Source organism: Salinisphaera orenii subsp. orenii MK-B5 (genome assembly GCF_003788635.1).
GTDB lineage: Bacteria > Pseudomonadota > Gammaproteobacteria > Nevskiales > Salinisphaeraceae > Salinisphaera > Salinisphaera orenii.
In genome coordinates, this window is the sequence record NZ_AYKH01000044.1 from 1 (window position 1) to 114800 (window position 114800).

General features: G+C 68.1%; 97 protein-coding genes, 4 pseudogenes and 1 riboswitch (1 of these 102 running past the window's edge). Of the genes and pseudogenes, 39 read left to right on the forward strand and 62 right to left on the reverse strand.

The genetic code is table 11. The features are described 5' to 3' along the window. The 10 genes from SAOR_RS16075 to btuB form a co-directional block, all read right to left on the reverse strand. Positions 1 to 478, reverse strand: a 478-nt coding sequence (locus SAOR_RS16075) for an adenosylcobinamide-GDP ribazoletransferase (protein ID WP_185015737.1), incomplete at its 3' end; no start/stop codon positions are given. Further along, the gene (locus SAOR_RS16080; protein ID WP_123632318.1) at positions 475 to 1098 is read right to left on the reverse strand and encodes a histidine phosphatase family protein; all 624 of its coding nucleotides are present in this window, start codon (positions 1096 to 1098) and stop codon (positions 475 to 477) included. The genes SAOR_RS16075 and SAOR_RS16080, both read right to left, overlap by 4 nt. Next, a complete protein-coding gene (gene cobT / locus SAOR_RS16085) occupies positions 1095 to 2159 on the reverse strand; it encodes a nicotinate-nucleotide--dimethylbenzimidazole phosphoribosyltransferase (protein WP_123632319.1) in 1065 nt (354 codons plus the stop codon). Before cobT ends, SAOR_RS16080 begins: the two co-directional genes overlap by 4 nt. Beyond that, positions 2156 to 2689 (reverse strand): bifunctional adenosylcobinamide kinase/adenosylcobinamide-phosphate guanylyltransferase, encoded by a 534-nt coding sequence (gene cobU / locus SAOR_RS16090; protein ID WP_123632320.1) that lies wholly within the window; start codon positions 2687 to 2689, stop codon positions 2156 to 2158. The genes cobT and cobU overlap by 4 nt, the downstream gene beginning before the upstream one ends. Continuing rightward, on the reverse strand, positions 2682 to 3455 hold the full coding sequence (locus SAOR_RS16095) for a heme ABC transporter ATP-binding protein (RefSeq protein ID WP_123632321.1): 774 nt from the start codon (positions 3453 to 3455) through the stop codon (positions 2682 to 2684). The genes cobU and SAOR_RS16095 overlap by 8 nt, the downstream gene beginning before the upstream one ends. Next, positions 3455 to 4462 carry a FecCD family ABC transporter permease gene (locus tag SAOR_RS16100; RefSeq protein WP_123632322.1) on the reverse strand — a complete coding sequence of 336 codons (1008 nt, stop codon included), beginning with the start codon at positions 4460 to 4462 and terminating at the stop codon, positions 3455 to 3457. The genes SAOR_RS16095 and SAOR_RS16100 overlap by 1 nt, the downstream gene beginning before the upstream one ends. Beyond that, positions 4459 to 5895: a cobyric acid synthase gene (locus tag SAOR_RS16105; RefSeq protein ID WP_245965513.1), complete on the reverse strand. Its 1437-nt coding sequence runs from the start codon at positions 5893 to 5895 to the stop codon at positions 4459 to 4461. The genes SAOR_RS16100 and SAOR_RS16105 overlap by 4 nt, the downstream gene beginning before the upstream one ends. After that, positions 5885 to 6544 carry an adenosylcobinamide amidohydrolase gene (locus SAOR_RS16110; protein ID WP_185015738.1) on the reverse strand — a complete coding sequence of 220 codons (660 nt, stop codon included), beginning with the start codon at positions 6542 to 6544 and terminating at the stop codon, positions 5885 to 5887. Before SAOR_RS16110 ends, SAOR_RS16105 begins: the two co-directional genes overlap by 11 nt. A gap of 143 nt (positions 6545 to 6687) precedes the next feature. After that, complete coding sequence (gene cobO / locus SAOR_RS16115; protein ID WP_123632324.1) at positions 6688 to 7308, reverse strand: cob(I)yrinic acid a,c-diamide adenosyltransferase; 621 nt, start codon at positions 7306 to 7308, stop codon at positions 6688 to 6690. Between the two features lie 53 nt (positions 7309 to 7361). After that, positions 7362 to 9278, reverse strand: a complete 1917-nt coding sequence (gene btuB / locus SAOR_RS16120) for a TonB-dependent vitamin B12 receptor (RefSeq protein ID WP_123632325.1) — start codon at positions 9276 to 9278, stop codon at positions 7362 to 7364. Positions 9279 to 9413: 135 nt separating this feature from the next. Then, positions 9414 to 9635: riboswitch (cobalamin riboswitch) on the reverse strand. Between the two features lie 119 nt (positions 9636 to 9754). Between btuB and SAOR_RS16125 the strand changes: the two are divergent. Continuing rightward, positions 9755 to 10796, forward strand: a pseudogene (locus SAOR_RS16125) (homocysteine S-methyltransferase family protein); the annotation flags it as partial. Between the two features lie 132 nt (positions 10797 to 10928). After that, positions 10929 to 13652, forward strand: a pseudogene (metH, locus tag SAOR_RS16130) (methionine synthase); the annotation flags it as partial. A gap of 37 nt (positions 13653 to 13689) precedes the next feature. Here the strand turns inward: metH and SAOR_RS17160 are convergent. The 3 genes and pseudogenes from SAOR_RS17160 to SAOR_RS16150 all read right to left on the reverse strand — a co-directional run bounded on the left by SAOR_RS17160 (position 13690) and on the right by SAOR_RS16150 (position 15840). After that, positions 13690 to 14667 (reverse strand): annotated as a pseudogene (locus SAOR_RS17160) (DUF2235 domain-containing protein). Between the two features lie 137 nt (positions 14668 to 14804). Then, positions 14805 to 15335, reverse strand: coding sequence for a cytochrome b (locus SAOR_RS16145; RefSeq protein ID WP_123632330.1), 531 nt, complete (start codon positions 15333 to 15335; stop codon positions 14805 to 14807). A gap of 103 nt (positions 15336 to 15438) precedes the next feature. Beyond that, complete coding sequence (locus SAOR_RS16150; protein ID WP_185015739.1) at positions 15439 to 15840, reverse strand: hypothetical protein; 402 nt, start codon at positions 15838 to 15840, stop codon at positions 15439 to 15441. 351 nt (positions 15841 to 16191) lie between these two features. Here SAOR_RS16150 and hslO point away from each other — a divergent pair, with 351 nt between their 5' ends. Next, positions 16192 to 17085, forward strand: a complete 894-nt coding sequence (hslO, locus tag SAOR_RS16155; RefSeq protein ID WP_123632332.1) for an Hsp33 family molecular chaperone HslO — start codon at positions 16192 to 16194, stop codon at positions 17083 to 17085. Positions 17086 to 17151: 66 nt separating this feature from the next. Next, the gene (locus SAOR_RS16160) at positions 17152 to 18036 is read left to right on the forward strand and encodes an MBL fold metallo-hydrolase (RefSeq protein ID WP_221180040.1); all 885 of its coding nucleotides are present in this window, start codon (positions 17152 to 17154) and stop codon (positions 18034 to 18036) included. Between the two features lie 21 nt (positions 18037 to 18057). Here the strand turns inward: SAOR_RS16160 and SAOR_RS16165 are convergent, their stop codons facing one another. After that, complete coding sequence (locus SAOR_RS16165) at positions 18058 to 18750, reverse strand: NADPH-dependent F420 reductase (protein ID WP_185015740.1); 693 nt, start codon at positions 18748 to 18750, stop codon at positions 18058 to 18060. Between the two features lie 154 nt (positions 18751 to 18904). Then, complete coding sequence (locus tag SAOR_RS16170; protein WP_123632334.1) at positions 18905 to 19780, reverse strand: sulfotransferase family protein; 876 nt, start codon at positions 19778 to 19780, stop codon at positions 18905 to 18907. A gap of 527 nt (positions 19781 to 20307) precedes the next feature. Here SAOR_RS16170 and SAOR_RS16175 point away from each other — a divergent pair. Continuing rightward, positions 20308 to 20922: a PEGA domain-containing protein gene (locus SAOR_RS16175; RefSeq protein WP_123632335.1), complete on the forward strand. Its 615-nt coding sequence runs from the start codon at positions 20308 to 20310 to the stop codon at positions 20920 to 20922. A 134-nt stretch (positions 20923 to 21056) separates the two neighbouring features. Here the strand turns inward: SAOR_RS16175 and SAOR_RS16180 are convergent, their stop codons facing one another. Then, the gene (locus SAOR_RS16180; protein WP_123592032.1) at positions 21057 to 21260 is read right to left on the reverse strand and encodes a cold-shock protein; all 204 of its coding nucleotides are present in this window, start codon (positions 21258 to 21260) and stop codon (positions 21057 to 21059) included. Between the two features lie 320 nt (positions 21261 to 21580). Beyond that, positions 21581 to 22030 (reverse strand): YaiI/YqxD family protein, encoded by a 450-nt coding sequence (locus SAOR_RS16190; RefSeq protein WP_123592031.1) that lies wholly within the window; start codon positions 22028 to 22030, stop codon positions 21581 to 21583. A 151-nt stretch (positions 22031 to 22181) separates the two neighbouring features. Between SAOR_RS16190 and SAOR_RS16195 the strand changes: the two genes are divergently transcribed. Continuing rightward, on the forward strand, positions 22182 to 22730 hold the full coding sequence (locus tag SAOR_RS16195; protein WP_123632337.1) for an inorganic diphosphatase: 549 nt from the start codon (positions 22182 to 22184) through the stop codon (positions 22728 to 22730). 341 nt (positions 22731 to 23071) lie between these two features. Here SAOR_RS16195 and SAOR_RS16200 read toward each other — a convergent pair whose 3' ends face one another. Continuing rightward, entirely contained in the window at positions 23072 to 24004 is a 933-nt protein-coding gene (locus SAOR_RS16200) for a ring-cleaving dioxygenase (RefSeq protein ID WP_123632338.1), read from the reverse strand. A 238-nt stretch (positions 24005 to 24242) separates the two neighbouring features. Here SAOR_RS16200 and SAOR_RS16870 point away from each other — a divergent pair, with 238 nt between their 5' ends. Then, positions 24243 to 24413, forward strand: coding sequence for a hypothetical protein (locus tag SAOR_RS16870; RefSeq protein ID WP_185015741.1), 171 nt, complete (start codon positions 24243 to 24245; stop codon positions 24411 to 24413). A gap of 73 nt (positions 24414 to 24486) precedes the next feature. Here the strand turns inward: SAOR_RS16870 and SAOR_RS16205 are convergent, their stop codons facing one another. The 8 genes from SAOR_RS16205 to SAOR_RS16875 form a co-directional block, all read right to left on the reverse strand. Then, a complete protein-coding gene (locus SAOR_RS16205; protein ID WP_123632339.1) occupies positions 24487 to 24969 on the reverse strand; it encodes a DUF302 domain-containing protein in 483 nt (160 codons plus the stop codon). Between the two features lie 159 nt (positions 24970 to 25128). Continuing rightward, positions 25129 to 25560 carry a YkgJ family cysteine cluster protein gene (locus SAOR_RS16210; RefSeq protein WP_123632416.1) on the reverse strand — a complete coding sequence of 144 codons (432 nt, stop codon included), beginning with the start codon at positions 25558 to 25560 and terminating at the stop codon, positions 25129 to 25131. Positions 25561 to 25841: 281 nt separating this feature from the next. Then, the gene (locus SAOR_RS16215; RefSeq protein WP_123632340.1) at positions 25842 to 26624 is read right to left on the reverse strand and encodes a nitrilase-related carbon-nitrogen hydrolase; all 783 of its coding nucleotides are present in this window, start codon (positions 26622 to 26624) and stop codon (positions 25842 to 25844) included. Between the two features lie 72 nt (positions 26625 to 26696). Next, positions 26697 to 28046, reverse strand: a complete 1350-nt coding sequence (locus tag SAOR_RS16220) for an APC family permease (protein ID WP_123632341.1) — start codon at positions 28044 to 28046, stop codon at positions 26697 to 26699. A 985-nt stretch (positions 28047 to 29031) separates the two neighbouring features. Continuing rightward, positions 29032 to 29568 (reverse strand): peptide deformylase, encoded by a 537-nt coding sequence (gene def, locus SAOR_RS16225; protein ID WP_123632342.1) that lies wholly within the window; start codon positions 29566 to 29568, stop codon positions 29032 to 29034. A gap of 72 nt (positions 29569 to 29640) precedes the next feature. Next, positions 29641 to 29856, reverse strand: a complete 216-nt coding sequence (locus SAOR_RS16230; RefSeq protein ID WP_123592023.1) for a DUF3820 family protein — start codon at positions 29854 to 29856, stop codon at positions 29641 to 29643. Between the two features lie 246 nt (positions 29857 to 30102). After that, positions 30103 to 30996: an SMP-30/gluconolactonase/LRE family protein gene (locus tag SAOR_RS16235; RefSeq protein WP_123632343.1), complete on the reverse strand. Its 894-nt coding sequence runs from the start codon at positions 30994 to 30996 to the stop codon at positions 30103 to 30105. A 286-nt stretch (positions 30997 to 31282) separates the two neighbouring features. Continuing rightward, positions 31283 to 31717, reverse strand: coding sequence for a lysozyme inhibitor LprI family protein (locus tag SAOR_RS16875; protein ID WP_185015742.1), 435 nt, complete (start codon positions 31715 to 31717; stop codon positions 31283 to 31285). Positions 31718 to 32020: 303 nt separating this feature from the next. Here SAOR_RS16875 and SAOR_RS16245 point away from each other — a divergent pair, with 303 nt between their 5' ends. Then, on the forward strand, positions 32021 to 32644 hold the full coding sequence (locus SAOR_RS16245) for an IMPACT family protein (RefSeq protein WP_123632345.1): 624 nt from the start codon (positions 32021 to 32023) through the stop codon (positions 32642 to 32644). A 649-nt stretch (positions 32645 to 33293) separates the two neighbouring features. On the opposite strand, the gene SAOR_RS16250 is transcribed toward SAOR_RS16245, so the two are convergent. From SAOR_RS16250 to aceE, 10 genes are all read right to left on the reverse strand, one after another. Next, complete coding sequence (locus SAOR_RS16250) at positions 33294 to 33572, reverse strand: peptidylprolyl isomerase (RefSeq protein ID WP_123592018.1); 279 nt, start codon at positions 33570 to 33572, stop codon at positions 33294 to 33296. Between the two features lie 222 nt (positions 33573 to 33794). Then, on the reverse strand, positions 33795 to 34994 hold the full coding sequence (locus SAOR_RS16255) for a hypothetical protein (protein ID WP_123632346.1): 1200 nt from the start codon (positions 34992 to 34994) through the stop codon (positions 33795 to 33797). Continuing rightward, complete coding sequence (locus SAOR_RS16260) at positions 34987 to 36141, reverse strand: nucleoid-associated protein (RefSeq protein WP_123632347.1); 1155 nt, start codon at positions 36139 to 36141, stop codon at positions 34987 to 34989. The genes SAOR_RS16255 and SAOR_RS16260 overlap by 8 nt, the downstream gene beginning before the upstream one ends. A gap of 218 nt (positions 36142 to 36359) precedes the next feature. After that, a complete protein-coding gene (locus tag SAOR_RS16265; RefSeq protein WP_123632348.1) occupies positions 36360 to 37445 on the reverse strand; it encodes a type I restriction endonuclease in 1086 nt (361 codons plus the stop codon). A gap of 117 nt (positions 37446 to 37562) precedes the next feature. Further along, positions 37563 to 38333, reverse strand: a complete 771-nt coding sequence (locus tag SAOR_RS16270; protein ID WP_123632349.1) for an SHOCT domain-containing protein — start codon at positions 38331 to 38333, stop codon at positions 37563 to 37565. Positions 38334 to 38634: 301 nt separating this feature from the next. Continuing rightward, positions 38635 to 38823, reverse strand: coding sequence for a hypothetical protein (locus SAOR_RS17415; protein WP_185015743.1), 189 nt, complete (start codon positions 38821 to 38823; stop codon positions 38635 to 38637). A 97-nt stretch (positions 38824 to 38920) separates the two neighbouring features. After that, entirely contained in the window at positions 38921 to 39142 is a 222-nt protein-coding gene (locus SAOR_RS16280; RefSeq protein ID WP_123592015.1) for an addiction module protein, read from the reverse strand. Between the two features lie 150 nt (positions 39143 to 39292). Beyond that, positions 39293 to 41125, reverse strand: a complete 1833-nt coding sequence (gene lpdA, locus SAOR_RS16285; RefSeq protein ID WP_123632350.1) for a dihydrolipoyl dehydrogenase — start codon at positions 41123 to 41125, stop codon at positions 39293 to 39295. Positions 41126 to 41310: 185 nt separating this feature from the next. Then, entirely contained in the window at positions 41311 to 43107 is a 1797-nt protein-coding gene (gene aceF, locus SAOR_RS16290; RefSeq protein ID WP_123632351.1) for a dihydrolipoyllysine-residue acetyltransferase, read from the reverse strand. 99 nt (positions 43108 to 43206) lie between these two features. Beyond that, positions 43207 to 45897, reverse strand: a complete 2691-nt coding sequence (gene aceE / locus SAOR_RS16295) for a pyruvate dehydrogenase (acetyl-transferring), homodimeric type (RefSeq protein WP_123632352.1) — start codon at positions 45895 to 45897, stop codon at positions 43207 to 43209. Between the two features lie 221 nt (positions 45898 to 46118). Between aceE and SAOR_RS16300 the strand changes: the two genes are divergently transcribed. Both SAOR_RS16300 and SAOR_RS16305 read left to right on the forward strand, forming a co-directional pair. Beyond that, a complete protein-coding gene (locus SAOR_RS16300; RefSeq protein WP_185015744.1) occupies positions 46119 to 47036 on the forward strand; it encodes an amidoligase family protein in 918 nt (305 codons plus the stop codon). Beyond that, on the forward strand, positions 47033 to 47734 hold the full coding sequence (locus tag SAOR_RS16305; RefSeq protein ID WP_245965514.1) for a gamma-glutamyl-gamma-aminobutyrate hydrolase family protein: 702 nt from the start codon (positions 47033 to 47035) through the stop codon (positions 47732 to 47734). Before SAOR_RS16300 ends, SAOR_RS16305 begins: the two co-directional genes overlap by 4 nt. Positions 47735 to 47797: 63 nt before the next feature. Here the strand turns inward: SAOR_RS16305 and SAOR_RS16310 are convergent, their stop codons facing one another. Beyond that, a complete protein-coding gene (locus SAOR_RS16310) occupies positions 47798 to 48004 on the reverse strand; it encodes a CsbD family protein (RefSeq protein WP_123592010.1) in 207 nt (68 codons plus the stop codon). A gap of 76 nt (positions 48005 to 48080) precedes the next feature. Next, entirely contained in the window at positions 48081 to 48938 is an 858-nt protein-coding gene (locus SAOR_RS16315; protein ID WP_123592009.1) for a formate/nitrite transporter family protein, read from the reverse strand. A 92-nt stretch (positions 48939 to 49030) separates the two neighbouring features. Here SAOR_RS16315 and SAOR_RS16320 point away from each other — a divergent pair, with 92 nt between their 5' ends. After that, the gene (locus SAOR_RS16320) at positions 49031 to 49840 is read left to right on the forward strand and encodes a glutaminyl-peptide cyclotransferase (RefSeq protein ID WP_123632354.1); all 810 of its coding nucleotides are present in this window, start codon (positions 49031 to 49033) and stop codon (positions 49838 to 49840) included. On the opposite strand, the gene SAOR_RS16325 is transcribed toward SAOR_RS16320, so the two are convergent. The 7 genes from SAOR_RS16325 to rpmH all read right to left on the reverse strand — a co-directional run bounded on the left by SAOR_RS16325 (position 49827) and on the right by rpmH (position 57485). Then, the gene (locus SAOR_RS16325; RefSeq protein ID WP_123592007.1) at positions 49827 to 50228 is read right to left on the reverse strand and encodes an ectoine synthase; all 402 of its coding nucleotides are present in this window, start codon (positions 50226 to 50228) and stop codon (positions 49827 to 49829) included. The genes SAOR_RS16320 and SAOR_RS16325 overlap by 14 nt on opposite strands. Positions 50229 to 50274: 46 nt before the next feature. Then, positions 50275 to 52053, reverse strand: coding sequence for a thiamine pyrophosphate-requiring protein (locus tag SAOR_RS16330; protein WP_123632355.1), 1779 nt, complete (start codon positions 52051 to 52053; stop codon positions 50275 to 50277). 69 nt (positions 52054 to 52122) lie between these two features. Continuing rightward, positions 52123 to 53739 carry an FMN-binding glutamate synthase family protein gene (locus SAOR_RS16335; protein WP_123632356.1) on the reverse strand — a complete coding sequence of 539 codons (1617 nt, stop codon included), beginning with the start codon at positions 53737 to 53739 and terminating at the stop codon, positions 52123 to 52125. Between the two features lie 74 nt (positions 53740 to 53813). Continuing rightward, on the reverse strand, positions 53814 to 55169 hold the full coding sequence (gene mnmE / locus SAOR_RS16340) for a tRNA uridine-5-carboxymethylaminomethyl(34) synthesis GTPase MnmE (protein ID WP_123632357.1): 1356 nt from the start codon (positions 55167 to 55169) through the stop codon (positions 53814 to 53816). Positions 55170 to 55179: 10 nt separating this feature from the next. Continuing rightward, entirely contained in the window at positions 55180 to 56928 is a 1749-nt protein-coding gene (gene yidC, locus SAOR_RS16345; protein WP_123632358.1) for a membrane protein insertase YidC, read from the reverse strand. Positions 56929 to 56942: 14 nt separating this feature from the next. Further along, positions 56943 to 57341, reverse strand: a complete 399-nt coding sequence (gene rnpA, locus SAOR_RS16350; RefSeq protein ID WP_123592002.1) for a ribonuclease P protein component — start codon at positions 57339 to 57341, stop codon at positions 56943 to 56945. 9 nt (positions 57342 to 57350) lie between these two features. Continuing rightward, positions 57351 to 57485, reverse strand: a complete 135-nt coding sequence (rpmH, locus tag SAOR_RS16355; RefSeq protein WP_123592001.1) for a 50S ribosomal protein L34 — start codon at positions 57483 to 57485, stop codon at positions 57351 to 57353. Positions 57486 to 57647: 162 nt separating this feature from the next. Between rpmH and dnaA the strand changes: the two genes are divergently transcribed. From dnaA to gyrB, 4 genes are all read left to right on the forward strand, one after another. Beyond that, positions 57648 to 58976 carry a chromosomal replication initiator protein DnaA gene (gene dnaA / locus SAOR_RS16360; RefSeq protein WP_123592000.1) on the forward strand — a complete coding sequence of 443 codons (1329 nt, stop codon included), beginning with the start codon at positions 57648 to 57650 and terminating at the stop codon, positions 58974 to 58976. A gap of 256 nt (positions 58977 to 59232) precedes the next feature. After that, complete coding sequence (gene dnaN / locus SAOR_RS16365) at positions 59233 to 60333, forward strand: DNA polymerase III subunit beta (protein ID WP_123632359.1); 1101 nt, start codon at positions 59233 to 59235, stop codon at positions 60331 to 60333. Between the two features lie 10 nt (positions 60334 to 60343). Then, entirely contained in the window at positions 60344 to 61432 is a 1089-nt protein-coding gene (gene recF / locus SAOR_RS16370) for a DNA replication/repair protein RecF (protein ID WP_123632360.1), read from the forward strand. 44 nt (positions 61433 to 61476) lie between these two features. Beyond that, complete coding sequence (gyrB, locus tag SAOR_RS16375) at positions 61477 to 63897, forward strand: DNA topoisomerase (ATP-hydrolyzing) subunit B (protein ID WP_123591997.1); 2421 nt, start codon at positions 61477 to 61479, stop codon at positions 63895 to 63897. Positions 63898 to 63935: 38 nt separating this feature from the next. Here gyrB and gmhB read toward each other — a convergent pair whose 3' ends face one another. Genes gmhB through glyQ form a run of 3 tightly spaced genes read right to left on the reverse strand, consistent with a single transcriptional unit; the run spans position 63936 to position 67460 of the window. Further along, a complete protein-coding gene (gene gmhB, locus SAOR_RS16380) occupies positions 63936 to 64490 on the reverse strand; it encodes a D-glycero-beta-D-manno-heptose 1,7-bisphosphate 7-phosphatase (protein WP_123591996.1) in 555 nt (184 codons plus the stop codon). A 4-nt stretch (positions 64491 to 64494) separates the two neighbouring features. Beyond that, positions 64495 to 66567 (reverse strand): glycine--tRNA ligase subunit beta, encoded by a 2073-nt coding sequence (gene glyS, locus SAOR_RS16385; RefSeq protein ID WP_123632361.1) that lies wholly within the window; start codon positions 66565 to 66567, stop codon positions 64495 to 64497. Further along, a complete protein-coding gene (glyQ, locus tag SAOR_RS16390) occupies positions 66564 to 67460 on the reverse strand; it encodes a glycine--tRNA ligase subunit alpha (RefSeq protein WP_123591994.1) in 897 nt (298 codons plus the stop codon). The genes glyS and glyQ overlap by 4 nt, the downstream gene beginning before the upstream one ends. A 256-nt stretch (positions 67461 to 67716) precedes the next feature. On the opposite strand from glyQ, the gene glnA reads away from it, so the two are divergent. The 4 genes from glnA (at position 67717) to glnG (ending at position 72557) form a co-directional block, all read left to right on the forward strand. Next, the gene (gene glnA / locus SAOR_RS16395; protein ID WP_123591993.1) at positions 67717 to 69126 is read left to right on the forward strand and encodes a glutamate--ammonia ligase; all 1410 of its coding nucleotides are present in this window, start codon (positions 67717 to 67719) and stop codon (positions 69124 to 69126) included. A 103-nt stretch (positions 69127 to 69229) separates the two neighbouring features. After that, positions 69230 to 69919 (forward strand): DUF4124 domain-containing protein, encoded by a 690-nt coding sequence (locus SAOR_RS16400; RefSeq protein WP_123632362.1) that lies wholly within the window; start codon positions 69230 to 69232, stop codon positions 69917 to 69919. Positions 69920 to 70003: 84 nt separating this feature from the next. Beyond that, a complete protein-coding gene (gene glnL, locus SAOR_RS16405) occupies positions 70004 to 71080 on the forward strand; it encodes a nitrogen regulation protein NR(II) (RefSeq protein WP_123632363.1) in 1077 nt (358 codons plus the stop codon). Continuing rightward, positions 71070 to 72557 carry a nitrogen regulation protein NR(I) gene (gene glnG, locus SAOR_RS16410; RefSeq protein ID WP_425472132.1) on the forward strand — a complete coding sequence of 496 codons (1488 nt, stop codon included), beginning with the start codon at positions 71070 to 71072 and terminating at the stop codon, positions 72555 to 72557. The genes glnL and glnG overlap by 11 nt, the downstream gene beginning before the upstream one ends. Positions 72558 to 72560: 3 nt before the next feature. On the opposite strand, the gene SAOR_RS16415 is transcribed toward glnG, so the two are convergent. After that, a complete protein-coding gene (locus SAOR_RS16415) occupies positions 72561 to 73919 on the reverse strand; it encodes an NAD(P)/FAD-dependent oxidoreductase (protein WP_123632365.1) in 1359 nt (452 codons plus the stop codon). A gap of 74 nt (positions 73920 to 73993) precedes the next feature. On the opposite strand from SAOR_RS16415, the gene SAOR_RS16420 reads away from it, so the two are divergent. The 4 genes from SAOR_RS16420 to SAOR_RS16435 all read left to right on the forward strand — a co-directional run bounded on the left by SAOR_RS16420 (position 73994) and on the right by SAOR_RS16435 (position 82615). Next, positions 73994 to 74776: an NRDE family protein gene (locus SAOR_RS16420; RefSeq protein WP_123632366.1), complete on the forward strand. Its 783-nt coding sequence runs from the start codon at positions 73994 to 73996 to the stop codon at positions 74774 to 74776. Further along, entirely contained in the window at positions 74773 to 76728 is a 1956-nt protein-coding gene (locus SAOR_RS16425; protein ID WP_123632367.1) for a S9 family peptidase, read from the forward strand. The genes SAOR_RS16420 and SAOR_RS16425 overlap by 4 nt, the downstream gene beginning before the upstream one ends. Before the next feature lie 149 nt (positions 76729 to 76877). Further along, the gene (locus SAOR_RS16430) at positions 76878 to 78737 is read left to right on the forward strand and encodes an autotransporter assembly complex protein TamA (RefSeq protein ID WP_245965525.1); all 1860 of its coding nucleotides are present in this window, start codon (positions 76878 to 76880) and stop codon (positions 78735 to 78737) included. After that, positions 78734 to 82615, forward strand: coding sequence for a translocation/assembly module TamB domain-containing protein (locus SAOR_RS16435; RefSeq protein ID WP_123632369.1), 3882 nt, complete (start codon positions 78734 to 78736; stop codon positions 82613 to 82615). Before SAOR_RS16430 ends, SAOR_RS16435 begins: the two co-directional genes overlap by 4 nt. Positions 82616 to 82776: 161 nt before the next feature. On the opposite strand, the gene SAOR_RS16440 is transcribed toward SAOR_RS16435, so the two are convergent. Both SAOR_RS16440 and SAOR_RS16445 read right to left on the reverse strand, forming a co-directional pair. After that, positions 82777 to 83358, reverse strand: coding sequence for a DedA family protein (locus SAOR_RS16440; protein WP_123632370.1), 582 nt, complete (start codon positions 83356 to 83358; stop codon positions 82777 to 82779). Between the two features lie 7 nt (positions 83359 to 83365). Then, complete coding sequence (locus tag SAOR_RS16445; RefSeq protein WP_123632371.1) at positions 83366 to 84028, reverse strand: alpha/beta hydrolase; 663 nt, start codon at positions 84026 to 84028, stop codon at positions 83366 to 83368. A gap of 178 nt (positions 84029 to 84206) precedes the next feature. On the opposite strand from SAOR_RS16445, the gene SAOR_RS16450 reads away from it, so the two are divergent. From SAOR_RS16450 to polA, 5 genes and pseudogenes are all read left to right on the forward strand, one after another. Beyond that, positions 84207 to 85316 (forward strand): S-(hydroxymethyl)glutathione dehydrogenase/class III alcohol dehydrogenase, encoded by a 1110-nt coding sequence (locus SAOR_RS16450; protein ID WP_123632372.1) that lies wholly within the window; start codon positions 84207 to 84209, stop codon positions 85314 to 85316. Between the two features lie 84 nt (positions 85317 to 85400). Further along, on the forward strand, positions 85401 to 86249 hold the full coding sequence (gene fghA, locus SAOR_RS16455) for an S-formylglutathione hydrolase (protein WP_123632373.1): 849 nt from the start codon (positions 85401 to 85403) through the stop codon (positions 86247 to 86249). Positions 86250 to 86313: 64 nt separating this feature from the next. Then, positions 86314 to 86424, forward strand: a pseudogene (lptM, locus tag SAOR_RS17420) (LPS translocon maturation chaperone LptM); the annotation flags it as partial. Between the two features lie 125 nt (positions 86425 to 86549). Next, positions 86550 to 87812 (forward strand): diaminopimelate decarboxylase, encoded by a 1263-nt coding sequence (lysA, locus tag SAOR_RS16465; protein ID WP_123632375.1) that lies wholly within the window; start codon positions 86550 to 86552, stop codon positions 87810 to 87812. A gap of 357 nt (positions 87813 to 88169) precedes the next feature. Continuing rightward, positions 88170 to 90875 carry a DNA polymerase I gene (polA, locus tag SAOR_RS16470; protein ID WP_123632376.1) on the forward strand — a complete coding sequence of 902 codons (2706 nt, stop codon included), beginning with the start codon at positions 88170 to 88172 and terminating at the stop codon, positions 90873 to 90875. 715 nt (positions 90876 to 91590) lie between these two features. On the opposite strand, the gene SAOR_RS16475 is transcribed toward polA, so the two are convergent. Further along, positions 91591 to 91794 carry a hypothetical protein gene (locus SAOR_RS16475; protein WP_123632377.1) on the reverse strand — a complete coding sequence of 68 codons (204 nt, stop codon included), beginning with the start codon at positions 91792 to 91794 and terminating at the stop codon, positions 91591 to 91593. Between the two features lie 54 nt (positions 91795 to 91848). Further along, positions 91849 to 92460, reverse strand: a complete 612-nt coding sequence (gene yihA, locus SAOR_RS16480) for a ribosome biogenesis GTP-binding protein YihA/YsxC (RefSeq protein ID WP_245965516.1) — start codon at positions 92458 to 92460, stop codon at positions 91849 to 91851. A 171-nt stretch (positions 92461 to 92631) separates the two neighbouring features. On the opposite strand from yihA, the gene SAOR_RS16485 reads away from it, so the two are divergent. Then, positions 92632 to 93621 carry a c-type cytochrome gene (locus SAOR_RS16485; protein WP_123632378.1) on the forward strand — a complete coding sequence of 330 codons (990 nt, stop codon included), beginning with the start codon at positions 92632 to 92634 and terminating at the stop codon, positions 93619 to 93621. Between the two features lie 2 nt (positions 93622 to 93623). Next, entirely contained in the window at positions 93624 to 94277 is a 654-nt protein-coding gene (locus SAOR_RS16490) for a thiol:disulfide interchange protein DsbA/DsbL (RefSeq protein ID WP_123632379.1), read from the forward strand. 27 nt (positions 94278 to 94304) lie between these two features. Here SAOR_RS16490 and SAOR_RS16495 read toward each other — a convergent pair whose 3' ends face one another. Beyond that, complete coding sequence (locus SAOR_RS16495; protein WP_123632380.1) at positions 94305 to 95528, reverse strand: L,D-transpeptidase family protein; 1224 nt, start codon at positions 95526 to 95528, stop codon at positions 94305 to 94307. After that, positions 95525 to 96487: a nuclear transport factor 2 family protein gene (locus SAOR_RS16500; protein ID WP_185015746.1), complete on the reverse strand. Its 963-nt coding sequence runs from the start codon at positions 96485 to 96487 to the stop codon at positions 95525 to 95527. Before SAOR_RS16500 ends, SAOR_RS16495 begins: the two co-directional genes overlap by 4 nt. Before the next feature lie 230 nt (positions 96488 to 96717). Between SAOR_RS16500 and SAOR_RS16505 the strand changes: the two genes are divergently transcribed. Genes SAOR_RS16505 through mtnA form a run of 3 tightly spaced genes read left to right on the forward strand, consistent with a single transcriptional unit; the run spans position 96718 to position 100585 of the window. Further along, positions 96718 to 98172 (forward strand): mannose-1-phosphate guanylyltransferase/mannose-6-phosphate isomerase, encoded by a 1455-nt coding sequence (locus SAOR_RS16505; RefSeq protein WP_123632420.1) that lies wholly within the window; start codon positions 96718 to 96720, stop codon positions 98170 to 98172. Next, positions 98172 to 99527: a phosphohexomutase domain-containing protein gene (locus tag SAOR_RS16510; protein WP_123632382.1), complete on the forward strand. Its 1356-nt coding sequence runs from the start codon at positions 98172 to 98174 to the stop codon at positions 99525 to 99527. The genes SAOR_RS16505 and SAOR_RS16510 overlap by 1 nt, the downstream gene beginning before the upstream one ends. 5 nt (positions 99528 to 99532) lie before the next feature. Continuing rightward, positions 99533 to 100585 (forward strand): S-methyl-5-thioribose-1-phosphate isomerase, encoded by a 1053-nt coding sequence (mtnA, locus tag SAOR_RS16515; protein ID WP_123632383.1) that lies wholly within the window; start codon positions 99533 to 99535, stop codon positions 100583 to 100585. Between the two features lie 785 nt (positions 100586 to 101370). Here the strand turns inward: mtnA and SAOR_RS16520 are convergent. The 6 genes from SAOR_RS16520 to SAOR_RS16545 all read right to left on the reverse strand — a co-directional run bounded on the left by SAOR_RS16520 (position 101371) and on the right by SAOR_RS16545 (position 107085). Continuing rightward, on the reverse strand, positions 101371 to 102045 hold the full coding sequence (locus SAOR_RS16520; RefSeq protein ID WP_123632384.1) for an HAD family hydrolase: 675 nt from the start codon (positions 102043 to 102045) through the stop codon (positions 101371 to 101373). Between the two features lie 29 nt (positions 102046 to 102074). After that, the gene (locus SAOR_RS16525; RefSeq protein WP_123632385.1) at positions 102075 to 102692 is read right to left on the reverse strand and encodes a glutathione S-transferase family protein; all 618 of its coding nucleotides are present in this window, start codon (positions 102690 to 102692) and stop codon (positions 102075 to 102077) included. Positions 102693 to 102726: 34 nt separating this feature from the next. Continuing rightward, positions 102727 to 103794 carry a phosphotransferase family protein gene (locus tag SAOR_RS16530; protein ID WP_123591968.1) on the reverse strand — a complete coding sequence of 356 codons (1068 nt, stop codon included), beginning with the start codon at positions 103792 to 103794 and terminating at the stop codon, positions 102727 to 102729. Positions 103795 to 103807: 13 nt separating this feature from the next. Next, positions 103808 to 104524, reverse strand: a complete 717-nt coding sequence (locus SAOR_RS16535) for a TetR/AcrR family transcriptional regulator (RefSeq protein WP_123632386.1) — start codon at positions 104522 to 104524, stop codon at positions 103808 to 103810. Positions 104525 to 104526: 2 nt separating this feature from the next. Continuing rightward, positions 104527 to 105228, reverse strand: coding sequence for a histidine phosphatase family protein (locus SAOR_RS16540; RefSeq protein ID WP_123632387.1), 702 nt, complete (start codon positions 105226 to 105228; stop codon positions 104527 to 104529). A 1017-nt stretch (positions 105229 to 106245) separates the two neighbouring features. Next, the gene (locus tag SAOR_RS16545; RefSeq protein WP_123632388.1) at positions 106246 to 107085 is read right to left on the reverse strand and encodes a M90 family metallopeptidase; all 840 of its coding nucleotides are present in this window, start codon (positions 107083 to 107085) and stop codon (positions 106246 to 106248) included. A gap of 66 nt (positions 107086 to 107151) precedes the next feature. On the opposite strand from SAOR_RS16545, the gene SAOR_RS16550 reads away from it, so the two are divergent. After that, complete coding sequence (locus tag SAOR_RS16550) at positions 107152 to 107730, forward strand: hypothetical protein (protein ID WP_185015747.1); 579 nt, start codon at positions 107152 to 107154, stop codon at positions 107728 to 107730. A 295-nt stretch (positions 107731 to 108025) separates the two neighbouring features. Here the strand turns inward: SAOR_RS16550 and SAOR_RS16555 are convergent, their stop codons facing one another. Beyond that, a complete protein-coding gene (locus tag SAOR_RS16555) occupies positions 108026 to 108922 on the reverse strand; it encodes a 5'-nucleotidase (RefSeq protein WP_123591963.1) in 897 nt (298 codons plus the stop codon). Positions 108923 to 109166: 244 nt separating this feature from the next. Between SAOR_RS16555 and SAOR_RS16560 the strand changes: the two genes are divergently transcribed. The 5 genes from SAOR_RS16560 to SAOR_RS16580 all read left to right on the forward strand — a co-directional run. Further along, on the forward strand, positions 109167 to 110567 hold the full coding sequence (locus SAOR_RS16560) for a DcaP family trimeric outer membrane transporter (protein ID WP_123632389.1): 1401 nt from the start codon (positions 109167 to 109169) through the stop codon (positions 110565 to 110567). 111 nt (positions 110568 to 110678) lie between these two features. Next, positions 110679 to 112487, forward strand: a complete 1809-nt coding sequence (locus tag SAOR_RS16565) for a tetratricopeptide repeat-containing sulfotransferase family protein (protein WP_123632390.1) — start codon at positions 110679 to 110681, stop codon at positions 112485 to 112487. Positions 112488 to 112514: 27 nt separating this feature from the next. Next, positions 112515 to 113528: a ligase-associated DNA damage response exonuclease gene (locus tag SAOR_RS16570; RefSeq protein ID WP_123632391.1), complete on the forward strand. Its 1014-nt coding sequence runs from the start codon at positions 112515 to 112517 to the stop codon at positions 113526 to 113528. Between the two features lie 67 nt (positions 113529 to 113595). Continuing rightward, a complete protein-coding gene (locus SAOR_RS16575) occupies positions 113596 to 113964 on the forward strand; it encodes a hypothetical protein (protein ID WP_123591548.1) in 369 nt (122 codons plus the stop codon). A gap of 265 nt (positions 113965 to 114229) precedes the next feature. Next, positions 114230 to 114800, forward strand: the start of a protein-coding gene (locus tag SAOR_RS16580; RefSeq protein WP_245965519.1) for a patatin-like phospholipase family protein. Its footprint extends 938 nt past the window's final position; 571 of the gene's 1509 nt are visible here — the first part of the coding sequence; its start codon is at positions 114230 to 114232; its stop codon lies off the right edge, out of view.

The following is a 114800-nucleotide window of genomic DNA, read 5'->3' on the forward strand; positions in this document are numbered from 1 at the left end:
TGGTCGCCATGAGCACAGCCGCGCCCGAACGCGCGAGCACCGGCGCGGCGACCAGCGCCAGTGCATCCCCGGTCCCGACGAGGACCGTCAGCGCCGTGGCCTTGGTCAGCAGCAGCAGGACCAGTGCGACCACCGCCATCGGCCCGGCCGCCGGATCGCGCATGACCGCCAGACAGCGCTCGGGATCGCGGTGGCCGGCGAACCAGGCATCCGTGCAGTCGGCCAGACCGTCGAGATGCAGGGCACCGCTCAGCGCCGCCCAGACCGCGAGCGTGAGCACCGCCGCGAGCCCCGCGTGCGCGCCCGCCAGCAGCCCCGCTGCGAGCGCGACCAGCAAGCCGATCAACAGCCCCACCAGCGGGTAGCAGACCACGGAACGCCCGGAATCGCGCGAGGCGACCGGCGTGTGCACCAGCGGCCCGACAGGCAGCGTGGTCAGCAGCGCGCAGGCGAGCCAGAAGGGTTGCAGGCGTTTCATGCGACGTCGTCCCCGCCGATGTTGTGTCCGACCAGCCGCAGCATGTCGCCTTGCGCCGCGTGCGTCACGCGGAGGCGGCTGAGACAGGCGTAGGGCGTGGCCAGCCGCTGGATGGCGGTGCCCGGCATGGCGAGCAGATCGCCGAGCAGGGCGCGCATCAGCCCGCCGTGGGTCACGATCACGCCGTGGCTGCCGCGGGCCGCGTCGATGCGATCGTCGAAGCCTTCGCGGGCGCGCGCCCGCACCGCCGCCAGCGCCTCGCCGCCGGGCGGCGGGTGGGCCTCGGGATCGGCCAGCCAGGCGGATGCCGCAGTCTCGTCCTCGGCCCAGACGTCGGCCACCGGCCGGCCTTCCCAGGCGCCGAAGGACATCTCGCGGAACCGGGCGTCCACGCTGCAGGCGAGGCCGCGCTCGGCGGCCAGGGCCTCGGCGAAGGCCCGGCAGCGGATCAGCGGCGAGCTGGTCACCCACTGCCAGTCCGGCACGCCCGCGGCCACGCGCCGCAGCCGCGCCCAGCCCGCCGCGGCCAGGGCCACGTCCCGCGAGCCGCGGAAGATGGCGCCGCCCTCGCACTCGGCGTGGCGCAGCAGGTCGATGGTCGTGGTCGCGATCCCGGTCATTCGCCGCCCCCGCCGTCGGCCACGCCGGCATCGGCGAAGGTCGCCATGTCGGCATGCACGACCAGCGCCGAGCGCAGCAGGGACAGCGCGACGACCGCGCCGCTGCCCTCGCCGAGGCGCATGCCCAGATCCAGCAGCGGCTCTGCCTCGAGGGCGGCGAGGGCGCGGCCGTGACCGGCCTCGGCCGAGCGGTGGGCGAACAGCAGCCAGTCGCGCGTGCCGGGGTTGATCGCACAGGCGGCCAGGGCGGCGACGGTGGTGATGAAGCCGTCCACCAGCACCGGCACGCCGGCCTGGGCCGCGGCCACGAAAGCGCCCGCCAGGGCCGCGATCTCGAGCCCGCCGACCCGCTGCAGCACCGCGAGGGCGCGCTCGGGGCCGGCCAGTGCCCGCCAGTCGCCGCCGTGGCGGGCCAGACCGGCGGCGATGGCCTCGCGCTTGCGCGCCAGGCCGGCGTCGTCCACGCCGGTGCCGCGACCGATCGCCGCCTCCGGCGCGACGTCGAGCAGCCCGGCCAGCACCGCAGCCGCGCTGGTGGTGTTACCGATGCCCATCTCGCCGCCGATGAACAGCGACGCGGCCGCGTCGACACGTGCGCGGCCGGCGGCGAGCGCGGCCTCCAGCAGCGGCGGCGTCAGCGCCGGCGTCAAGGTGAAATCCGCGCTGCCGGGTGCCAGCTGCAGGTCGAGCACGCCGGCGGCGGCCGGCAGCGGCTCGACCGTGCCCAGATTGACCACGGTCAGACGCGCGTCGCCGGCGCGCGCGAGCACGGCCACCGCGGCGCCGCCGGTGGCGAAGTTGGCGATCATCTGCCCCGTGACCGCCTGCGGAAAGGCCGAGACCCCGCGCGCCGCCACGCCGTGATCGGCGGCGAACACGCAGACATCGACGCGCTCCAGCCGGGGCACGGCGCGCCCCTGCCAGCCGGCGAAGTCCTCGGCCAGAATCTCCAGGCGGCCGAGGGCCCCGGGCGGCTTGGTCAGCTGTCGTTGACGGGCGCGCGCCGCCGCCCGGGCCGTGGGGTCGATGGCGGCGGTGGGCCGCAGCAGCCAGTCGTTCATGGGCAGTCGTCCTTCAGGGTCGTCGGCAGGCCGGCCACCACCAGGGTGACGCGGGCGCAGGTCGCGGCCAGACGCTGGTGCAGGCGCCCGGCCTCGTCCACGAACGTGCGCGAGAGCGCGCCCATCGGCACCACCCCGGAGCCGACCTCGTTGCTGACCAGCAGCAGCCGGGCGCGGCTGGCCGCGACCGCCGTCAGCAGCGCCTCGCGTTCGGCGGGCCAGCAGTCTTCGGTGAGTGCGTTGGTCAGCCACAGGGTGAGGCAGTCGACCAGCACGCAGGTGCCGGGCGCGTCGTGGCGGGCCAGCGCGGCGGCCAGATCCAGCGGCGCCTCGACCGTCTCCCAGCGCGGGTCGCGCCGGGCCCGGTGGCGGTCGATGCGGTCCTGCATCTCCGAATCCTGCGCCCGGGCGGTGGCCACATAGACCCAGCGGCCGACATCCCCGGCCGCCAGCGCCTGCGCTTCCGCGAAGGCGGACTTGCCGCTGCGGGCCCCGCCGAGCACCAGATGTGCGCACCTACCCTCAGCCATGCAGCACCACCGGTGTATGGGTGCGCGGATGCGTCATCACACAGGCATCGGCATCGAAAAGGCGGCGCATGGTATCGACCGTGACGACATCCGCCGGCACGCCCTGAGCCACGGCCGCGCCGTCGCGCAGTGCGAGCATGCGATCGGCGTGGCGCGCGGCCAGGCTGATGTCGTGCAGCACCACGACCACGGCCGCACCGCCGGCGGCGAAGGCGGCGATGCGATCCATGACCAGCGCCTGATGGCCGATGTCCAGCGCGGCCACCGGCTCGTCGAGCAGCAGCAGGCGCTCACCGGCGTCCTCCGGGCGCCAGATCTGGGCGAGCACGCGGGCCAGCTGGACCCGCTGCTTCTCGCCGCCCGACAGCCGCGGGTACAGCCGGCGGCGCAGATGATCGATGTCGGTGGCCGCACAGACCGCCTCGATCACGGCCCGGTCGGCGACCGCGCCTGAGGCGTGCGGGGTGCGCCCGAGGGCCACCACCTCGTCCACCGTGAACGGGAAATCGAGCGTGCTCGCCTGCGGCAACAGCGCCAGTCGACAGGCCCGCTCGCGATCGCCGAGCGCGGTCAGCGGCCGGCCGCCGACACGGATGTCGCCGCGCGCGGGGGCGTGATCGCCGATCAGCGTGTGCAGCAGGCTGGACTTGCCGGCGCCGTTGGGCCCGATCACGGCCAGCCGCTCGCCGGCGGCCAGATGGAACGACAGCCCGCGGAGCAGGGTCCGGCCGCCGCGGGCGACATCGACGTCGGCCACCTCGAGCATCACGGCATCCCGTATTCGCGCCGCCGCCGCAGCAGCGAGATGAAGAACGGCGCCCCCAGCAGCGCGGTGAGCAGCCCCACCGGCAGCTCGCTCGGGGCGATCACGAGGCGCGCCAGGGTGTCCGCGGCCAGCAGCAGCACCGCGCCGGCGAGCGCCGAGGCCGGCAGCAGCCCGCGGTGGTCCGGCCCGATCAGCATGCGCACCACATGCGGCACCACCAGCCCGACGAAGGCGATGGCTCCGGCCACCGCCACCGAGACCCCGACCCCGGCCGCGGCCAGAAGCACCAGCCGGCGCTTGACCGCATCCACGGCCACACCCAGATGGCGCGCCTCGGATTCGCCCAGCAGCAGGGCGTTGAGTGCGTTCGCCTGGGCTGGCAGAACGCCGAGGATGACCACGGCCACGGCGGCCACGATGGCCACCCGCGGCCAGTTCGCGCCGTCCAGACCGCCCATGCGCCAGAGGCTGATCCGGCGCAGCATGTCGTTGCTGGCATAGAACTCAAGCAGCGAGGACAGGCTGCCGGCGATCGCGCCGATGGCGATGCCGGCCAGCAGCATGGTCGCCACCGACGTGCCGGCGGCGTCGGTGGCCAGCCGGTAGACGACGATCACGGCCAGAGTGCCGCCGGCGAAGGCGCCCAGCGAGACCAGCGACAGCCCCGCCAGCCCGGACAGGGCGCCGCCGAAGACGATGGCCAGGCTGGCGCCGGCCGAGGCCCCGGCGGTCACCCCGATCAGCGAGGGATCGGCCAGCGGATTGCGGAACAGCCCCTGCATGGCCGCGCCGCAGACCGCCAGCAGCGCGCCCACCAGGGCGGTGAGCACGGCGCGCGGCGCGCGGATGTGCTGCACGATCAGCCCGAGCCGGGCGTCGTCGCCCTGACCGACCAGCGCCGCGAACACGCCGGCGGGCGGCAGCGCCACCGCGCCCAGCAGGATCGCCACCAGCAGCGCCGCCGGCAGCGCCAGTGTCAGCACGACGAGCAGCGTGCGCGGCTTCACGGCAGCCGGTCCAGATCGATGGCGGCCTCGACGGCGTCGGCCAGCCGCTCCAGTTCCGCCTCGCGGATCGCCTGCTGGTCGACCGCCTGACCGTCGGCCAACCCCGCCCAGGCCAGCAGGGCGTCGCAGCCGGCGGCGGTGTCGAACAGGCCGTGCAGATAGGTGCCGGCGATCTGTCCGTCCGCCGAGATCGCGCCGTCGGGGCCGTCGGCCAGGGCCACGAACGGCCGCGCCAGCGCGGCCCCGGTGGTGTGGCCGCAGTGGATGCGATAGCCGCGCACCGCACCGCCCGCGACCAGCGTGCCGGCCACGTTCTGCAGGTGTTTCTCGGTGTCGATCGTGGTCTCCAGATCGAGCAGGCCCAGCCCCGCGGTGGTGCCGGGCGCGTCCTCCACGCCTTCCGGATCGGCCACGCTGCGCCCCAGCATCTGGTAGCCGCCGCAGATGCCGAGCAGCTTGCCGCCGTAGCGCAGGTGCCGTCGGATATGGTCGTCCCAGCCGCGCTCGCGCAGGAAGGCAAGGTCCGCACGCACGTTCTTGGAGCCGGGCAGCACAATCAGATCCGCACCGCCCGGGCGATCGCCGGGCCCGACCCAGCGCAGATCCACCTGCGGGTGCAATCGCAGGGCGTCGAGGTCGGTGTGGTTGGAGATGCGCGGCAGGGCCGGCACCTCGACCACCATCCGGGGCTCGCCGTCCAGGCGCTGGTCGCGCGCGATCGCGTCCTCGGCCTCCAGATGCAGACCGGTCAGCCAGGGCAGCACGCCGAACACCGGCTTGCCGGTATGGGCCTCGAGCCAGTCGAGACCGGACTGCAGCAGGGCGATATCGCCGCGGAAGCGATTGATCACGAACCCGGCCACCCGGTCGCGTTCGGAGTCCGACAGCAGCGCCAGCGTCCCCACGATCTGGGCGAACACGCCGCCCTTGTCGATATCGGCGACCAGGATCACCGGACAGTCCACGGCCTCGGCGAAGCCCATGTTGGCGATATCGCCGTCGCGCAGATTGATCTCGGCGGGGCTGCCCGCGCCCTCGACCAGCACCCGCTCATGGGCCGCCGCCAGACGGGCGTGGGAGGCGCGCACGGCGGCCATCGCGACGCGCTTGTAGTCGTGATAGGCGCCGGCCCCCATCGCCCCCACGGCGCGGCCGTGGACGATGACCTGGGCGCCGGTGTCGCTGGAGGGCTTGATCAGCACCGGGCTCATGTCGATCGTCGGCGCCAGCCCGCAGGCCTGGGCCTGGACGGCCTGGGCGCGGGCGATCTCGCCGCCGTCGACCGACACCGCGCTGTTGAGCGACATGTTCTGCGGCTTGAACGGGGCCACCGCCACGCCGCGCCGATGCCAGGCCCGGGCCAGCCCGGCGACCAGGGTCGACTTGCCGGCGTCGGTGGCCGTGCCCTGGATCATGAGCGTCCTAGCGGGCATGGGCCACTCCCCGCATCCCCGCCAGCGCGTCGCCGAGCGCGGCGATCATCAGCCGCGCCGCGAGCTCGCCGAAACGGGTGTGCTTGCCGGTGTAGGCCAGCGGCGCGCCGTCGAGGCCGGCGAAGACCGCGGTGGCGTCGGTCCCGGTGCCGGTGGCCGGCGCGCCCGTGACGGGGCTGGTCACGCCGTGATCGGCGAGCGTCGCCGTCTTGGCCTCGGTGAGCGTGGCCAGCGTCTCGGCACAGGCCGCCGGCGTCAGCGCCAGACTGGTGCCGAAGGCGCAGTTGATGGTGCCGACCGGCTCATCACCAAGCGGCCCATCGCCGGCCGGCACCAGCTCGGCGCCGTCGGCGGGGTCCCCGGCGCGGCGGGCGTTGGCCAGACCCGCGGTGAGCAGCAGACACAGCGTGTGGCCGGCCTCGCGGACGCTGGCCAGCCGCAGCCGGTGCATCCAGGCGCCGGTCATCATGCCCACGCTGTCGGCGGGCAGGCCTCGCGCCGCCGCGGTCTCGGCGACCAGCGCTGCGGGCCCGCCGGCGTGCCGGGGCGCAGCGGCATCAACGGTCATGTTGCAGAAACCGCCGGCCTGCCCCCAGCCGCCATTGACCAGCGCCGAACTGAGCACCGGGCGCGGGCGATCGAAGAGCACGCCGACGGCCCCGCGATCGACGCGGCCGTGCCAGCCGGGCGGCAGGGCACCGGCGGGCAGAGCGAGCGGCGTCGCGTCGCCCGCCAGCGCTGCGGCCGACCAGCATGCCGGCGCGCCGTGCGCGTTGTCGTCCGCGGCGGCGATCAGTAGTCCACGCCCCGCCGCGCCTTGATGCCGGCCTTGAAGGCGTGCTTGACGTTGTCGACCTCGGAGACCGTGTCGGCGAGCTCACGCAGGGCCGAACCGCCGCCGCGACCGGTGACGATCACCGACTGCTCCTGCGGCCGGTTCGCGATCGCATCCAGCACGCGCTGCTCGTCCAGATACTTGTAGCCAAGCATGTAGGTCAGCTCGTCGATGACGACCAGATCGTAGGAGGCATCGCGCAGCATCGGTTCGACATAGCCCCAGGTCCGCTCGGCGGCTTCGATGTCGCCCGAGCGATCCTGGGTGTTCCACGTGAATCCAGTACCCATCTGGTGGAAATCCACCTGCGGGCAGTGATCGCGCAGATAGAGCTCCTCACCGGAGAGCTGCACGCCCTTGATGAACTGCACCACGCCGATCTTCTGGCCGTAGCCCAGCGCGCGCATGACCATGCCGAAGGCCGAGGAGGACTTGCCCTTGCCCTTGCCGGTGATGAACACGAACACGCCGCGTTCGGTGTCCGCGGCCTCGATCGCGGCGTCCACGCGATCCTTTTGCTTCGCCATCGCGGCCTTGTGGCGTCGATCCTTGTCGGTGTCGGTCGTCTCGTCGCTCATGGTGGCTCCGGTCGGGGCCGCAGCGGGCGCGTCGGCCCCGCTGCGGCATCGGTTTACTGCGGCTGGTAGCGCAGCGTGAAGAAGACATTGCGGTCGGCCTGATTGTAGAACCGTGCGGTCTCGTAGTCCTCGTCGAAGACATTGTTGAGCTGGGCCTGCAGCCGCCAGTCGCGTGCGACATCCATCGCGACGCGTAGATCCACGAGCTGATAGCTGTCCAGCTCGTTCTGATTGGCCAGGTCGTCATAGCTCGAATCGGCCAGCGTCAGGCTCGCGCCCGCACTGTAGCGCCCGAACGCACGATCCACATCGAACTGCGCGGAATATCCGGGCCGACGCGGCAGGTCGTTGCCCCGATCGGCGCCGTCCGTGCGATTCTCGGCCTCCAGCCAGGTGAACTGCGTGTTGAGCTGCCACTCGGCGATGGTCGTGCCGAGGCTGGCCTCGGCGCCGCGGATCCGCGTCTCCTGGATGTTCGCGGGGCCGAAAGTGGCCGCGTCGTACGCGATCAGATCGTCGATTTCAGTCTGGTAGGCGTGCAGCGACCACCGGCCCCAGTCGTGATCGGCGTCGAGGCCGATCTCCACGCTCTCCGACTCCTCGGGGTCGAGATCGGGGTTGCCGTAGTTCGGAAAATACAGCTCGTTGAACGTGGGCGCCTTGAACGCCGTGCCGTAGGAGGCGCTGAGCCGATAGGTCTCGGTCAGATCGAAGCCGTAGGTGGCCGAGCCGGTGGCGTGCTCGCCGAACTGCTCGTTGTCGTCGCCGCGGCCGGCGAGCTGGACGTGATGCCGGCCCCAGTCGCCGAGGTACTGCACGAACACGGCGCTGTTGTCGCGGCTGTCCTCGAGCGCATCGCCGGTGAAATCGTTGCGGCGATCGCCGTCGTTGTCGCCGTCGACGCTCTCGTGCTCGTAGTCCAGGCCCAGCGTCAGCAGATCGTCGTTCGGCAACGTCCAGTCGTTCTGCCAAGTGACTTGATGACGCTGCGTCTCGAAGGCGGTGACGTAGACGCCGTCCAGGAAGTTGTCGGCGTCGTCCTGGCTGTTGCCGTAGGACAGCCGGGTGCGCCAGGCCTCGACCGGCCGCCAGGTCAGGGATGTGCCGATAATCTGCTGGATGCTGTCGCTCGCGTTCTGGGCCGTGCCGTCGAACTCGACGTCGGCCTGCGAGCGCAGGAAATTGAGATCCCATTCGACGCCGTTGTCGAAGATGTGGCCGTAATCGAAGGCCAGCGAGACGCGATCGTAACCGTCGTCGTCCGGTTCGTCGGCGAAACAGCCGCCGGCGCCGGCCGCCTCCGAGCGACAGGAGTCGAAACCGTCGGTCCGGCGCCCGGTCACGCTCAGGTTGTAGTGCGAATTCTCGTCGCTGCCCGAGACGCCGACCTGACCCTCATAGGTGCCGTCGCTGCCGGCCCCGAGCTGGAAGTAGGGCCGCGTGCCGCTGGTGCCCCGGCCGTCGCGGGTGAAGATCTGGATCACGCCGCCGATCGCATCCGCACCGTACAGCGACGAACGCGGGCCGCGCACGATCTCGATGCGTTCGATCTGTTCGATCGGCAGATCCTCGATGGCGGCCTGGCCGACGGTCGCCGAGCGGTATTCGACGCCGTCGACTAGCACCAGCGTGTGATCGGATTCGGTACCGCGCAGAAAGACCGAAGTGGACTTGCCCGGGCCGCCGTTGTTGGCGATGGATACGCCCGGCGTGCGCCGCAGCACGTCGCGCACCGAACGCGCCTGCAGGCGCTCGATGTCGGCGCGCGTGACCACGGTGGTCGGCGCCAGCGTCTGCGACTCGCGCTGCGGCGTGCGCGTGGCCGTGACCTGGATGCTGTCGAGGCGATCGGCCTCGGCGGACCGCGCGTTGGCGGACGGCGCCGCGAACGTCACGGGGGCGGCCGTCGTGAACGCGCCGGCGATCGCCAGCGCTACGGCGCGACGGCCGCCGCGGAATGGATGATTCATCGGTTCCCCCTGGACTGGGACGCGCGCACCCGCGCGCCGGAAAACGGCGCGGCCGCGATCGGAGAAAACCGGAAAACGGGCGCGTGTCCGCAGGCTCGCGGGCGCCCATCAGCCGGCCATCGCCCGCCGCGATGCCGTCACCCCAAGCGACAGGCCGGTCTCCGGGCTTGCGAGCGGCTTTCGCCCGTCTGCCGCGCCTTCCCGGGCGGATGCCCAGTGGCCCATGCGGTGACGCTGACTCGCTTACCGTTGCGGGGGCAGCGCCGGCCTTGTCTGCACGCTGAGCGCGCGACGCACCGGCTTCCCGTTTCGATCCGCGGCGGCTCGGCCGCGGATACCTGTAGCGTGGAAGAGCCTAGATAGCGCGCTTGACGGCGTCAAGCCGGCGCCGACACGGGTCGGCGATTCCGGTCGGATTTTCCGCCTATCCGGATAAGCGGATATACTGTGTGGCCTCACTTCGCGACATCTGTTACATGAGCGACCAGCGAAACGAGCTGCTGCACGCCGCACTCGCAGACCGAATTCTCGTATTGGACGGCGCCATGGGCACCATGATCCAGAACCATGGTCCCGACGAGTCCGAGTATCGCGGCGAGCGCTTCGCCGATTGGGACAGCGATCTCAAGGGCAACAACGATCTGCTGACCCTGACCTATCCGGACTTGATCCGCGACATCAGCTCGGCGTATGCCGAGGCCGGGTCGGACATCATCACGACCAACACCTTCTCCTCGACGACCATCGCCCAGGCCGACTATCACATGGAGGACCTGGCGGCGGAACTCAATCGCGAGGGGGCCCGGATCGCGCGCGAGGTCGCCGACGAATACAGCACCGAGGAGCGGCCGCGCTTCGTCGCCGGGGTGATCGGCCCGACCAACCGCACCGCCTCGATCTCGCCGGACGTCAACGACCCCGGCAAGCGCAACACCGACTTCAACGAGCTGGCCCAGGCCTACGGCGAGGCCGCCGAGGCCCTGCTCGAGGGCGGCGTCGACATCATCCTGATGGAGACGATCTTCGACACGCTCAACGCCAAGGCCGCGATCTACGCCTATCGCCGGCTCCTGCGCGAGCGCGACATCGACGTGCCGCTGATGATCTCGGGCACGATCACCGACGCCTCGGGCCGCACGCTCTCGGGCCAGACCACCGAGGCCTTCTACAACTCGGTCGCCCACGCCCGGCCGCTGACCATGGGCCTGAACTGCGCGCTGGGCCCGGACGCGCTGCGCCAGTACGTCGAGGAGATCTCGCGCATCACAACCTGTTACACGCACGCTTATCCCAACGCCGGCCTGCCCAACGAGTTCGGCGAGTACGACCTGCAGCCGGACGAGATGGCCGAGCACATCGGCGAATGGGCGGAATCGGGTCTGCTCAACATGGCCGGGGGCTGCTGCGGCTCCACACCCGAGCATATCGGCGCGATCGCCGATGCGGTCGCGGGCAAGACGCCACGCCAGCGTCCCGAGATCAAGCGCGCGATGCGCCTGTCGGGTCTCGAGCCGTTCACCGCATCGGCCTGAGAACCATCGCGCGGCAGCAGCCGCGCGTCATTTCAAGCCGCCCGGCCGCCGCGCCTCGCGCGCGCCGGGCGTGACGTTTCACGGCGGTGCCGTTAGCGCAGCCGCCCCGACGAGGGTCTTCATGGACGCAAGCAACTTCATCAACATCGGCGAACGCACGAACGTCACCGGCAGCAAGCGCTTCATGCGCCTGATCAAGGAAGGCGACTACGACACCGCGCTGGACGTGGCCCGCAACCAGGTCGAGAACGGCGCCCAGGTCATCGACGTGAACATGGACGAGGGGATGCTGGATTCCCTCGAGGCCATGCGCCATTTCCTGAACCTGATCGCCGGCGAGCCGGACATCGCCAAGGTGCCGGTGATGGTCGACTCGTCCAAGTGGGAGGTGATCGAGGCCGGCCTGCAGTGCATCCAGGGCAAGGGGATGGTCAATTCCATCTCGCTCAAGGAAGGCGAGGAGAAATTCCTCGACCAGGCCCAGGCTTGCCTGGACTACGGCGCGGCCGTGGTGGTCATGGCCTTCGACGAGGACGGCCAGGCCGACACCGAGGACCGCAAGGTCGAGATTGCCCAGCGTGCCTACGACATGCTGCTGGAAAAGCTCGATTTCCCGCCCGAGGACATCATCTTCGATCTCAACATCTTCGCGATCGCCACCGGCATCGAGGAGCACAACAACTACGCGGTCGATTTCATCAACGCGGTCAAGCGACTGCGTGAGACCTGCCCGCACGCCCACTTCTCCGGCGGGCTGTCGAACGTGTCATTCTCGTTCCGCGGCAACGAGACCGTGCGTCAGGCGATGCACTCGGTGTTTCTCTATCACGCCATCCCGACCGGTCTGGACATGGCCATCGTCAACGCCGGCCAGCTCGAGGTCTACGACGATATTCCCGAGGCGCTGCGCGAGGCTTGCGAGGACGTGGTGCTCAACAAGCGCGACGACGCTACCGAGCGCCTGCTCGATCTCGCCGAGGAATACAAGGGCAAGGGCAAGCAGAAGGATTCGAAGGAAGATCTCGCCTGGCGCGAATGGGAGGTCACCAAGCGCCTCGAGCATTCGCTGGTCAAGGGCATCGACACCTATGTCACCGAGGACACCGAAGAGGCCCGCCAGCAGGCCGACAAGCCGCTGGAGGTCATCGAAGGGCCGCTGATGGACGGCATGAACGTCGTCGGCGATCTGTTCGGCGACGGCAAGATGTTCCTGCCGCAGGTGGTGAAATCCGCGCGCGTGATGAAAAAGGCCGTGGCCTATCTGCTGCCCTATATCGAGGAAGAAAAGGACGAGGCCGACAAGGGCTCGAACAACGGCACCATCATCATGGCGACCGTGAAGGGCGACGTGCACGACATCGGCAAGAACATCGTCGGCGTGGTGCTCCAGTGCAACAACTTCGAGGTGATCGACCTCGGCGTGATGCAGCCGATGAACGAGATCCTGAGCGCCGCCGAGAAGCACGACGCGGACATCATCGGCCTGTCGGGCCTGATCACCCCGTCGCTCGACGAGATGGTCAACGTCGCCAGCGAGATGCAGCGCCGCGGCATGGACACCCCGCTGCTGATCGGCGGTGCCACGACCTCCCGCGCCCACACCGCAGTCAAGATCGACCCCCGCTACGACGGCGCCGTGATGTGGGTCAAGGACGCCAGCCGTTCGGTGCCGGTCGCCTCGCGCATGGTCGACAAGAAAGCCCGCGCGGAACTCGTGGACGAGCTCAAGGAAGACTACGACAAGCTGCGCGAGCGCCACGCCAACAAGAAGAAGGACAAATTCCTGACGCTGTCCGACGCCCGCGCCAACGGCGTGCAACTGGACTGGGAAAACTACGCGCCGCCGCGGCCGAAGCTGCCCGAGACAACCGAGTTCGGCGAGCGCCAGGCGCCGCCCCATGCCAAGAGCGGAGCCAACGGCGAGGCCACGCCCGAATCCGGCATGTACGTCTTCCGCGACTTTCCGATCGAGAAGCTCGTCGACACCATCGACTGGACGCCGTTCTTCCTGTCCTGGGAGATGAAGGGCCGCTACCCCGACATCCTCAACGATCCCAACAAGGGCCCGGAGGCGCGCAAGCTCTTCTACGAGGCCCAGGCCATGCTCAAGAAGATCGTCGAGGACAAGTGGCTCACCGCCAACGGCGTGGCCGGCCTGTTCCCGGCCAAGCGGGTCGGCGACGATATCCACGTGCTCTCGGACGATCGCAGCGAAACGGTGCAGGTTCTACACAACTTGCGCCAGCAGACCGAGCACCGCAAGGGCGTGCCCAACCGCTCGCTCGCCGACTTCATCGCCCCCGAGGATTCGGGCAAGGACGACTGGATCGGCGGTTTCGCCGTGACCGCGGGGCTGGGCTCCAAGGAGATCGTCGAGCGTTTCAAGGAACAGAACGACGACTACAACGCCATCCTCGTCGAAGCGCTGGCCGACCGCCTGGCCGAGTCCTTCGCCGAATGGCTGCACAAGTACGTGCGCGCCGAGCTGTGGGGCCACGCGCCGGACGAGTCGCTGGCCAACGAGGACCTGATCGGCGAGAAGTACGAGGGCATCCGTCCGGCGCCCGGCTATCCCGCCTGCCCGGAGCACACCGAGAAGGATGCGCTCTGGAAACTGCTGGACGTGGACAACACCACCGGCATCACGCTCACCGATTCGCGGGCGATGTGGCCCGGCGCGGCGGTGTCCGGCTGGTACTTCAGCCATCCCGAGTCACGCTATTTCGTGCTCGGCCGCGTGGCCAAGGATCAGGTCAAGGACTACGCCGAGCGCAAGGGCTGGGACATTGCCACCGCCGAAAAATGGATCGGCCCGAACCTCGGCTACGAGCCGGGCGGCTGAGCGTGCGCCGCCGCGGCCGGACCGCCGGCCGCGGTGCTCACGGCGCGGGCGGTCGCGCGCGCTCCGGCAGGTTGGCGGGGCGGTAGTCGGGCCGGCGTGCCAGACGCCGGGCGACCGAGACATGGATACAGGCATCCGCTGCGATACGGCGCACATGCGTGCCGAGCAATCGCCAGAACCCGCGATACGAATCGTGCAGCCGTCCCGCCGGATTCCCCTGCAGACGCGCACGGGCGTCCGGGGATACCCGCAGGCCTGCGGACTCGGCCTCGGCCAGTATCCAGCGCAGCGTGATGTCGGCCAGATCGCGGTCGACATAGCCGCCACCGATGTCGCTGTGCACGCCGGCGAACCAGCACTGGCGCACCCGCTACCCCGACGCCAGCCGGCGCTCGTCCCAGAGCGTGGGCGCGAAACTGCGGCGTCTCTCATCGATGGCCAGCGCTTGCACCGCATGCGTCACGCCCGGACTCAGGCGGTTGTCGTGAAAACGCCGCAGCCGGAGCAGCAGGCCAAGCGCACCCACCGTCTCCCACACGCCGACGAAGTGCGGGGCACAGCCCGCGACCGGGCCCGTGCGCCGACGCGCGTCCGCGATATCGTCGCCGTCGAGGTAGGCGGCCACCACCGCGCCCGCGCGATCGCGACCGGCGCGATCGAGCACCCCGCACTGATCCACCAGCGACGCCAGCGAGCGCGCGGTGAAGGCACCACGGCTGAAGCCGAACACGAACAATCGGTCGCCCGGCTCGTAGGTGTCCACGAGATAGCGATACACCCGCGTCAGGTTCTGCTTGATGCCGTAGCCGAACGCCGCGCCCAGCGCCTTGCCGAGCGTGCGCCCGACGTTCAGCGAAAAGAAGTCGGCGCCGAAGGTGCCCACCCCGGGCTCGTAGCAGGCGCACTGCTTCGGCCCGTCGGGCGCCAGCGAATCGAACAGATGGGCGACGTTGGTGTTCACGCCGCCGAACTGACTGTTCGTGCCGTCGCAGCAGATGACGATGTTCTTGGGCAAGCGGCCCCCGTGGCGGCGCGTGTCATGGCCGGTGGGTAGCCGGACGGAGCGTTACCGTCGCAGGCGTTCGGTCCGCCAACAATCCGGATTTTCCGCAACCCGCCCGGTGACGCGGCCGCCACGAGCAACGGCCACACTCAGGTCATGCGCGCGAGCACCCCGTCGTGCCGGATCACGCGGTGATACAGCACCCCGGCCACATGCAGGCCCACGAGCGCCAGGACTGCCCAGGCGAGCCAGTAGTGGATCGCCGACAGCGTCTCGGCCAGCGCCGGCGACTCGCCCACCGGGCTCGGCACCGTGCCCAACCCGAACCAGTCCAGCGGAAAACCGTGTGCGTTGGTGGCCAGAAAACCCACCACCGGCTGCGCGATCAGCACGAGATAGAGCGCCCACTGGTTGGCGTGGGCCAGCCCCGCCAGGGCGCCCGGCAGGCCTGCCGGCGGGCCCGGCGTGGTGGTGAGAAAGCGCACGCACAGACGCGCCAGCATCAGCCAGAGCACGACGAAGCCCAGCGATTCGTGCCAGAAATAGAAGCCGGTCCGAACGTCCTCGCCCACCACCGAGATCAGCGCGCCCAGCGGCCAGACCGCGAAGACGAGCACGGCGACGAGCCAGTGAAAGCAACGGGCGAGCGGGTGGTAGCCCGCCTCCTGCGGCATCGACATGACCAATCTCCGGCTTGGGGCCTGTATCAGTCTACGCCGCGGCGCGTCCCGTCGTTGCAGCGCGACGATCGCCCGAGGGCCACCGCCGCGGGCGACAACGGCCTCAGGCCGTGGCCGCGAGTTCGTAGGCGGCGAAGCGTCGCGGCGGACAGCACAGCACCAGCAGCAGTTCGCGGCCGGCCAGCCAGCGCGCGACCTCGCGGCCGTCGTCGTGATAATGCACCACGCGGCTCACCCAGCCGCGCCCGTCGGCCAGCAGCGTGCCGGTCGTCGTGACGCGGGGCAGACCGAGTATCGCCAGTGCCTGCGGCACCGCTGCCGGTACGAGACCGCGAATGGCGACCGCTTCGGCCAGCGCGCGCGTGTACGAGGTCATGCCGCAGAGGCGGCGCAGATCCTCGGCGTGACGCGCGATCGTGGCGTTGTTGCGATTTTGCATCGAGTGCTGACAATGGCTCATGAGCGTGGCCTCCCGGACCTGCTGCCGCGACCTTCGGGGCACCATTCGCGCACTCCTGGCGCCACTGCCGTGCCCGATTTCATCATGCGTAACCGGTGCCATACGGCACGGCGCGCGTCCGGGCTCCGCGGGGCCGGGACCGACCGCAAGCCAGGCCGACAAAGAGGCCGCCGTTGTCGCGTTCGCCGCGAGCGAGCGAGACCGGGCGATGCGCGTCCTTGCATTCGCAGCCGTACGCCACGGCCAGGCGGACAAACGACGCTACACTGACATCGCGGCCACGATCCGGGCCGAAACCGGCCACACGAGCAGCGCGGTCGACACCACACCGCGTCCCGAGTTGAAACCGACGTCCCGAGCGCACATTTCCCGTTCACATCCGAGACGAGTGCCGCCATGCCCGCCGATCATCTGCAACGCTTCCTGTTCGACGACACGCCGGTGCGCGGCGAGATCACGCAGCTGGAGGCGACCTATCAGGACGCCATCGCGCGCCACGACTATCCGGCGCCGATCGAACGCCAGCTCGGCGAGCTGCTGGCCGCCTGCGCGCTGCTGACCGCGACGGTCAAACTCGACGGCACGCTGAGCATCGAGATCCGCGGCAACGGAGCGCTGTCGCTGCTCATGGCCGAATCCAACCCGGGCAGCACCGAGAGCGCCCAGCGGCTGCGCGGCATCGCCCGGTTCGACGACGCGGCGGTGGCCGCGCTCGACGAGCCGTCCCTGGCCGCACTGGTCGGCGACGGCCGGGTGGTGATCACGCTCGATCCGGAGGGCGGCCAGCGCTACCAGGGCATCGTCGACCTGGCCGCGGGCACCATCGCCGGCTGTCTCGAGAACTATTTCGCCCAGTCCGAGCAGCTGCCGACCCGGCTCTGGCTGGCCACGGACGCGCATCGGGCCGCCGGCCTGCTGATCCAGAAGCTGCCGGCGGCCGAGACCACCGCCGACCCGGAGGCCTGGGAGCGCATCAACCATCTCGCCGCCACCATCACCGCCTCGGAACTGACCGCGCTGGAGCCCCGGCAGGTGCTCTACCGGCTGTTCCACGAGGAGGTGCCGCGGCTGTTCGAGCCGGCGCCGGTGATCTTTCGCTGTACCTGTTCGCGCGCGCGTTTCGGCCGCGCCCTGCACCAGCTCGGTGCCGAGGAGTTGCGCAGCGTGATCGCCGAACAGGGCGAGCTCGAAACCCAGTGCCACTTCTGCAACACGGTCTACACCTTCAGCCCGACCGATGTGGAGGCGCTGATCGAGGACCCCGACGCGCCCTCGCCCACGCTGCAGTAGGCGTCCACCGCGGCACGCGCGCCGCGCTGGCATACTCCGGGCCATGATGCCCACCGCCCGCCGTGCATGAAGACACGACTGATCGCCGCCGCGGCGCTGCTCGCCGGCCTGCTGGTCCCGCTAGCCCCGGCCGGCGCCGCGGACTACGAGATCGAGCGCATGCAGGGGGACGTCTACCGTTTCACGGCGGGCAACTACCGCTCGGTGTTCATGGTGACCGACGCCGGCATCGTGGCCACGGACCCGATCGACGCCGAGGCCGCCGCCTGGCTCGGGCGTGAACTCGAGACGCGCTTCGACGCGCCCCTGCGCTACGTGATCTACAGTCACAATCACATCGACCACACCTACGGCGGTCGCGCGCTCGACGGCGAGGGCGTTCGCTTCGTCGCCCACCGGCTGGCGCGCGCCGATCTGGTGCACACCCGCGCCGACACGCGCATCCCCGAGCTGACGTTCAACGACGAGATGACGCTCCATCTCGGCGCCGCCCGGGTGCATCTGCGCTACCACGGCGTGAACAACGGCCGCGGCTCGATCAGCATGCACTTCCAGCCGGCCGACGTGATGCACGTGGTCGACTGGATCGTGCTCGGCCGCATGCCCTACCGGGATCTCAAGGGCTACGACATCCAGGGCATGATCGACAGCACCGACGAGATTCTGGCCATCGACTTCGATCTGTTCGTCGGCGGCCACGCCGAGGCCGGCAGCCGGGCCGACGTCGCCCGCTACCGCGACTATCTCGAACAGCTCTACACCCGGGTCCGCGACGGCATGCTCGCGGGCAAGTCGCTCGCCACCCTGCAGGATGAGATCCGCCTGCCGGCCTTCGACGATCTGCGCATGTACGACGAATGGCTGGCGCCGAACATCGCGGGCGTCTACCGCACGCTCAACGACCGCTCCTATATGGACATGCGTCCGGACGTGCCCGACACGCCCGAGTGATCGCCGCACTCGCGTCGGCGCTCAGTATTCGCGGGCGTTGTCCAGGCCGCCTTCGTAGACCGGCGTGCCCCCGGTGGCCTCGATCAGCGCCTCGGCGATCGGGCGCACGGATTCGTCGTTGGTGGTCCAGGGAATCTCGAAGTCGGCCGCCTCGACCGCGTCCGGCGACGGAAAACTGGCGGCACCCTTGAGATTGAAGGCGCGGATGAAGCGGGTGCCCTCGAACAGGCGCGCCGAATAGACCGCCTCCCCGACCGCCTCGGCCTTGGCGGCGATCTCGCCGTCGCGATGGGCGAAGGCGTTGTCCACATTCACCAGCACCTTGCCGACCATCGCCTCGCCGTGCGCCTCGGCGATCGACGGCTCGGCGGCGTAGGGTACCGCCAGCGTGACGATATCGGCGCGCTCCACCGCGGCGCCCACCGCCATGGCCTCGGCGCCGTGACCGGCCGCGGCCACCACGTCGTCCAGCTCGTCCGGATGCCGGGTGGCGAATATCACGTGATAGCCGGCGGCTGCCCAGAGATTGCCCAGCGCCTGGCCCATGTTGCCGGCGCCGATCATGGCGATGATCCGCGACGGCTCGGACGCGGCGTTCGCGCCCGCACCGGCCGCCGTGCCCGCCAGCATCAACAGGATCAGCGCCGAGGCCGTCAGGCCGGGACGGCGGCGGCGAGTGCGCCGCGACGTGCGAAGCCGGTCGAATCGAAACATGGCCGTTCCTGCGGTCGGATGATCGTTCCGTATTCCTATCACGCCGGTGCGATCGGCGCGACGGCCCGGCATCAAAAGCGAGCGCGCGACCAACCGGCCGACCGCGATCGAGCACCGCCGACACGCCCGGTCGGTGCAGGGCGATCAAAATGCCCTAGACGGGAAACCAGCGATCCGGGTCCAGCGCGTGCCGCTCGACGTAGGCGATCTGCTCGGCGGTGAACACCTCGTGCGCCTTGGAAGACGCCGGCCGGATCGCACGGCTGTTGCGCTTCCAGACCTCGTGGTCCTTGACGATATCGGTCGTGTCGTACACCGGGTGCAAGGAATCGGCGGGCAGGCCCAGAAACGCCTCCAGCCGCCTCAGATGGCGGTCCACATCCGCGGCCAGCGCCTCGTAGCGCAGGATCAGATGCCCGTCGGCGCCGCGGCGGGCCACCGAGCAGGACAGCGCCCGATTGTAGTACCGGACGGCCTTGACGAGACCGTTGGCGCCGCCGAAACGCTCACCGAAGGTCGAATACTTGCGCGCGGCGTCCACGAGCGAGGCGATGTTGTCCAGCGGCGACCGCACGATGTGCACGAACTGCGGCTGCGCGAAATGACGCTCGATAAGGTCCAGCACGAAGATGTTCTGCGGGCTTTTCTCGACCCAGCGCCGGTCGCCGGCCACGGCGTCGAGCATCTCGCCGAACTGGGTATAGATCCGCGCGATCGAGCGCTCCCGCCCCAGCGCTCGGCGCCGCACTTCGTCGCCCAGCGCCTGCGGCAGCTTGTCCACATTCTTGGACCAGTCGAACTTCCGGGTCAGACCGGCGCGGTTGTACAGTCCCCGAAGACGATCCCGCAGCACCCGACGGACGCCGCCCACGTGCCCGAAGCGACGACGATCCAGGTCGTCGGCGACGGCATAGAGCCGGTTGGTTTCCGGCAACGCCAGCAGGCGATCGCTCGTGGCCAGAAGCGACTGCACCAGCGTCGTGCCCGAGCGCGAGCAGCCGACGACGAACAACGGGCGGTTGGCGTGCATGAAAACTCGCTGGACTGAGCGAGAGCCGACCGGCCCTGCGTAAACCTCGACCCGGCCGGAGTCGCCAGCCGGTCGCCCCGGTTACCATCACAGCGCGAGCCCGTGCCGGGTGGTGGCACGCACAAAGCCAGCGAGCCGGGCGCCGTGGAACGTCAGGCGAGAGCCTCGCATCGCCGGTGTATCCGGTCAATGCGTGTCATGGCCTCGCATTGCATCGCCGCTGAACGCTCCCCTTGCCGTTCCCGACGTCCGGCCGCCGTTTAGCGGGTGCCGCGATCCGCCGGACAGCGCTGCGCCGCCACTTTCGGATGCGTCACGGGAAACAGTGCGGGTCACGCACATGAATCCGCCGCGGCGTCCGTCGTGCCAATCCCGGACATGTCCGGCGCAGAACGTCCTTCGGTTCGACCACGCGACCGGCCGATACCCCCGGCAGCGGCCGACATTCGTCGTGGCGCTACGACGCGCTCTCGTGTTCGAGCATCGCCGGATGCCCGCGAGACGCCTTTCCGAAACGGGGGAATCCAATGAAGCAAATCATGCTGACCTGCCTGGTCATATCAGGCAGCCTGCTCTGTGCGGCCTGCGCCACCATCGTCGGGGGAACCAGCCAGAGCGTGTCTTTCGAATCCGAGCCGAGCGGCGCCACGGTACGCGTGGACGGCAAGGCGATAGGCGAAACGCCCGTCAGTACGCGCCTGGATAAAAAGGACGATCAGACGCTTACCTTCGAACTGGCGGGGTACAAGACCGTCACGAAGGAGCTGGCAACCAAGACCGAGCCGTGGTTCTTCGGCAATCTGATCACCGGCGGGCTGTTCGGCTCCACGACGGACTTCGCCTCGGGCGCGGTCTACGAATACAGCCCCGACCAGTATTTCGTGACGCTACCGCCCGAGGACAGCGCGGGCATGCTCAACGATCGACAGCAGATCGAGCGCTACGTCGTGGTCATCTATGACGAACTGCGCCGTGCGGCGGCCCGGGGCCACGCCGAGACGAACGACACGTTCGCGAATCTGATGGATGCGCTCGGCATCGATCCGGACGAGACGACCCGAATCGACACGCTGTCCCGGCTGATCATGGATCACCCGGATGCGGTCGCCGGCGCGAACGCGATTGCGGATCGGTACTACTGAAAACCCGGTTCAACCGGGCGCCGACACGAAACCGGGCGGGACCGCGCGGCCGTCAGGACGACGCATCTCGGCGCTCGTTTCGGACAAAAAAAAGGGGGCCGGATCGCTCCAGCCCCCTTTTTTGCGTTCGTAACTTAAAGCGGAACGACGCTATTGGCGCAGGGCCCTTTCTTGCCCTCGCCTACTTCAAACTCGACAGCCTGCCCGTCTTCGAGACTGGCAAAGCCGCTCATCTTGATCTCCGAATGGTGAACGAAGAGATCCTTGCTGCCGTCTTCAGGAGCGATAAAGCCGAAGCCTTTCTCCGAGCTGAACCACTTCACTGTGCCTTTGGCCATACTTTACTCTTGGTGTTAACCGTTTTGATTGATGCAGTTTCCTGCGCGATCAGTATAGGCGTCACGGCCGCAATGCACGAATAACGCGCCCGGATTTCATCCGGAAAATCAGTCGGCTCCGCGCCCGGAATGCGGCTTTTGCGGTCTGGCCACACATTGCTTGAAGCAATAAAAGTGATCGTGAACACGATGTTGGCGCCGCCGACCGGCGATCGGCGCGTGCGCCTGCGGCGCCGGCAGCCGTCCGTATGGCGACGACACCATCGTTGTGAGAAACGGCGCGTCGGTGCGCGATTTGCGCCCGACTCGGCGCCGGCCCGCTAGCGGGTCGCCCGCGCCAGCCACCGATCCAGCGCATTGGCGAACGCCTGACGCTCGCGTTCGCCGAGCGCGGACGGGCCGCCGCCGTGGATACCGCTGGCGCGCAGCGTGTCCATGAAGTCGCGCACGGTCAGGCGGGCGGCGATATCGTCGGCCGAGTACATCTCGCCGCGCGGATTGAGCGCATGGGCGCCCTTGTCCATGACCTCGGCGGCCAGCGGAATGTCGGCGGTGACGACCAGATCGCCCGCGGCCACCCGGCGCACGATCTCGTTGTCCGCGACATCGAAGCCGCCCGGCACCTGAATGGCCTGCACCTGGGGCAGCCGCGGCACCTGCAGCGGCTGGTTGGCCACCAGCGTCACGGCCATGCCGGTGCGCCGGGACGCCTTGAACAGGATCTGCTTGACCGTGACCGGACAGGCGTCCGCGTCCACCCATATCTGCACGCCATGCTCCGGCTGCGCCCCGCGGGGTCGAGGCCGCGAGCATAACGCGTCGAACCGGACCTCGGGCGGGGCGGACGCTCGGAGCGATCGCACGCGCCCACGGTAATCACGTATTCTCACGGCGGGCGCCCACCGTTGACACAGGAGATCCATGCTTTTTCAGGACGCGATCGGCCAGCTGAAACCCCAGGACGAGGACGGCGTAACCGTGGTGATCGAGACGCCCATGGGCAGTCGTCAGAAATACGACGTCGACCACGACACCGGGCTGTTCAAATGGGCGCTCGAACTGCCCGAGGGCGTGACCTTTCCGTTCTCGTTCGGCTTCGTGCCCAACACGCTGGCCGAGGACGGCGACCCGCTCGACATCATGCTGCTGATCGACGGCGAGATCCCGCAGGGCACCGTGGTCAAGGCCCGGGTGGTGGGGGTGCTGCAGGCGGAGCAGGACGAAGGCCACGACGGCGAGGCCGAGATGGTCCGCAACGACCGGATCGTGGCGGTGGCGAACCTGTCCCGCGTCTACACCGGCGTAGACGCCCTGGACGATCTGCGCCCCGGCCTGATGTGGGAATTCGAGCAGTTCTTCGTCACCTATAACAAGATGATCAAGCGCGACTTTCGCGTGCTCGACCGCGGCAGCGCCGAGCAGGCCCAGCAGATGCTGGTCGAGGCCGTCGAACGCGCGAACAAGGGCTGACAGACAGGCGCATCCGGCCCGGCACCGCACCGCTCGCCGGCGACGCGGGCGGGCAACACACACGGACGAGGCCGCCGATGTCGACGCCTGGACCGGTCCGGAGGGGACTGCCCGAGCGTCGGCTGTGCGAGCCGCCGTCCGCGCCCATTCGCTCACACGGCCCGACGTCGTCGGGCCGAGGTCGGCGCGAGGCGCGACTCGTTGATACACGAGTTCGCACCCGCCGGCACGCCTCGCGACCCGCCGTGCCGATACAGCCGGGCACCCGGCCGGCGTGGCCGCCACGGGCACGGATGGCGATCGACCGGGCGCGGGCCGGCCCGGCCGCGAGGCGGCCGCGGCTAGAGCGGCGGCAACGCGGCCTCGATCTCGGCCCGCCGGGCCTCGTACTGCTCGGGCAGCTTGAGATGCGTGCCCAGGGCCTCGGCCGTCTCGTCCACCGTGAACCCCGGCCCGTCGGTGGCGATCTCGAACAGCGACCCGCCCGGCTCGCGAAAATAGACCGAGTGGAAGTACTGGCGATCGATCTGCGGCGTGGCGTTGAGGCCGTGAGTCGTCAGCACGTCGCGCAGCGCCATCTCGTGGTCGTCGTCGGCGGCCCGGAAGGCGATGTGATGGATCGAGCCCACCCCCTGCCGCTCCGGCGCCAGCGCCGGGTCCACACGGACATCGACGAACGCCCCGGGCGCCCGGCCGTCACCGGCCTGAAAGCGCACGCGATCGTCGGCGGTGGCGACCCGCCGGAAACCGAGTCCCTCCTCGAGCACCATCGCGGTACCGTCGAGCGCGTGCGTCCACACGCCGACGCCGTGAAACCCGCGCACGGCGTGTTCGGCCGGTATCGCGGCCGCCGCCCGGCCTTCGATGTCGGCGGCCGACGCCGTGCCGACGAGCTGCAGGGCGATGCCGTGCGGATCGTGGAACGTCAGCATCTGCTCATCGAAACGGGTCGCACGCTCGAACGCCACGTCGTGTTCGGCCAGGCGCTCGGCCCAGAAGGCGAGCGCGTCCGGGGGCACTGCCAGGCCGATCTCCACCGGGGCACCGGCGCCGTGGCGCCCGGCCGGGGCCCCCGCGAAGGGAAAGAACGTCAGCGCCGTCCCGGGCGAGCCGATGGCGTCGCCGTAGTACAGATGATAAGTGCCCGGATCGTCGAAATTGACGGTCTTCTTGATGAAGCGCATGCCGAGCACACGCGTGTAGAAGGCCACGTTCTCGGCCGGATCGCCGCAGATCGCGGTGATATGGTGCAAGCCAGCGCTGGGTTCGGCCATGCCTCGTCTCCGCAGGGGCCGCGCCGGCCCGGCGATGGCGCCCGGCGGCACGGCGTTGATGACCGCGCCTACGCTACCGGCGGGGGCCCGGGCTCGAAAAGCGAGCGCTTTCGGCAATCTCGTTCGAATCGTCTGAACGACACACCGCCGGGCGGCCCCGGCATCACCGACAAAAAAGCAGGCACAGCCCTTGCTTGGCAGGACAGGTGTCCGTCCAGCGCCCGACGCCGGAGCCTTCATGCCAGACGACGACCGCCATTCGACCGGCCGAATACCCCGGCGCCGCCTGATCGCGACCGCAGTCGTCGCGGGCGGCCTGACGCTGCTGGGCCTGCTCGCGCTGCAGTGGCTGCCCGGCCCGGTGCACACGCCGGCGGTGCAGTCCGCGGCCGAGCCGCCGCCGGAGTGATCGGGCGCCGGCGGGCCGCACGGCCACAGGGCCGTAGCGGCGGCCGCTTTGTCTGCGCGCGATCGCGGCGGGCTCAGTCCCCGCCGCCGAGCGCGTCTTCCGAGATCGTCTTCGTCGCCAGCTTATCGAGCATGGCGCCGACCTTGGGTACCGCCTTGCAGTCGCCGATGTCGTGGCGTTCGGCCAGATACTCGATGTCGTTGTAGGCCAGCCGGGTTTCACCGTCGTCGTCCCAGATCAGGGCCTTGGCGGGCAGATCGATACCCATGGTCCGGCCGCACTGCATCAACGGCGTGCCGGCCTTCGGGTTGCCGAAGATCACCAGCGTGGTCGGCGCCAGATCCATGCCGGCCTGGGTCGCGCCCGCGGCGTGATCGACGGTATCGAAGACCGTCAATCCGTTGGCCCGGGCCACGCGCTGGAAGCGCTCGACCGTAGTGGCCACGTCGTGGGGGCTGGACTCGACGATCAGCCCGTCGACGTCGGACGCATCGCCCGCGTGGGCGCCGGCGCCGGCGAACAGCAGCACGAACAGAAACGCAATGCGACAAACCATGGTTCACTCGGTGTGGGAGGCCGTGCGGCCAGCCTACGTGCTCGCATCACGGCTGACGAGTCCGGGCGGCGCGGACGGCCGCCGGCGCGACGACGCCCGCTTACCCCGCCGCTCGGAGGACAAGATCGTGCCTCGGTCCCGGTTCGGCTGTCGGCGCTCTCAGGCCGCTGCCGGGGCCGCGGGCAGCGGCGGCGGGTCGTCGTCGTTTGAACCGGCGTGCACGGTCATCGCCGTGGCGGGCAGCACCGGCCGCGTCCAGTCGGCGGGGGTGAGCGCGAGCATTCCGTGGGCGAGGCGGGCCCGGTCGCACTGTGGGCTGACGGCGCCGAACTCCCACGATGGCGCCACCTCGCGGCAGACGCCGGGGCGATCCGCATGGATGGTGCAGCGGGCGTGACGACCGATGTCGGCCTCCAGAGCCACGCAGCGCGCGGGCCGATGCTTGGTGCCTTTCATCACCAGCCGATGGCCGTCGAGCGGCTCGGTCAGCGCGGCCGGCACGCGGCCGCCGTATTCCGGCGCCGCCTCCAGCCAGTGGAAGGCGACGCGGTACAGGGCGCAGCAGGCGCCGCAGCTCAGGCAGGGATGCATCGCGGGGACCACGCTCCAAGGCAGGTGAAGGCCAGGCCAGATAACCAGGCCAGATAATACGCCGGAACGCACCGCACCGGCGGATATTGGGCGCCAAACGGCAGCGCCGGGCGGATGCTCGAGACCCGATCGGTTGGCCGGCGGCAACCGGCACGGCCGTCTGCGCTCCCGCTTGCCTGAGCCTGGCGTGCCGGAACCGCCGCCGGACGAAGCCGTGGCCCGGCGCGCCGCGATTCGCCTTCGCACCCGGCGACTCGCGGCCAGACGACCTCGGCCGCGCCTCAGCCGCTCACCGGCGGCGGGTCGCGGTGCAGGGCGAGATAGTCCGGGCGCACGCGGCTGGGCACCGCCGGGGCGAGGCGTGCCACGGTCACCCCTTCGGCCTGCCCGCCGGCCTCGGCGCTGAGCTCGCCGTCGACCGACACCGCCATCGAGCCGCCGGTGAAGGTGAAACGCTCGCCCTCGCCCACCTGGTTGACATAGACATGCGGCAGGCCGTTCTCCACCGCGCGAGCGGTCGCGAACAGGTGATGATCGAAGCCGAACGGCGTCATGTTCGCCGAGATCGTGACCAGCGCATCGGCGCCGGCACGCGCCAGCGCCCGGGCGACCTCCGGAAACTCGACGTCGAAACAGATCATCACGCCCAGCCGGTGGCCGTCGACGGACACCAGCCGCAGTGCGTCGCCGGGCACGAAGCCCGTGCTCTCGTCGCCGAACAGCTGGGCCTTGCGATAGACCTCGCCCGGGCGGCCGTCGCGATCGATGAAAAACGCGGCGTTCGCGAAACCGCCGTCCACCGCCTCGGCCGCGCCGAACAGCACGGCGGTGCGATGATGCGCCGCGCGCTCGGCCAGCGCGGCGAACAGCTCGCCGTGCACGTCGCAGACCAGCGCCTCGAGGTCGGTCGTGGTGTAGCCGCCCCAGAACAGCTCCGGAAAGACCACCAGATCGGCCGCCGGATGCGCGGCGATGACGGCCTGCATCCGGGCGACGTTGGCCTGCGGATCGCGCAGCGCGGGCTTGAGCTGGGCCAGCGCTACCGTGAGTTCCTGTTGCGCCATGATCGATGCTCTCCGGTGTGGCACGGGAGACGAGGGCTCGGGCGCGGCGGCCCGAGCGCTTCGTCGGTCGGATCAGTCCGGTTTTTCGCTGTCCAGCGCCAGCTTGGGCGGCGGCTGGCGAAAGCCGCGCGTCAGCACGGCCAGCCAGAGCACGCCCAGCGCCAGCCAGATGCTGCCGATGATGCGCGCATCCGCGCCCAGGCTCAGCAGCAGATAGCCGTCGATCAGCACGCCCGCCAGCGGGACCACGATCCAGCCGAGGATCGCGCCGATGCCCTGGCCCGGCCGGTGCCGCCAGTAATGCACGATCGCACTCAGATTGACCAGCGTGAAGGCACTGAACGCGCCGAAGTTGATGAACGAGGCCGACGTGGTGACATCCACGAACAGGCCCACCAGACCGGTCAGGCCGATCAATACGATGCTCACCACCGGCGTACGGTACGTCGGCGAGACATAGGCCAGCCGGCTCGGCAGCGTGCCGTCGCGGCCCATGGTGAACAGCAGCCGCGAGGCGCCGGCCTGAATCGCCAGGCCACAGGCGAACTGGCCGACGATGAGCCCGGCCAGTACGACCGCATTGAACAGATTACCGCCGACCATGCGCGCCAGCTCCAGCGCGGCGGAATCCACGCTGGCGAACTCGACGCCGGGATGGATCAGCTGCGCGGTCCACGAAACGCCCACGAACAGCACGCCGAAGAACACCACCACGATCAGCATCGCGCGCGGGATCGTGCGTTTGGGGTCGATCGTTTCTTCCGTGAGCAGCGTCAGCCCGTCGAAGCCGATGAACGAGTAGGCCGCCACCGCCGCGGCCGTGGCGAGTGCGGCGATCGTGGTCGTATCGTTGGCGAACGGCGAGAGCAGCGTGCTGCCGGTGTCGTTGCTTGCGAAATAGCCCAGGCTCAGGGCCACGAAGATCGCGATCACCAGCAGCTGGAAGGCCACCAGCAGATAGTTCGCGCGGGCCGTGACCTGAATGCCGATGATGTTGAGCAGCGTCGTCGGCACGATGAAGGCGACGATCCAGGCGCCCATCGGGATGATCGGAAACTGGGCCGACAGATAGGCCGCGCCGATCAGCCAGACCACCAGCGGGATGAAGAAATAGTCCAGCAGGATCAGCCAGCCGGTGAGAAACCCCAGCCGCGGGCCCATCTCCTCGCCGACATAGGTATAGGCCGAACCCGCACTCTGATAGTGCACCGACGCCATGCGGCCATAGCTCCAGGCCGTGCAGACCATCGCCAGCAGCGTGATCAGATAGGCCGTCGGCGCGGTGCCGTTGGACAGCTGGATGATGATGCCGATGGTCGCCAGCGCGATCAGCGGTGTGACCCAGGCCACGCCCAGAATCACCACCGAAGATAGCGTCAGCGTGCGTTTGAGGCCGGGGTTGGCGGCGGATTCAGTGGTCATTGCGGCTCCCGGGGGCGGTGATGTCGAGACGTGACGGCGACAGGGCGAGGCCCGCGGCCCGAGCCACCGGCATGCGATGTGCAGGCCGCCCTGTCGCTGAAGCGCGGTGCGTTGGCATGGTGCGTGTCCTCCCTCGCGGATCACCGGTACACGCCGGACGAATGGTAGTTATACTTTCCATGCAAGATATTGACCAACCGCGACGGCTGTCAACGGGCCTCGCCGGTCGGTCAGCGCATCGACCCGCGCGAGGCGAGGATCGCCGCCCCCGGCCGCGGCGCGTGACGGCTGACACCCGCCGCGAGGTCGTGTGCCGCGGCGGTCTCGGGTGCACGCCGGACCCGACGCCAATCCCGGTCCGCCCCGAACACATCGGCAGCATCCACAGCGCCCGCGGCTGACACCCGCAAGCGCATCGCTACGGCCGGCGGCGGCGGCCGCTGCGCATGCACGGCATGGTCGCAGAGAGAGCAAGTCGCCGGCGTTCGAGCGCGGGATGTGGTTGAAACTCGACGCAACCGGCCGAGCCCGACGGACGAACCGGACCGGCGACCGGTGACGTCAGCGCGGCTGGCCTGCAACGGCGCGTCGACCGTCGTGGCCCGGCTCGGCGGATCCGCATCGACGCGGTTGAGGCGGGGTATCGACCGCGGCGGAACGTGCGCGGGCGATACCGCCGCGTGGCGATGCGGGCCCGGGCGGGGCTCGAAGCAAGGCGCGAGTCGCGCCGTACGGGCTCACCTCTTGGCGAAATCGACCGGCCGGATCGGCGCAGCGCGCGCCGTGCCGCCGGCGATGGCGCCCCACCAGGGCCTGCCGTGTTTAAGGCCGTACATCGTGTGCGGCAAGACGCGAGCCGCCGATCGCGGCGCGCCCCGATCCAGACGGGCAACGCCACAATGCGCCCCGGGTCGATCGTTCATGGGCAGCCCAACCCCACGGACCAGGCGCTGTGGTGCGGGCTCGCGTGAAGCGTCAGCAGGCGCTAGTCGTGATCGGGCGGATGGCGGCGCAGTTCCTCGGTGAAGCCCAGGCGGGTCATGTCGGTCATGCGCTCGGGGTAGAGAATGCCCTGCAGATGGTCGTATTCGTGCTGTACGACGCGGGCGTGAAAATCCGTGGCCTCGCGTTCGATCGGCGCGCCGGTCTCGTCCAGCCCGCGGTAGCGGATGCGCCGGGCGCGCGGCACGTAGCCCTGCAGGCCCGGGATCGACAGGCAGCCTTCCCAATCGCCAACGACTTCGTCGTCGAGCACCTCGATCTCCGGGTTGATCAGCACCGTGAGCGGCACGCCGTCGTCGGCCTCGCCGCTCGCGGTGCGCGCGGGCGGTACGAAGAACATCATCACCGCCCGGGCGACATACACCTGCGGCGCGGCCAGGCCTACGCCCTCGGCGTCGGCGAGCGTGTCCTTCATGTCGGCGATCAGGCGCTGGATCTCCGGCTCGGCGGGGTCGACGACCGGCTCGGCGACCTGGCGCAGCACCGGGTGGCCCATGCGGGCGATCTTGCGTATCGCCATGACGATGCGACTCCTTGCAGGCGAAAACCCGCAGGATAACCGGCCGCGCCCGGCCCCGGCAGACGCTCGCGGTCAGCGCGGGCCACGCAGCGGGTCGAGCAGCGGCTTGAGCCCGTTGTGGTCGATGTGGTGCATGAGCGCGAGCAGGCGCCCGAGCTCGCCGTCGGGAAAGCCTTCGCGGGCGAACCAGTGCAGATACGGCCCCGGCAGATCGGCCAGCAGCCGGCCCGCGTACTTGCCGAACGGCATCGTGCGCGTGACCAGCTTGTCCAGATCCTGCGGGTTCACGGCGCGCGACCGCCAAGCGCGGCCCGGGTGCCTGTCACGGCGGCGGCAGGCGTGGCCGGCAGAGGCGGCGTGGCGACGTGCGGCGTGCCGCCGACCTGTGGACCGGTGCCGGCTCGACGACGGCGCATCGATCCCTGCGCCGCCGCGGGGCCGAGTGCCGCCGCCACGACGATCCGCGGCGAGCGGCCCGGATCCGTTGCGAGCCGATCCACCGGACGCTCTGTCGGCGAGCGAACGGGATTCGCCTCAGGGCCGCCCGGCGTGCGGCACATCGACCCGTATCGCCGCCAGGGTGGCCTCGCGGGCGGCGCTGCGGGCGTGCTCGTCGAAGTCCGGCGCCAGACAGGCGAACAGGGTCCGGCCGTCCGCGCCGCCGAGCATGCAAGCAAACACGCCGGTGCCGGTCGGGATCTCCTCGAGGATCTCGCCGCCCTCGCGGACCCGGATCAGCCGCTCGCCCAGGGCGTCGGCGATCCACAGCGCGCCCTCGGCGTCCAGGCCGCAGCCGTCCGGGGCGAGCGCGAGTTCGCCGAGCGCCGTGGCCAGGTCACGCGCGGCGGGCGGATCGCCGAAGGCGGCCCAGTCGCGCCGGTTCGACAGCGAGCCATCGGCCGCGACGTCGAATGCGGACACGCGGTTCCCGAACGTCTCGTTGACCAGCAGGGCGCCGTCGTCGGTCAGCACGCTGCCGTTGGGGAACCACAGGTCGTCAGCGACCCGGGTCACACCGCCGTCCGGATCCACGCGCAGCAGGGCGGCGGGCGCGATCGGGGCGCCGGCCATCAGGTCGAAGCCGAAATTGCCGACATAAGCGCGGCCCTGGGCATCGACCACCATGTCGTTCGGGTGCCCGCCGACGTACGGGCCCAGATCGGCGTGCGTGACCAGCCGGCCGTCGGCCTCGCGGCGCAGCAGGCGGGCGTCGCGCATGGAGACCACCAACAACCGACCGTCCGGCAACCAGCCGAGCCCGGAGGGCTGCTGCGGCACGTCGGCCTCGATGCGCAGGTCGCCGCCATCCTCGGCCGAGGAGAACACCCGATGGGTGTAGAAATCCACGAACCAGATCCGTCCCCCGTGCCAGCGGGGGCATTCGAGGAAGGACAGGTCGGACACCAGGGTGCTGATCTCTCGGCGCATGGGTCGGGCTCCAGCGGGTCGCGAGCCGCGCGACCGGGGTCATGTACTGAAAATAACGTTCCCGACGTCCGGTGGATGTGTCAAGACGACCCGGCGACCGGATGGCCGCGCGGGCGCCAGCCCATGTCGCCGCGTGCCGCATCCGCGCCTGGCTGCATGAAGCCGTACCGCGCGCCGCCTGCCCGCACGGCCCCGCCGTCGGCGCCACGCGCCGCCCGGACCGGATACCGCCGGCAGAGATGAACGACCGGGGCACCCCGGCACCCGCGAACCCGCTCCCCCCAGGCTAGTACAGCTGTTCGAGATACCCCCACAGTTCCTCGGCACGCTCGTAGACCAGGGCGTTCCGAGCACCGGTCAGGGCGAGGGCGTAGGAGCTGCCGTAGACCTCCCGCGTGAACGTCTGGTCCAGAAAGGCGTACTCGGCGTCGCGGTAGTGCAGCCATTGGCGCTGCGAGGCGCGCAATGCCGCCTGCTGCGGCTCCGACAGCCGGGCCATCACCCGACGATAGGCCTCGTTCAATTCATCGTCGAGCGCCTCGGCCATGCTCCCCGAGGCCCGGTCCATCGACAACGTCGTCCGCCCGTCCAGAATCCGCTGCTGATACGCGGCCATGCGTTCGTGAAACGCGCCGACGTGGTTCGGGACATCCGGATTCACGATCCCGGCGGTCGCGAAACCCACGAACCCCAGCAGCAACAGCGCCACCCATCCCTTCATGACAGCCCCTCGTTTCGCGGCATGAGGCCGTGCGTCCAGCAAGGTCCGCGCCAGACCGCGCAAGTCCCGGATCGGCAGCGGAATAATGGCCGGGCCGGTACGCGCCCACGGCCGCGCTGTAAGGTCCGCCGACGCGGAACGCGGCCTCTCATCGGCGCCCGTGCCCGCCGATCGGCGCACATCGGCCGTCCGCGGCCGAGCGCCCAGGGCCCGCCCGAAACCGATAGCATCCATGCCGAGCACTGCCCGAGACCCGCCGGCGACCGAGCCGACGGGTGGCCGGGCCCGCCGGACGGATACCCGATGCGCCATGCCATGCCCGCCGCGAGCGTCGACGCGCCGCACACCGCCACGCTCGACGTGCAGAAAAGCCGCTTCATCGGCTGGTGCGCGGCCGTCGACGGCATCGACGACGCCCAGCGGCTGGTCGCGCTCGCGCGCCGGCACCACCCGGAGGCCTCACACCACTGTTCGGCCTACATCGCCGGCGCGCCGGACGACGACCAGGCCATCGGCTTTGCCGACGACGGCGAGCCCGGCGGCACCGCCGGCCGGCCGATGTATCAGGTGCTGGCGGGCAGCGGCCTCGGCCGCGTCGTCTGCGTGGTCATCCGTTATTTCGGCGGCACCAAGCTCGGCACCGGCGGCCTGGCACGCGCCTACGGCCAGACCGTGACCGCGCTGCTCGCGGACCTGCCGACACGCGAATACATCCCGCGCCGCCGCCTCTCGCTCGGCCTGAACTTCGCCGACGAACAGCCCGCCCGCGGCTGGCTGGCCGAACACGAAGGCGAGATCGTGGAGGCGCGCTACCACGCCGAAGGCGTCACGCTGGCGGTGGACTGGCCGCAGGACGCCGACGCGGACCTGGCCGAGCTCGATGCGCGGCTCCACGGGCGGTTGGGCCTGGATCCCGACGAGGCGTAGCCGGCGCGCTCGTTACATTGGTGCGTGTAGCGCTGCCGAGCGCGATAGCCAGCTGATTCCGACAAGGCAACCAGGGTTTCGCGCTGATGCGCGAGTTACTTATATTTGCTTGCCCACATGCGTGCCTTGTTATTCAAAAGGCACCCTGGCTTGCGCCGATGCTACGCATCGGTGCCCTGCGCGGCTGCGGCCGCAAGCGGGACAGCCGGAAACTCGCTACGCTCAAACATCCGGCTGTCTTGATCCGCTTGCGGCCTTCGCTGCTCGGCGCCGCGCCCAAGGGATTGAATGCAGGTCCTCTTAGAAAAGTGCGGTTTGGCTGTTGCCTGGTCGTCTGTATTCGGGCCCCGTTTGTAGCGGCGAGAAGCGCAGCATCGAAGGGCCGCTTCATGCGGCAGCCTGTCTGAGGGCCGCGCAGCGGCCCGAGTTCTGCCGCATCCCTTCGATGCGAGCATCGCAGTGGACCGGCGCTTCGCGCCGGCGCGCAACCCGGGTGTCTTTTCCTTTGCTTCCTTTCGTTTGGACAAGCAAACGAAAGGGAGTCGCGTATCAGCGCGAAACCCCAAGCCACGTCAAAGCACGACGCTCAATGCGACCCGCGCTCATCGAGCGATCGGACGAGCCGCGGCACTCGCGGCCCAACCCGGCGCTACCCGCGCCCGGTCACCTCCAGCAAGTGATACCCGAACTGTGTCTTCACCGGCCCCTGCACCTCGTTCAGCGGCGCGCTGAACACCACCTCGTCGAACGCCGGCACCATCTGACCGGGCCCGAACGTGCCGAGATCGCCGCCCTGGCGGCCGGACGGGCAAGTCGAATGCGCACGCGCGATCTCCGCGAAATCGTCCCCGTTCTCGATCCGTTCCTTGAGTTCGATGCACTGGGCCTCGTCTTCGACGAGGATGTGGCGGGCGCTGGCTTCGGCCATAGTCGGTCCTGCTTTAATGAAATCTGGGCGCCATACTACGGCAATTCGCGCATGAAAGATCATGACTTATCGCTGCGAATGCAAAATGAAAGACTGGACCCTACATGTCCGCTACATGCTCGCGCCTCATTCCGGGCTTAAATACCGATGGCCAGGCTTGAAATTCAAGACGGTATCTGACCCTCAAGTCCGAATACTGCATTTGTCTTCCGCGAAAATGTTCTAATAAAACTTCCACCACAACAAAAGCGTTCCCCCTATCGGCGGCAACCATGCAGCTATTCTGATTGACCACAAAACCAGCTTCAAATATTTCTGTTGATCGCTGATCCTCTGTCTGGCCTTTGAAAGCCTTTCCTCCACTTGGGATCCTGAAGAACGGGGGCCCTCAAGCTCCAACCTGTCAAAAACTGACTCAAAAGCGTCCTCGAAAGTCTTAAGCTGAAAAAGCTGACTTCTGGCCATCCCACCAACTAACACTGCGGCCAATAACGCACCGACTACAATAATATAAGCGGCCCAAATATCCGGCGTTTTATAAATACCTATTAGCGCGCCGAAAACTAGCGGAATAGTCAGCGCTTTCGTCGTGCTTTCAGATAGCGCATCACTAAGTTCTCTCGAAAACTTCACCTGCGCGTCCGCTAGTTCACTCCTTAGTTTCTCGAACGAAAAATTGTTTATATAGCAATCCAAATCTAAATCATATTTTTTTAATACATCTCCCCAGCTTTTAACCAGTTCGCCAAATAACCCATCTTGAATATTGGATCTACCAGCCAAGAATTCCGAGATGGCTAAGCGTAATATTTTCTGACGCTCCGGAACATGCAGCGAACCAGCCGAGTGCTGCGTCAAGTTCTCGATAATGTCGAGCTCAACGGAGCCCGCAGAGATATAGCTCGGGTCAATCTGTGTTACTAATTCGATTGTTTTTGGGCCTGAAGATGCATTCGCCGGTACCGTAAAAAACAAAGATTTAGCAAAAATATTATTTGACACCGATGAAGCTACAGCTAACCTCTCCAATAACGTAATAAAGCGAGAATAATTTAACGCTACCGCTAAATTTTCTGGCTTAGGTTCTTCACCCTCAAGATGATCTTCCTGAATCAGGTAATAGTTTTTCGGAGCTTCACCACGCGATAACGATTGCGATTTCTTTATCAGATCAGCGGTACCACTGTAGAAACGAGCTTCTTCATTGCTTCCAATAGCCACTTCCAGGGCAACTTCCTCTCCCCGTTCCTCAGGTCCATCCACGAAGTAAGCTATGTGCCCCGGGAGATACTCGCATGCCTCCAGTGCTTTCGCTATTTCGTGCGTTTTATCACCGGAATAATGGAAACTACCACTTTTAACAGGCGGCTGCCCTACAGCCCGGTATAGTTCAACTAGAGCTCGAAAGTCTGCACTAGCCATCTGTCGGTCCGCGGCGGTTGCTTGTGCTGTTTCGGGAATCGAGGCTCTTCTTTATAGCCCGCACAGTTTCATGCGGAACATTCGTGAGGCTTACGGTTTCAGTTTCTCGGTTAAATACGATCTCGGCGTCACTATAGCCCAAGGCCGAATCGTCAAAGCTAAGCTGCCACCGGTCAGTCTTAGCTTTGATTCTAGTCATCGAATCAAGCGCCTTTTTACTTACCCTAAATTCCGCCGGCACCTTGTTCGCATCACTGTTTAGATACTCCCCAAGCTCATCGGCTTCGGGCATCTCATCCGCCGAAAGCGAGCTACGAACACTATGTACGACCATATCGATAGTGACCGTTTCATTATCAGGAAGCTCGCGAAAGTACTCGATCAAAGTCCTACGAATGTAGCTTGCTTTTCTCTTTAGCTGCGGCCGAGATAAAGCGTATTGACGAACCGCTTTGATAGCTGCTTTGGTACCGCGATTTGCTGATATACCTTTTTCGCAACCAAATGCCTCTATAAAATAACCGGCGACCTCTGAGTCTGCTGATTTGCGGTCAATGAAACATAAATAGGTTCGATCAATGGCGCCGTCGGTCGCTGACTCTTCCAGTCGATCTTCTTCGCCCTCTTCATTACCTCCAGTAAGCGCTTCTCGATATCGATCTAAGTTGACCCGCGCAGCTTGATGTAATTTCGAAAAATCAATTTCGGTAATTTGAGTCGGCTTTAGATCAGAGTTGACAGTTATCGCACCTTTTTCTTTAACCATTACAATGAGCAGGAAAGACTCACCACTGGCTCTATACACAAAAAAGCAGACATAGCCCCCGGTAGCTAGCGACTCCTTAGCAATCTGCTCACGAAGTTCGTCTAAGGCAACGCTTGTTAGACGCTTAAACTCCTCGAACGAATGTTCCTGAGTTAACTTTTGAACGGCGCCGGGAAAGCGTCCCTCTCTGCGGTTTTCGGAGAACTGCCCCCAAAGCACGGTGCTTTGACGTTGTCCTATCAAACCAACCAACTGACTAGCCAAATCTTTAACGGTACTATCTGTAGTGTCTAACGGTTCTTTCCCGTATCGCACAGATACGGCTGAACTGTGAGCGGCTTTATCAAGCTCATGAATTATTGAGAAGTTCAGTTCTTCCATTTTGCCCTCGGGAGTGATTTCGCCCTAAATGGGTCATTGGGTCAGGGCGCCATTAGGTCGACTCTTGCATTGTGCATTTTCGGCGTCGTAGTCCGCCTGCAATCCCAACCAGAACTGAAGGTTGAGAGAGGTTAAGCGTCAGATATCCTCTGAGGGATTTAGGAGGGATTTAGGGTCAGATCTTGGCATGGATTTAGGGTCAGATCTTGCAAAGTGCATTACGCGGCCTCTAGATACTGCTTGACGGCACGTCCGACCTCGTCCGCATGCCGGTAGATATCGGTGATCTTCTCCAACTCGACCCGCTGTTCGCCGTCCGGCACGAAAATAGTAACGATGCTTTTCTGAACGCCAAAGTGCAGTCGGCAGATCGGCCGTCGATTATTATCGTCGAACAGTATGGCGCAGTAGCTTTTCGCATCGCGCATGGCAATGCGATCCGGATCGGTGATCTGCGCGGCAATGGCCTGAATGATTCGGTAGGCCTGCCATTCCTCCGGTGTGGTGACGATGCCGTCTTTCTTCGATTCGCTAGGCTCGGCGTTTACGGAAACACTTTCCTTGGCATCGGCAGCCGCGCTATCCGATCCATCTGTCTCGAAGGCGGTCTTGAGCCTATCGTTCACGCGGTCGCGGATATATTCCCGACAGGCTTCCTGGGTGAGGCCCGTGAATTCTTCTTTGACGCTCGACGTGAGCCGGCCTGAATAGACGCGGCTGGCAAACAACTTTACGAAATCTTCGCCGGGGTTCTTCAACTCCGCTGCGATCTCAGCCTTCAGCGCACGGCGATATTTGAGATTGCTCGCAGTGCTGAGAATATTGTCGAGATCAAAATGCGCCTTGGCGAATTGCTCCAGTTCATCGACCCGCGTCTCATTGAAGTCCAGTAGATCGAATTCGAAGAACGACCGCTCGTCCATCCGATTGGCCCGTTCGAGATCGCTGTAAAAAAGGTAACGTGCACCATCCGTCAGGATCGCGAAGCGAGCGTCGGTAACACCAAAGTAGCGAAAAAGCTGGCCAGCATATTTGGCATCGAGGTCGGCGCCGAGAGGTTTACACTCGACCAAGACCATGATTTGACCGTCGAGCTTAATCGCGTAATCGACCTTTTCACCCTTTTTTACACCGTGATCGGCTGTAAATTCGGGCACGACCTCGCCGGGATTGAATACGTCATATCCTAGAGCCTGAAGAAACGGCAGTACGAACGCGGTTTTTGCAGCTTCTTCCGTGCCAACGCTATCGCGCTGACGCATTACCCTGCTCGATAAGTTACTCAAGCGGTCGACAAGCTCCATCACAAATCCCCCAATATCCCCGTCGTTCGACCATACAGGGGATATTCATCACCGGAAAAGAGATGGACAGCGCGTAGGCCTCGTCAATAAGTGGCATACGCGCATGTCAGGGCCCGCTCACAGCCGCGCCAGCAACTCCTGCTTCTTGGACGCGAACTCGCCGTCGGTCAGCAGCCCTCTGCGGTGAAGTTCGCCCAGCCGCTCGATCGCATCCAGAATCCCGGCACTGTCGCTGGGCGCGGACGCGGCCTGCGACGGAGGTTCGGCAGCGGCGGGCGCTTCCGCCGGTGCCCCATCTGAAACGCCGTCGACGCGAGTCAGCCGCTCCAGCGGCACTTCGCCGAGCTGGCTGGTGAACACGAGCCGGCTCGCCGCGCCCTGCTGCGACTGCGCCACGCCGCTGATGCGGTGCTCGCCGGTGTCGTAGACCGCGAGCTGTCCGTTTTCGCGGATGGCGAGCCGCCGCGCGGCGTCGAAGTAGGCGTAGGCGAGGTCGTTCTGCGTACCGGTGGCCGACGGCTGGCCCAGTTCGGCCGGCCAGCCGTGGTCTCGCACGCGCGGGCCGGTATCCCAGGCGCGGGCGTCGGGGTCGATGCGGCGGTGGCGGTTGGCCGAGGCCACGTTGTCCCGGCGCAGCTGTTCGGACAGGGCGTTGCAGAGGGCGTCGACGCGGCTCTTGAGGCCGTGGTTGTTGGCGTCGGTGAGCATGATGAGCCCGCCGCGCATCCACTGGCCGGGGCCGGCGAACTCGGGGTGGTCGAACATGGCCATGTCGCCGCCGCCCTGTTCGACGGCGTGGCGCAGATGGCGGACGGCATCGGCGGAGAAGCCGAAACGGTCGGCGAGGGTGGCGGTCGAGGTGTCGGAATCGGTCTGCGGGTCGGTCATATCGGTGTGACCTGAGTGATGGACGAGCGGATGCCGCTCAGTGTGCGCGCGGAATCGGCCGGCCGGAAGCCCCCGCGCGCCGGTTGCTGCGCCTGCGGGCCGAGGGCACGACAAGGCCGGGGCGCGGCCGGCTTTGATTCGACAGGCCGGGGGGAAGGGTCGTGCGCTCCTTCTTATTCGGCCTATCCAGGGCCGTGAATGCAGGGATTCAGGACCTGCATCTTGCACCCTCCGTACGAAGCCGAGGACAGCGCATCGTTTCCTACGGTCGAATCTGCCATCGCCAAGCGCGCTCTTCTCGTCACACGCGCGGCTTCCAATAACCGGGACGCTGGTGCAAATGGGGTACAGCGACCACCGTGATCGTGTTGCCATCGTGCCGATAGATAACGCCGTACGGGAAGCGATTGACCAGACAACGGCGCGTGCGGTCACTCATCGGCGAATGCGCCTCTGGAAATTGCTGGATACGATTCAGGGCTTCAGCCACCGCTTGGCGAAACCGTCGGCCCAGGCCCGTAATTGCTGGTCGTAATAATCGACGGCATCACCGAACTCGGCGGCGGCCGCCTCGTAGAAGTAGACGTTCAACGCTGATCGTCTTGGCCCAACACCTGCGATGCGGGAATCGAGCGCATCTCGCCACGATCGGCCATATCGATCCGTGACTCGGCTTCCTGCGCCCAAAGCTTGTCAATTTCGGGATCGGGCCGATCGAGACTCGAGAGCAGTTCCTCGACTAACGCGGCACGCTGTGCTGGCGGCAGGCTCAGGGCGTCGTTCAGTATCTTGTCGACCGTAGCGCTCATGTTCCATGCCTACTCGTTCTTCAATGATTGAAGACTAGAGCGTGCACGGCCTCAAGTAAACGCATGTCGGCTGCTCAGTCGCCGGCTCGCGAGGCCAATAAAAAGGCCGGTGAACTTGCCGGCCTTCTACACCTCGAAAAAGTAGCGGCGCTACTTTTTCTGCTTCGGCATATACAGGTCCGTGAGCGTGCCGGCCTGGGCCTCGGCGGCCATGCCGACCGTTTCCGACAGGGTCGGATGCGGGTGGACGGTCAGGCCGATGTCGTGGGCGTCCGCGCCCATCTCGATGGCCAGGCCCAGCTCGGCGATGAGCTCGCCCGCGCCGGGGCCGACCGCGCCCGCGCCGATGGCCCGCCCGGTCTCCTTGTCGAACAGGATCTTGGTGGTGCCTTCGGAATAACCCATGCCGAGCGCGCGGCCGCTGGCCGCCCAGGGGAAGGCGCCCTTGTCGTATTCGGTGCCGTCTTCCTTGGCCTGGGTCTCGGTGACGCCGGTCCAGGCGACTTCCGGATCGGTATAGACCACGGAGGGGATGCACTTGGCATCAAACGCAGATTTCTCGCCGGCGCAGCATTCGGCGGCGACCTTGCCCTGGTGCGTGGCCCGGTGGGCGAGCTGCGGTTCGCCGGAGACGTCGCCGATGGCAAAGATATGGTCGACGTTGGTGCGGCACTGCTTGTCGACGGCGATGAAGCCCTTGTCGCCGACCTGTACGCCGGCGTTGTCGGCGCCGATCTTCGGCCCGTTGGGCTTGCGGCCGACGGCGACCAGCACGCGGTCGTAGTCCTTGCTCGCGGGCGCGTCCTTGCCCTCGAAGCTGGCCTTGAGCGCCTTCTTGTTGGCCTTTAGGCCCGTGACCTTGGTGTTCGTCCAGAGGTTGTCGCAGCGCGCCTTCATCCGTTTTTCCAGCGGCTTGACCAGGTCGCGGTCGGCGCCGGGCAGCAGGTTGGGCGTCATCTCGACGACGTCGACCTTGGTGCCGTGGGAGGCGTAGACGTTGGCCAGCTCCATGCCGATGATGCCGCCGCCGACCACCAGCAGGGATTTGGGCAGCTCGTCCGGCGAGAGGGCGGCCTCGGAGTCCCAGATGCGCTCGTCCTCGGGCCAGTCGGGGAGCATGACCGGCTCGGAGCCGACGGCGATGATGCAGTTGGCGAAGCTGATCTCGCGGGTGTCGTCGCCGCCTTCGACGGTGAGCGTGTGGTCGTCCTTGAAGGTGCCGTTGCCGTTGACGACCTGGACCTCGCGCTTGGCGGCCATGGATTTGAGCCCGCCGGTGAGCTTGTCGATGACCGACTGCTTGAACTCGAGCAGCTTGGGCAGCTCGATCTTCGGCTCGCCGAAGCTCACGCCGTGCTCGGCCATGGCGGCGGCGTCGTCGATGACCTTGGCCGAGTGCAGCAGCGCCTTGGAGGGAATGCAGCCGACGTTGAGGCAGACGCCGCCGAGCACGCTGTGGCGCTCGACCAGCGCCACGTTAAGGCCCAGATCGGCGGCGCGGAAGGCCGCGGAATAGCCGCCCGGGCCGGAACCGAGCACCAGCACGTCGCAATCGTAGTCATGCGCGCCCGGGCGCGGCTGGCCGCTGCCGCCGGACTTCGGCTTGTCGCTTTCCTTCGATTCCTTCTGCGGTTTTTTCGACGACGATTGCGATTTTTCCTCGCTTTTCTTCTTGCCCGTATCCTTTTTCCGGCCCGAGCTTTCGGCCTTGTCGTCCGCAGCATCCTCGGCTTCGTCGTCGCCGCTGTCGGCGGCTTCGATGAGCGCGATGACCGAGCCTTCCGAGACCGTGTCGCCTTCGGTGACCTTGAGCTCGGTGATCCGGCCGGCGACGGTGGAGGGCACTTCCAGCGTGGCCTTGTCCGACTCCAGCGTGATCAGGGCCTGTTCCTTGTCGACCTCGTCGCCCTCGGCGACCAGCACTTCGATGACCTCGACCGCGTCGAAGTCGCCAATGTCCGGAACCTTGATTTCCTGCGCCATGGTTTAGTTACCTTGACCGGCCGGCGGGCCGGATTATGCGTTCAAGAAGCGAGCGATCGAAGCGAAAGGCTCCAGATCGCCCGGCGCGAGTCATGGAGCTGCAAGACAAGGCGCCGTGAGCGCGGTGTAGCAACGCTACACAAGCGAGCGGCAACGCCGTATTGCAGTGCCATGGCCGCGGCCTCTTAAAGAAGCAACGTACGAAGATCCGAGAGTTTCTCGCTGAGAAATCCGGTGATCCGCGCGGCCTTGGCCCCGTCGATCACGCGGTGATCGTAGGACAGCGACAGCGGCAGGATCAGCCGGGGCTCGAACTCGCTGCCGTTCCACACCGGCTGCCAACTGTGCTTGGACACGCCGAGGATGCCCACCTCCGGGCTGTTCACGATCGGCGTGAAGGCCGTCCCGCCGACGCCGCCCAGGCTGGACACGGAAAAGCTCGCGCCCTTCATCTCGTCGCCCTTGAGCTTGCCGTCACGGGCCCGGCCGCTGATGTCGTCCAGATCGCGGGCGATATCGTAGATGCCCTTGGCGTCGACGTCCTTGATGACCGGCATGAGCAGGCCGTTGGGCGTGTCCACGGCCACCGCGATGTTCACGTAGTGCTTGTGCACCAGGTGCTCGCAGTCCGCGGTGAGCGAGCTGTTGAGATCCGGGAAGGCCTTGAGCGCGGCCGCCGAGGCCTTGAGCAGGAACGCCAGCGGCGTGAGCTTGACGCCCTCCGCCTTGGCCTTGTCCTTGTTGGCCTGGCGGAATTGCTCCATCTCGGTGATGTCGGCGGTGTCGAACTGGGTGACGTGCGGAATCAGCAGCCAGTTGCGGTGCACGGCCTTGGCCGAGAGCTTGCGGATGCGGGCCAGCTCCGTGGTCTCGACCTCGCCGAACTGGCTGTAGTCGATATCCGGCTGCGCGGGCACGCCGCCGCCACCGGCCGGGGCCGCCGCGCCGGCGGAGGCGCCGCCGCCCTGGACCTGCTTGAGCGTGTCCTTGACGTACTGCTGCACGTCCTCGGCGAGGATGCGGCCCTTGCGGCCGCTGCCCTCGATGCGCCCGAGATCGGCCCCCAGCTCGCGGGCGTACTTGCGCACGCTGGGCGAGGCATGGGCCTTGTTGAAGCGGTCCTCGTCGACATCGGCGAGCTTGCTGGAGCCGTCGTCCTCGCTCGGCGCCGGGGCGGACTTCTTGTTGGACCCGTCGCCCGCGGCGGCGCCGCTGTCGGCTTTTTTCGCGCGATCCGTCTCCGAGGTGCCGGATTGCTTCGGCTTGGCCTCGTCGTCGCTCGACCGGCCGCCGGCGGACTGCTTGCCGCCGGCCTTGTCGCCGCCGCCCGCGGTTTCGACCTGCGCGATCACGTCGCCTTCGGAGACGGTATCGCCCTCGGAGACCGTCATCGCGACGATCCGGCCGGCCGCGGTGGACGGCACCTCCAGCGTGGCCTTGTCGGATTCCAGCGTGATCAGCGCCTGTTCCTGCTCGACCTCGTCGCCTTCGGCGGCCAGCACTTCGATGACCTCGACCGAATCGAAGTCGCCGATGTCCGGCACCTTGACCTCGACGGTCTCACCGCCGCCGGCGTCTTCGTCGCTTTCTTCATCGCCGTCATCGTCGGCCGGCGCGGCGTCGTCGCCGGCCTCGTCCGCGGATTCGTCCGATTCGTCGGCCGCCTCGGCTTCTTCGGCGTCGGCGTCGGCGTCGGCGTCGGCGTCGCTGTCGTCGCCGTCGTCGTCCGCACCGCCGTCTTCATCGGCGACCTCGACCAGGGCGATGACATCGCCCTCGGAGACCGAGTCGCCTTCGGAGACCTTCATTTCGGTGATCTGACCGGCCACGGTCGAAGGCACTTCGAGCGTGGCCTTGTCGGACTCGAGCGTGATCAGCGCCTGTTCCTGCTCGACGCTGTCGCCCGCCGAGACCAGGACTTCGATGACCTCGACCGCGTCGAAGTCGCCGATGTCCGGGACCTTGATTTCCTGCGCCGCCATAGAGCGTTTCCTTGATCCGGTGACACGGCCCGCTGCCGGGCCGTGGTTTCAAAGCGTGGTGCGTTGAAGCGTCGCGATCGTTACGCGATCAGTGGGTCCTCAATGGGTGATCGGCTCCGGCTTGTCCGGGTCGATGCCGTACTTGCGGATGGCCTCGCCCACCTTCTTGCGCTCGATGTCGCCCTGATCGGCGAGCGCCTTGAGCGCGGCCACGGTGATCCAGCGGCGATCGACCTCGAAGAAGTCGCGCAGCGCCTCGCGGGTGTCGGAGCGGCCGTAGCCGTCGGTGCCGAGCGTGTGATACGGGATCGGCATGAATGGCCGGATCATCTCCGGCAGGCCGCGGACGTAGTCGGTGGCCGCGATCGCCGGGCCCTTGGCGTCGGCGAACTGCCGGGCCACGAAGCTCTGGCGGGGATCGGCCTCCGGATGGAGCATGTTCCAGCGTTCGGTGGTCAGCCCGTCGCGCTTGAGCTGGGTGAAGCTGGGCACACTCCAGACGGTGGCGCCGACGTTGTATTCCTTTTCCAGCATCTCGGCGGCGGCGATGGACTCGCGCAGGATGGTGCCGGAACCCATCAGGTTCACCTGCTTCTTGTAGCGCTTGTTGCCTTCCGAGAACCTGTACATGCCGGCGATGATGTCGTCCTCGACGCCTTCCGGCATGGCCGGATGCGTGTAGTTCTCGTTCATCATCGTGAGGTAGTAGTAGACGTCGCGCTGCTCCTCGTACATCTCGACCAGGCCGCGGTGGATGATCACCGCCATCTCGTAGGAGAACGTCGGGTCGTAGACGCGGCAGTTGGGCACGCAGTCGAACATGATCGGGTTGTGCCCGTCCTGGTGCTGCAGGCCCTCGCCGTTGATGGTCGTGCGCCCGGCGGTGCCGCCGAGCATGAAACCGCGGGAACGCATGTCGCCCGCCGCCCAGCACAGATCGCCCACGCGCTGATAGCCGAACATGGCGTAGAAGGCGTAGAACGGGATCATCGTCCGGCCGTGGTTCGAATACGACGTCGCCGCGGCGATGAACGACGAGATCGCGCCGGCCTCGGTAATGCCCTCCTCGAGAATCTGGCCGTCCTTGGCCTCCTTGTAGAAGGCGAGCTGGTCGGAGTCCTCGGGCACGAACAGCTGGCCGACGGGCGAATAGATGCCCAGGCTGCGGAACATGCCCTCCATGCCGAAGGTGCGCGCCTCGTCGGGGACGATCGGGACCACGCGCTTGCCGATGTTCTTGTCGCGGGCGAGGATCTGCAGCAGGCGCACGAACACCATGGTGGTGGCCATCTCGCGATCGCCCGAGCCCTGGAGCAGCTTGTCGAAGGCCGACAGCGGCGGGATCTCGAGCTTGTCGCCCTCGGTGCGCCGCTGCGGCAGATAGCCGCCGAGCTCCTCGCGCCGGGCCTTGAGGTACTGGATCTCCTCGGAGTCCTCGGCCGGCTTGTAGAACGGCGCCTCGGCGATCTTGTCGTCGGAGACCGGGATCTCGAAACGGTCGCGGAATTCCTTGAGCGCGTCCTCGCCCATCTTCTTCTGCTGATGGGTGATGTTCTGGCCTTCGCCGGCCTCGCCCATGCCGTAGCCCTTGACCGTCTTGGCCAGGATCACGGTCGGACGCCCGTTCTTGTTGTTCACCGCGCGGTGATAGGCGGCATAGACCTTGTGCGGATCGTGGCCGCCGCGGTTCAGGCGGCGGATGTCCTCGTCGGACATCGACGCGACCATCTCCTCGAGCTCGGGATACTTGCCGAAGAATTCCCGGCGCGTGTAATCGCCGCCGTTGGCCTTGTAGGCCTGGTATTCGCCGTCGACCGTCTCGTTCATCAGTTCCACGAGCTTGCCGTCGTGGTCCTGGGCGAGCAGGCCGTCCCAGAGCGCGCCCCAGATCACCTTGATGACGTTCCAGCCGGCGCCGCGGAAGGCGCCTTCGAGCTCGTTGATGACCTTGGCGTCGCCGCGCACCGGGCCGTCCAGGCGCTGCAGGTTGCAGTTGACCACGAAGATCAGGTTGTCGAGGCCCTCGCGCGAGGCGATATCGATCGCGCCCATGGATTCGGGCTCGTCCATTTCGCCGTCGCCGCAGAAGCACCAGACGTGGCGGCCCTCGTTGTCCTGGACGCCGCGATGCTCCATGTAGCGCATGAAGCGCGCCTGATAGATCGCGTTGATCGGGCCGATGCCCATGGACACGGTGGCGAACTGCCAGTAGTCCGGCATCAGCCAGGCGTGCGGATAGCTCGACAGCCCCTTGCCGGTGGATTCGGCGCGGAAGTTGTAGAGCTGGTCCTCGTCGAGCCGGCCTTCCAGATACGAACGCGCGTAGATGCCCGGCGCGGAATGGCCCTGGATATAGACCAGGTCACCGCCGTGCTTCTCGCTCGGCGCGTGCCAGAAGTGGTTGAAACCCACCTCGTAGAGCGTGGCCGCCGAGGCGAAGCTGGCGATGTGCCCGCCCACGCCTTCGTGATGGCGATTGGCCTGGATCACCATGGCCATGGCGTTCCAGCGGATGATCGAGCGGATGCGCCACTCGATGGCCGGATCGCCCGGCGAGCGCTCCTCCATGTGCGGCGGAATGGTGTTCACATACGCCGTGTAGGGCGAGAACGGGATGTGAGCACCCGAGCGGCGGGACCGCTCGATGAGCATTTCCAGAAGAAAATGGGCCCGTTCCGGGCCCTCGCGTTCGATGACAGCATCCAGCGCATCACGCCATTCGGCGGATTCCTGCGCATCGACATCCTCGACGTCGTCGATGTGCTCGGGGTGGGCACGGGCCTGGGCCATACGGCGCTCCTTGAAACCGGATCAGAACTGCGTTTATGCGGATACTACGCCCGCGTTTCGAGCGTCGACAACTGGCCGCGCGGGTCAGCGAATGGCATGCTTGATGCCCGCTTGCAAATGTTGCAGTGCACGATCGCATGACCGCGGACCATCCCGTATCCGAGAATCCACCGCTGCGCCGGCCCTCCCGCCTCCATACGGCGGCGCAGGGGGTGCGTCGCGTGGGGGTGGAACTTGAATTCAGCGGCCTGACGATCGAGCGCATCAGCGAGACCGTGAGATCCACGCTGGGCGGCGAAATCCGGCCCGCCAGCGCGTACGAACACGCGGTCGTCGACACGCCTTGGGGCGATTTCGCGATCGAGCTCGACTACGCCTATCTCAAGGAACGCGGCCGCCGCGAGAACGACGACGGCCTCTGGGGCGACGTCGAGCGGGTCTCCGAGGATCTGCTCGGCGCGCTGGCCAAGCGGGTGGTGCCGTTCGAGATCGTCTGCCCGCCGATCGCCATCGATCGCCTGCACGAACTCCACCCCATGATCGCGGCCCTGCGCGAGGCGGGCGCACGCGGCACCGGCGCCTCGGCGGTCTACGCCTTCGGCCTGCATCTGAACCCGGAGCTCCCGGATCTGGAAACCACGACGCTGCTGGGCTACATCCGGGCCTTCACGGTGGCCTACGACTGGCTGGTGCGCGCCAGCGCCATCGACATCAGCCGGCGCGTGTTCCCCTACATCCAGCCGTATCCGCGCGAGTACGCGCGCCTGATCTGCGACCCGGACTACCGCCCCGATCGCGACCGGCTCATCGACGACTACCTGGCCCACAACGCCAGCCGCAACCGCGCGCTGGACATGCTGCCGGTCTTCGCCCATCTGGATGCCGAGCGCGTGCGCAAAGCGGTCGACGACCATCTGGTCTCTGCGCGGCCCGCGCTCCATCATCGCCTGCCCAACTGCGAGATCGAGCGGCCCGGCTGGGATCTGGCGCCCGACTGGAACCGCTGGCTGGTGGTCGAGGAGCTGGCCGCCGACGCGCCGCGCCTGGACCGTCTCTGCCGGGCCTACCGGGACGTCCTGGAGCAACCGATGGGCGACTGGTTCGGCGGCTGGGCGGACACCTTCGAGCGCGACGCGTGAGCCGCGCGGTGCCACGACCGCGCATCGCCGTGACCGGCAAGGCCAGCCGCTGGGCGCCGGGCTGGTGGTGCGCCCGGGCGGCGATCGCGCTGGCCGGCGGCCGGGCGCTGCGGGCCACCCCGCGCCGCGGCCTGCCCGCGGCCCTCGACGGCCTGGTGATCGGCGGCGGCGACGACATCGCCACCGATCTGTATCTGAGCGATGCCGCACCCGACGCCCGGGCCGATCGCGAGCGAGACGCCTTCGAGCTCGCCGCGATCCGCACGGCCCGGGCGTCCGGCACGCCGGTGCTCGGCATCTGCCGCGGCGCCCAGCTGCTCAACGTGGCCGCGGGCGGCACGCTGTACGCCGACCTGGGCCGGCGCCGGCGGCGCACGAGCGACCGCGCCAACCCGCTGCCCTGCAAGCGGATCGTGCTGAAACGCGGCTCGAGGCTGGCCGCCATCGCCGGCCGGCGCCGGATGGCGGTCAACGGCCTGCACCATCAGGCGGTGCGCGGCCTGGGCGCCGGATTCACGGTCAGCGCCCGCGACGCCGACGGGCTGGTCCAGGCGATCGAGACCGTGGACCGGACGTTCACGATCGGCGTCCAGTGGCATCCGGAATATCTGTGCTACCAACGCCCGCAGCGGCGGCTGTTCGCGGCTCTCGTGGCGGCCGCGCGGCGCCGGCCGGGCCCGTCGACCGCTCAGGGATGAGCTGAGGCACGACAGGGCCGTCCGACAACGCCGGACGGCCCGTGACGCCGCGGTCGGGCGCGTCTAGAGGTACTTGCGCTCGAACTCCTTGAGCATCTCCTCGGCCTTCTCCCGGGTCTCGCCGTACTTTTCCTGGATCTTGCCGAGCATGTTCTGGCGCCGGCCGGCAGTCTCCTCGACCTCGTCGTCGGTCAGACGCCCGAAATGCTCGCGCGCCTTGCCCTTGAGCCGATCCCAGCGGCCTTCCCACTTGTCGCTCGATTCCGTCATGACGTCGCTCCGTGGTGAATGACGCTTCGACTATACCGCAGTGCAGCAAGAATGACAGCCCCGACTGTCATCGTCGTCATTCGCGGTCCGGATCGGTGTTGTCGCGGTCGGAATCGCTGTAGGCGACCTGAGCATAGTTGACCACCGCGACGAGCATGACGCCGCCGAGTATGTTGCCGAGCAGCGTCGGCAGGAAGAACACGCCGAGGAACTCGCCGATGCCGTTGACGCCGCTGAACACGCCGTAGAGCGCGGCCACCGAGCCGGCGATGATGTGCGGGAAATGCGCCAGGCCGATGAGATAGCTCACCAGAATGATCACGCCCACGCGCGCGGTCTCGGCGAACGGCATGAGCCAGAGCATGAGCGCGACCAGCCAGCCGGCGAAGATCGCGCGCACGAACATGGTGGCGAAATCGTATTTGTACTCGGAGGCCGCGATGCTGGCCAGGGCCTCGTTGATCTTGGGATCGAGCACCTTGAAGTACGACAGGGTCGCGGCGAATATCGCCGTGCCCAGCATGTTCGCGAGCAGCACCACCACCCAGAGATTGAACGTGCGCGTGAGCACGCCCACCGAGCGCACGCGCAGGACTTCCAGCACCGGGGTGAGCGTGTTCTCCGTGAACAGCTGCTGGCGGCCGAGAATCACGAACAGAAAGCCCATGGCGTAGCCGAAACTGGCGATGATCGGGCGCCAGTCGGCGTCCGGGGTGTAGTTGTAGAGCACCGCCTGGGCGACCAGCGAGAAGCCCATCGACAGGCCCGCGCCGAGCGCGGAGAACGCCAGACCGGGCAGGGGGCGGGTGAGTTCGGATTCGGCCTCGCGGCGAATCGCCTCGTAGACCACCGCGGCGCTCGGCGCTTCGCGCCGGCGCGCATCGCGCTTCTGCTGATAATCGAGATCGTGTTCTCGGTGTTCGACTTCGGCCATGGATGTTCTGCCTCGATAGGGATGATGCATTCTAGGACTTAACGTGGGCGCGGTATGCACGCGGATTGGCGCGCCTTCGCTATCATCGCGGTATGCGCTCGTTTTCCCGACGACACGCCGGCCCGTGGCTGCTGCTACTGCTGCTGATCTGCGCCGGTGCCGCCGCGGCCGCGCCGTCCGAGCGCGCACGCATCCTCGCCAGCCACCACCACGACCCGGATGCGTTCACCCAGGGCCTGCTCGTGGCCGACGGCCTGCTCTACGAGAGCACCGGCGGCTACGGCGACTCGAGCCTGCGCCGCGTGGCGCCGGCCAGCGGCGAGGTGCTGCAGACGCGCTCGCTGTCGCGCGATCACTTCGGCGAGGGCCTGGCGCGCGTCGGCGCGCGGCTCTACCAGCTCACCTGGAAGGCCGGCATGGCCTTCGTCTACGACCGCGACAGCCTGGCGCGCATCGATCGGCTGACCTACGAAGGCCAGGGCTGGGGCCTGACCTACGACGGCGCCCACCTGATCATGAGCGACGGCAGCGCCACGCTGCAGCTGCGCGATCCGGACGACTTCCGCCGCGTCGGCGCGCTCGAGGTCACCGAGAACGGCCAACCGGTCGACGAGCTCAACGAACTCGAGTACATCGACGGCGAGATCTGGGCCAACGTCTGGTATCGCGACCGGATCCTGCGCATCGACCCGCGCACCGGCGACGTCATCGCCAGCCTCGACGCCGCGCCGCTGCGCGCGGCGCTGCCGGCGGATGCCGAGGCCGGGGTGCTCAACGGCATCGCCTACGACGCCTCCGCCGGCCGCATCTATGCCACCGGCAAGAACTGGCCGCGGCTGTTCGAGATCGCCCGGCCGACCGCCGGCCGGGCTGATCCCGGCGCGAGCCTCAGCGCTGAATGACCGAGCCGTCGTCGTCGAGCAGCGGGTAGCTGCCCTGCTCGTCGTGGTCCTCGGGGCCGACCAGCGACGGCGAGAAGCAGCAGAGCACGGTCATGCCCTTCTCGCTGGAGAGAATATGCTGCTGGTGCTTGTCCAGCGCATAGAGCACGCCGGGCTTGAGGTCCCAGGTGCCGCCCTCGGTGAGATCCTCGATCCGGCCTTCGCCCTCGATGCAGATCACCGTCTCCTTGTGGTTCTTGTACCACATGTGCAGCGCGCAGCCGGGCTTGACGTAGGTCTCGTGGAACGAGTGGCCCATGCCGTCGGCCCGCAGCGTGTAGCGGCGGCTGACGAACTTCTCTTCGTCGACGGCGGTTTTTTCGGCGTCCTGATGGGTGCGTACGAGCATGAATCCTCCTCGTGGCTCGTTGTGATGAAAATCGGTGTGGCCGCGGCTAGCGCCGCCATTTCGCGAACATCTCCTTCATGGAGTCGCGGATCACGTCTCCGGCTTCGGGATCGCCGCCCAGCATCGAGGTCATGAAGCCCTTGGCCTGCTCGAAGCCGATATGCGGCGGCAGCGGCGCGATCCCGGGATCGGTGTAGGCGTTGATGACCACCGGCCGGTCGGCGGCGAGCGCTTCGCGCCAGACCGCGTCGATGGCCTCGGGTGATTCGATGCGCAGGCCGGTCAGTCCCAGCAGGCGGGCGTATTCGTCGTAGGCGAAGTCGGGCAGATCCTGCGAGGTCTCGAACTTGGGATCGCCCTCCATCACCCGCTGCTCCCAGGTGACCTGGTTGAGATCGCGATTGTTGAGCACGAGCACCACGGCGCGCGGATCCCTCCATTCACGCCAGTAGCGGGCGACATCCATCAGGGCCTGGTTGCCCAGCATCTGCATCGCCCCGTCGCCGACCATGGCGATGGCCGGGCGCCCCGGCTGGGCGAACTTGGCCGCGAGCAGATAGGGCAGTGCGTTGCCCATCGAGGCAAGCCCGCCGGAGACCGAACCCGCCATGCCGCGCCGGACGCGCAGATAGCGGGCATACCAGTTGGTGCCCGAGCCGACGTCGCAGGCCAGCATCGCGTCCGCCGGCAGATGCCGCGACAGGCCGGCGAACACCGCCTGCGGGTTGACCGGGTCGGCCGCGATTTCGGCGCGCTCGTCCATCAGGCGCCACCAGTCGCGGGTCTTGTCGATGAGGGTGTTCTGCCACGCGCGATCGGTCTTGCGGGTGACGCGCTCGGCCAGCGCCGCGAGCGTGGTGGCGGCGTCGCCCGCGAGATTGACCTCGATCGGATAGCGCAGGCCGAGCGCCTCGGCGTCGATGTCGATCTGGACCGCGCGCGCCTGGCCCTCCTCGGGCAGGAACTCCGCGTAGGGGAAGCGGGTGCCGACCAGCAGCAGGGTGTCGCAGTCGGCCATCATGTCGGCGCTGGGCTCGGTGCCGAGCAGGCCGACCGTGCCGGTGACGTAGTCGACGTCGTCCGGAATCATGGTCTTGGCCAGGATCGCCTTGGCGATGCCGGCGCCGAGGATGTCGGCCAGGGCCAGGAGCTCGTCGACCGCGTGCTTGCAGCCCGCTCCGGCCAGGATCGCGACCTTTTCGCCGGCGTTCAGCACCGCGGCCGCGGCGTCCAGATCCGCGGGCTCGGGCACGGTGCGCGGCGGGCGATAGCCGATGCCGGAGAACACCGCCCCGTGGCTGCGCGGGGGATCGACCATGGGCAGATCCTGGACATCGTTGGGCACGACGATGGCCGTGACCGTGCGCCGGGCGGTGGCGATGCGCAGGGCCTGATCGACGAGATGGCGCGCCTGCGGCGCATCGGCGACCAGATGCACGTAGTCGCCGGCCACGTCCTTGTAGAGTGCGGTGAGGTCGATCTCCTGCTGATAGTCGGTGCCGAGGCTCATGCGCGCCTGCTGGCCGACGAGGGCGACCGCGGGTACGTGATCCTTCTTCGCATCGTAGAGACCGTTGAGCAGGTGCACCGCCCCCGGCCCCGAGGTGGCCACGCACACGCCCGGCGTGTCGGTGAACTTGGCGTGGGCCGCCGCGGTGAAGGCCGCGATCTCCTCGTGGCGCGTCGGAATCAGGCGCGGCCCGGCCTCGGCGCGGCGCAGCGCCCCCATGACGCCGTTGATACCGTCGCCGGAATAGCCGTAGACGCGCTCGACGCCCCATTCGGCGAGCCGCGAAACGATGAAGTCACCGACTGTCTGACCCATGGCCTGCCCTCGACTGGACTGCGGGCCCCGAGCCTACTTCGCGACTGCATCATGCAGCCATCCGTCCGTCTACTGACGGGCCGCCGACGCCGTGGCGGCCGGCGCGAACGAATCGGCCCGCGCCCGGGCCCAGTCGGCGCGATAGGCCTCGGGGATGCGATCGGCCAGAAAATCGCCGGTGGCGACCGGCGGCTCGATCTCGGCGAAGGTCTCGGCGTGGCCGTGCTCCGGGCGATGCTTGATGTGCGCGTAGGTCAGATCGTCCGGATCGTCCAGGCCCATCGTGCCGACGATGTCGAGAAACGACTTCACGGTGGCGTCGTGGTAGTTGCGCACCTGCAGCGATTTCTTCAGCACGTCCAGGGCGGCCGCGCGGCGCGGATCCTGGGTGGCCACGCCGGTGGGGCAGGTATCGGTGTGACAGCGCCGCGCCTGGATGCAGCCGACCGAGAACATGAACGCCCGCGCGGCGTTGCACATATCCGCACCGAGAGCGATCTTCTCGACCATGTCGAAACCCATCACGACCTTGCCGCTGGCGATCACCCGAACCTGATCGCGCACGCCGATGCCCACGAGGCAGGCGTGCACGAACGGCAGGGCGTCGTCGATGTAGGTGCCGATGAAGTCCTCGAACTCGGCCGGCGCCGCGCCGGTGCCGCCCTCGGCGCCGTCGACGGTGATGAAATCCGGCACGATCCCGGTCTCCACGATCGCCTTGCAGATGCCCATGAACTCGTGCCGATAGCCCAGACAGAGCTTGAAGCCCACCGGCTTGCCGTCGGCCAGCGCCCGCAGCCGGTCGACGAAGCGCAGCAGCCTGAGCGGGGTGTCGAACTCGGGGTGGGACGCCGGCGAGGCGCAGTCCCGGCCGGGCTCGATCTCGCGCACCCGGGCGATCTCGTCGGTGACCTTCGCGCCCGGCAGCAGGCCGCCGTGGCCGGGCTTCGCGCCCTGCGAGATCTTGATCTCGATCATCCGGACCTGATCGGTGCGGGCCTTGCTCGCGAACTCGTCGGGGTCGAAGCGGCCCTCGTCCGTGCGGCAGCCGAAGTAGGCCGAAGCGATCTCCCAGATCAGATCGCCGCCGTCGGCCCGGTGGTGATCGCTGATCGCCCCCTCGCCGGTGTCCTGGGCGAAGCCGCCGAGCGCGGCGCCGCGGTTCATCGCCGCCACCGCGTTGCCGGACAGGGAGCCGAAGCTCATCGCCGAGACGTTGAGCCGAGAGGCGTCATAGGGTCGGCGACACTGATGATTGCCGATGACGAGCCGGCCGTGGCGGGCGTCGACCGACTTCGGCGCCATCGAGTGCAGGGCGAAGTTGTAGCCGGGGGCCTCGAAATCGCGAATGGTGCCGAACGGGGCGGTATCCGGCGCCGCGGCCCCGCGCGCATAGACCATCTCGCGCTGCTCGCGTGAGAACGGCCGGCCGCTGGTCTCGGATTCGAAGAAATACTGGCGCAGCTCCGGGCGGATGAATTCGAGCATGTAGCGCAGATGACCCACGATCGGGAAGTTGCGCAGCACGTTCCGGTCGGAAGCGAGATCGAACGCGCCGACCCCGACCAGCGCGGCGGGTATCAGCCACAGCACCAGCCACGCCGGCGCCAGCCAGACGAGCAGCCCGCCGGCGAGCAGCGTCAGCGCGACGAAACCGGCGTAGATCAGGCGTGGATAACCGAACATGCGACCCCTCGCATCCTATGTCGATGCATACAGCATGTGCCGGCCGATCGCGGCAGGACAATCGGGGCACCTACCTACTTACCGATACAGAAGCTCGAGAAGATCGCGCCGAGCAGATCCTCGCTGGTGAAGGCGCCGGTGATCTCGCCGAGGGCGGCCTGGGCCACGCGCAGCTCCTCGGCCAGCAGTTCACCCGCGGCATCCACGACGAGCCGGTCGTGGCCGCGGTCGAGCGCGGCGTCGGCGCGGGCCAGCGCCTCGAGATGCCGCCGGCGCGCGACGAAATCGGGTTCGCTGTCGCCGGCCAGACCCGCGGCGCGACGCAGATGTGCCGCCAGCGCGTCGAGGCCGGCACCGGTCGTTGCTGAAAGCCGAACCGCCTCGCGGCCCGCGAGCCTCGTCTCTCCGGCCGCCGCGCCGCTGAGATCGATCTTGTTGGCGATCACGCTGACCGGGCAGCGGTCGCCGATCTCCTCGAGCAGGCAATGGTCGTCCGGACCGGGGCCGCGGCTGTCGTCCACGACCAGCAGCACCCGATCGGCCTGGGCGAGCTCGGCGCGGGCGCGGCGCACGCCTTCGGCCTCGATCGGGTCGTCGGTCTCGCGCAGGCCCGCGGTGTCCACGAGCGTCAGCGGCAGGCCGTCGATCGCCAGCTGCTCGTGCAGGACATCGCGCGTGGTCCCGGCGATTTCGGTGACGATGGCGGTGTCGCGCCGGGCCAGCCGGTTGAGCAGACTGGATTTGCCGACGTTCGGCGCGCCCAGGATCACTAGCCGCAGGCCCTCGCGCAGCCGCGCGCCCTCGCGCGCCCGATCGATGAGCGCGGCCAGCCGCCGGCGGATGTCGGCCAGGCGTCCGGCGATCTCGCCGTCGCCGAGGAAATCGACATCGTCCTCGTCTGGGAAGTCGATCGCGGCCTCGGTATAGACCCGCAGCTCGATCAGCGCGCTGCGCAGCGCCTCGATCTCGCGGGCGAAGACGCCCTCGAGCGAGCGCATGGCGGCTGACGCCGCGGCGCTGCTGCCGGCGTCGATGGCATCCGCGATGGCTTCGGCCTGATCGAGACTGAGCTTGTCGTTGAGAAAGGCGCGGCGCGAGAATTCGCCGGGTTCGGCCAGGCGCGCGCCCAGTTCGAGCAATCGGGCCAGCAGCCGATCCACGAGCACCGGGCTGCCGTGGCCCTGCAGCTCCAGTACGTGTTCGCCGGTGAACGACGCCGGGGCCGGAAAATACAGGGCCACGCCGCGGTCGAGCGCGCGGCCGTCGGCCCCGGCGAAGGCCGCAACGACGGCCCGGCGCGGCGACGGCAGCCGACCGAGCAGGGCACGGGCGATGGCCGGCACCGCCGGCCCGGAGACGCGAATCACGGCGACCCCGGCCCGACCGGCGCCGCTGGCGAGCGCGGCGATCGTGTCGGGGCCGTCGCTCACGCCGGCGCGGTCAGCTGTTGGCGGCCTTGTGGCCGAGGCCCTCGGCGTCGAGCTTGCGGTAGATGTACCACTGCTGGCCGATCGACAGCAGGTTGTTGGTGCACCAGTAGAGCACCAGGCCCGCCGGGAAGAAGGCGAAGAACACGGCCAGACCCACCGGCATGATCTGCATGATGCGCTGCTGCATCGGGTCCATGGTCACGTTCGTGGTCAGCCGCTGCTGCAGGAACATGGTCACGCCGAACACCACCGGCAGGATGTAGTACGGGTCCGGCGCGGACAGATCCTGGATCCAGAGCATGAACGGCGCATGGCGCAGTTCGACCGATTCCCGCAGCACCCAGTACAGCGAGATGAACACCGGCATCTGCACGAGCATCGGCCAACAGCCGGCCAGCGGGTTGAAGCCCTCCTTCTTGTAGAGCTCCATCATCTTGGACTGCAGCTTCTGGCGGTCGTCGCCGTACTGCTCCTTGAGCTGCTGCATGCGCGGTGCGAACTTGCGCATGCGCGCCATCGCCCGGAACTGCGTCTCGGAGAGCTTGTAGAAGCAGAGCTTGATGAGGAAGGTCAGCAGGATGATCGCCACACCCCAGTTGCCGACCAGCGCGTGCAGGTGCTCCAGCACCCAGAAGATGGGCTTGGCGAGCACCGTCAGCCAGCCGTAGTCCACGGTCAACCCCAGCCCCGGCGCCACGGCGTCGAGCTGGTCCTGCAGCTTGGGACCGACGAACAGCGTGGTCTCGAACTCGGCGCTCGCATCGGCCGCGATCGATTCCTTGGTGCCGATGAACCCGCTGGCAAACCCGCCCTGCGCCCCGGAGACGTCCTTGGGCCGGGCGAAGAAGCGCGCCTTCGCGTCGGGGGGCGGAATCGCCGCACCGATGAAGTAATGTTGGATCATGGCGATCCAGCCGCCCTCCTGGGTCAGCTGGACGGGGTTCTCGGCGAGCTCGCCGTGGGATTCGTTGCGATAGCTGTAGCTCCCCTCGTCCTTGCGCTCGTACCAGCCCACGCCGAAGAACGCCTGAGCGAAGGGCACATCGCCGGTGATCTCGTGCGGAGTGCGCCAGAAGCGCACGTACTGCGACAGCGTCCAGGGTTCGCCGGAGCGGTTGCGGACCTCGTGGCTGAGCCCAATCCGGTAGCTGTCGCGGTGGAAGGTATAGACCTTCGTGACCTCGTGGCCGGTGTCATTGGTCCAGGTCAGCGGGACCCGCAGGGTATCCTCGCCGTCGGCGAGCTTGTATTCGTTCTTTTCGCTGCGATAGGTCGTGTTGTGATCGGGCGCGTCCGCCGAATCGCCCACCAGGCCGCTCTGGGCGATGAAGAAGTTGGGCAGGCTGTCGTTGATCAGCCGCAGATTGGTGTCGGGCCGATCGGAGGAGACCGGCACGCCGCGCAGCTGCACCTGACGCAGGTCGCCGCCGCGGGTATCGATCACGAGATCGAACTTGTCGGTAACGACGTGAACGCGCTGTCCCTGGGCCATGGCATCGCCGACGACCTGACCGGGCGCACTCGCGTCATCCGAGGCGGCGCCGCGATCGCCGTCACTCATGCCGGCTTCGTCGCCCGAATCCGGTGCCGAGGCCAGATCCGGCACGTCGTCATCTTGGCGGTAGTCCCCGGCCGTGGCGTCGGCGCTGTCGGCCGTGGCCTCCGCCTGGGTCGGCGCATAGTCCGTCTGCCACGCCTGATACAGAAAGAAGCAGATGACGCCGACGGCGCAGAGCAGAGCGAAACGAATGTTTTCCATGCGCGGCTAGATCCCTAACGTTGGCGGTCGCCGCCGGCCGCGGCATCGAGGGCGGCGACAGGTGCCGCGTTGCGGGCCACTCGGGGCCAGACGCCGGCAAGTTGCGCGAACAGCGCCTTGTTGTCCATGGCGGCCGTCCGGCTGCGTGCCAGCACCACGACATCCACCGAACCGAGCTCGGGGCGTGCGTGCCGAAACGATTCGCGCAGGACGCGCTTTATCCGATTCCGGTCCACCGCCCGCGCGATTCGCCGCTTGGCCAGCGCGAGGCCCAGCCGTGCCGGCTGGCCGTCACCGGCTGCCGCAATCAGCACGAACCCCGGGCAGACCGTCTTGTCGCCCTGAGCGAACACCGCCCGGAACTCGGCTGCATTGCGCAGGCGCGCTCGCGGCGGAAATGACGCCTGCGACACCCGGGGCGGCTAGGGCGCGAGGCGCTTGCGGCCCTTGGCGCGGCGCGCGGACAGAACGCGGCGACCGTTCTTGGTCGCCATGCGCGCACGAAAGCCGTGCGTGCGCTTGCGATGCAGATTACTCGGCTGATACGTGCGTTTCATGAGGCTCTCGATCCGGCGCCCGGCAGGGCACTCTTCGTTAAAAGACCGCGGATTCTAGTCGCCCGTACGGCCGCGTTGCAAGCCTGAATCGAGCTGTGGATAACCTGTCGACACTGCGCTACCGTAGTCGGCCGGGCGTCGCGGTGCACGCCCATCCCGGCGATGGAGTTCACGACTTTGGCTGAAACGCTCTGGCAACGCTGTCTTACGCATATCGAAACGCGTCTGCCCGAGAAGGACGTCAACCTCTGGCTTCGGCCGCTGGAGGCCGATTTCAACGAGGGCGGACTCGATCTGATGGCGCCCAACGAGGTGGTACGGGATCAGGTCGAGCGCGAGCTGCGCACCCCGATCGCGAACGCGCTCAGCGAGATGGGCGAGCTGCCCAAGCGCATTCGCGTACTCGTCGGCGGTGGCCAACGCACGAGCGCACCGGCCACCGCGGAACCGGCGGCGGCCCCCTCGGCCACGCGCCACAACCTGGACGGTCGCTATACCTTCGAGACCTTCGTCCAGGGCAAGTCCAACCAGATCGCCCGGGCGGCAGCCGAACAGGCCGCCGATCCCGACAACGTCGCCTACAACCCGCTGCTCATCTACGGCGGTGTGGGTCTGGGCAAGACCCACCTGATGCAGAGCGTGGGCAACCGGCTGCTCGCCAATCAGCCGCAGGCGAAGGTCGCCTACGTACGCTCGGAGCACTTCGTCAACGAAATGGTCACCGCCATCCGGCACAATCGGATGGATCGCTTCAAGGGCCATTACCGTTCGCTCGACGCCCTGCTGATAGACGACATCCAGTTCTTCGCCGGCAAGGACCGTTCGCAGGAGGAGTTCTTCCACACCTTCAACTCGCTGCTCGAATCGAACCAGCGGATCGTGATCACCTGCGACCGATTTCCGAAGGAGGTGGAAGGCCTCGAGGACCGACTCAAGTCACGATTTTCCTGGGGCCTGTCGGTGGCCGTGGAACCGCCCGAGCTGGAAACCCGGGTCGCCATCATGCTCTCGAAGGCCGACTACCACGGGATCACACTCCCACAGGAGGTCGCTTTCTTCATCGCCAAGCGGGTGCGCTCGAACGTTCGCGATCTGGAAGGAGCGCTGCACCGGCTCAAGGCCTCCGCGCAGATCACCGGCACGCCGATCACGGTGGACTTCGCCAAGCAGGCGCTGCACGACATGCTCGCGGTCTACGACCGGCTGGTCACGCTCGAGAACATTCAGCGCACCGTCGCCGAGTACTACAAGATGCGCCTCACGGACCTCCTCGGCAAGAAACGGACGCGATCGATCGCGCGACCGAGGCAACTCGCCATGGCGCTGGCCAAGGAACTGACCAATCACAGTCTGCCGGAAATCGGCCAGGGATTCGGTGGACGCGATCACACGACCGTTCTCCACGCCTGCCGCAAGGTCAAGGAACTGCGAGAGACGGATGCACGGGTGGACGAAGACTACGCGAACCTCAGCCGGATACTCACAAGCTGACTGTGGATAAGCTCGGGACAAACAGAAGACAACGACAAACTCCGCAAGCCAGGAGCGGTTGACCACATTCCATCCACAGCTGTGCCACAGCCTTCAAGCGATTCGGACAGCAGAGTTATAAACAAGACATATCGTTGTTTATAAATGGAAAACAAGAGAAATCAACAGCCAAGTCAGTCGTCTATTATTACTACTACTATCTTTTCTTAGGGACTCTCAAGACAAAAGGGACCACGGCTAAACGGGAGCCGCAGCCATGCAATTTTCGATACAGCGCAGGGATCTACTATCGGCCCTTCAGACCGTCATCGGCGTCGTTGAACGACGCCAGACCATGCCGATTCTCTCCAACGTGCTGTTCAAGGCCGATAACGATCGACTCATACTGACGGCGACCGACCTCGAACTTGAACTAATAACCGAATGTAGCGCTGTCGTCGGTCAACCCGGCAGCGCTGCCGTACCCGCACGAAAACTTCTCGACATCTGCCGAGGTCTTCCGGACGACGCCGAGGTACAGTTGTCACAAGAACAACAGCAAACACGTGTGCAATCGGGCCGATCACGCTTCACGCTCGCCACCCTGTCCGCCCAGGATTGGCCCCATCTTGATGAAGTCGAAGCCGGCGACCAGTTCACGATCCCGGAAAGCACACTTCGAGGACTGCTCGAGCGCACACATTTCGCGATGGCCCACCAGGATGTGCGGTATTACCTCAACGGTCTGCTACTGGCACTGCGTTCTGACCGTCTGCGATGTGTCGCTACAGACGGTCACCGCCTCGCACTCAGCGACGCCGAAGCGACCATCGACATCGAAGAACCTACGCAGGCGATCATTCCACGCAAAGCGATCACCGAGCTCGTACGCCTTCTGGACAACAGCGATGCCGAGATCAATATCCAGTTGTCCAGCAAACACCTGCGGCTACAGCTGCCCGGCCTCGTATTCACCACGAAGCTGATCGATGGCCGTTTTCCCGATTACGAGCGGGTCATTCCGACCGATGTCGACAAGATCATGGCCGCCAACCGCGACGTCATCCGCCAGGCCTTGTCGCGCACCGCGATTCTGTCGAACGAGAAGTTCGGTGGTGTCCGACTGGCCCTGAGCGAACATACGCTTCGTCTACAGGCTCAGAACGTGGAGCGTGAGGAAGCCGAAGACGAGCTTCAGGTCAGCTACGATAATCAACCGATGGAGATCGGATTCAACGTGAATTATCTGCTGGAAGCGCTCGGTGCGATGCGCAGCGAAGAGTTCACCCTCTCACTTTCCGGCCCGGACAGCAGCGGACTACTGCAGGCGACGGACGACCCGTCGACGCGTTACGTCGTCATGCCCATGCGACTCTAGCCCCGCCAAGATGCAATTGACGCGGCTTCGATTGACCGATTTTCGCTGTTTCGAGGCACTCGAGATCAATCCAGGCCCGGGCGTCAACGTCATCACGGGCGATAACGCCTCCGGGAAAACCAGTCTTCTGGAGGCGCTTTACATTCTGGGCCGCGGCCAATCGTTTCGACACGCAACGGCTCGTCCCGCGGTCCGGGAGGGACAGACCGCATTCACGGTGCACGGCTTGATCAGGTCCGGCGAACAACGCAGCCGGCAGTTGGCGGTGCAGCGCGATCGTCGCGGCATGCACTATCGCTGTGATGGCAACCCAAGCACGACCCGCCTCGATCTCGTCAACGCATTCCCGCTCCAGCTCATCGACCCGAATCTGCATCGCCTTCTGGAACAGGGGCCGCGTTATCGCCGGCATTTTCTCGACTGGGGCGTGTTCCACGTGGAACAGGCGTTCTTTCCCGCATGGCATCGGTACCGACGCGCTCTGCGGCAGCGCAATCGCGCGTTGAAGGCGCGCTGGGCTAAAAAGGACGTCATTGCATGGGACGCCGAGCTCGTGCACAACGCCGAAATCGTTGACGCCTGCCGACGTGCCTATATCGAGGATATACGCCGTTATATGCCGGCCCAGGCGGAACGCCTGCTCGGTGAGGCGACGATCGCCATCGACTATGAACCCGGCTGGCGCCACGATGAGGGGTTCGGCGCCGCCTTGGCGGCCGGTTTGGATCAGGATCAACGGATGGGTTTCACCCAGCGCGGCCCCCACCGTGCCGATCTCCGGATATCAGTCGCTGAAACGACGGCCCGGGACTGGGTATCACGGGGGCAACAGAAAGTTCTTACAGCGGCGTTACTGATTGTCCAGGCCCGTTTGCTGCACTTACGGCGCGGCGTGCAGCCGATCCTTCTTGTCGATGACCTCGCGGCCGAGCTGGGGCCGCAGTACCGCGACGGGCTCGCCGCGGAGATCGCCGCCCTCGGCGGTCAGTGCTTCGTTACGTTTCTGGAGGCCGCACTCGTTCCGGCCGCGCTGACACCGCGACGATTGTTCCACGTGGAACAAGGGCGCGTGACGGCCCATGGCGACGACGCGTGCTAAAATCACGCGGTTAAGCGCGAGTTCCCACTAACGGCGGTCTGGTCATGGCGGAAAACAACGGCGAATACAATTCCAGCAGCATCAAGGTGCTCAAGGGGCTGGAGGCCGTCCGCAAGCGCCCCGGGATGTACATCGGCGACACCGATGACGGTACCGGTCTGCATCACATGGTGTTCGAGGTCGTCGATAACGCGATCGACGAAGCGCTGGCCGGATACTGCCACGAGATCAAGGTCATCATCCATCGGGATCAGAGCATCACCGTCACCGATGACGGCCGTGGCATCCCCGTGGACATGCACGAGGGCGAAGGCAAGCCGGCCGCCGAAGTGATCATGACCGTGCTGCATGCCGGCGGCAAATTCGACGCCAATTCGTACAAGGTTTCCGGCGGTCTCCACGGCGTGGGCGTATCGGTCGTCAACGCGCTTTCGGACCGGCTGGAGCTCGATATTCATCGTGATGGGCAGAATTACCGCCAGCGTTACAGCATGGGTGAGCCGCTCGACGCGTTGAGTGCCGTCGGACCCACCGAACAGACCGGTACCTCGATTCATTTTCATCCGAGCGCCGATGTCTTCAGCAACATCGCCTACAGCTACGATATTCTCGCCAAACGCCTGCGCGAGTTGTCGTTCCTCAATTCGGGGGTCCGCATCCGGCTCATCGAGGAGGCCAGCGAACGCGACGTCGTATTCGAGTACGAGGGCGGCATTCGCGCGTTCGTGGAGAATCTGAACGAAAACAAGACCAAGCTTCACGAAACGGTCTGTTATTTCACCGCCGAGCGCGACGACATGGTCGTTGAAGTGGCGATGCAGTGGAATGATTCCTACCAGGAAAGCGTGTTCTGTTACACGAACAACATTCCCCAGCGTGACGGCGGCACCCATCTGGCCGGATTCCGCGGCGCGCTGACCCGTACCCTCAACGGTTACATCGAGACCGAAGGCCTGGCCAAGCGTGAAAAGGTCAATCCCGCGGGCGATGACGCTCGCGAGGGGCTGACCGCCGTCATCTCCGTGAAGGTGCCGGATCCGAAGTTCTCCTCGCAGACCAAGGAAAAGCTGGTTTCCTCGGAGGTGCGCGCCGCTGTCGAATCCTCCGTCAACGCCCATCTGAGCGATTTTCTGCTTGAAAACCCACGCGAGGCCCGCCTGATCGCCGGCAAGATCATCGAGGCGGCCCGCGCCCGGGATGCGGCGCGGCGCGCCCGTGACATGACGCGCCGGAAGGGCGCGCTCGATATCGCGGGTCTCCCCGGCAAGCTGGCGGACTGCCAGGAAAAGGATCCGGCGGCCTCCGAACTGTTTCTGGTCGAGGGCGACTCCGCCGGCGGGTCGGCCAAACAGGGGCGGGACCGCCACTATCAGGCGATTCTGCCCCTCAAGGGCAAGATCCTGAACGTCGAGAAGGCGCGTTTCGACAAGATGCTGTCCTCGGTCGAGGTGGGAACCCTGATCACGGCGCTGGGCTGCGGGATCGGTCGCGACGAATTCGACCCCACCAAGCTGCGCTATCACCGCATCATCATCATGACCGACGCGGACGTCGACGGTTCGCATATCCGGACGCTGCTGCTGACGTTCTTCTACCGCCAGATGTTCGCCCTGATCGAGGCGGGCTACGTCTATATCGCGCAGCCGCCGCTGTACAAGGTCAAGAGCGGCAAGCAGGAACATTACGTCAAGGACGACCGCGAGCTGAGCAACTATCTGCTGCGGCTGGCGCTGGGCAAGGCGCAGCTGCGCGTGTCGGCGGACGCCCCGCCGATCGCCGACGAGGCGCTGGCGGATCTGTCGCAGCGCTACATGGACATGCTCGAGGACATCGACCGCCTGACCCGGCGTTTCGATCCGGCGACGCTCATGGAGATGACGTATCTGGAGGCGGTGACGACCGACATGTTCGCCGACGAGGGGCGCATGCAGGCCTGGGCCGACGCGCTGCAGGCGCGGCTGGATGCACGAAACGAAGCCCGCCACCGCTATGCGGTCCAGATCAAGCCGGCGACCGACGACCGGCCGCTGCATCTGCAGGTCACGCGTTTCAGCCACGGGATCCCGCATACCTTCGTCTGGCACGAGGACTTCTTCACCGGCCCTGAATACCAGCGCATGGCAACACTCGGCGGCGAGCTGCGGGCCCTGATGGGCGACGACGCGGTGGTGTCGCGTGGCGAACGCAGTGCGACGGTGGATACCTTCGATGCGGCCTACCGCTGGTTGCTCGAGGAGGCCAAGCGCGGGCTCAACGTGCAGCGCTACAAGGGCCTGGGCGAGATGAATCCGGAACAGCTCTGGGAAACTACGATGGATCCGGATAGCCGCCGGCTGATGCAGGTCAAGATCGAGGACGCGGTCGGCGCGGATCAGATCTTCACCACGCTCATGGGCGATCACGTCGAACCGCGGCGCGCCTTCATCGAGCGCAATGCGCTGATGGTCTCCAACCTGGACGTGTAACCCGGCCAGCGGCGGCCAGACCGACCGCGTGCCGGCTGCTACTGGCGCCGGCGCCTGTTCTTGCGGGCGGCGATCAGGGCGTCGGCGGCGGCGGCGAGATCCGTATGGCTCTCGACGTCCGCGAGTGCCGGTGCGTCGGTATCGACGCGCTTGCCGGTTTCGACGAATATCGGGTGCAGGCCCGCGGCCCGTGCGGCCTCGACGTCCGTGACGCTGTCACCGACGAAGGGCGCACCGCGGATCGTGCGCCCGAGTCGGCGTCCCATGTCCTCGAACAGCCCGATTTGCGGCTTGCGACAGCCGCAGCCATCGTCGGGGCCGTGCGGGCAGAAGAAGATGCCGTCCACGTGGGTGCCGAGATCGGCCAGCATGCGTGTCATCTTGTCGTGCACGGCGAACAGGCCGTCGTAATCGAACAGGCCACGGGCGAGGCCGGACTGGTTGCTGGCCACCATCACGGTCAGACCCGCGTGCTTGAGCCGCACGATGGCCTCGAGGCTGCCGGGGATCGGCCGCCACTCCGCCGGCGACTTGATGAAGTCGTCGCTGTCTTCGTTGATGACGCCGTCGCGATCGAGGATGACCAGATTCATGGGATTAGTCTAGCGCCAATCGCGAGACGTCCACCACCTGGCGGCACAGGCCGTCGAGCGCCTGCAGCAGGGCGAGGCGATTGTCGCGCAGCGCCGGGTCGTCGACCATCACCATGACCTGATCGAAAAAGGCGTCGAGCGGTTCGGCCAGCATCGCGACCTGCTCCAGGGCCGGTTCATAGCGCCGAGTCTGCACCGCCTCCGCGATCGCATTCTGGCGTGCCGCCATGCTTTCGGCCAGCGCACGCTCGGCCGGTTCGGTAAGACGCGCGGACTCGAAACCCGCGCCATCCGCGGCCACCGCGTTCTTGCGCAGGATGTTGCGTATCCGCTTGTGGGCGGCGCAGACGACCGCGGCCGCGGGCAATTCGGCGAAGGCGGTTACGGCCCGGATGCGCGCCTCGAAATCGGTCATGTCCACGAGATCGAGGGCGGCCACGGCGTCGAAGCGGTCGCCGCTGATGCCGCGATCGCCGTAATAGCCGCGCAGACGTTCCATGTGGAACATCCACAGGGCGGCGGCCGTATCCTCGGCCCCATCCACGGGCTGCAGTGCGACGGCGGTGTCGATCGCACTCGCGAGGTCGATCGGAAGCTCGGCTTCGATCAGCGTGCGCAGCACGCCGAGGGCGGCCCGGCGCAGCCCGAACGGATCCTTGTCGCCGCTCGGGCGCTTGCCGATGGCGAAGATGCCCGCCAGCGTGTCGAGACGATCCGCCAGCGCGAGCAGTTGGCCGACGCGCGTCGATGCGATCGGCGCTCCGGCGGCCGCCGGAGCGTACTGCTCGGCCAGGGCCGTGGCGACGGCCTCCGGCTCGCCGGCGTCGCGGGCGTAATAGCAGCCCATCACGCCCTGAAGGTCGGGAAACTCGTCGACCATTTCGGTCAGCAGGTCGGTCTTGGCGAGTGCCGCGGCGCGTTCGACGTGGTCGTGCTCGGCACCGACGGCGGCGTTGAGATGCCGCATGAGGCGGCCGATGCGCGCGCTCTTGTCGGCCAGCGATCCCAGCTCCTTCTGGAAGCTCACGCGGGCCAGGCCGTCGATGTGGGCCTCGAGACCGTGCTGGCGATCCTGCTCCCAGAAGAACAGGGCGTCGGCCAGCCGTGGCCGCACCACCCGTTCATTGCCGGCGATCACCTGGGCCACGTCGGCGCTGTCGATGTTGGCCACCGTCACGAAGGCGGGCAGGAGTGCGCCGTCCGGCCCCTCGACCGGGAAGTAGCGCTGGTGCCCTTCCAGCGTGGAGATCAGTACCTCGCGCGGTAGAACCATGAAGCGCGCGTCGAAGTCGCCGCTGATCCCCACCGGCCATTCCACGAGTGCGGATACCTCCTCCGCCAGGGCGTCGTCGATCAACGCCCGCCCGCCGCGCTCGGCGGCGGCGGCCTCGACCTGCTCGACGATGCGGGCCTTGCGACGGTCGGGGTCGACGATCACGCAGCCGGGATCGCGCAGCCGGGCGGCATAGTCGGCCGCTCGAGCGAGCGCGATGGGCTCGGGGTGATGGAATCGGTGCCCGCGGGTGACGCGATCCGCGCTTTCTTCGAACACCGTCAGCGGGACGATGGTGTCGTCGTGCAGCGCCACCACCCAGTGAACCGGCCGCACGAAGGCCGCCTCGGAGTCGCCCCAGCGCATGCGTTTGGGGATCGGCAAACGGCGCAGCACCTCGTCGACCGCCGGCTGAAGCAACGACGCGAGCGGTTTGCCCGGTTCGGTGCTGCGATAGACGAGGCGTTCGCCCTTGTCGCTATCCTCGCGTACGAGTGCCTCGACCCGGGTGCCCAGCGATCGCGCGAAGCCCTCGGCCGCGGCCGTCGGCGCGCCCTCGTCGTCGAAGGCGATCGCCACCGTCGGGCCGGCCTTCTCGATGGCCGCCGGCGCGGTTTCGGCCGCGACGTCGTCGATGGTCACGGCCAGACGGCGCGGCGTCGCGTGACGCGTGACGGCGCCGCGCTCCAGGCCCGCCTCGTCCAGGGCAAGGGCGAGACCGTCGGCGAATGCATCGGCCAGTCGACGCATGGCGTTCGGCGGCAGCTCCTCGACGCCGATCTCGATGAGCAGCGGTGCGGTCATGCGGCCTCGTGGGTGTTGTCGAGCATGGGGAAACCGAGCGCTTCGCGCGAGTCGTAATAAGCCTGCGCGCAGGCGCGTGCGAGGGTCCGCACACGCAGGATGTAGCCCTGGCGTTCGGTCACGGAAATGGCGTGTCGGGCGTCGAGCAGATTGAACACGTGCGAGCATTCGAGCATGCGTTCATAGGCCGGTAGGGGCAGTTCGGCTTCCACCAGCCGCCCGCACTCGCGCTCGAGTGCATCGAAGCGCGCCAGCAGCGCGTCCACGTCGGCGTACTCGAAGTTGTAGCGGGACTGCTCCACCTCGTTCTGATGGTAGACGTCGCCGTAGCGGATCGTGCCCGCCGGCGAGGAGGACCACACCAGGTCGTAGACGCTCTCGACGTTCTGCAGATACATCGCGATGCGCTCCAGGCCATAGGTGATCTCCCCGGCGACCGGCCGGCAGTCGAGCCCGCCGACCTGCTGGAAATAGGTGAACTGGGTGATCTCCATGCCGTTGAGCCAGATTTCCCAGCCCAGGCCCCAGGCGCCGAGCGTGGGCGATTCCCAGTTGTCCTCGACGAAACGCACGTCGTGAATCGTCATGTCCAGGCCCAGAGCCTCGAGCGACGCCAGATACAGCGATTGAATGTCCTTGGGCGACGGCTTGAGCAGCACCTGGAACTGATAATAGTGCTGCAGCCGGTTCGGGTTGTCGCCGTAGCGGCCGTCGGTGGGACGTCGCGAGGGCTGCACATAGGCCGCGCGCCACGGCTCGGGGCCGATCGAGCGCAGGAATGTGGCCGGATGGAACGTGCCGGCGCCCACCGGCATGTCCAGCGGCTGCACGATGGCGCAGCCCTGTTCGGCCCAGAATGTCTGCAGCCGGAAGATGAGCTGTTGGAAATCCATGCCAGAACCCCTTGAAACAGGCCGGAAGTATAACGGAAGCCGCCCCGTTCACGGCAGATCGCGGTCTGAACCAAAACAGTGCATATCGACTCGAAAGCATCGTTTTCGTGCATTATGTGCGCGATAATGTGGCGTTCGCCGCCCCTGTGCCCCGATGAAGCGCGTCCGTGACGTGGCATGGAAACTGCGTTTATAGTGGTTGTCCTCGCGACACTGCCGCCGACACGGCAGCCGAGTCCACACACAAGGAGTCATCATGTCGAGTAGCGAAGCGCTCAAACTCATCAAGGAAAGCGAAGCCAAGTTCGTGGACTTCCGCTTCTGTGACACGCGCGGCAAGGAACAGCACATGACCATGCCGGCGCATGTCGTCGACGAAGAGTTCATGGAAGAAGGCAAGATGTTCGACGGCTCGTCCATCGACGGCTGGAAGGGCATCAACGATTCCGACATGGTGATGATGCCGGACGACAGCACCGCGGTGCTGGATCCGTTCTTCGAGGAGCCCACGGTCATCATCCGCTGTGACGTCCTCGAGCCGAACACCATGATGGGCTACGAGCGCGACCCGCGTACCGTCGCCAAGCGTGCCGAGGCCTATCTCGCCTCCACCGGCATCGCCGACACCGCCCTGTTCGGGCCGGAGGCCGAGTTCTTCGTGTTCGACTCCGTGTCCTGGCACAACGAGATGAAGGGTGCCGGCTTCTCGATCGATTCCGAAGAGGCCTGGTGGAGCAGCAACAAGGCCTATCCGGAAGGCAACATGGGCCATCGGCCCGGGATCAAGGGCGGCTATGTCCCCGTGCCGCCCGTCGACTCCCACCAGGACGTGCGCTCGGCCATGTGCCTGGCCATGGAAGAGATGGGTCTGACTATCGAAGTGCACCACCACGAAGTGGGCACCGCCGGTCAGGGCGAGATCGGCATGCTGTTCAACACGCTGGTGAAGAAGGCCGATGAGCTGCTCGTCTACAAGTACTGCGTGGCCAACGTCGCCCACAGCTTCGGCAAGACCGCGACCTTCATGCCCAAGCCCCTGGTCGGCGACAATGGCACCGGCATGCACGTGCACCAGTCGCTGTCCAAGGACGGCAAGAACATCTTCTCCGGCGAGGAGTACGGCGGCCTGTCCGAGGAAGCCCTGTTCTACATCGGCGGCATCATCAAGCACGCCAAGGCGATCAATGCCTTCGCCAATGCCTCGACCAACAGCTACAAGCGCCTGGTCAAGGGCTTCGAGGCCCCGGTGCTGCTGGCCTATTCCGCCCGCAACCGCTCGGCCTCGATCCGCATCCCGTGGGTCTCCAGCCCGAAGGCGCGTCGCATCGAGGTCCGCTTTCCGGATCCGACCGCGAACCCGTATCTCGCCTTCACCGCGATGATGATGGCCGGTCTCGACGGCATCCAGAACAAGATCCATCCCGGCGAGGCCATGGACAAGGATCTCTACGATCTGCCGCCGGAAGAGGAAAAGGCCATCCCGACGGTGGCCCAGTCGCTGGAGGAGGCGCTCAAGGCGCTGTCCGACGACCGCGACTTCCTCAAGAAGGGCGACGTGTTCACGGACGATCTCATCGACGGCTACATCGAGCTCAAGATGGAGGAAGTGCTGCGTCTCAAGATGAGCACGCATCCGGCCGAGTTCGAGATGTACTACTCCTGCTGATTCAGGGGAGATCGGAGCCGGCGTCGCCGGCCCCGATCGGCGGGGCGCGTCCGTTGTCGGGCGCGCCCTTTTTTATGTTCGGTCGCTGCGCTAGATTCATCGCATGAGGATGCTCGCCACCGTCGTCGTCGCTGTCCTGTGCGCCACGGGCGCCGCCCACGCCGACATCTACACCTGGGTCGGCGCCGACGGCGTGCGCCATTACAGCGATACCCCGGACAGCAGTCGAGCCGAGCGCGCCGACCTGCCGGGCATCCAGAATGTCGAGGGCGATCCCGACGCGCTGCAGCGGCTGCAGGACGAGTTCCAGGCCGGCCGAGCCCGGGGCGAGCCCCCCGATTCACGCCGGCCCGAGCTGGTTCGGCCCGAGGCCGGGCGGACCTTCCGTAACGCTCGCGGCGTCGTGCCGATAGCGCTGACCATCGGCGGCGGAGCCGATCTGCGCGACGGCGAACAGATCACCTATTATCTGGACGGCAGCCCGATCCCGGAGTCGCCCACCGACGAGACCCGCCTGGAACTGGCCAACGTCGCCCGCGGCACGCACACGCTCAGCGCCGCACTGCTCTACGAGGGTCGGGAACTGCGTCGAACCGAGCCGGTGACCTTCTATGTCCAACCGCCCGCCGCGATATCGCCGCTCAATCCGGACTCGCAGAACGGGGGCGGTGACGACCGCGGCGAGAATCTCGACGGGGTTGCGACCGCGCCGCCGGCGGGTAACGCCGACGGCGCGCCGGCCGCACCGCGATTCACGCCGGGCAGCGGCGGTGCGCCGTCGGCGCCGAGGTAGCGCGTACCCCGGCTGCGGCGCGGCCGGCACCGGCGTATGTTGTAGGCCGCACATACTGGCCCGAGTCTTGCTTCTGCAGTGGCCATGACACCTCGCGACAGTACCGGTATCCGCCCCGACACCATCCTCGACAATCTCAAGACGGCGGTGGTGTGTCTGGACCACCGCATGCGCGTCACCTACCTCAACACCGCCAGCGAGATGCTGTTCGGGGTCTCGGCGCGCCACTGCGGGCGCGAACCGTTCGACAAGGCGCTGCCCTACCTCGCGGATCACCGCGAAAAGCTCGCCAGCGCACTGGCCGAAGGCGCGGCCTTCACCGAGCGGGAGCTGCATCTGCGCGCCGGCGGTGGCGAACCGCTGACCGTGGACTGCACAGTCACGCCCTTCACCGACCGCAACGGCGAAGCGGCCCTGCTGCTGGAATTCCTGTCGCTGGATCGCCAGCTGCGGATCTCCCGCGACGATCAGATGCGCATCCAGAATCTGGCCAACCGCGAGATGATCCGGGGGCTGGCCCACGAGATCAAGAATCCGCTCGGTGGGCTGCGGGGCGCGGCCCAGCTGCTCGAGCGCGAGATCGGCGATGACGAGCTCAAGGAGTTCACCGCCGTCATCATCCGCGAGGCCGATCGGCTGCAGAACCTGGTCGACGGTCTGCTCGGGCCGCGCCGGCCGCCGAACAAGCAGGCGATCAACATCCACGAGCCGCTGGAACACGTGCGCGCGCTGGTCGGTGCCGACCTGAGCGCCGACGTCGCCCTGGTGCGCGACTACGATCCGAGCATTCCCGAGATCGAGGCCGACCGCGAGCAGCTCATCCAGACGTTCTTCAACGTGGTCGGCAACGCCGTGACCGCGCTCGACGGCTCCGGCGAAATCATGCTGCGTACCCGGACCCAGCGCCTGTTCACCATCGGCGGCGTGCAGCATCGGCTGGTGCTCCGGGTGGACGTCATCGACAACGGGCCGGGCATCCCCGCCGACCTGCTGCCGCGCATCTTCCATCCGATGGTCAGCTCGCGGGCCGAGGGCACGGGCATGGGCCTGCCGATCGCGCAGTATCTGGTGCATCTGCACCAGGGCCTGATCGAGTGCGAAAGCCGCCCGGGCCAGACCGTGTTCAGCGTATTTCTGCCTTTGGAGGCGATTGATGAGTGATCTGAAGGCCTGGATCGTGGACGACGACGAGTCGATCCGCTGGGTCCTCGAGCGCGCGTTGAAGAGTGCCGGCATCGAGGTCACCAGTTTTCCCGGCGGCGCCGAGCTGCTCGACGCCATCGACGACAGCGCGCCCGACGTGCTGCTTACCGATATCCGCATGCCGGGCATCTCCGGACTGGATCTGCTCGACCGGGTCAACGAGATCCGCCCGGATCTGCCGATCATCATCATGACCGCGCATTCGGATCTGGACAGCGCGGTCTCGGCCTATCGCGGCGGCGCCTTCGAGTATTTGCCCAAGCCGTTCGACCTCGACGAAGCGGTGGAATTGGTCACCCGGGCCGCCCATATCAGCGGTGAATCCGGCGAGGCCGCCCAGCGCTCGGCGGCGGCGGAATCGATCATCATCGGCGAGGCGCCGGCGATGCAGGAGGTCTTTCGCGCCATCGGCCGGTTGTCGGCCTCCCACATCACGGTGCTGATCACCGGCGAGTCCGGTACCGGCAAGGAGCTGGTCGCACACGCCCTGCACGAGCACAGCCCGCGAGGGGCGCATCCGTTCATCGCGGTCAACACCGCCGCGATCCCCAAGGATCTGATGGAATCCGAGTTCTTCGGTCATGAAAAGGGGGCCTTCACGGGTGCCGTCGCCCAGCGCCGCGGCCGCTTCGAACAGGCCCATGGCGGCTCGCTGTTTCTCGACGAGATCGGCGAGATGCCGGCCGACCTGCAGACGCGCCTGCTGCGCGTGCTCCAGGACGGCCAGTTCTACCGTGTCGGCGGCCACAGCCCGGTGTCGGTGGACGTGCGCATCATCGCCGCGACCAACCGGGATCTCGAAGCGGAAGTGAAGAAAGGCCGTTTCCGCGAGGATCTGTTCCACCGCCTCAACGTCATCCGCCTGCGGGTGCCGCCGCTGCGCGAGCGCCGCGAGGACATCCCGCTGCTGCTCGACTTCTTTCTCGGCCGCGCGGCCACCGAACTGCAGATGGAGTCCAAGACGCTCAGCGCCGCGGCCCGGGATCATCTGTCCACGCTGGACTGGGCCGGCAACGTCCGCCAGCTGGAGAACCTCTGTCGCTGGCTCACGGTGATGGCGCCCGGCCGCGAGGTCGTGCCCGAGGATCTGCCACACGAGCTGCGCGGCCACGTCGACACGACCGAGGGCCCCGCGGCGGTCCCGGGGCCGGGGGAGACCGCGACGCCGCCGCCCCCGACTGCGACGCCCGCGGCGGGCGTGACCACGACCGGCGGCTGGGACGAGCAGCTCGCCCACTGGGCCGAGCACCGGCTGGCCGAGGGTGCGGATCATCTGCTCGACGAGGCGATCCCGAGCCTGGAGCGGGTCATGATCCGGACCGCGCTCGCGCGCACCGACGGCCATCGCCAGGAAGCCGCTCGCCTGCTCGGCTGGGGGCGCAATACCCTGACCCGCAAGATCAAGGAGCTCGGCATGGACGCCGAGGCGGGCTAGCGTCTAGCCGCCGCGATCGGGCGGATTCGTGCCGGTTTCACCCGCATCGCGGTCGTGCAGACGCCGCGTGTTCGGCGGTCGGCCGGTGATCAGGCGGTCGCCGGTGCGGCGGGTGAAGTATTTCCACACCCACTGCAGCATCACCCGAAGCCGGCGCTCGCTGCCGATCAGCGCGTAGATGTGGACGAGCACCCAGAGCAGCCAGGCCGAGAAACCGGACACGGTCATCCACGGTAGATTGCCCACCGCACGGTTGCGGCCGATCACGGCCATGCTGCCCTGGTCCCGGAAGGCGAAATCGCGCACCGGCTTGCCGGCGGCCCGGCGCTTGAGCAGACGGGCGACGTATTCGCCCTGCTGGATCGCGGCCGGCGCCAGCCCCGGCACGGCCCGACCGCGGCGATCGGTGGCCGCGGCTAGGTCGCCGATGACGAAGATCTCCGGATAGCCGGGCAGTGACAGATCGGGGGCCACACGCAGCCGGCCGCCGCGCTCCGGGCGCGTGCCGGTGCGCTCGGCCAGGATCTCGCCGAAGACCGAGGCGCGCACACCGGCGGCCCAGAGCACCGTGTGCGAGGCCACACGCCGCTCGCCGTCCGGCCCTTTCATGACCACCCCGTCGCCGTCGATGTCGGAGACCAGGGTGTCGGTCACGATCTCGACGCCGAGTTCGGCGAGCATCGCCTCGGCCTTGCGCGAGAGTTTCTCCGGATAGACCGGCAGCACGCGGCTCGCGCCCTCCACCAGCATGATGCGGGCCGACTGCGGGTCGATGGCACGGAAGTCGTCGACCATGGTGCGATGAGCGAGTTCGGCGATCGCACCGGCCAGCTCCACCCCGGTGGGTCCGGCGCCGACGATGACGAAGTTCAGCCAGGGCGCGCGTTCGTCCCTGTCGCTGGTAAGCTCGGCGGTCTCGAAGGCATGGAAGATCCGGCGGCGCATGCGCAGCGCGTGTTCCACCGTCTTCAGGCCCGGGGCGTCGGCGGCCCACTGGTCGTTGCCGAAATAGGCGTGCTTGACGCCGGTGGCCACGATCAGCGTGTCGTAGGTGAGCGTACCCGCCTCGTGACGGATCGTCCGGCGCGCCGGGTCGATGTCGTAGACGGTGCTCATGAGCGTGCGCACGTTCTTCTTGCGCCGCAGCGTCACGCGGTGCGGCGTACAGACGTCGCCGGTGGTCAGCATGCCGGCGGCGACCTGGTAGAGCAGAGGCTGGAAGGTATGGAAGTTGCGCTTGTCGAGCAGGGTCACGTCGAAGCCGGTGGCGCCGAGCTTGCGGGCGGCGAACAGGCCGCCGAAGCCGCCACCGACGATGACCACGCGGTGGCGTTCGTTATTGTTATGGCTGGTTTCAGTCATGCTTTCCCCCGTGAAGCAGCACCGCTGAGCTTAGCAAGAAAGCGGCGCGTCCCCGCGCCGCGACGGGGCCCGGCATGTGCCTGATCGCCTTCGCCTGGCAGCGTCACCCGCGCTGGCCGCTGCTGGTGGCGGCCAACCGCGACGAGTTCCACGCCCGGCCCACACGGTCGGCGACGTGGTGGCGGCATCCCCGCGGCCTGTTCGCCGGGCTGGACGAGCGCGGCGGCGGCAGCTGGTGCGGCGTCGACCGGCGGGGACGTTTCGCGGCCGTGACCAACGTCCGCGGCAGCACCCCGGCGGCGGCCGACGCCCGTTCCCGCGGCCTGCTCGTGCGCGGCTACTTCGAGCAGACCGCGGGGGCGGCCGTCTGGGCGCGGCACATCCACGCCGAGGGCGCGGCGTTCGGGCCCTTCAATCTGCTGGTCGGTGACCGCGATGCGTTGTGGTTCGTCTCCAACCGCGGCCCGGTGCGCCACCGGCCGCTGCGGCCCGGGATCCATGCGATCTCCAACGGCCACTGGGGCGATCACTGGCCGAAGACCGAACGCGCGCAGTCGCAGCTCGGCGAGTGCGTTGCCGCGGACGACGTCGAGCCGCCGACGCTGTTCGAGCTGCTCGCCGACACCGACGGCGCCCCGGATGCCGCCCTGCCGGATACCGGCATCGGGACCGAGCGCGAACGCTTTCTCTCGCCGTTGTTCATCGCCGGTGCCGCCTACGGCACGCGGGCCTCGACGGTGATCCGCCGGTGCGTTGACGACCGGATCGAGTTTCACGAACGCAGCTTCGACGCCACGGGCACGGTCACCGACCGCGTCGACGAACACTGGACGATGACCCGGGAGACACCGACATGAGCGAGATCCGCGCCTACGGCAGCTGGCCGTCGCCGATACGGGCCGCGCACGTGGCCGCCGCCGGCCGTCGCTTCACCGATCTGGCGGTCGATCCGGCCGCCCCGGCGGGCGAAGGCCTCTACTGGCTGGAAAGCCGACCGGCGGAAGCCGGCCGCAACACCATCATGCGCCGGACGGCGGACGGCGGGGTCGAATCGCTGCTCGCCGCGCCCACGGGCGCGCGCAGTGCGGTGCACGAATACGGGGGCGGCGCGTTCACCGTGCACGCCGGCGTGGTCTGGTTCGTCGATGCAGCGGATCAGGCGATCCGACAGCGCGATACGACGGGCGCGCTCCGCGCGGTGACCGACCCCGCCGCCGGCGTGAACCACGCCGACCTGCAGTACGACGCCGTCCGGGGCCGGCTGATCGCGGTGGTCGAGACCCCGCGCGGCGAGACCGAGCCCAGGGCCACGATCGAGGCGATCACGCTCGAGGGCGAGCGCACGGTGATCGCCGAGGGCCACGACTTCTACGCCAGCCCGCGGCTGTCGCCCGACGGCTCGCGTCTCGTCTGGCTGGCCTGGAGTCACCCGGACATGCCCTGGGACGCGACCGAACTGTGGCAGGCCGAACTGGCCGCCGACGGCGGTATCGGCGCGCCCCGCTGTCTGTGGGCGCCCGCGGACGCCTCGCTGTTCGGGCCGCTGTTCGACCCCGCCGGCCGGCTCTACATCGTCTGCGACGCCGACGACTGGTGGAACATCCACCGCGAGACCGCGACCGGCTTCGAAGCCCTCACCCGCGAGCGCGCGGAGTTCGGCCAGCCGCAGTGGGTGTTCGGCCAGAGCACCTGTGCCTTCGCCGACGACGGCACGCTCTACGCCCTGGCCACGCGGGACGGCATCTGGCAGCTCGGCCGCGTGGACACGGTCAGCGGCGCGTTCACCCCGCTGCCCACGGTCGCCGATTTCTTCGAGCATCTGCACGTGCTCGGCGAGCGGCCGGTCGCGGTCGCGGCGAACGCGGCCATGCCGAAGCAGATCCTCGCCTTCGCGGCCGACGGCACCCCCGAGGTCCTGCGTGCCGGCGACGGCCTGCCGGACACCGCCGTACTCTCCCGGCCCGAGGCCGTGACCTGGCCCACCGCCGATGGCGACGTCGCCCACGGCCTGTTCTATCCCCCGGCCAGCGCGGACAGCGTCGGTCCGGCGGACGAGCGGCCGCCGCTCATTCTCAAGTGTCACGGCGGGCCGACCGGGGCGACCAGTACGGCGCTGGATGCGCGCATCCAGTACTGGACGTCGCGCGGCTACGCCCTGCTGGACGTCAACTATCGCGGCAGTACCGGCTATGGCCGCGCCTACCGCGGCAAACTGGGCGGCGCCTGGGGCATCGCCGACGTCGAGGACTGCGTGCACGGCGCGCGTTATCTGGCCGAACGTGACGCCATCGACGCCGATCGTGTGCTGATATCGGGCAGCAGCGCGGGCGGCTACACGGTCCTCTGCGTGCTCACCTTCACTGACATCGCCGCCGCCGGGGCCAGCTATTACGGCATCGGCGATCTGACACGTCTGATGGCCTCGACGCACAAGTTCGAGTCCCGCTATCTCAAGCGCCTGATCGGCGAGGAGGAATCCCTGCTGGTCGCGCGCTCGCCGCTGGCGCATGCCGACCGCCTGAGCTGTCCGGTGCTGTTCCTTCAGGGGCTCAGGGACCGGGTGGTGCCGCCGGATCAGGCCGAGACCATGGCCCGGGCGCTGGCCGATCGCGGCGTGCCGGTCGCCCACGTGACCTTCCCGGAAGAGCGCCACGGCTTCCGCGACGCCGACAACATCGTCCACGCGATCGAGGCCGAGCGCAGCTTCTACAGTCGCGTGCTCGCCATACCCGCCGCCGAGCCTCCGATCGAGCTCACGATCGCGAACGTCGACGACCTCGGGGCATCGGCGACCGGCCCTCGCACGTAAACACATGTCCGGCACATGTTTTGGGTCGCGGCCCGCGCGTCGGCTAAGCTGGAACGCCTCGCGCGAGCCCGGCGCGTCGGGCCGGTTCACCAGGGCGGATCGTTTTTGACGGGGTTGGCGATGACACAAACCGATTGCGCGCGGTGGATATGCTGAAGCCGTGCCGCACGGGCCGGCGCCTGCGCCACGCCTCGCTGTGGCTGGGCATCGCGGCGGGCGCCGGACTCGGCGTCGTGCTCATCGCGCCCGCGTTCGCGGATACCGTGAACGTGCGCATCGAGGGTCTGGACGATCCGCTGCGGGCCAATGTGCGCAAGTCGCTGTCGGTCGCCGCCGCGCACGAGGAACCCTGGTCGGAGCGCCAGATCGAGCGCCTCTACCGGCTTGCGCCCAACGAGATCCGAAACGCGCTCGCGCCGTACGGCTATTACAACCCCGAGATCGACAACACGCTGACCGAGGCCGAGGGCGAGACCGGCGCCTGGCAGGCGGCGTTCGACATCGAGCACGGACCACCGACGAAGGTGACGCGGCTCAACCTGGGGGTGCGCGGGCCGGGCGACGAGTTTCCGGATGTGCGCGAGGCGCTGGCGAACACCCGGCTGGCCGAAGGCGAACGTTTGATTCACGCCGATTATTCGGCCACCAAGTCGGCGCTCTACAACGCCGCCTACGATGCCGGGTATCTCGACGCCCGTTTTCCGGAGGCCGCGATCCGGGTGAATCCTGAGGACAACACGGCCGAAATCGACCTCGTCCTGTACACCGGTGAGCGCTACTACTTCGGCGATGTCCATATCGAGCAGGACATTCTCGACGACGACTTCGCCGACCGCTTCGTGCCGATCCAGCCCGGGGACCCGTTCAACGCCGAACGGCTGATCGACACCCAGCTGATCCTGTCGGACACCGACTACTTCGACAAGCTCGAGATCCAGGCCGATCGCAACGCCGCCGAGCGCGCCGCGCCGGTGCAGAACTGGTTCTACGACCTGCTGTATCCGCCCCAGGATCCGCTCATGTCCATCGGTCAGCTGCGAGTGCCGGTCAACGTCGAGGCCTCGCCGAGCAAGCCGCAGAGCTACACGATATCCGGCGGCTACGGCACCGACACCGGGCCGCGCGTCGGTTTCGGCGTGCGTTTTCGGCACCTGAACAGGCGCGGCCACCAGTTCCGCAGCGATCTGCGACTGTCGGCCGTCGAGCAGACCCTGCAGGCGGCCTACGACATTCCGATCGAGGACGTGGCCGAGGACCGGCTCAGCTTCATAGCCAACGTCTCGAATCAGGAGTTCGGCGACATCACCTCGATCAACTACGGCATCGGCGCGGTCCGCGATACCGGCTGGTCACTGGGGCGCAAGCGCGCCTACATCAATCTCGAGCGTGAGAGCTACGATCTGGGCGACGGCGCCGGCGACCGCAATGCGACCCTGCTCTATCCCGGCTACACGCTGACGCTGCAAAAAGCCGACGATCTGCTCAACACCCGCAAGGGCGTGAGCGCCTCACTGGACGTGCACGGCGCCAGCGAGGCGCTGCTGTCGAGCGTGGATTTCGTCCAGGCCAAGTTCACGGGCAACGCGGTGCTGCCGCTGACCTCGCGTTCGCGGCTGCTGCTGCGCACCGAACTCGGGGCCACCGAGGTCGACGACTTCGCCCGCCTGCCGCCCTCGCAGCGTTTCTTCGCCGGCGGCGACCGCAACGTGCGCGGCTACGGCTACCAGCAGATCAGCCCGGAGAACGGCGACGGCGAGAACATCGGCGGGCGCTATCTCGCGGTCGGCAGCATCGAGGCCGACTACCGCGTCTACAAGGATTACGGCGTGGCCGCCTTCTTCGACATGGGCGATGCCGCCAATACGACCAGCTTCGACTTCAAGCGCGGCGTGGGCATCGGCTTCCGCTGGGTCTCGCCGGTGGGCATGATCCGGCTGGATCTGGCGCATCCGCTGGACGACGAGGACAGCGACTTCCGCATCCACTTCAGCCTCGGCCCCGACCTGTGAGTGCGACGGGCGACAACCGGCCGGCGGACGGCAAGCCCGCCGCGCCCGAGCCGAAGAAGCGGCGACGGCGCGGGCGCCGGCTGTGGCGGGTCCTGAAGTGGACGCTGCTGGTGCTGCTGCTGCTCATCGTGGTCCTGGCCGGCCTCGTGGCCTGGGTCGCCGGGACCCGCTCCGGGCTGGATTTCGCCTGGGGCCAGATCGGCCCGCGCCTGCCCGAGGGCATCGAGGTGGCGAGCGTGTCCGGACGCCTGATCGGGCCGCTCGAGGTGCGCGGCGTGTCGGTCGAGACCGAGACCATGGACCTGTCCGTCGATGCGGTGGACCTGGACTGGACCGCGGCGGAACTGCTCTCGCGCACCGTGCATCTGAAGAATCTCGCCGTGCGCGGCGTGGATTACAAAGCGACCGGGGTCGCCGCCGAGGAACCGCAGCCCGAGTCCTCCGAGGAGCCTTTCTCCCTGCCCGAGGCCATCGACCTGCCCGTGGTGGTCCAGATCGACCGCGTCGCCCTCGACGACGTCTCGGCGACCACGGCGCCCGAGGCCGAGCCGTTCGTGCTCGATCGGGCGCGGCTGGTCAACGCCCGGCTGGACGAGACCGACTGGCGCATCGAGTCGCTGACCGGCACCGGGCCGATGTTCGATCTGGAGGCCGGCGCCCGGCTCACTCCGCGCGGCGGTTATGCCACCAATCTGGATCTCGACGCCACGCTGCGGCTGCCCGACCTGGCGCCGATCGAGGCCGAGGCCCGCCTGGAGGGCGAGCTCGCCGACCTCGATCTCGACGCCGCGGTGGCCGCCCCCTACAACCTGGACCTGACCGCCCATCTGGCCGATGCACTGAGCGCGCCCGCCGTCGACGCCCGGCTCATGCTGCAGGACGTGCGTACGCGTGCCATCCGCGAGGACCTGCCCGAGATCGGCGCGGACGCCACCGTCACCGCTAAGGGCCCGATCGACGCGCTGGCGGTGAACCTCGACGCGGCCGTCGACAGCGCCGACTACGGCCGCGCCAACCTGTCGACGGCGCTTGAGTACACCCCGGAGGCGGTGCACATCGACCGCCTGCGGCTGACCAGTCCGGACATGCCCGGCGAGCTTGGCGCCGAGGGGCGAATCGCCCTGTCCGAGGGCAACGCCATGGACGTGACCCTGGACTGGAGCCAATTGCAGTGGCCGCTGGCCGGGGCGCCGGCCTATCGTTCCGAACAGGGGCGCGTGACGCTCACCGGCGAGCTGACCGACTACGCCCTGGACACCGAACTGGCCTGGCAGGTGATCGGCCAGACCGAGGGTCGGCTCGCGCTCAACGGCACCGGGAGCATGGAGGCCTTCGAACTCGAGACCCTCGACGTCAGCGGCGGCCCGGGGGAGATCGGCGGCAACGCCAGCGTGCGCTGGGCGCCGGCGCTGGACGTCAGCGCGCATCTGGAAGGCAAGGGCATCAATCCCGGTGCGATCGTCGCCGATGTGCCCGGCGACTTCGACCTCGTGGCCGACGTGCGCGCACGCCAGGAGGGCGACCGTCTGACCGCCGACATCGATCGCCTGACCGCGGACGGGCGGCTGCGCGGCCAGCCGTTGGAGCTGGACGCCCGGGCCCGGTATCTGGGCGATCACGTGCAGGTCGAGCGCTTCCGCCTGGTGTCCGGCGCCACGACGGCAGAGATCAGCGGCCGCTTCGGCTGGACCCCCGAGGCCGCCCTCGACGGGCGCTGGTCGATCGACTCCAGCGATCTGTCCACGGCCTGGCCGACGCTGGCGGGCCGTATCAAGAGCAGCGGCCGGGTCACCGGCCGCGTGCAGGCGCCCAGCGTCGAGGCCACGCTCGACGCCGACGATATCGTCTTCGGCGAGAATCGCGTGGCCCGGGCCTCGCTGGACGCGCGCGTGGACTGGTCCGGCCGCAGCGCCTCCGAGGTGGCACTGGACGTCACCGGCGTCGATGCGGGCGGCCAGGCCATCGACCGGGTCGCGCTCATCCTGGACGGGACGCCCGCCGAGCACGCGCTCACCGCCGAGCTCGACAGCGACATCGCCCGTGCCGACATCGGCCTCGACGGCAGCCTGGACAAGGCGAGCATGGACTGGCGCTACACCCTGCAGCGGCTGCAGGCCGCCTATGGCGAGCTGGCGCCGTGGACCCTGGCCGGCTCCGCCTCGGGGCGCGTCTCGGCCGATGCCCAGTCGATCGAGGACGCCTGTCTGACCTCGGGCGAGGCGCGGCTGTGCCTGAGCGGGGCCAACGACGGCCAGGGCAGCCGCGCGCAGATTGAGCTCGCCGACCTCGCCTATGCGTACGCCCGGCCCTTCTTCCCGGAAGGGCTCGACGTGGACGGCGCGCTCTCGGGCCGTATCGAGGCCGCGCTGCCGGCCGGCGCCGAGCCCGACATCGACGCCCGGCTGACCACCAGCGGCGGCGCCGTGCGCATGACCCAGCCCGACGACAGCGTGGTCGAGGTGATCGACCTGGCCCCGGGCACGATCGACCTGCGCCTGGACAACAGTGCGCTCGACGCCGCCGTCGACCTGCCGCTGGTTGGCAGCGGCGGCCTGAACGCGGACGTCGGCGTCGAGCCCGGTTCGGCGCCGCTGACCGAGCGCGCGCTGGCCGGGCGGGTGACACTGGATATCCCGGATCTGGGCGTCATCGCCCGGCTGTCGCCGGAGGTGGACGAGTTCGCGGGCGGCATCTCGGGCGATCTCGGCATCGACGGCAGCATCGCCCGGCCCGATGTCCGCGGCGATCTGGCGCTGGAGGCATCGCGCATCGTGCTCGTCTCGCCCGGGCTCACGCTCACCGGCGTGCGCCTGGCCGCCACCGGCCGCGGCGACGTCATCGACATCGACGCGGCCGCCGAGTCCGGCGGCGGCACGCTGAGCGCCGACGGTGCGATCGCGCTCAACGACGACGGCCAGGACGTGAACCTGTCGATCCGCGGGGATCGGTTCCAGGTGGTCAACATCCCCGACGCCACCGCCTATGCCAGCCCGGACCTCGACATCGCGGTCACGCCGGAGCGCGTCGACGTCACCGGGAGCGTGACCGTGCCGGAAGCCTCGATCACCCCGCGCGACCTGCCGGAGTCCGGGGTGACCACGGTTTCCGGCGACCAGGTGATCGTCACCGAGGAAGCCGCCGGCGACAGCGCGGTCGCCCGCGCCGTGCATGCCGATGTCGAGGTCGTGCTCGGCGACGCGGTGCGCATCGAGGGCTTCGGGCTCACGGCCAACCTCGAGGGCAGCCTGCGGGTGGTGCAGGAGCCGGGCGATGTCACCACCGGTACCGGCGAGATCCGCATCGTCGACGGCGCCTATCGGGCCTACGGCCAGAATCTGGATATCCAGGAGGGCCGCATCCTGTTCGCCGGCGGGCCGGTGAGCCAGCCCGGACTGGACATCCGCGCCGCCCGCTATCCCGCGGAGGACATTACCGTGGGCGTGGAGGTCCGCGGCAGCATCGCGGATCCGCGCCTGACGCTGTTCTCGGAGCCCGGCATGGGTCAGTCCGAGCAGCTGTCGTGGCTGCTGCTCGGGCGGCCGCTGGACGGCGCTTCCGGTCAGGAGTCGAGCCTGGTGGCGCGCGCCGCGCTCGCGCTCGGCATGGACCGCGGCAACAACGTGCTCAAGGGCGTGGGCGACCGGCTCGGCGTGGACGAGATCGGCATCGGCAGCGGTGCGGGCCAGAGCAGCGACCAGGCCGCCTTCACGGTCGGCAAGTATCTCTCGCCCAATCTCTATGTCAGCTACGGCATCGGGCTGTTCCAGCCGGTGTCGACGGTATCGCTGCGCTATACCCTGAGTTCGCGCTGGCGCCTGGAGACCCAGTCGAGCAGCATCGCCTCGGGCGGCGACCTGATCTATTCGTTCGACCGCTGAAGCCCGGCCCGTGTCAACGGCGACTCGCGGGCGCGTCGGGCCGGCCGGCTACGCGCACGCCCAGCCGCGGGACCGGGCGGACACGGTGCAACACGGTCGGGCCCTGGGCCTTGCGTGCCGCCCGGGCCTGTCGTCGACGGCCGGGCCGGTGACCGCGCGGTTCAGCCGCGGGAGGGCGGCGGTGTCCGCCGGCCGCGCAGGCGATACACCGCGTAGCCGATCAGCGCCGCGGCGAGGACCACGACCACCAGGATCTGTTCCACGTCCTGGATATGGGCCAGCGCCTTCTGCACGGCATCGGCGAGATAGACGCCGATGGTGGTGATGGTGCCGACCCAGAGCAGGGTGCCGAGGCCGGCGAGCAGGAAGAACCGCCACGGCGAGACGCCGAGCGAGCCGAGCACGAAGGGGGTGACGTAGCGCAGGCCGTAGAGAAAGCGAAAGCCGATCATCACCGGCGCGCCGTAACGCTCGAGCAGCCGTTCCACGCGAGCGGTCTTGGCCCGCCAGCCCGGGCGGCGGTCGAGGGCCGGCCGGCCCATGCGGCGGCCGATGTGAAAGAAGAGGTTGTCGCCGAGCACGGTGCCCACGATCGCGGCCGCGGCCACGCCCTCGACGGTGAGCATGTCGCGCAGGGCGGCGAAGACGCCGATGAGGATCGAGGTCTCGCCCTCGAAAAAGCAGCCGATCGCCACGGCGATATAGCCGTATTGGCCGATCAGGTGGTGCAGGGTTTCGGTCATGGCCGGTTCAACCGCACAGCCGCTCGGAGAGCCAGCGGCCGATGGTCGCGATCTGGGGCAGGCAGACCTGGTGCTGCATCGGGTACTCGTGCCAGGCCACGTCGTAGCCGGCGTCGGTCAACGCGTCGCGGCTGTCGCGCCCGAGCGCGATCGGTACCACTGGGTCCTCGGTGCCGTGGGCCATCAGTATCGGCGTGTCGCGGTTGGCCGGCGCGGCCTCGGCGGCCAGCGTGTCCGCCAACGGTAGATAGGTCGAAAGGCCCATGACGCCGGCCAGGCGTTCGCCGTGACGCACCCCGGTGTGCAGCGCGATGGCCCCGCCCTGCGAGAAACCGGCGATGACGATGCGCTGGGTCGGAATCCCGCGCTCGATCTCGGCGGCGATCAGCGCCTCGATCTCGGCGGCGCTGGCGTGGATGCCCTCGGCGTCCTGCTTGTCGGCGATCGCCATGCCCTTGATGTCGTACCAGGCGCGCATCGGCATGCCGTTGTTGACCGTCACCGGCCGCGTCGGCGCGTTGGGGAACACGAAGCGGATGCCGTGATCCGCCGGCAGCCCCAGTTCGTCGACCACGGGGACGAAGTCGTTGCCGTCGGCGCCCAGGCCGTGCAGCCAGATGACGCTCGCGCGGGCATCCGTGTCGGGGGCGATCTCGATACAGTCGAGCATGATGGGGCCGGTTTCGAAGTGAGCCAGACGCGGGAGTCTGGCCAGCGGCGCTTACGCATGCAAGGAAATTTTGGTTGCGCATAAGGCCGGGCTATGCGATAGACTCCGGTATCCACGCCTTATACAACAATGTTCAGCGCCTCGCGGCGCGACAGCAATCAGCGAGGAGACGACCCACATGAAATCCCGTGCAGCCATCGCCTGGGAAGCAGGCAAACCCCTCTCGGTCGAGGAAATCGACGTCGAGGGCCCGAAGAAAGGCGAAGCGCTCGTCCGCATCGTCGCCACCGGTGTGTGTCACACCGACGCCTTCACCCTCTCGGGCGCCGATCCGGAGGGTTTCTTTCCCCGCATCCTCGGGCACGAGGGCGGCGGCATCGTCGAGGAAGTCGGCGAGGGCGTGACCTCGATCAAGCCGGGCGACCACGTCATTCCGCTGTATACCGCCGAGTGCGGCGAGTGCAAGTTCTGCAAGTCCGGCAAGACCAACCTCTGCGGCGCGGTGCGCGAGACCCAGGGCCAGGGCCTGATGCCCGACGGCACCACCCGCTTCAAGAAGGACGGCAAGGACCTCTACCACTACATGGGGACGTCGACCTTCTCCGAATACACGGTCGTGCCCGAGGTCTCGCTGGCCAAGATCAGCCCGGATGCGCCGCTGGACAAGGTCTGTCTGCTGGGCTGCGGCGTGACCACGGGCATCGGCGCGGTGTTTAACACCGCCGAGGTCGAGGAAGGCTCGACGGTGGCCGTGTTCGGCCTCGGCGCCATCGGCCTGTCGGTGATCCAGGGCGCGCGCATGGCCAACTGCTCGCGCATCATCGCCGTTGACATCAATCCGTCCAAGTTCGAGTTCGCCAAGCAGCTCGGCGCCACGGAGTGCGTGAATCCGAAGGACTACGACGATCCGATCCAGCAGGTCATCGTCGAACTGACCGGCGGCGGCGTCGACTACTCCTTCGAGTGCGTCGGCAACGTCAACATCATGCGCAGCGCGCTCGAGTGCTGCCACAAGGGCTGGGGCGAGTCGACCATCATCGGCGTGGCCGGCGCGGGCGAGGAGATCTCGACCCGGCCGTTCCAGCTGGTCACCGGCCGCGTGTGGCGTGGTTCCGCCTTCGGCGGCGTCAAGGGCCGCACGCAGCTGCCGGACTATGTCGGCCGCTACATGGCCGGCGACATCAACATCGACGACTTCGTCACCCACGATCTGAAGTTCGAGCAGATCAACGAAGCGTTCGACCTGCTCCACGAAGGCAAGGCGATTCGTTCGGTCCTGCACTTCTGATCCAGCGCAGCCGAACCGGACATACGCCGCGGCGCCGTATCGGTGCCGCGGCGTTTTGCGCTCCACCATCCGAGAGATCCGATCATGGAAAAGATTGACGAGCACAAGGCGTTCGGCGGCTGGCAGCGCCGCTACACGCATGCCTCCAAGGTCTGCAACTGCGACATGACGTTCGCGCTTTACGTGCCGCCGCAGGCGGACACCCAGCGCGTGCCGGTCGTCTACTGGCTGTCCGGCCTGACCTGCACCGATGAGAACTTCGTCAACAAGGCCGGCGCCCAGCGCGTGGCCGCCGAGCTCGGCGTGGCCGTCGTGGCGCCGGACACCAGCCCCCGGGGCGACGACGTCGCCGACGAGGACGTCTTCGACATGGGCAAGGGCGCGGGCTTCTACGTCAACGCTACCCAGGCGCCGTGGGCTTCGCACTACCAGATGTACGACTACGTGGTCAGCGAACTGCCGGCGCTGCTGGCCGACGAGTTCAACACCACGCTCGACCTGTCCCGCGAGGCCATCTTCGGGCACTCCATGGGCGGCCACGGGGCGCTGGTCATCGGCCTGCGCAACATCGACCGGTTCGCGGCGATCTCGGCGTTCTCCCCGATCTGCGCGCCCACCGAGGTGCCGTGGGGCCACAAGGCCTTTCCGAAGTATCTCGGCGACGACCGCCAGGCATGGCTGGCCTACGACGCCACCCATCTGCTGTCGAACGCCGACAACGCCGAGGCGCTGCCGCCGATCCGGGTGGAGCAGGGTCTGGCGGACAACTTCCTCGACGAGCAGCTGCATCCGCATCGGCTCGAGGAGGCCGCGGAGCAGGTCGGCGCCGACGTCGAGGTGAACCGGCGCGAAGGCTACGATCACAGCTATTTCTTCATCGCCAGTTTCATGGAGGACCATCTCCGCTTTCTCGGCCGCCATCTCGGCGTCTAGGCGCGACGGTCACGGCGGCGCCGCACTGCTAGACTGAGCGCCCCACTCCGTTGTACCGACGACGATGAAGGCGAGCTCCATCGCACTGGCGCTGACCGTGTTCGCGACTGCCCTTCTGGCCGGCTGTGGCCAGAAGGGTCCGCTCTATCTGCCCGGCGAGGCGCCGGAATCCCAGACCGACGGCGCCTTCGGCCTAGACGCCGAAGACGAGTCGGAAGCCGCGACCGGGAACGCCGCCGGCCGCTCCGGCGACGCGTCGTCGAACGACGGCGTGTCAATGCCCGACGACGCCTCCTAGCCATGGATCATTTCGTCTACCGCGGCGGCGTGCTGCACGCCGAGGACGTGCCGCTGCCCGATATCGCGGCGCGCTTCGGCACGCCGTGCTATGTCTACAGCGCAGCCACGATCACGCGCCATTACCGGGTCTTCGAGGCGGCGCTGGCCGACGTCGACCACGAGATCTGCTTCGCGGTGAAGGCCAACGGCAATCTCGGCGTGCTCGGCCTGCTGGCGGATCTGGGCAGCGGCTTCGATATCGTCTCGGTGGGCGAGCTCGAACGCGTGATTACCGCCGGCGGCGATCCGGCGCGGGTGGTGTTTTCCGGCGTGGGCAAGCGCGTCGACGAGATCGAGCGCGCGCTCGAGATCGGCATCGCCTGCTTCAACGTCGAGTCGGAGGCCGAGCTGGTGCGCATCGACGCGGTCGCGCAGCGCCTGGGGGTGCGCGCGCCGATCTCGCTGCGCGTAAATCCGGACGTCGACGCGGGCACGCACCCCTACATCGCCACCGGGCTCAAGGAGAACAAGTTCGGGGTGGACATCGGCCGGGCGGAGACCCTGTATGCGCGGGCCGCCGACATGCCCGGGCTGGCCGTCCGCGGGGTCGACTGCCACATCGGCTCTCAGCTGACGCGGCTGGCGCCGTTTCGCGACGCCATCGATCGTGTGCTGGCGCTCATCGACCGGCTCGCCGCGCGCGGCATCACCGTCGACCACCTCGATGTCGGCGGCGGGCTCGGCATCCGCTATCGCGACGAGACCCCGCCCTCGCCGGCCGAGTACGCGGCCGCGCTGAGCGAGCGGGTGGCCGGACGCGATCTCAAGCTGGTCTGCGAGCCCGGACGGGTGCTGGTCGGCAATGCGGGCATCCTGCTCACGCGGGTCGAGCTGCTCAAGCCGGGCGCCGAGCCCGAGGATCGGCATTTCGCGATCGTGGACGCGGCCATGAATGACCTGCTGCGTCCCGCGCTCTACGACGGCTGGCACGCGATCGTGCCGGTCGCCGAAGCCGGCGCGGTCGCCCCGCGCCCCTGGGAGATCGTCGGCCCCATCTGCGAGACGGGCGATTTTCTCGGCCACGATCGCGAACTCGCGCTGGCCGAGGGCGATCTGCTGGCCGTGCGCAGTGCCGGCGCCTACGGCTTTGCCATGGCGTCCACCTATAACGCCCGCCCGCGACCGCCGGAAGTGCTGGTCGACGGCGCGGCGGCGCACGAGGTGCGCGCCCGCGAGACCGTGGCCGATCTGATGCGCGGCGAGCGGCGACTGCCGATCGCCTGAGACCGCTGCGGCCGCGCGAATGCTCTGCCGGGCGGGCCGACGCGTCAGGTGACGGCTAGCCGAAGAGCGCGCACGCGTATCGCGGAATCGCCGCGGCCGGCGGCGATGCCCGGTCCGAGCGAGGCCGCAGAGGTGCCGGTGCTGCTGGTCCTGACGACGGGAACAGCGGGCCTCCCCGGTGATTCGGGTGTCCGGCCGAGCGCCCGCGGCGAGTGGCAAGCATCGGACGACGACGACCGCATTGCGCTGTTCCGGCGTCCGGGCCGAGAACGACCGGCGACGACCGCGTTAAGCTGGTGCCTCCATGTTTCCCCGCCGGCCGGTTCGCCTGTCGGCGCATCGACCTTCGTGACTGCCATGCCCCAAGACACCGCGCCCGCCGGCGGGCCGCTGATTCTCATCGACGGCTCGTCGTGGCTGTATCGCGCCTATCACGTGCTGCCGCCGCTGACCAACGCCGACGGCGAGCCCACGGGCGCGATCTACGGCATGACCAACATGCTGCGCAAGTTCCTGCGCGAATACGAATCGGACCGCATCGTGGTGGTCTTCGATCCCCGCGGGCCCACGTTCCGCAACGAGCTGTTCGCCGACTACAAGGCCAACCGCCCGCCGGTGCCCGAGGAGCTCTCGGCGCAGTTCGCCGGCATCCGCGAGGTCGTGGTCGCCCTCGGTCTGCCCCTGTTGCAGATCGACGGCGTCGAGGCCGACGACGTCATCGGCACGCTCGCCGCACGCGATACCGGCGAGGTGCTGATCGTGACCGGCGACAAGGACATGGCCCAGCTCGTCGACGAGCGCGTGCACCTGCTCGACACGATGCAGGACAAGCGCACCGACGTCGCCCGCGTGCACGAGAAGTTCGGCGTGGGCCCGGCGCTGATCACCGACTATCTCGCCCTCGTCGGCGACAGTTCCGACAATATTCCCGGCGTGCCCAAGGTCGGGCCCAAGACCGCGGCCAAGTGGCTGGATCAGTACGGTTCGCTGGAAGGCGTGATCGCGCACGCGGACGCCATCGGCGGCAAGGTCGCCGACAATCTGCGCGCCGCCCTGGACGATCTGCCGCTGTACAAGGATCTGGCCACGATCCGCTGCGATCTGGAGCTCGGCGCGGCCGGGGAAGCGCTCACCCGCGGCGCGGCCGATCGCGAACGGCTCGCCGAGCTCTATCGCGGTTATGCGTTCCACAAGTTCCTCGAGGACATGGAGGCCGCGCCGGCGAGCCCGGCCGATACCTCCGAGGCGCCGGCCGAAACCCGTTATCACACCGTGCTCGACGCCGACGCGCTCGAGGCGATGATGGCCAGGCTGGAGGCCGCCGACCTGATCTGTGTGGACACCGAGACCGATTCGCTCTCGGCGATGGCCTCGAATCTCGTCGGCCTGTCCTTCGCCGTCGAGCCGGGCGAGGCCTGGTATGTGCCGGTGGCCCACGACTACATGGGCGCACCGGAACAGCTCGATCGCCAGACCGTCATCGACCGGGTGCGCGGCGTGCTGGAGGACCCTGCCGTTTCCAAGCTCGGCCAGCACATCAAGTACGACGTCAACGTCCTGCGCCGCCACGGCATCGACATGGCCGGGCTGGATCACGACACGATGCTGGAGTCCTATGTGCTCAACAGCACGGCCACGCGTCACGACATGGACTCGCTGGCCCAGCGCTACCTCCAGCGCGGCACCACCAAGTTCGAGGACGTCGCCGGCAAGGGCGCCAAGCAGATCACCTTCAACCAGGTGGCGCTGGACGTCGCCACGCCCTACGCCGCGGAGGACGCCGACATCACGCTGCAGCTGCACCATCGGCTGCACGGCGAGCTGGCGGGCATCCCTCGGCTGGCTGCGCTCTATGAAGAGATCGAGATGCCGCTCATGCCGGTTCTGGCGCGGATCGAGGCCAACGGCGTGCTCGTCGACCGCGATCTGCTGGGCCGGGTCAGCCGGGAAATGGCCGAGCGAATGCAGGCGGTCCAGACGGCCGCCTTCGAGGCCGCGGGCGGCGAGTTCAATCTGGGCTCGCCGGCCCAGCTCAAGGAGATCCTGTTCGACCGGCTCGAACTGCCGGTGATCCGCAAGACGCCCAAGGGCGCGCCGTCGACCGCCGAGGACGTGCTGCGCGAGCTCGCCGACCGGCACACGCTGCCGGCGATGATCGTCGACTGGCGCGAGCTGTCCAAGCTGCGCTCGACCTACGCCGACAAGCTGCCGACCCAGATCAATCCGGACACCGGGCGCATCCACACCTCCTATCACCAGGCGGTGGCCGCCACCGGCCGGCTGTCGTCGTCCGATCCCAACCTGCAGAACATCCCCATCCGCACCGAGGCCGGCCGGCGCATCCGCGAGGCGTTCATCGCGCCCCCGGGCCACAAGATCCTGGCCGTGGATTATTCCCAGATCGAGCTGCGGATCATGGCGCATCTGTCGGGCGATCCCGGCCTGCTGGCCGCCTTCAACGAGGAGCGCGACATCCACGCCGCGACCGCCGCCGAGGTCTTCGATACGTCGCCGGCCGAGGTGAGCGCCGACCAGCGGCGCGCCGCCAAGGCGATCAACTTCGGGCTGATGTACGGCATGTCGGCCTACGGTCTCGCCAAGCAGCTCGAGACCTCGCGCGAGAACGCGGGCGCCTACATCGAGCGCTTTTTCGAGCGCTTCGCCGGCGTGCGTCGTTACATGGACGCGACGCGCGAACGCGCGCGGGCCGACGGCTACGTCGAAACGCTCTACGGTCGCCGGCTGTACCTGCCGGAGATCAACTCACGCAACGGCGCGCGCCGTCAGGGGGCGGAGCGTGCGGCGATCAACGCGCCGCTGCAGGGCACGGCGGCGGATCTGATCAAGAAGGCGATGATCGACGTCGACGCGTGGTTGCGAAGCTCTGGTGAACCGGCGCGCATGATCATGCAGGTCCACGACGAGCTGGTCTTCGAGGTGCCGGACGCCGAGGCCGAACGGCTGGCCGACGAGATCGCGGCCCGCATGCGCGGCGTGGCCGCGCTGGATGTGCCGCTGCTGGCGGAGGCCGGTATCGCCGACAACTGGCAGAAAGCCCACTGAGTCGTCGAAATAGCAGCCAGGTGACTGTTCTCGCTGGAATAAAAAATTTCGAAAATTTTCGGAACTCGGTGCATCCGTGCCGGTCTGATATTTCGTAAGCGCGATGCTTGCCCGCTTTTCTCCCTGAGCGGTAACCCAATCCGGTTCTCCCCCAAGACCGGAGTGCTTGCCCCGACGGTATTCCCCCTGCCGTCGGGGTTTCTTTTTGCGCGTCGTCCCGGTCCGAAATTTTCACGGGCCCGCGGGAACTCGGCCGCAGCGGCCCTGTCTGAATCCATGCAGGCGCAATGCCTGCCCGCTTTTCTCCCTGAGCGGTAACCCCCAATCCGGTTCTTCCCCCGGAACCGGATCATTGGCCCCGACGGTTTCCCCCATCGTCGGGGCTTTTTTTTCGCGCCACGCGATGGCCTGGCGTGCCCGGTCCGACGCTCTGCCCGGCCGCAAAAAATTTGACGTCCGGCCGGAACTCTTCGCGACGGTCCCGGTCTCATGTCATGCAAGCGCAATGCTTGCCCGCTTTTCTCCCTGAGCGGTAACCCCGAATCCGGTCTCCCCAGACCGGATGGATCGCCCCGACGGTATTCCCCCTGCCGTCGGGGCTTTTTTATCCCTGAGCAATCAGCGATCTGGGCTAGTTATGACACAGAAAAACCGGCGCGTCGACTCGACGGCGCCGGTTTCCCGACCAATGGCCGTCAGCAGTCGATGAGCGCGCTCATTTCGGCGGAGAAACGCCGGTCGAATCAACGAGTTGGTCGCGCAGGCTCAGCAACATGAGCTCGTGGAACAGCGATTTGATCGCCTGGGAGCGGTGTTCGCGGGCGTCCCAGGCCATGCGCAGGGTGCCCGACTCGGCGTCGAGGATCTCGAGCCGCGGCGAGCCTTCACGATCAAGCCATGCCTTGATGTCGTACGCCATTGTGATCGCCCTCTGGTGGATGGCGATTCGAGAATACATAGGAATGATTCTCATTTACAAGTCGTCGACATCCGGCGGATAGGCCAGCGCCGCGATCGTCTCGCGCGCCTCGTCGATGCCGAAACGCTTGCTGGCCGAGAACAGCTGCGCGCTGGCGCCGTCGACCCTGCGCTCCACGCCGCGCAGTGCCTCGATCTGCTGACTCCGGGGCAGCTTGTCCGCCTTGGTCAGCACCAGATGAAAGGCCAGCCCATAGGCGCCGCCCCATTCGAGCAGCTGGCGATCGAAATCGGTCAGCGGCCGGCGCGCGTCCATGATCAGCACCACGCCGGCCAGCGGCTCGCGCTGACCGAGGTAGTGCTCGATGAGCGCCTGCCAGGCGGCCTTGGTCTTCGGCGGCACGCGGGCATAGCCGTAGCCGGGCAGATCGGCGAAGCACAGGGCTTCGCCCACGAAGAAGTTGATCGCCTGGGTGCGGCCCGGCGTCTTGCTCGTGCGCGCCAGGCCCGTGCGCCCGCAGATGGCGTTCAGTGCGCTCGACTTGCCGGCATTGGAGCGCCCGGCGAATGCGATCTCGGGGCCCGCAGGCGCCGGAAAAGCGCGGGGCGTGGGCGCGGAGCACACGAATCGCATGTGATTGAAGTCGTTGATGTGGAGCGCACTCATGAACACGGCATCCGGTTGTAGCGTGGTGGCGTGGGGCGTCGCGACCGGTCGGGACTGCGGCCGTGGCACCGGGTGGTATACAATAAATCCGTTTTCCACTGACGGTTGCAATCCGGTGGTCGCCGGCGCGCCGTCATTGTGCTGCCGATCCGTATCGGGGACGAATAGGACATGACCAAGCGCTTCTTTGTGTTGTTCGGGCTGATGATGTGTGCTGGCGCCGCCGGTGCCGAGCCGCTGGTTGACGGCGATGCCGAGGCCGGCCAGGAGAAATCCGCGTCCTGTGCAGCCTGCCACGGCCCGCAGGGCAACATGGAATCGGAGCAGTTTCCAAAGCTCGCGGGCCAGGGTGCGCCCTACATCTACGAGCAGCTCAAGCTCTTCAAGTCCGGAGAGCGACAGAACGCGGTGATGGCCGGCCAGGTTGCAGGTCTGAGCGAGCAGGACATGCGGGACATCGCGGCCTATTTCGCCGACCAGCAGACCCGCCCGGGGGCCGCGAACGAGAAGATCGCTCCGGCGGGCGCCAAGCTCTATCACGGCGGCGACATCGAAGAGGGCATCCCCGCCTGCGCCGGCTGCCATGGGCCGGCCGCGCTCGGCAATGCGGCCGCGAAGTATCCGCGGCTGTCGGGTCAGAATCCGCAGTATATCGCAGCCCAGCTCAAGGCCTACCGCGACGGCGAGCGCAGCGGCTATGCCAAGGCCGAGATCATGAACGCCGTTGCCGAGGAACTCGACGACGAGGACATTCAGGCGCTGGCGTCCTATGTGGCCGGCATCGCCCCCGCCCGGGAAGGGTTCACTAACGACATGGGCGCGTTGATGCAGCAGGTCGCCGGACCCGCCGCGGCCGGTGGTGGCTCGAGTTCGGGGGGCGGGTCATCCGAATCCGGCGAGGCCTCGAGCGATGACGGCGGGTCCGCCGCGTCGAACGACGGCGGGGCCGACAGCGCGGGCGAGTCGAAGACTTCCGATAGTGAAGGCAGCGACAGCAGTTCCGGTTCGGAACAGGCCGGTGCGAACGGCGACGACGGCGCCAATGCCAAATCCGCCGACGATAGCGGAAAGGCCGAGGGTGACGAGGCCTCCGCCGACTCGGGCAGCGGCGACGGTCAGGCCGACGACGCGAACGACGGCGAATCGCAGGACGGTGAATAGTCATGCGCGGTCTGGACCATCATCGTGTCGCGGCCTTCGTCGTCGGTCTGCTTATGTGCGCGCTTTCGACCAGTATCTTCGCGCAGGGCCTGGTCTCGCGTTATGTCGAGGGCGAGCACTATCAGGCGATCGAGGCGCCCGTGGCGACGCCGGACGACGACCGGATCCACGTGGTCGAGTTCTTTCTCTACAGCTGCCCGCACTGCTATCACCTCGAGCCCGAGGTCGAGGCCTGGCGTGAGCAGCTCGGCGATGATGTCGCCTTCTCGCGCGTGCCGGTGCTCTTCGGGGGGGGCGGTCAGAAGTACGCCCGGCTCTACTACGCCGCGCAGCGCCTCGGCGTGCTCGACGAGGTGCACGCGGACATCTTCCGCGCCATCCACGAACAGGGTCGACGCCTGTTGTCGCAGTCGGACATGCGCGCGTTCATGGTGGACCACGGCGTCGACGGTGCGCGTTTCGATGCGGCCTTCGACAGCGATGCCGTCCGCGAGAAGGTGGTGGCGGCCGGCGAGATGATGCGCGCGTTCAACGTCACCGCGACCCCGAGCCTGGGTGTCGCCGGGCAGTACTGGATCAGCGGCCGCAGCGCGGGTAGCAACGACGCGATGTTCGACGTGGCCGACTACCTCATCCGACGGCAGCGCGAGGAGTAGTATCCCGGGCGAGTCGACGGCTCTCGCTCAGTCGGCCTCGTTCTCCAGCACGATCCGCCAGCGGCCGTCGTCACTGCGCTGCCAGTACTGGGTCTTGCGGTCCTCGGAGCTATAGTTGTTGCTCCGATAGGCCTGGTCGAAGGTGACCTTCACCATCTCCTTCTCGCCGGGATAGCGGAAGATGCTGAGCTGGTCGATATCGACCGATATGTTCTCCTTCCGCGCGTTGACCTTCTTCTTGTAGGCCGCGAAGGCGGCCTTGTCGCGGCCTTCGTCGCTGACGAAATCGGCATCGTAGTAGGCCAGGTACGCCGAGGTATCGATCGCCTGCCAGCTGTGACGCCAGTCCTCGATCGCCGCGCGCACCTCGGTGCGGGTGGTGTCGGCCTCGGCGGGCGACACCCAGTCGACGCCCTGGGTCATGATCACCGGGGTGGAGCCCACGTCGACGCGCTCGCGCAGGCGTTCGAAGTCGTCGTTGGCGATCACCACGCAGCCCTCGCTGGCCTGCGGCGAGCGGGCATAGGTGGTGCGCGGCACGCCGTGAAGCCAGATCCCGTGGCCGGTGCGGCCACGGGCGCGATCCAGCGCGTTCGGGTAATTCACCGGCAGCGCGCCGATGCCGTAGAGCTTCGGCAGCTGGTGGTCGTTGAGATAGCGGGTGACATGATAGACCCCGACCGGGGTGCGCATGTCGCCCTCGGCCTCCTTGCCCGCGCCGCCGCTGCCGATCGTGGCGTAGAAGTCGGACACCAGTCTCGGCACGCCGTCGACGTTGGCGAACAGATAGACGCGGTTGTGCTCGAGGTCGGCGACGATGGCGTGCTCGTGCTCCGGTGCGAGCTGCACGATCGCGTTCGGCACCCGGCCGTCGGTCGCGGCGTTGCTGCGATGATTCCAGCGCGACTCGGCCTCGGCGAGCAAGGCGTCGCGCCGCTTGGCCACGTCCTCGCCGATCAGCGGATCGATACTGCGCCCGGCGCGCGCGACCATCAGTTCGCCGTAGACGAGCTGGGCTAAACGAAAGTTCGGCCGCTCGTCGATCAGATCGGACAGGTCGTCGATCGCGCGGTTGTAGTCGCCCCGGCGCGCGAGTTCGATCACCGTCATCAGCCGTGTCTCGGCCTCCGAGTGCAGCGGGGGCCGAGAGGTCGCCGGTGGTTCGCTGTCGGCCGTCGCGGACGGCGCCCCGAGGGTGCCGCCGAGCAGGCCCAGGGCGAGTGCGATCAGGCGTGGCGCGGCTGGTGTCATCGTCCCTCGTCCACCGTGGTCTCCCGCAGAATACGCCAGCCGCCGTCGGTGCGCGTCAACAGCAGGCGCTTGCGGGTCCGGTCACTGTAGCGCGGTGATTGATAGCGCTGGGTGAAACTCACCCGTACCCGGTCTTCGGCGATCCGTTCGATCTGCGGGGCGTCGATATGGATGTGGATATCGTCCGGCCGGGCGAGACGCGCCTTGCGTACCGACAGCCACTGCGCACGGCTGAGATCGTCGCCGGGATCGAAATCCTCGGCATAGAAATCCGTGTAGGCCGCGAAATCCTGGTTCGACCAGGCGATCGCCCAGGCGCGCACGCTCTGGAGAATGCTGCGATCGTCGTCCGCCGGCGCGGCCGGGTCCGGCTCGGACGTATCGCCGGTTACCGGCCGGCGGACGGGCGCCGGCGCCTCGGTCTGCCCCGGGGCGACCGACTCCTGCGCGTAGTAGAAGCGATCAAGCAGGGTCAGCGGGGTCTTGGAATCGACCGCGTCGGAATCCAGCGCGTTGCGGTAGGCCAGCTCCGCGAGCGCGGTGTAGACATCGCCGAGGTTGCGGTGTGCGGTCGCGTAGGCAGGCTGTGTGGCCAGCGCCTTCTCCAGCCAGTCGCGGGCGGTCTCGAGCTCGCCGCGCTCGGCGTGCAGGACCGCGAGGTTGTTCGCCGGCTCCGGCCGCAACGGATAGTCCGTCGCGAGATCCTCGTAGGCGTCGATCGCGGCCTGGATCTCGCCGCGACCGGCCAGCGCCCGGGCGTGCAGAAAGCGGGCGTCGCGATCGCCCGGGTGGGCTTCCAGATAATCCGCGGCCTGGCTTGCGGCTGCCTCGAAATGGCCGGCATCGATCTCCGAATGCAGATCGTCCAGCGTGACCGTCGCCGCGATCGCCAACGACGGCAGCACGATCAGTGCCCCGAGACGGCGGGCGCAGCGACGCGCGGCGGATCGTCGCGTCACGGGTGGTTCATCCTCTGTGCCCCTCAGTACGTCGCCGAAGTTGGATGTCGACGATCGCATCTCACAAATGACCGAAAATTATACAAAATCGGTGGCGGTACCCGGGTCGTCCGACAGCAATGCTGGTGGGAGGCCCGCCCGGCAGGGTATTTTAGAATGCTCATTTTTAGCCGAACGCGCAGGCTGGGCCCGTACGAGTCGCCGTGGCCGACTGCAATCTGGAGATCGACATGCTGATACCGGTCCTGCTCGCCGGTGGCACCGGGACGCGTCTGTGGCCGCTTTCGCGCCAGAGCCGTCCCAAGCAGTTTCTGGCGCTCACGGGCGACGCCACCCTGCTCGAACAATCGCTTGCACGGGTGCGCCGGTTGCCGGATCTGGGCGAGCCGCTGCTGATCGGCAGCGCAGAACACCGCTTCGTCATGGCCGAGCAGATGCGCGCCGCCGAGATGCCGGGACGCGTGCTGCTGGAGCCGGCGGCACGCAACACCGCGCCGGCGGTCGCGGCCGCCGCGCTGGAGGCGCGTGCGCGCCACGGTGGTGCGGCCGAGCTGCTGGTCATGCCCACCGACCACGCCATCGGCGACAACGATTTGTTCGCCCGCGCCGTGGCGCAGGCGCGGGCGGGCGCGGCCGCCGGGCGGCTGACGCTGTTCGGCGTGACCCCAGACCGGCCCGAGACCGGCTACGGCTACATCCAGGCGGGTGAGACGCTGGCCGAGGGCACGCGCGCGGTGCAGCGTTTCGTGGAAAAGCCCGACGCCGAGCGTGCCGCGGCATATCTGGCGGCGGGCGACTACTTCTGGAACAGCGGCATGTTCCTGTTCACCGCCGACGACTATCTCGACGCGCTGGCCGAATACGCCCCAGAGATCCACGCCGCCGCCAGCCGCGCCCACGCCGAGGCCGAGGCCGACATCGACTTCCTGCGTCTTGATGCCGAGGCGTTCGCCGCCTGCCCGAGCGATTCCATCGACTACGCCGTCATGGAAAAGACCGAGCGTGCGGTCATGGTCGCGCTCGACGCCGGCTGGAACGATCTCGGCAGCTGGTCCGCCGTGGGCCGCGCGGTCGGCGCCGATGCGGCCGGCAACAGCCGCCGCGGCGATGTCTGGCTCGAGGACGCCGAGAACTGCGTCGTGCACAGCGACGGCCGCCTGGTGGCCGCGCTCGGTCTGCGCGACACCCTGGTCGTGGAGACCGCCGAAGCGGTGCTCGTGGCCGACCGCGGCCGCGAACAGGAGATCAAGGGGCTGGTCGAGTCGCTGCGCGCGGCCGGCCGTGCCGAAGCCACGGAATACCGCAAGGCCTATCGGCCCTGGGGCAGCTACGAACAGATCGCCGCCGGGGCGCGTTTCCAGGTCAAGCACATCCGCGTCACGCCGGGCGGCCGGCTGTCGCTGCAGAAGCACCATCACCGGGCCGAGCACTGGGTCGTCGTCCACGGCACCGCCCGGGTGACCTGCGACGGCCGCGAGAGCCTGCTCACCGAGAACCAGTCCACCTACATACCGCTCGGCGCCGTCCATCGGCTGGAAAACCCCGGCAAGGTCGATCTGGACCTCATCGAGGTCCAGTCCGGAAGCTATCTCGGCGAGGACGACATCGTGCGCTTCGACGACGTCTACGGCCGCGCCGATGCCGCGCCCGAGCCCGCCGCGACCGACGGCAAGGAGTCTTCCTGATGGGTCAGTACTATCCGTTCTTCAAGGCCTACGACGTTCGCGCCCGGGTGCCGGACGAGCTCGACGCCGATCTCGCCCGCCGCATCGGCCGGGCCTACGCGGCCGAAATCGGCGCGCGGACCGTGGTCGTCGGCCGCGACATGCGCCTGTCCAGCGCCGAACTGGCCGATGCCCTGATCGAGGGCCTGACCGCCGGCGGCGCCGATGTCCTCGACATCGGCCTCTGCGGCACCGAGGAGGTCTACTACGTCACCTTCAGCCAGGCCACGGACGGCGGCATCATGGTCACCGCCAGCCACAACCCGAAGGATTACAACGGCCTGAAGTTCGTGCGCGAGGGCGCGCGGCCGATCTCCAGCGATACCGGCCTGTTCGATATCGAGAAACGCACCCACGACAACGACTTCCCGACCCCGGCGCGCACCGGCGAGCGCCGCGCGCTGGATCATCGGCCGGGCTACATCGACTTCCTGCTCGGCCAGATCCGCCCCGAGAATCTCAGGCCGCTGCGCATCGTGGCCAACCCGGGCAACGGCTGCGCCGGGCTGATCGTCGAGCCGCTGTCCGAGCGGCTGCCGCTGGAGATCGTGCGCCTGCACTTCGAGCCGGACGGCGAGCTGCCCAACGGCATCCCCAACCCGCTGCTGCCCGAGAACCGCGAGGCCACGGCCGCCGCGGTGCGCGAACACGGCGCCGATTTCGGCGTCGCCTGGGACGGCGACTTCGACCGCTGTTTCTTCTTCGACGAAAACGGCGAGTTCATCGAGGGCTACTACATCGTCGGCCTGATCGCGCAGATGCTGCTGGCCATGAACCCCGGCGAGGCCATCGTCCACGACCCGCGCCTGACCTGGAACACCCTCGCCCAGGTGCGCGAGAACGGCGGCACGCCGGTCCAGTCCAAGTCCGGCCACTCGTTCATGAAACAGGTCATGCGCGAGGCCGACGCCCTCTACGGCGGCGAGATGAGCGCGCACCACTACTTCCGCGACTTCTCCTACGCCGACAACGGCCACATCCCGTGGCTGGTGATGGCGCAGTTGATCTCCGAGTCGGGCAAGCCGTTGTCCACGCTGGTTGCCGAGCGCATCGCGGCCTACCCGGCTTCCGGCGAGATCAATCGCGAGATCGGCGACCCCGACGCCGCCCTGGCCGATCTGGAGCGCCACTACGGCGCGGCCGCCCAGTCCATCGAGCACGTCGACGGCCTGTCCATGGACTTCGGCGAATGGCGCTTCAACGTGCGCAAGTCCAACACCGAGCCGGTGGTCCGCCTCAACGTCGAGACCCGCGGCGACATCGAACTCATGCGCGCGAAGACCGACGAGCTGCTCGCCCGTCTGGCGGCTGCCTGACCGCCATGCGGGATCGTTCGGGGATGGCGCTGCGCGTCGAGGCCGACCGCCTGTACCTGCTGGACCAGTCGCGGCTGCCGCAGGAGCAGCGCTGGCTGGCGATCGACGACGTCGATGCGCTGGTCGAGGCCATCCACGCGCTGCGCACCCGCGGCGCGCCGATGATCGCGATCGCGGCGGCGCTGCTGGTGGCCGTGCGGGCCGAGCGCGGCGACGATCGCGATGCTCTCGCCGAGGCCGTCGCCCGGCTGCGCCGCGCCCGGCCGACCGCGGTCAACCTGATGCACGCCATGGACGCGCTGGCCGACGCACTCGCCGCTCCGGACTGGCGCGCGGCCGTGATCGCGAGCGCCGAGGCGCTGCACGACGGCGACCGCGCGCTCTGCGACGCCCTGGCCGCCCACGGCGCGGCCCTGATCGGCGCCGGGGAGCGCATTCTCACCCACTGCAACACCGGCGGTCTGGCCACGGCCGGCATCGGCACCGCCCTGGGCGTCATCCGGCGCGCGCACGAACAGGACAAGGGCGTTTCGGTATGGGTCGACGAGACCCGGCCGCTGCTGCAGGGCGCGCGCCTGACGGCCTGGGAGCTCGGTGAGCTGGGCGTGCCGTACCTCCTGATCACCGACAGCATGGCCGCCGGGCTGATGGCCGCGGGGCGCGTGGACCGGGTGATCGTCGGCGCCGATCGGATCGCCGCGAACGGTGATGTCGCCAACAAGATCGGCACCTACGGCCTGGCGGTGCTCGCCCGCCACCACGGCGTGCCGTTCGCGGTCGCCGCGCCGCACACCACGCTGGATCCGGCCTGCGCGACCGGCACCGCGATCCCGATCGAACAGCGCGCCGCCGCCGAGGTGCGCGGCGTGACGGGCGCCGCCGGTGAACTGTGCTGGGCGCCCGCCGACGCGCCGGTCGACAACCCGGCCTTCGACGTCACCCCGGCGGCGCTGGTCGACCACTGGGTGCTGGATACGGGCGTATTCGATGCGGCGGCTGTCGCCGCCGGCGCTCTGACCCACGGCGGGGCGGGCCTGCCGGCCGCTGCGCCGGGCTGAGCGCCGCGGAGACCGGTGCTCCGATCGGCCCGCGGCGGCGACGGATCAGCGCGGGCCCGGCGCCTGCGAACGATCGTGGCCCGGATGACGCGAATGCCGGGCCGTGGTGCCGCGTCGTGCGCGCGTCGGCGGGCCGTCGCGGCGTGACCGGAGCGGTTTCCGGCGGCCATTGAATGCGGTTCGAGTTCGAGTCCACGCCCGGTAAGGTCCCGCGGCCGTGTCGTGGGCCGACCACTAGGGTGATCTTCGACGACGGTGTGCGTCGGGGCGTACCGGGGCAAGGTCGCCTCGCCGCCCGGAGGTGTGCCGCGATGGCGATCAGGCCGGAACTGCGCGGGGCCGTGCGGTCGCTGCACTCGGCTGCAGCGCGGACGGGGTGTCGTCCGCTCGACTCGGTGATCGCTGCGGTCTAGGGGCTGTTGATGTCTCGCAGGAGTCCGCGCCCAGCGCTTTTATCCCGCAATACGAGGCGTAGTGCGGCCCCGTGCAGTCACGCTGCACCAGCGTGCTGAAACGCCGGATTGCCGCATCTTGTGAATGTCATGGGCGCCTGTCCCGAAGGATTGGGCCGCCCATTGAACAAGGGTGCGCGCTCGGCGGCGTTGTGAGCCTGGGCCGTGGTACGCCCAGAGCCGGCGGCTCGCGCCTTGGCGGACACGATGTGCGGTCTCCAACGCGGCGCGTACGAAACGTCAACAGGCCCTGGCGTGCGACGGCCGTCCGGCAGGCCGTAGGCTACGTCCGCCACCGGCCGCAGGGGCGGCGGTGCCCCGGTGCGGCGGGTCTCAGAGCAGTTCGATGGCGTCGAAACCGGGCACCCAGGGGTGGGTCTCGCGGCGTTCGGCCCGTTCCGCGGCGGCGTCGTCGCGGGCGATCCAGCAGGTTTGCCAGCCGGCGGCCGCGGCGGCGTCCAGCGCATCGCCGCGGCTGGACAGGAACAGCAGGGCGGCCGGCCGTTCGCCCAGCGCCTCGGCGATCGCCCGGTAGCTGGCCTGGTGCGTGGTCCCGCCCATGCGGGTGTCGAAGTGGCCGCCGAACAGGTCGCCGAGATCGCCGCGGTCGCTGCAGGCGAGCATCAGCCGCTGCACCGGGGCCGGCACCGCGGCATAGACGAACAGCGCCCGGTGATCGTCGGCCCAGGCCTGAAGCCCCGCCGCGGCGTCGGCGTGGATGCGGGCGGCGATGTCGGGGTCGGCCACGCGATTCGAGCCGACGGTCGGGGCGTCCGGGTCGGCGGCCGGCAGCTGCGCGGCGAGCTCGGCCAGCACGCGCTCGACGTCGGCCTCGGGTTCGCCGGCCTGTTCGCGCAGGGCGTCGAGACAGGCGACGACCGCCGGATCGTCCGGATGCGCCCGGACGTAGCGGGGCAGGTCGTCGGCGGCGGTGGTGGCGTCGACCGTGGTACCGACGAGATCGGTGACGATGGCCACCACGTCGGGGCTGGTGTTTTCCGGGTTCATCGGCGCGTTCCGGGCGGGCTCACGGGGCTTCAGGCGCGGGCGCTGGGGCGCTCGGACACGGCCGCGTGCCAGCGCGCGAGATGCGGCCGCTCGTCGCCGATGCGCAGCTTGATCACCCGCGCGAAGTCCACGGCGCAGACGGCGGTGATGTCGGCCACGGTGAAGGCCTCGCCGGCGACATGGCTGTGCTGGGCGAGGTGGCGGTCCATGAAGTCGAACATGGCCGTGGCGCGCTCGAAGCTGATCTCGCCGAACTCGGCCGAGCAGCGTTCGCGGTCCTTGAAGTGGCCGGTGATGTTGCGGAATGCCATGGCGACCGGGAACAGCAGGTTAAGCTCCATGCGCCGGTTCCACATCTCGACCACGGCCCGGTCGCGGGCGTCGCGGCCGAGCAGCGGCGGTTCGGGGTGGAGTTCCTCGAAATAGCGACTGATCGCCATGGAATCGCCGAGGCACAGGCCGTCGTCCAGCTCCAGCGTGGGCACCGTTCCCATGGGATTGCGGCGCCGGTAGTCGTCGCCGAGATTGTCGCCGGCGGCGAGATCGAGCTGCACCATCTCGATACTGTCGAGGTCGATGCCCTTTTCGGCCATGAACATGCGCGCCCGGCGCGGATTCGGGGCCTGCTGGGTGTCGTAGAGCTTCATGTCGGGTCTCCTGGTGGGTGGGTCGTCGCCGCGTTCAGGCCGCGGCGCGGATCTCGCGTTCGCACTGCGCGGCGAGCACGTTGACCGCCTGCCCGAAGCCGGCGAAGCGCTCGTCCTGCGTCTTGCCCTCCACGTAGCGCTTGTAGATCTGCTGGAGGATGGCCGCCAGCCGGAACAGGCCGAACACGCGGTAGAAGGGCCAGTCGTCGATGGCGAAGCCGGTCTTCTCGCGATAGCGGGCGAGCATCTCGTCGCGGGTGAGCATGCCGGGCAGCTGGGTCGGGCCCATGCGGATGTCGATCAGCGGCTGCGGATCGTCGGCCTGCACCCAGTAGGCCATGGAGCAGCCGAAGTCCATCACCGGGTCGCCGACGGTGGCCATCTCCCAGTCGAGCACGCCCACGATCCGGGTCAGGTCCGCGTCGAAGACCACGTTGTCGAGCTTGTAGTCGTTGTGGATGATCGCGCGCCGCTGTACGTCGGGCATGCGCGCGTCGAGCCAGTCCATGATCGTCTCGCAGTCGGCCACGTCGTCGGTGCGGGCGTTGCGATAGCGCTTGTTCCAGCCGCCGATCTGGCGCTCGATGTAGCCCTCGGGGCGGCCGAAGTCGGCCATGCCGGCGGCATCCACGTCGGTGGTGTGCAGCGCGGCCTGCACGTCGAGCAGCTGCTCGCACAGGCGCGCGGCCCCGGCTTTCGAGAGTTCGACGTCGGCGGGCAGGTCGCGGCGCAGGATCACGCCCCGCAGCCGGGCCATGATGTAGAACTCGGCGCCGATCACGGATTCGTCGGTGCAGTGCAGGATCGGCCGCGGCGCCGGGTCGAAGACCGCATGCAGGCGGCTGAGCACGCCGTATTCCCGCCCCATGTCGTGGGCGGAGGCCACGTTGCTGCCGAACGGCGGCCGGCGCAGCACGTACTCGGCGCCGTCGACCACCAGCAGATAGGTCAGGTTCGAGGCGCCGCCCGGGAACTGGCGCACCTCGATGTCGCCGGCGGCCGGGACGAGTTCGGGGGCGTGCTCGCGGCAGTAGGCGGTCAGCGCGGCGGCGTCGAGCGCTTCGCCTTCGCGGACGTCGGTCGCGGAGTCGATATCGGTCATGGTTGCGAGCCTCTCATGGTTCGGCGGTCAGGTGGGCCTCGGCGGCGGCGATCACCATCGCCGCGTAGGCGTCGACGTCCAGACCGCGGTCGCCGTGCTTGCGGCGCTTGAGATACCAGTCCTGCAGCATGGCCTTGATCAGCCCGGCCGCGGGTTCGGGCGCCAGCGCGCGATAGTGGCCGGCCGCCTGGCCGGCGCGGATGATGTCGGCGAGCACGGTCTCGGAGGCGCGCTCCATGGCCATCGCCTCGCGGCGGCGCGGCGCGGCCAGATGGTGGGCCTCCATGTAGAGAAAGAAGAACCAGTCGCGCAGCGCCTCGGTCACGTAGATATGGGCGCGCACCGCCGCCGCCAGCCGCTCGCGGGGGCCGGCGACCTCGGCCAGGGTGTCGTCGAGCACGCGGTGCAGCGTACGCCCGATCTGGCGCTGGACGATCTGGGCCAGCTCGTCCTTGCTGCGGATGTAGGCGTAGAGCCCGCCCAGCGACAGGCCGCTGGCGGTGGCCAGCTCGCGCAGCGTCATGCCCGCGAAGCCGCTGCGATTGGCCAGGCGCAGCATGGCGCCGACGATACGCGCGAGATTGTCGGCCGCCACCGCGGGTTTGCGCACACTGATCGAGTGCTCGCCGCCGGCCACGATCTGTGCGCACAGCGCGGTCGTGGTCAGTTCGTGGCGCTGCGCGAAGCGGCGCAGCGAAGGCACGGGCTCGGACGCGGCGTCGGCGGTCATGGTCAGCGAAAGGTGACCAGCGCGGGATCGCCCGCGGCGTGCTGGGCGGATATGTCGTTGAAGCCGGTCAGACGCCACCCGGCGCGGGTCGAACGCAGGCTGCTGACAGCACCGTTGTGGACCGACCAGTTGAGCTCGAGCGTGCGGGCGGGGCCGGCGTCGGTCGCCGCGGCCACGGCCACCGCGATCGGGCCCCCGGAGGTGAACACCGCGACGCGGGCGTCCCGCGGCTGCTCGCGGTGGAGCCGATCCAGGGCGGCCTGCACGCGGGCCCGGAACGCGTCCCAGCGCTCGCCCACCGCCTCGGCCCGCGGCGCATCGGCGATCCAGGCCCGGGTCACGGCCTCGAAGGTCTTCTGGAACAGCCGCCGATCGCGGGTGATCTCGTCGCGCCGGGCCGCGAGCCCGGCATCGGCCTCGAGCACGCCGGGCAGATAGGCCGTGAACAGCGCTTCGGCGTCGTATTCCGCGAACCCGGGGTCAGTCGTCAGGGTCGGTGCGGAGTCCCAGTGGGCCAAGGCCAGCTCGGCGGTGTGGCGTTGACGCTGCATGCCGCCCGTCAGCGCGGCGTCGACGTGCAGGCCGCGTTCGGCCAGCTGTCGGCCGACCAGCCGCGCCTGGCGTTGTCCGGTCTCCGACAGCCGGTCGTAGTCGTCGGTGCCGAAGCGGGCCTGGCCGTGGCGGATGAGCAGCAACTCGGACATCGGGCGACTATAGGCAGGCCGCCGGCCGCGGTCAACGAAAAACGGACGTTCGTTCGATGGTATGGCCTCGCCGTGAGGCCATACCGAGCGGGCGATGACGGCGAGTCGGTCGGGCGCGGCCCGGACGCCGCCCTGGTGCACGACCGCACCGACAGTGGCCGCGGCTTCAGGCGGAGTCGGGCTAGCGGTACCCGGCGTTTCAGTTCGTTCAAACGTCCGGTGGGTGTGTCACCGGTACGGGCCGCGAGTCGGCCGGGCGCGTGCTCGGCCGCGGCATTTCGGAATCGTACCGCGCTGCGGCCGCCGCTTTGGGTGCTTGAATCCGTGATCGCCTCGTCAAACCTGCCACTCCGGCGTTGGCTCATGGCGGCCTGGGGCGGTGGCCCGTGGGTACGGGCGACCGCCCCAGGCGGCGCTCGCGCGGCACGCCTGGACGGGCGCTCACAAAGACACTGACGGCGGTGGAACCGGCACGTCGCGCGGAAGGTTCACGATGCCGTCGGCCGCATCCGTGGGCCGAGGCCGCCCCGCTCGGCCCGGCCGATTCACGGCCGTGGCCGAGCGGCGGCTGGGCGTTGCGTCGCTGCATGACGCCGGCGTGTCCGGTGCGGAGACGAGCGGAAAGCACTTTACCGCGCCGGGAGCGAATATCGGCACGGGTTCGGTCGTGACGGCTCGCGGTATCGGCTGATACCGGGGCTGTGACGGGTCGCGGCGGTGTCGATGCCCTGCGTGCGTGAGCTGGCCCGGTATGGCGTCCTCACCCCGCATCAGGCCGATGTTGCGATCGGCGTGCCTCGAGCGGCTGCGTTCGCCTCGCGTGCCGACAAGACCGCGGCCCGTCCGGCGGCATGCCGTGCCCGTTCGCTCGAACCGTACGCGGCGAGACACCGGGCCGCGGCCCGTGGCGGGCAGGCGCACGGTTCGCCCGGCGTGATCGCCATCTACGTCGCTACGCCGGCCGCCGTGGGTGCCGCGGCTTCTCGCTTCGGGTTGCGCCTCGGATGAGGCGTGCGCTCACGTGCTGTCTTCCGCGCCGGCGCCGGTTGGCGGACCGAAGTCGGGCGCCCGGGCGGCGGTGTCGATGTCGAAATAGGCCACCATCACGGCGTGGAGCCGGGGATGCGCGGCCGCGAGTGCGCCGCCGCGCTGGAAGAAGGCCTCGACGGCTACGGCGAAGAACTCGGTGGGGTTCTCGGCGCCGTAGACGTCGATCACCGGCGAGCCCTCGGCGCGCAGCCGCTCGAAGGCGTCGCCGAAGGCGCCCGACCAGCCGGCGAAGTCGTGCATCGGCGGTGCGCCCTCCGCTTCGGGGGCGGCGAAGTCCAGCAGGTGCGCGAACTCGTGCAGGACCACGTTGTGATCGGCGCCGGCCAGGGCTTCCTCGATGTCGCGCCATGAGAGGATCACGCGGCCGCCGGCCCAGGCCTCGCCGGAGGCGAGCATGGGCAGATCGTCCACCAGGCCGTGCTCGTCCGGGTCGTCCTGCGGGATGTAGAAGGCGTCCGGATAGACGAGAATCTCCCGCGGCAGGACGAAGTCGCCGGGCTCGGCGCCCAGACAGAGCAGGCTCGCCTGGCCGGCGATCACCCGTTCCATTCCGCGGGTCACGGTGAGGCCGTTGCAGCCGATGAACGACACCTCGGCCAGCAGGCGCGCGCTGTGCTCGAGCAGTCGCTCGCGCTGATCCGCATCCAGCAGGTCGCGCCACGGCAGCGCCGCGACGAGGGCGTCGCGCTCCCGCGCATCCAGATCCGCCGGCGCCCGCCAGCGGCGCCGCAGGTGCGGATAGGCCATAATCAGCGCAGCAATCGCCAGCGCCCCGGCGATGACCAGGATCGCGCCGCCCGCGTTCATGCCGGTGGCCGGGGACTAGGATGGTGGAGGGCGTCACGCACGAGCGGGTCGGGCTGGATCATGTCGTTGCTGTCGATCGTACAGAGCATTTTCGGAACCGTGACGTCCTTCGTCATCTGGTCGGGGCTCGTGTATCTGTTCTACGTGCTGCGCAACCGCAGCCTGGAGCACAAACTGCGGCAGCTCATCCGGCCTTCACGCAGCGACCCCGACGAGGATCGCGTGCACGTCATCTGCGCCAACGGCACCGATGTGCGTGTGACCGTGCGGGACGTGCGCCTGATCACCACCGACGACAACCACATCAGCCTGACCTATCTCGGCGACACCGGCGACGTGATATCGCCGCGCCGGCCCAACGACATCATCGCGCGTCGTCGCAACGGCGTGACCATGAGCGAGGAGAAGGCCGGCCTGATCGAGCGCAACTTCGTCGAACTGCCGGCCCAGACCGCCGGGCTCTGGGCACTGACCGCGGCGCAGGTCGGCCAGGCGGATTCGCGCTTCGCCCAGTGTCTGCTCGTGATCGACTATCCGACTCTGCTCAACACCCGCAAGCTGATGGTGGTCACCGCGACCGACGACATCGTCGCGGCGCTCAACGACGATTTCCGCACCTATCTCGCCGAGCGCGATCTCGGTTAGAGCCTGTTGACGTGCCGTAAGCACGCCGCGTTGGAGGCCGCAAGCCGTGGCTGGCAAGGCGCGGGCCGCCGGCTCTGGGCGTGCCACGACCCCGGCTTGCAACGCCGCCGGACGCGCATCGTTATCGAATGGGCGGCCCAACCCAACCCTTCGGGACACGCGCCGATGGAATTAACAAGAGGCCGCAATCCAGCGTTGCAGCACGCTGGTGCAGCGTGACTGCACGGCGCGCACTACGCCTCGTCTCGCCGAAAAGCTGCGCTTGGCGCGGACGCGGACGAAACCTCAACAGACTCTAGGACGGCTCGTTGGCCACGCCGTGGGGCACGTGGCCGGCGGCGACCCGGCCCGCGGCCCGGCCGATGTGGCTGGCCTGGTCGTCGAAGAAGATGTCGGCGCCGAAGGCCTCCAGGAAGCGTTCCTTGCTCATGCCGCCGAGAAACAGCGCCTCGTCGATCCGGATGTGCCAGGCGCGTAGCGTGCGGATGACGCGCTCGTGCGCGGGGGCGCTGCGCGAGGTCACCAGCGCGGTGCGGATGGGGCAGTCGGCTGGATCGAACTCGCCCTGGATCCGGGTGAGCGCTTCCAGGAACGCCTTGAACGGCCCGCCGGGCAGCGGTTCGTCGGCGGCGCTGGCCTCGCTGGCCGTGAACGCCGCCAGCCCCTGCTCCTTGAAGATGCGTTCGGCGTCGTCCGAGAACAGCACCGCATCCCCGTCGAAGGCGATCCGGAGCGCGCCCTCGCCCCGGTCGAGCGACTGGCCCGGACCGATGGTCGCCGCGGCGCAGCCGGCATTCAGCGCCGCGCGCACGTCGTCCGGATCCGCGGACAGGAACAGATCGGCCCCGAAGGCGCCCACGTAGCGATACGGGGAACTGCCACTGGTGAACGCCGCTCGTGTGATCGGCAGGGCGTGGTGGGCGATGGAGTTGAACACCCGCAGGCCCGTATCGGCACTGTTGCGCGACAGCAGGATCACCTCCACGCGCTCGTGCTCGGCGTCGTTGAGCGCGAGCAGCTTGCGTACCAGGTCGAAGGCCACCCCCGGCGCGAGCACGTCCTCCTCGTGCGCCATCTGGTAGTCGCAGTAGGCCTCGCGGCCGTGCTCCTCGAACACGCGATGGCTGTCCTCGAGGTCGAACAGCGCCCGCGACGAGATCCCGATGACGAGTTTCTGCTTGGGCTGATTCACGGCCGCCAGTGTAGCGTCGCCGGGACGCCGCGCCTATGAGTGGACCGGGACTGGGCCCCGGCCATGGCCCGCGAGTTCATGTCTGCCCCGTGTATGTGCATGATTTGTGCGACATATTTGTGCAGGATTTTTTCGGAAATCTTTGATTCAGGGGCGTGGCACGCGCGTGAAGAATGGGTTACAGTGCTCTGAACCGGATCGTGTTTGGGGCACGATTTGGGGGGTTTATCACAGGGAGAAAATCATGAGCACGACACCGAAGCGCACCACGCGTGTGGGCGCAGCCGTCCGCGGCGTACTGGGTACGACCATCGCCGTACCGCTTTTGTTCTCGGCCATGCCGGCCGCGGCGCAGAGTCAGCAGCAGCAGATGCAGGAGCTGCGTCAGCAGATCCAGGAGCTGCAGGGCCGTTTCAACGACCTGCAGGCCCAGCAGCAGCGCACCGAACGGCGCGCGAAACAGGCCGAACAGGCCGCCGCGGAGACGTCCGCGTCCGATGACGACGTATCCGGCTTCAAGGTGGGCAACACCACCATCGAGCTGACCGGTTACATCAAGGCCGACGCCGTGTACGGCTTCGAGGACGACCACGGCGCTACGCTCGGACCGTCCGACGCCAACCTCACGCTCCGTGACGAAGGCACCGATAGCCCCGGAGATCCGCATCTTGGCGCGACCGTCAAACAGACGCGTCTGAAGCTGTCGACCACCACGCCTACCGCCATCGGCGATGTCGGAAGCTACATCGAGATGGATTTCTACGGGCAACCTTATGATGCCGGCTTCGACGGTGGCCCGGCCCCGCGTGTGCGCCGAGCTTATCTGACATTGGGCAACTGGCTGGTCGGCCGCGACTGGTCCACCTTCTCGGACTTCAACTACGGCACGATGCTCAACTTCTACGGCCCGCAGGCCCAGTTGTTCGAGCGTCAGGCGGTTCTTCGCTATACGTTTGAGCTTCCCGAGAACCAGAGTTTGGACGTTGCTCTCGAAACGCCGGAAGGCGACGGCTTTGATGGCCCGGATGGCACAACGGCCAGTCCCTACACCGGCATCGACGATACCGACGAGCCGGTACCGGACTTCGCGTTCCGCTATAAGAATGCGGTCAGCGACAGCTTCAACTTCCAGATTGCCGGTATTGCCCGCATGCTGCAGGGTGACGTGACCACGGCGAGCGATGGTCAGGGCGACGAAGACCGTGCCTTTGGCTGGGGCTTGGACGCGGGCGCGAGCTGGAGTCTGCCGACCGGCACTACCCTCATGGGCACCGTTTCTGGGGGTGAGGGAATCGGCAAGTACATCTACGCGCCGGCTGGTGGCACCGACGGCTACGTCACTAATGACGGTGACGTTGAAGCACTCAGCCGCTGGGGCTTCATCGGTACGATTTCTCAGGAGTTGGCCGAGAAGTGGACCACCAATCTGGTCTACGGCAAGGCTTATTCCGAGGATCCGGATGACGCTTCCTTCGACACCGATGCTCTCCATGATGAGTCTTCGTCGCTGGCGATCAACCTGCTGTACACGCCGGTGGATCCGTTCACCGTCGGTATCGAGTACAACCACGTGGACTACGAGCGGCAGAACGGCGTCGACGCCGACGCCGACAATATCCAGGCCTCGGCGATCTACAACTTCTAGATCGCAGTCGACCGTCGCGGCGCGACCGCGTCACGAAAAAGCCCCGGTTCGCCGGGGCTTTTTTCGTGGACGGCACTGACCGGTCGCGGCAGGCGTCTGTAGAGTAGCGGCATGACGCGCAAAGGCTCTTCCCGAACCCGTCGCCGCCGGGCGGCCGCCACCCCCGAGGGCGGTGATCCGCTCGCCGAAGGCATGGCGCTGCACCGCGCGGGCCGACTCGAGGCCGCGGAGCGCTGCTACCGCCGTCTGCGGCGTCGCGATGCCGGTTACGGCGAGGCCCTGCGTCTGCGCGCCGTGCTCGCGCATCAGCAGCGACGGCCGGAAGACGCCATCGCACTGCTGCGGCGCGCCGCCGAACAGCAGCCCCGCAATCCGGTGGTGCATCACACGCTGGCGGAGATCCTCCGCGCGGTCGGGCGCGATGCGGAGGCCGTTCCGGCCTATCGACGCGCCCGGGCGCTGGATCCGCAGCGTCATGCCACCGGCATCGATCTCGCCGACACCCTGGCCGCGGTGGGCGAATCCGACGAGGCGCTCGCGGTCTATCGCGCGGTGGCCGAGGCCGCGCCTGGCCACGACGACGCCCACGAACGCATCGCGATGCTCTGTCACGAGCGCGGCGAGCCCGGCGCGGCGCGCGCCGAGCTCGAGCGCTGGCGGGCGGCGGCCGGCTCGGCCGCGGCCACCCGACGGCGTCTGGGGGCGGCGTATGCCGCCATCGGCGCCTACGTGGAGGCGGCGGCGATCCATCGTGCGCAGATCGCCGCGGCGCCCGGGGACGCCGCCGCCTGTGCCGCGCTCGGCGGCGTGCTCCAGAGTCAGGGTGAGTTTGAGGAATCGCGCCGCTGGTTCGAGCGCGCCCTCGATATCGACCCCGGGCTGGGTTGGGTTTATGCCGCGCTGGTTGCCGACCGCGGCTACCGGCTGCCCGCCGAGCGCGAGGCCGCGCTCGGCGCGCGGGTCGAGGCCGAGAATACCGAGCCGACCGCGGGCATGCACATGCACTTCGCCCTCGGTCAGCTGCACGACCGGCGACGCGAGCATGCGCAGGCGTTCGACCATTTCCGGGCCGGCAATCGCCTGCACGCCGCGGCCGCACCCTTCGATCCGGCCACGTTCAGCGACCGCGTCGACCGCATCATCGCCACGTGCAGCCCGACGTTCTTCGCCGAACGCGCCCACCTCGGCGATCCCAGCGAACGGCCGGTCTTCATCGTCGGCATGCCGCGCTCGGGCACCAGCCTGGTCGAGCAGATCATCGCCAGCCATCCACAGGCCCACGGCGCCGGTGAACTGGACGATATCCGCCGCATGGTCCGGGAGCTGCCCGCGCGGCTGGGCACGCGCCGACGCTATCCCGAATGCCTGGCCGATATCGACGCCGCCGGCGCGGGGGCGCTGGCCGAGCGCTATCTGGGCGCGCTCGACGCGCGCGCGCCGGCGGCGGCCCGGGTGACGGACAAGATGCCCTTCAACATGCTCTGGCTGGGACTGATCGCGCTGCTGTTTCCGAACGCCCGCGTGATCTACTGCCGGCGCGACGCGCTGGACAACTGCCTGTCCTGCTATTTCCAGATCTTCAGCCGCGGCCTGCGGTTCGCCTACGATCTGACGCATCTCGGCCACGTGTATCGCGAGCACGAGCGGCTGATGGCGCACTGGCGGCAGGCCCTGCCGTTGACGCTGCACACCGTGGATTACGAGACCCTGGTCGCCGAGGGCGAGGCCGGTATCCGGCGGCTGATCGACTGCGCCGGCCTGCCCTGGGACGATCGCTGCCTGGATTTCCACCGCAGCGAACGCGAGGTGCGCACGGCCAGCGTCTGGCAGGTCCGCCAACCCGTATACGGCTCATCGGTGGCGCGCTGGCGCGCGTACGCGCCCTGGCTGGGGACGCTGCGCGAGGCGCTGGCGCGCTGAAGCCATCCACACCACAGGGGCAGGCACATGACCGCCGTCATCGAGGTCACCGACCGGGGGCTCTACTGTCGCGCCGGGGATTTCCACATCGATCCCTGGCGGCCGGTGCCGCGCGCGCTGATCACCCATGCGCACGCCGATCACGCCCGCAGCGGTCATGGCCGCTACTGGGCCACGGCCGCCTCGGCGCCGATTCTCTACAAGCGCCTGGGCCAGAACATCGATCTTGTGGGTGTCGATTACGGCGAAACCCTCGAGTTCGGCGCCGCGCGGGTGTCGTTTCATCCGGCCGGGCATGTGCTCGGCAGCGCCCAGATCCGGGTCGAGGCGGGCGGCGAAGTCTGGGTCGCCTCCGGCGACTACAAGCGCGACCGCGACCCGACCTGTGCGGCGTTCGAGGTCGTGCCCTGCGATACCTTCATCACCGAGGCGACCTTCGCGCTGCCCGTCTATCGCTGGGCGGATACCGCCGTGGTCGCGGCCGATATCCATGCCTGGTGGCAGGCCAATGCGGCGGCCGGCAAGACCAGCGTGCTGTTCGGCTATTCGCTCGGCAAGGCCCAGCGGCTGCTGGCCGAGCTCACCCGCTATACCGAGGCCACCGTCTATCTGCACGGCGCGCTGGTGCCGCTCACCGGGATCTATCGCGACGCCGGGGTGCACATGCTCCCCACCGAGCCGGTCAGCGCCCAGGGCGCCAGGGCCGATTTCAGCGGCGCGCTGGTCATGGCGCCGCCCTCGGCCGCGGGCTCGCGCTGGATGCGCCGCTTCAAGCGCCACGAGACCGGTTTCGCCTCCGGCTGGATGCGTATCCGCGGCAACCGCCGCCGGCGCGGCTACGATCGTGGCTTCGTGCTTTCCGACCACGCCGACTGGCCGGGCCTGATCGAGACCATCGAACAGACCGGCGCGACGCGCGTGCTCGCCACCCACGGGCGTACCGACGTGCTGGTGGCCTACCTGCGTGAGCGCGGCATCGATGCCGGCCCGCTGGCCACCGAATACGCCGACAGCGCCGAGGACGAGGCCGCGGCCGACTGATCCCGCAGGCGCGTATCCGGTGCGTTATGCTGATATTCGGTAGTGCACGATGCATGAGGCAGCCACCATGGTTCGAGCGAGGTTCGCGACGGGATGGGTCCGGAACAACGCCGCGACGCGTTGCCGCGACGGCATCATCGATGCCCGCGTCGGCCATGTCGGCGATGCCGTGGTCGGCCGGGCCGAGACCGAGCCGGTGCGCCTGCGTCGGGCCGATCGGCTCGACGCGTTCCGGGTCCCGCACGATCCGCCCGGCCCCCATCGGCGGGGGCCGGACGTCGGTTCCCGATGTCGCTCGGCGACGTTCACCGACGACGCAGCGCCGGCCGAGGCCGTCCGCGCGGGCCTCCCGATCCGTGAGCCGCTGTCGACCGTCCATCAGGCCGAGTGCGTCGACCAGTGCTATCTCGGCCGTGTCGGCGGTGTCCGTTGCTAGTGCGTTGTTTTACCTTTGCTCGTGTCGTCAGCGAAACGAGAGGCGGTCGGATACAGGGCACGCCACGCCGCCCGGGGTGGAAACCTCGTTGCAACCACGAAACACCGCGGGTGGTCGGCACCGGTTTCGCTCACGGGGTGCCTGACTCAGGACGCCGGTGTGGCGTCGCAGCCTTGTCGATGGCTAGGCCACCGGCGGCGTGCTGTGCCTGGGTGACTCGGGCAGACTCTGCTGACACGGAATAAGCTACGCCGGGAGCGCCGATTTGGGGGGACGGGCCAGAACGCAAGTCAGCACGCCCGCGGGTACCGGTCGTTCGGCCGATGCCGGCGACGGCCGCGCCCGGGACGAGCGCGAGCGCCTGCAGCTCCAACGCATGGAGCGTTCGCTCGTTCGCGCCTGGCTGGCCGCGCCGTCGGTGCTGGCGCCGGCGGACTACGAATGTCTGCGCTATGCCTTCGGGCTCGCGCGGCTGCACGTCTTCCGACCGGCCGGTCAGCCTCGTGACGTGCGCGTCAACCCGGAGGCCGTCGCCCCGCTTCGCGGCTGGCTGCTCGGCCATCTGCACGACAGCCTGCGCGGCGGCGAGGCGGCCGAGGCCAAGCTTGCCGTCTGTCGCGAGGCTGCCGCCCAGGTCCGCGCCCGGGCGATCGAGCTGCGCCGGCGTCTGCTGGCCGATCACCGGGACGACTTCGACGCCGCCGCACTCGACCGCGAGGCCGGGCGCCGGGCGCTGGTGGTGGTCGCCGGCGGCGGCGGCGGCGCCGGCTACGTCTATGCCGGCGCCTATGCGCGGCTGATGGAGGCGGGACTGATTCCCGACTACATCGTCGGCA

Excerpts from the sequence above, each read along its gene's own strand:
- btuB (WP_123632325.1), bottom strand. The coding sequence starts at position 9,278 with ATGAATCATCCATTCCGCGGCGGCCGTCGCGCCGTAGCGCTGGCGATC.
- glnA (WP_123591993.1), top strand. The coding sequence starts at position 67,717 with ATGTCGAGTAGCGAAGCGCTCAAACTCATCAAGGAAAGCGAAGCCAAG.
- SAOR_RS16440 (WP_123632370.1), bottom strand. The coding sequence starts at position 83,358 with ATGACCGAAACCCTGCACCACCTGATCGGCCAATACGGCTATATCGCC.
- SAOR_RS16160 (WP_221180040.1), top strand. The coding sequence starts at position 17,152 with ATGAAGACACGACTGATCGCCGCCGCGGCGCTGCTCGCCGGCCTGCTG.
- dnaA (WP_123592000.1), top strand. The coding sequence starts at position 57,648 with ATGGAGTTCACGACTTTGGCTGAAACGCTCTGGCAACGCTGTCTTACG.
- SAOR_RS16165 (WP_185015740.1), bottom strand. The coding sequence starts at position 18,750 with ATGTTTCGATTCGACCGGCTTCGCACGTCGCGGCGCACTCGCCGCCGC.
- aceE (WP_123632352.1), bottom strand. The coding sequence starts at position 45,897 with ATGGCCCAGGCCCGTGCCCACCCCGAGCACATCGACGACGTCGAGGAT.
- SAOR_RS16150 (WP_185015739.1), bottom strand. The coding sequence starts at position 15,840 with ATGGTGCCCCGAAGGTCGCGGCAGCAGGTCCGGGAGGCCACGCTCATG.
- SAOR_RS16175 (WP_123632335.1), top strand. The coding sequence starts at position 20,308 with ATGAAGCAAATCATGCTGACCTGCCTGGTCATATCAGGCAGCCTGCTC.
- SAOR_RS16330 (WP_123632355.1), bottom strand. The coding sequence starts at position 52,053 with ATGGGTCAGACAGTCGGTGACTTCATCGTTTCGCGGCTCGCCGAATGG.
- SAOR_RS16415 (WP_123632365.1), bottom strand. The coding sequence starts at position 73,919 with ATGACTGAAACCAGCCATAACAATAACGAACGCCACCGCGTGGTCATC.
- gyrB (WP_123591997.1), top strand. The coding sequence starts at position 61,477 with ATGGCGGAAAACAACGGCGAATACAATTCCAGCAGCATCAAGGTGCTC.
- cobO (WP_123632324.1), bottom strand. The coding sequence starts at position 7,308 with ATGAGCGACGAGACGACCGACACCGACAAGGATCGACGCCACAAGGCC.
- SAOR_RS16310 (WP_123592010.1), bottom strand. The coding sequence starts at position 48,004 with ATGACGGAATCGAGCGACAAGTGGGAAGGCCGCTGGGATCGGCTCAAG.
- SAOR_RS16095 (WP_123632321.1), bottom strand. The coding sequence starts at position 3,455 with ATGCTCGAGGTGGCCGACGTCGATGTCGCCCGCGGCGGCCGGACCCTG.
- SAOR_RS16535 (WP_123632386.1), bottom strand. The coding sequence starts at position 104,524 with ATGACCGCCGACGCCGCGTCCGAGCCCGTGCCTTCGCTGCGCCGCTTC.
- SAOR_RS16570 (WP_123632391.1), top strand. The coding sequence starts at position 112,515 with ATGACCGCCGTCATCGAGGTCACCGACCGGGGGCTCTACTGTCGCGCC.
- glnL (WP_123632363.1), top strand. The coding sequence starts at position 70,004 with ATGACACCTCGCGACAGTACCGGTATCCGCCCCGACACCATCCTCGAC.
- SAOR_RS16520 (WP_123632384.1), bottom strand. The coding sequence starts at position 102,045 with ATGAACCCGGAAAACACCAGCCCCGACGTGGTGGCCATCGTCACCGAT.
- recF (WP_123632360.1), top strand. The coding sequence starts at position 60,344 with ATGCAATTGACGCGGCTTCGATTGACCGATTTTCGCTGTTTCGAGGCA.
- cobT (WP_123632319.1), bottom strand. The coding sequence starts at position 2,159 with ATGAACGACTGGCTGCTGCGGCCCACCGCCGCCATCGACCCCACGGCC.
- SAOR_RS16485 (WP_123632378.1), top strand. The coding sequence starts at position 92,632 with ATGACCAAGCGCTTCTTTGTGTTGTTCGGGCTGATGATGTGTGCTGGC.
- SAOR_RS16270 (WP_123632349.1), bottom strand. The coding sequence starts at position 38,333 with ATGACCGACCCGCAGACCGATTCCGACACCTCGACCGCCACCCTCGCC.
- hslO (WP_123632332.1), top strand. The coding sequence starts at position 16,192 with ATGCCCGCCGATCATCTGCAACGCTTCCTGTTCGACGACACGCCGGTG.
- polA (WP_123632376.1), top strand. The coding sequence starts at position 88,170 with ATGCCCCAAGACACCGCGCCCGCCGGCGGGCCGCTGATTCTCATCGAC.
- lysA (WP_123632375.1), top strand. The coding sequence starts at position 86,550 with ATGGATCATTTCGTCTACCGCGGCGGCGTGCTGCACGCCGAGGACGTG.
- SAOR_RS16400 (WP_123632362.1), top strand. The coding sequence starts at position 69,230 with ATGAGGATGCTCGCCACCGTCGTCGTCGCTGTCCTGTGCGCCACGGGC.
- SAOR_RS16525 (WP_123632385.1), bottom strand. The coding sequence starts at position 102,692 with ATGAAGCTCTACGACACCCAGCAGGCCCCGAATCCGCGCCGGGCGCGC.
- SAOR_RS16870 (WP_185015741.1), top strand. The coding sequence starts at position 24,243 with ATGCCAGACGACGACCGCCATTCGACCGGCCGAATACCCCGGCGCCGC.
- SAOR_RS16540 (WP_123632387.1), bottom strand. The coding sequence starts at position 105,228 with ATGTCCGAGTTGCTGCTCATCCGCCACGGCCAGGCCCGCTTCGGCACC.
- SAOR_RS16575 (WP_123591548.1), top strand. The coding sequence starts at position 113,596 with ATGGTTCGAGCGAGGTTCGCGACGGGATGGGTCCGGAACAACGCCGCG.
- fghA (WP_123632373.1), top strand. The coding sequence starts at position 85,401 with ATGGAAAAGATTGACGAGCACAAGGCGTTCGGCGGCTGGCAGCGCCGC.
- SAOR_RS16280 (WP_123592015.1), bottom strand. The coding sequence starts at position 39,142 with ATGAGCGCTACGGTCGACAAGATACTGAACGACGCCCTGAGCCTGCCG.
- SAOR_RS16530 (WP_123591968.1), bottom strand. The coding sequence starts at position 103,794 with ATGACCGATATCGACTCCGCGACCGACGTCCGCGAAGGCGAAGCGCTC.
- aceF (WP_123632351.1), bottom strand. The coding sequence starts at position 43,107 with ATGGCGGCGCAGGAAATCAAGGTCCCGGACATCGGCGACTTCGACGCG.
- SAOR_RS16180 (WP_123592032.1), bottom strand. The coding sequence starts at position 21,260 with ATGGCCAAAGGCACAGTGAAGTGGTTCAGCTCGGAGAAAGGCTTCGGC.
- lpdA (WP_123632350.1), bottom strand. The coding sequence starts at position 41,125 with ATGGCGCAGGAAATCAAGGTTCCGGACATTGGCGACTTCGACGCGGTC.
- SAOR_RS16545 (WP_123632388.1), bottom strand. The coding sequence starts at position 107,085 with ATGAACGCGGGCGGCGCGATCCTGGTCATCGCCGGGGCGCTGGCGATT.
- yidC (WP_123632358.1), bottom strand. The coding sequence starts at position 56,928 with ATGGAAAACATTCGTTTCGCTCTGCTCTGCGCCGTCGGCGTCATCTGC.
- SAOR_RS16220 (WP_123632341.1), bottom strand. The coding sequence starts at position 28,046 with ATGACCACTGAATCCGCCGCCAACCCCGGCCTCAAACGCACGCTGACG.
- cobU (WP_123632320.1), bottom strand. The coding sequence starts at position 2,689 with ATGGCTGAGGGTAGGTGCGCACATCTGGTGCTCGGCGGGGCCCGCAGC.
- SAOR_RS16250 (WP_123592018.1), bottom strand. The coding sequence starts at position 33,572 with ATGGCCGAAGCCAGCGCCCGCCACATCCTCGTCGAAGACGAGGCCCAG.
- SAOR_RS16255 (WP_123632346.1), bottom strand. The coding sequence starts at position 34,994 with ATGGCTAGTGCAGACTTTCGAGCTCTAGTTGAACTATACCGGGCTGTA.
- SAOR_RS16205 (WP_123632339.1), bottom strand. The coding sequence starts at position 24,969 with ATGGTTTGTCGCATTGCGTTTCTGTTCGTGCTGCTGTTCGCCGGCGCC.
- SAOR_RS16325 (WP_123592007.1), bottom strand. The coding sequence starts at position 50,228 with ATGCTCGTACGCACCCATCAGGACGCCGAAAAAACCGCCGTCGACGAA.
- SAOR_RS16335 (WP_123632356.1), bottom strand. The coding sequence starts at position 53,739 with ATGTTCGGTTATCCACGCCTGATCTACGCCGGTTTCGTCGCGCTGACG.
- glyQ (WP_123591994.1), bottom strand. The coding sequence starts at position 67,460 with ATGGATTTCCAACAGCTCATCTTCCGGCTGCAGACATTCTGGGCCGAA.
- SAOR_RS16245 (WP_123632345.1), top strand. The coding sequence starts at position 32,021 with ATGCGCCATGCCATGCCCGCCGCGAGCGTCGACGCGCCGCACACCGCC.
- SAOR_RS16195 (WP_123632337.1), top strand. The coding sequence starts at position 22,182 with ATGCTTTTTCAGGACGCGATCGGCCAGCTGAAACCCCAGGACGAGGAC.
- rpmH (WP_123592001.1), bottom strand. The coding sequence starts at position 57,485 with ATGAAACGCACGTATCAGCCGAGTAATCTGCATCGCAAGCGCACGCAC.
- SAOR_RS16315 (WP_123592009.1), bottom strand. The coding sequence starts at position 48,938 with ATGGCCGAAGTCGAACACCGAGAACACGATCTCGATTATCAGCAGAAG.
- mtnA (WP_123632383.1), top strand. The coding sequence starts at position 99,533 with ATGCGGGATCGTTCGGGGATGGCGCTGCGCGTCGAGGCCGACCGCCTG.
- glyS (WP_123632361.1), bottom strand. The coding sequence starts at position 66,567 with ATGACCGCACCGCTGCTCATCGAGATCGGCGTCGAGGAGCTGCCGCCG.
- yihA (WP_245965516.1), bottom strand. The coding sequence starts at position 92,460 with ATGAGTGCGCTCCACATCAACGACTTCAATCACATGCGATTCGTGTGC.
- SAOR_RS16445 (WP_123632371.1), bottom strand. The coding sequence starts at position 84,028 with ATGCTCGACTGTATCGAGATCGCCCCCGACACGGATGCCCGCGCGAGC.
- dnaN (WP_123632359.1), top strand. The coding sequence starts at position 59,233 with ATGCAATTTTCGATACAGCGCAGGGATCTACTATCGGCCCTTCAGACC.
- SAOR_RS16235 (WP_123632343.1), bottom strand. The coding sequence starts at position 30,996 with ATGCGCCGAGAGATCAGCACCCTGGTGTCCGACCTGTCCTTCCTCGAA.
- SAOR_RS16450 (WP_123632372.1), top strand. The coding sequence starts at position 84,207 with ATGAAATCCCGTGCAGCCATCGCCTGGGAAGCAGGCAAACCCCTCTCG.
- SAOR_RS16215 (WP_123632340.1), bottom strand. The coding sequence starts at position 26,624 with ATGGCGCAACAGGAACTCACGGTAGCGCTGGCCCAGCTCAAGCCCGCG.
- SAOR_RS16145 (WP_123632330.1), bottom strand. The coding sequence starts at position 15,335 with ATGTCGATGCCGCAGGAGGCGGGCTACCACCCGCTCGCCCGTTGCTTT.
- SAOR_RS16260 (WP_123632347.1), bottom strand. The coding sequence starts at position 36,141 with ATGGAAGAACTGAACTTCTCAATAATTCATGAGCTTGATAAAGCCGCT.
- SAOR_RS16430 (WP_245965525.1), top strand. The coding sequence starts at position 76,878 with ATGCTGAAGCCGTGCCGCACGGGCCGGCGCCTGCGCCACGCCTCGCTG.
- SAOR_RS16105 (WP_245965513.1), bottom strand. The coding sequence starts at position 5,895 with ATGCCCGCTAGGACGCTCATGATCCAGGGCACGGCCACCGACGCCGGC.
- SAOR_RS16490 (WP_123632379.1), top strand. The coding sequence starts at position 93,624 with ATGCGCGGTCTGGACCATCATCGTGTCGCGGCCTTCGTCGTCGGTCTG.
- gmhB (WP_123591996.1), bottom strand. The coding sequence starts at position 64,490 with ATGAATCTGGTCATCCTCGATCGCGACGGCGTCATCAACGAAGACAGC.
- SAOR_RS16510 (WP_123632382.1), top strand. The coding sequence starts at position 98,172 with ATGGGTCAGTACTATCCGTTCTTCAAGGCCTACGACGTTCGCGCCCGG.
- SAOR_RS16560 (WP_123632389.1), top strand. The coding sequence starts at position 109,167 with ATGAGCACGACACCGAAGCGCACCACGCGTGTGGGCGCAGCCGTCCGC.
- SAOR_RS16475 (WP_123632377.1), bottom strand. The coding sequence starts at position 91,794 with ATGGCGTACGACATCAAGGCATGGCTTGATCGTGAAGGCTCGCCGCGG.
- SAOR_RS16320 (WP_123632354.1), top strand. The coding sequence starts at position 49,031 with ATGCGCTCGTTTTCCCGACGACACGCCGGCCCGTGGCTGCTGCTACTG.
- SAOR_RS16495 (WP_123632380.1), bottom strand. The coding sequence starts at position 95,528 with ATGACACCAGCCGCGCCACGCCTGATCGCACTCGCCCTGGGCCTGCTC.
- SAOR_RS16505 (WP_123632420.1), top strand. The coding sequence starts at position 96,718 with ATGCTGATACCGGTCCTGCTCGCCGGTGGCACCGGGACGCGTCTGTGG.
- SAOR_RS16565 (WP_123632390.1), top strand. The coding sequence starts at position 110,679 with ATGACGCGCAAAGGCTCTTCCCGAACCCGTCGCCGCCGGGCGGCCGCC.
- SAOR_RS16265 (WP_123632348.1), bottom strand. The coding sequence starts at position 37,445 with ATGGAGCTTGTCGACCGCTTGAGTAACTTATCGAGCAGGGTAATGCGT.
- SAOR_RS16200 (WP_123632338.1), bottom strand. The coding sequence starts at position 24,004 with ATGGCCGAACCCAGCGCTGGCTTGCACCATATCACCGCGATCTGCGGC.
- SAOR_RS16425 (WP_123632367.1), top strand. The coding sequence starts at position 74,773 with ATGAGCGAGATCCGCGCCTACGGCAGCTGGCCGTCGCCGATACGGGCC.
- SAOR_RS16170 (WP_123632334.1), bottom strand. The coding sequence starts at position 19,780 with ATGCACGCCAACCGCCCGTTGTTCGTCGTCGGCTGCTCGCGCTCGGGC.
- SAOR_RS16875 (WP_185015742.1), bottom strand. The coding sequence starts at position 31,717 with ATGAAGGGATGGGTGGCGCTGTTGCTGCTGGGGTTCGTGGGTTTCGCG.
- SAOR_RS16420 (WP_123632366.1), top strand. The coding sequence starts at position 73,994 with ATGTGCCTGATCGCCTTCGCCTGGCAGCGTCACCCGCGCTGGCCGCTG.
- SAOR_RS16080 (WP_123632318.1), bottom strand. The coding sequence starts at position 1,098 with ATGACCGGGATCGCGACCACGACCATCGACCTGCTGCGCCACGCCGAG.
- def (WP_123632342.1), bottom strand. The coding sequence starts at position 29,568 with ATGGCGATACGCAAGATCGCCCGCATGGGCCACCCGGTGCTGCGCCAG.
- SAOR_RS16210 (WP_123632416.1), bottom strand. The coding sequence starts at position 25,560 with ATGCATCCCTGCCTGAGCTGCGGCGCCTGCTGCGCCCTGTACCGCGTC.